The organism is Campylobacter sp. 2014D-0216 (genome assembly GCF_014931215.1).
Taxonomy (GTDB): Bacteria; Campylobacterota; Campylobacteria; order Campylobacterales; family Campylobacteraceae; genus Campylobacter_D.
Genome location: NZ_CP063089.1, coordinates 225,950 through 341,292 on the forward strand (window position 1 = coordinate 225,950; position 115,343 = coordinate 341,292).

The 115,343-nt window shown below is 31.2% G+C and carries 109 protein-coding genes, 1 tRNA gene and 1 pseudogene (2 of these 111 running past the window's edge); 83 read left to right on the top strand and 28 right to left on the bottom strand.

Translation table 11 applies throughout. The features are described 5' to 3' along the window. The 10 genes in view from A0083_RS01255 to mnmA are tightly spaced (at most 14 nt apart) and all read left to right on the top strand, a layout consistent with a single transcriptional unit that may run on beyond the window. Positions 1-325 carry the 3' end of a M24 family metallopeptidase gene (locus A0083_RS01255; protein ID WP_197553567.1) on the top strand. It extends 701 nt beyond the left edge of the window, so the window shows 325 of its 1,026 coding nt (coding positions 702-1,026); its start codon lies beyond the left edge, outside the window; its stop codon occupies positions 323-325. Between the two features lies 1 nt (position 326). Further along, the gene (folK, locus tag A0083_RS01260; protein WP_039662649.1) at positions 327-800 is read left to right on the top strand and encodes a 2-amino-4-hydroxy-6-hydroxymethyldihydropteridine diphosphokinase; all 474 of its coding nucleotides are present in this window, start codon (positions 327-329) and stop codon (positions 798-800) included. 8 nt (positions 801-808) lie between these two features. Next, positions 809-2,191 (top strand): flagellar biosynthesis protein FlhF, encoded by a 1,383-nt coding sequence (gene flhF, locus A0083_RS01265; protein ID WP_197553570.1) that lies wholly within the window; start codon positions 809-811, stop codon positions 2,189-2,191. Further along, positions 2,184-3,047, top strand: a complete 864-nt coding sequence (gene flhG / locus A0083_RS01270; RefSeq protein ID WP_039662653.1) for a flagella biosynthesis ATPase FlhG — start codon at positions 2,184-2,186, stop codon at positions 3,045-3,047. The genes flhF and flhG overlap by 8 nt, the downstream gene beginning before the upstream one ends. A gap of 14 nt (positions 3,048-3,061) precedes the next feature. Then, complete coding sequence (locus tag A0083_RS01275) at positions 3,062-3,418, top strand: hypothetical protein (RefSeq protein WP_039662656.1); 357 nt, start codon at positions 3,062-3,064, stop codon at positions 3,416-3,418. After that, positions 3,405-4,091, top strand: coding sequence for an RNA polymerase sigma factor FliA (locus tag A0083_RS01280; protein WP_039662658.1), 687 nt, complete (start codon positions 3,405-3,407; stop codon positions 4,089-4,091). The genes A0083_RS01275 and A0083_RS01280 overlap by 14 nt, the downstream gene beginning before the upstream one ends. Beyond that, positions 4,091-5,182: a flagellar motor switch protein FliM gene (gene fliM / locus A0083_RS01285; RefSeq protein ID WP_039662661.1), complete on the top strand. Its 1,092-nt coding sequence runs from the start codon at positions 4,091-4,093 to the stop codon at positions 5,180-5,182. The genes A0083_RS01280 and fliM overlap by 1 nt, the downstream gene beginning before the upstream one ends. Next, a complete protein-coding gene (gene fliY / locus A0083_RS01290; RefSeq protein ID WP_043019360.1) occupies positions 5,172-6,011 on the top strand; it encodes a flagellar motor switch protein FliY in 840 nt (279 codons plus the stop codon). Before fliM ends, fliY begins: the two co-directional genes overlap by 11 nt. Beyond that, positions 6,008-6,643, top strand: a complete 636-nt coding sequence (locus tag A0083_RS01295; protein WP_197553573.1) for a TIGR00730 family Rossman fold protein — start codon at positions 6,008-6,010, stop codon at positions 6,641-6,643. Before fliY ends, A0083_RS01295 begins: the two co-directional genes overlap by 4 nt. Further along, complete coding sequence (gene mnmA, locus A0083_RS01300) at positions 6,606-7,622, top strand: tRNA 2-thiouridine(34) synthase MnmA (protein ID WP_039662667.1); 1,017 nt, start codon at positions 6,606-6,608, stop codon at positions 7,620-7,622. Before A0083_RS01295 ends, mnmA begins: the two co-directional genes overlap by 38 nt. A 174-nt stretch (positions 7,623-7,796) precedes the next feature. Here mnmA and A0083_RS01305 read toward each other — a convergent pair whose 3' ends face one another. The 5 genes from A0083_RS01305 to A0083_RS01325 form a co-directional block, all read right to left on the bottom strand. Next, positions 7,797-8,219 (bottom strand): hypothetical protein, encoded by a 423-nt coding sequence (locus tag A0083_RS01305; RefSeq protein ID WP_197553576.1) that lies wholly within the window; start codon positions 8,217-8,219, stop codon positions 7,797-7,799. Positions 8,220-8,285: 66 nt separating this feature from the next. Next, complete coding sequence (locus A0083_RS01310; protein ID WP_039662675.1) at positions 8,286-8,777, bottom strand: phosphatidylglycerophosphatase A family protein; 492 nt, start codon at positions 8,775-8,777, stop codon at positions 8,286-8,288. Positions 8,778-8,779: 2 nt separating this feature from the next. After that, complete coding sequence (locus A0083_RS01315; protein ID WP_120760333.1) at positions 8,780-9,946, bottom strand: sulfate adenylyltransferase; 1,167 nt, start codon at positions 9,944-9,946, stop codon at positions 8,780-8,782. After that, complete coding sequence (locus tag A0083_RS01320; protein ID WP_197553579.1) at positions 9,924-10,799, bottom strand: response regulator transcription factor; 876 nt, start codon at positions 10,797-10,799, stop codon at positions 9,924-9,926. The genes A0083_RS01315 and A0083_RS01320 overlap by 23 nt, the downstream gene beginning before the upstream one ends. Next, the gene (locus A0083_RS01325) at positions 10,796-11,911 is read right to left on the bottom strand and encodes a bifunctional 2-C-methyl-D-erythritol 4-phosphate cytidylyltransferase/2-C-methyl-D-erythritol 2,4-cyclodiphosphate synthase (protein WP_197553581.1); all 1,116 of its coding nucleotides are present in this window, start codon (positions 11,909-11,911) and stop codon (positions 10,796-10,798) included. The genes A0083_RS01320 and A0083_RS01325 overlap by 4 nt, the downstream gene beginning before the upstream one ends. A gap of 107 nt (positions 11,912-12,018) precedes the next feature. Between A0083_RS01325 and A0083_RS01330 the strand changes: the two genes are divergently transcribed. Continuing rightward, positions 12,019-13,122 carry an Mrp/NBP35 family ATP-binding protein gene (locus A0083_RS01330; protein WP_039662683.1) on the top strand — a complete coding sequence of 368 codons (1,104 nt, stop codon included), beginning with the start codon at positions 12,019-12,021 and terminating at the stop codon, positions 13,120-13,122. 10 nt (positions 13,123-13,132) lie between these two features. After that, positions 13,133-14,296: a tetrahydrodipicolinate N-succinyltransferase N-terminal domain-containing protein gene (locus A0083_RS01335; RefSeq protein WP_120760339.1), complete on the top strand. Its 1,164-nt coding sequence runs from the start codon at positions 13,133-13,135 to the stop codon at positions 14,294-14,296. A 10-nt stretch (positions 14,297-14,306) separates the two neighbouring features. Here A0083_RS01335 and A0083_RS01340 read toward each other — a convergent pair whose 3' ends face one another. The 4 genes from A0083_RS01340 to galU all read right to left on the bottom strand — a co-directional run bounded on the left by A0083_RS01340 (position 14,307) and on the right by galU (position 17,829). After that, positions 14,307-15,188, bottom strand: a complete 882-nt coding sequence (locus A0083_RS01340; protein ID WP_197553584.1) for an alpha/beta fold hydrolase — start codon at positions 15,186-15,188, stop codon at positions 14,307-14,309. A gap of 17 nt (positions 15,189-15,205) precedes the next feature. Then, entirely contained in the window at positions 15,206-15,655 is a 450-nt protein-coding gene (locus A0083_RS01345; protein WP_039662691.1) for a Dps family protein, read from the bottom strand. A 130-nt stretch (positions 15,656-15,785) separates the two neighbouring features. Then, positions 15,786-17,009, bottom strand: a complete 1,224-nt coding sequence (locus A0083_RS01350) for a glucose-6-phosphate isomerase (RefSeq protein ID WP_197554497.1) — start codon at positions 17,007-17,009, stop codon at positions 15,786-15,788. Then, positions 16,999-17,829 (bottom strand): UTP--glucose-1-phosphate uridylyltransferase GalU, encoded by an 831-nt coding sequence (gene galU / locus A0083_RS01355; protein ID WP_120760342.1) that lies wholly within the window; start codon positions 17,827-17,829, stop codon positions 16,999-17,001. The genes A0083_RS01350 and galU overlap by 11 nt, the downstream gene beginning before the upstream one ends. Before the next feature lie 75 nt (positions 17,830-17,904). Here galU and A0083_RS01360 point away from each other — a divergent pair, with 75 nt between their 5' ends. Beyond that, positions 17,905-18,486: an IMPACT family protein gene (locus tag A0083_RS01360; RefSeq protein WP_197553587.1), complete on the top strand. Its 582-nt coding sequence runs from the start codon at positions 17,905-17,907 to the stop codon at positions 18,484-18,486. A gap of 18 nt (positions 18,487-18,504) precedes the next feature. Here the strand turns inward: A0083_RS01360 and A0083_RS01365 are convergent, their stop codons facing one another. From A0083_RS01365 to A0083_RS01375, 3 genes are read right to left on the bottom strand one after another with little or no spacing between them, the layout of a single operon-like run. Further along, on the bottom strand, positions 18,505-18,837 hold the full coding sequence (locus A0083_RS01365; protein ID WP_039662697.1) for a hypothetical protein: 333 nt from the start codon (positions 18,835-18,837) through the stop codon (positions 18,505-18,507). A 52-nt stretch (positions 18,838-18,889) separates the two neighbouring features. Further along, positions 18,890-19,222: a hypothetical protein gene (locus tag A0083_RS01370; protein WP_039662700.1), complete on the bottom strand. Its 333-nt coding sequence runs from the start codon at positions 19,220-19,222 to the stop codon at positions 18,890-18,892. Further along, positions 19,219-20,793, bottom strand: a complete 1,575-nt coding sequence (locus tag A0083_RS01375; protein WP_087685121.1) for an ABC-F family ATP-binding cassette domain-containing protein — start codon at positions 20,791-20,793, stop codon at positions 19,219-19,221. Before A0083_RS01375 ends, A0083_RS01370 begins: the two co-directional genes overlap by 4 nt. A gap of 53 nt (positions 20,794-20,846) precedes the next feature. On the opposite strand from A0083_RS01375, the gene A0083_RS01380 reads away from it, so the two are divergent. After that, positions 20,847-21,851: a diguanylate cyclase gene (locus A0083_RS01380; protein ID WP_197553602.1), complete on the top strand. Its 1,005-nt coding sequence runs from the start codon at positions 20,847-20,849 to the stop codon at positions 21,849-21,851. Between the two features lies 1 nt (position 21,852). Continuing rightward, entirely contained in the window at positions 21,853-23,220 is a 1,368-nt protein-coding gene (locus A0083_RS01385; protein ID WP_197553605.1) for a phosphomannomutase/phosphoglucomutase, read from the top strand. Here A0083_RS01385 and tilS read toward each other — a convergent pair. Further along, a complete protein-coding gene (gene tilS / locus A0083_RS01390; RefSeq protein ID WP_197553608.1) occupies positions 23,201-24,163 on the bottom strand; it encodes a tRNA lysidine(34) synthetase TilS in 963 nt (320 codons plus the stop codon). The genes A0083_RS01385 and tilS overlap by 20 nt on opposite strands. After that, a complete protein-coding gene (gene rimO, locus A0083_RS01395; RefSeq protein ID WP_197553611.1) occupies positions 24,153-25,469 on the bottom strand; it encodes a 30S ribosomal protein S12 methylthiotransferase RimO in 1,317 nt (438 codons plus the stop codon). Before rimO ends, tilS begins: the two co-directional genes overlap by 11 nt. Before the next feature lie 77 nt (positions 25,470-25,546). Here rimO and prfB point away from each other — a divergent pair, with 77 nt between their 5' ends. Further along, a complete protein-coding gene (prfB, locus tag A0083_RS01400; protein WP_047207962.1) occupies positions 25,547-26,647 on the top strand; it encodes a peptide chain release factor 2 in 1,101 nt (366 codons plus the stop codon). A gap of 18 nt (positions 26,648-26,665) precedes the next feature. Then, positions 26,666-27,502, top strand: a complete 837-nt coding sequence (locus A0083_RS01405) for a universal stress protein (RefSeq protein ID WP_120760817.1) — start codon at positions 26,666-26,668, stop codon at positions 27,500-27,502. Positions 27,503-27,541: 39 nt separating this feature from the next. Here A0083_RS01405 and A0083_RS01410 read toward each other — a convergent pair whose 3' ends face one another. Beyond that, positions 27,542-28,144, bottom strand: coding sequence for a BspA family leucine-rich repeat surface protein (locus A0083_RS01410; protein ID WP_197553614.1), 603 nt, complete (start codon positions 28,142-28,144; stop codon positions 27,542-27,544). Positions 28,145-28,272: 128 nt separating this feature from the next. Beyond that, positions 28,273-29,310 (bottom strand): YeiH family protein, encoded by a 1,038-nt coding sequence (locus tag A0083_RS01415; protein ID WP_120760816.1) that lies wholly within the window; start codon positions 29,308-29,310, stop codon positions 28,273-28,275. Positions 29,311-29,419: 109 nt separating this feature from the next. Here A0083_RS01415 and A0083_RS01420 point away from each other — a divergent pair, with 109 nt between their 5' ends. After that, positions 29,420-30,283: a LysR family transcriptional regulator gene (locus A0083_RS01420; protein ID WP_197553617.1), complete on the top strand. Its 864-nt coding sequence runs from the start codon at positions 29,420-29,422 to the stop codon at positions 30,281-30,283. Here the strand turns inward: A0083_RS01420 and murD are convergent. Together murD and mraY are read right to left on the bottom strand one after the other, a co-directional pair. Next, the gene (murD, locus tag A0083_RS01425; RefSeq protein WP_197553620.1) at positions 30,275-31,474 is read right to left on the bottom strand and encodes a UDP-N-acetylmuramoyl-L-alanine--D-glutamate ligase; all 1,200 of its coding nucleotides are present in this window, start codon (positions 31,472-31,474) and stop codon (positions 30,275-30,277) included. The genes A0083_RS01420 and murD overlap by 9 nt on opposite strands. Continuing rightward, a complete protein-coding gene (gene mraY, locus A0083_RS01430) occupies positions 31,474-32,565 on the bottom strand; it encodes a phospho-N-acetylmuramoyl-pentapeptide-transferase (RefSeq protein WP_442861585.1) in 1,092 nt (363 codons plus the stop codon). Before mraY ends, murD begins: the two co-directional genes overlap by 1 nt. A gap of 45 nt (positions 32,566-32,610) precedes the next feature. On the opposite strand from mraY, the gene gpmI reads away from it, so the two are divergent. Together gpmI and fabG are read left to right on the top strand one after the other, a co-directional pair. Next, positions 32,611-34,089 carry a 2,3-bisphosphoglycerate-independent phosphoglycerate mutase gene (gene gpmI, locus A0083_RS01435; protein WP_197553623.1) on the top strand — a complete coding sequence of 493 codons (1,479 nt, stop codon included), beginning with the start codon at positions 32,611-32,613 and terminating at the stop codon, positions 34,087-34,089. 15 nt (positions 34,090-34,104) lie between these two features. Further along, positions 34,105-34,848, top strand: a complete 744-nt coding sequence (gene fabG / locus A0083_RS01440) for a 3-oxoacyl-ACP reductase FabG (RefSeq protein ID WP_120760812.1) — start codon at positions 34,105-34,107, stop codon at positions 34,846-34,848. A gap of 7 nt (positions 34,849-34,855) precedes the next feature. Here fabG and acpS read toward each other — a convergent pair whose 3' ends face one another. The 3 genes from acpS to A0083_RS01455 form a co-directional block, all read right to left on the bottom strand. Continuing rightward, complete coding sequence (gene acpS, locus A0083_RS01445) at positions 34,856-35,212, bottom strand: holo-ACP synthase (protein WP_197553626.1); 357 nt, start codon at positions 35,210-35,212, stop codon at positions 34,856-34,858. Then, on the bottom strand, positions 35,212-35,757 hold the full coding sequence (fliL, locus tag A0083_RS01450; protein WP_120760810.1) for a flagellar basal body-associated protein FliL: 546 nt from the start codon (positions 35,755-35,757) through the stop codon (positions 35,212-35,214). Before fliL ends, acpS begins: the two co-directional genes overlap by 1 nt. Before the next feature lie 68 nt (positions 35,758-35,825). Next, positions 35,826-36,464 (bottom strand): helix-turn-helix transcriptional regulator, encoded by a 639-nt coding sequence (locus A0083_RS01455; protein ID WP_197553629.1) that lies wholly within the window; start codon positions 36,462-36,464, stop codon positions 35,826-35,828. Positions 36,465-36,704: 240 nt separating this feature from the next. Between A0083_RS01455 and A0083_RS01460 the strand changes: the two genes are divergently transcribed. Genes A0083_RS01460 through A0083_RS01475 form a run of 4 tightly spaced genes read left to right on the top strand, consistent with a single transcriptional unit; the run spans position 36,705 to position 41,447 of the window. After that, the gene (locus A0083_RS01460) at positions 36,705-38,129 is read left to right on the top strand and encodes a catalase (RefSeq protein WP_197553632.1); all 1,425 of its coding nucleotides are present in this window, start codon (positions 36,705-36,707) and stop codon (positions 38,127-38,129) included. Positions 38,130-38,182: 53 nt separating this feature from the next. After that, complete coding sequence (locus tag A0083_RS01465; protein WP_197553635.1) at positions 38,183-38,653, top strand: ankyrin repeat domain-containing protein; 471 nt, start codon at positions 38,183-38,185, stop codon at positions 38,651-38,653. A gap of 60 nt (positions 38,654-38,713) precedes the next feature. Beyond that, the gene (gene argH, locus A0083_RS01470; RefSeq protein ID WP_197553638.1) at positions 38,714-40,111 is read left to right on the top strand and encodes an argininosuccinate lyase; all 1,398 of its coding nucleotides are present in this window, start codon (positions 38,714-38,716) and stop codon (positions 40,109-40,111) included. Positions 40,112-40,115: 4 nt separating this feature from the next. Beyond that, positions 40,116-41,447 (top strand): anaerobic C4-dicarboxylate transporter family protein, encoded by a 1,332-nt coding sequence (locus A0083_RS01475; RefSeq protein ID WP_197553641.1) that lies wholly within the window; start codon positions 40,116-40,118, stop codon positions 41,445-41,447. A 2-nt stretch (positions 41,448-41,449) separates the two neighbouring features. On the opposite strand, the gene A0083_RS01480 is transcribed toward A0083_RS01475, so the two are convergent. Beyond that, positions 41,450-42,124: a helix-turn-helix transcriptional regulator gene (locus tag A0083_RS01480; RefSeq protein WP_197553644.1), complete on the bottom strand. Its 675-nt coding sequence runs from the start codon at positions 42,122-42,124 to the stop codon at positions 41,450-41,452. 167 nt (positions 42,125-42,291) lie between these two features. Here A0083_RS01480 and A0083_RS01485 point away from each other — a divergent pair, with 167 nt between their 5' ends. The 7 genes from A0083_RS01485 to feoB all read left to right on the top strand — a co-directional run bounded on the left by A0083_RS01485 (position 42,292) and on the right by feoB (position 50,342). After that, a complete protein-coding gene (locus A0083_RS01485) occupies positions 42,292-42,654 on the top strand; it encodes a Rid family detoxifying hydrolase (RefSeq protein WP_197553647.1) in 363 nt (120 codons plus the stop codon). Between the two features lie 3 nt (positions 42,655-42,657). Then, positions 42,658-44,097, top strand: a complete 1,440-nt coding sequence (gene dcuC, locus A0083_RS01490; protein ID WP_197553650.1) for a C4-dicarboxylate transporter DcuC — start codon at positions 42,658-42,660, stop codon at positions 44,095-44,097. Positions 44,098-44,110: 13 nt separating this feature from the next. Beyond that, on the top strand, positions 44,111-45,280 hold the full coding sequence (metC, locus tag A0083_RS01495) for a cystathionine beta-lyase (RefSeq protein ID WP_197553653.1): 1,170 nt from the start codon (positions 44,111-44,113) through the stop codon (positions 45,278-45,280). A 3-nt stretch (positions 45,281-45,283) separates the two neighbouring features. Next, positions 45,284-46,648 carry an adenylosuccinate lyase gene (gene purB, locus A0083_RS01500; protein ID WP_120760800.1) on the top strand — a complete coding sequence of 455 codons (1,365 nt, stop codon included), beginning with the start codon at positions 45,284-45,286 and terminating at the stop codon, positions 46,646-46,648. 5 nt (positions 46,649-46,653) lie between these two features. Next, positions 46,654-47,994: an MmgE/PrpD family protein gene (locus tag A0083_RS01505; protein ID WP_197553656.1), complete on the top strand. Its 1,341-nt coding sequence runs from the start codon at positions 46,654-46,656 to the stop codon at positions 47,992-47,994. A 93-nt stretch (positions 47,995-48,087) separates the two neighbouring features. Further along, positions 48,088-48,318, top strand: coding sequence for a FeoA family protein (locus tag A0083_RS01510; RefSeq protein WP_197553659.1), 231 nt, complete (start codon positions 48,088-48,090; stop codon positions 48,316-48,318). Next, positions 48,315-50,342, top strand: coding sequence for a ferrous iron transport protein B (gene feoB, locus A0083_RS01515; RefSeq protein WP_197553662.1), 2,028 nt, complete (start codon positions 48,315-48,317; stop codon positions 50,340-50,342). The genes A0083_RS01510 and feoB overlap by 4 nt, the downstream gene beginning before the upstream one ends. Positions 50,343-50,345: 3 nt before the next feature. Here the strand turns inward: feoB and tenA are convergent, their stop codons facing one another. Beyond that, on the bottom strand, positions 50,346-51,011 hold the full coding sequence (gene tenA, locus A0083_RS01520) for a thiaminase II (protein WP_197553665.1): 666 nt from the start codon (positions 51,009-51,011) through the stop codon (positions 50,346-50,348). A gap of 156 nt (positions 51,012-51,167) precedes the next feature. Here tenA and acpP point away from each other — a divergent pair, with 156 nt between their 5' ends. The 4 genes from acpP to A0083_RS01540 all read left to right on the top strand — a co-directional run bounded on the left by acpP (position 51,168) and on the right by A0083_RS01540 (position 53,728). Continuing rightward, complete coding sequence (gene acpP / locus A0083_RS01525) at positions 51,168-51,401, top strand: acyl carrier protein (protein WP_039617517.1); 234 nt, start codon at positions 51,168-51,170, stop codon at positions 51,399-51,401. A gap of 31 nt (positions 51,402-51,432) precedes the next feature. Then, positions 51,433-52,647 carry a beta-ketoacyl-ACP synthase II gene (locus A0083_RS01530; RefSeq protein WP_197553668.1) on the top strand — a complete coding sequence of 405 codons (1,215 nt, stop codon included), beginning with the start codon at positions 51,433-51,435 and terminating at the stop codon, positions 52,645-52,647. A gap of 1 nt (position 52,648) precedes the next feature. Next, positions 52,649-53,584 carry an acetyl-CoA carboxylase carboxyltransferase subunit alpha gene (locus tag A0083_RS01535; RefSeq protein ID WP_197553671.1) on the top strand — a complete coding sequence of 312 codons (936 nt, stop codon included), beginning with the start codon at positions 52,649-52,651 and terminating at the stop codon, positions 53,582-53,584. A gap of 68 nt (positions 53,585-53,652) precedes the next feature. Next, a tRNA-Phe gene (locus A0083_RS01540) sits at positions 53,653-53,728 on the top strand. A 2-nt stretch (positions 53,729-53,730) separates the two neighbouring features. On the opposite strand, the gene A0083_RS01545 is transcribed toward A0083_RS01540, so the two are convergent. Beyond that, on the bottom strand, positions 53,731-54,528 hold the full coding sequence (locus A0083_RS01545; protein ID WP_197553674.1) for a ferritin-like domain-containing protein: 798 nt from the start codon (positions 54,526-54,528) through the stop codon (positions 53,731-53,733). An 82-nt stretch (positions 54,529-54,610) separates the two neighbouring features. Between A0083_RS01545 and kpsM the strand changes: the two genes are divergently transcribed. From kpsM to kpsS, 31 genes and pseudogenes are all read left to right on the top strand, one after another. Next, the gene (kpsM, locus tag A0083_RS01550) at positions 54,611-55,387 is read left to right on the top strand and encodes a capsule polysaccharide transporter KpsM (RefSeq protein WP_197553677.1); all 777 of its coding nucleotides are present in this window, start codon (positions 54,611-54,613) and stop codon (positions 55,385-55,387) included. Next, positions 55,384-56,058 carry an ABC transporter ATP-binding protein gene (locus tag A0083_RS01555; RefSeq protein ID WP_197553680.1) on the top strand — a complete coding sequence of 225 codons (675 nt, stop codon included), beginning with the start codon at positions 55,384-55,386 and terminating at the stop codon, positions 56,056-56,058. Before kpsM ends, A0083_RS01555 begins: the two co-directional genes overlap by 4 nt. Continuing rightward, a complete protein-coding gene (locus tag A0083_RS01560) occupies positions 56,045-57,163 on the top strand; it encodes a capsule biosynthesis protein (protein WP_197553683.1) in 1,119 nt (372 codons plus the stop codon). Before A0083_RS01555 ends, A0083_RS01560 begins: the two co-directional genes overlap by 14 nt. Next, the gene (locus tag A0083_RS01565; protein ID WP_197553686.1) at positions 57,163-58,806 is read left to right on the top strand and encodes a polysaccharide biosynthesis/export family protein; all 1,644 of its coding nucleotides are present in this window, start codon (positions 57,163-57,165) and stop codon (positions 58,804-58,806) included. Before A0083_RS01560 ends, A0083_RS01565 begins: the two co-directional genes overlap by 1 nt. Positions 58,807-58,814: 8 nt before the next feature. Beyond that, positions 58,815-59,771, top strand: a complete 957-nt coding sequence (locus A0083_RS01570; RefSeq protein WP_442861586.1) for a KpsF/GutQ family sugar-phosphate isomerase — start codon at positions 58,815-58,817, stop codon at positions 59,769-59,771. Next, complete coding sequence (locus A0083_RS01575; RefSeq protein WP_197553689.1) at positions 59,771-60,160, top strand: adenylyltransferase/cytidyltransferase family protein; 390 nt, start codon at positions 59,771-59,773, stop codon at positions 60,158-60,160. Before A0083_RS01570 ends, A0083_RS01575 begins: the two co-directional genes overlap by 1 nt. Positions 60,161-60,417: 257 nt before the next feature. Beyond that, complete coding sequence (locus tag A0083_RS01580; protein ID WP_197553692.1) at positions 60,418-61,353, top strand: LicD family protein; 936 nt, start codon at positions 60,418-60,420, stop codon at positions 61,351-61,353. A 14-nt stretch (positions 61,354-61,367) separates the two neighbouring features. Beyond that, the gene (locus A0083_RS01585; RefSeq protein WP_232087563.1) at positions 61,368-64,676 is read left to right on the top strand and encodes a CDP-glycerol glycerophosphotransferase family protein; all 3,309 of its coding nucleotides are present in this window, start codon (positions 61,368-61,370) and stop codon (positions 64,674-64,676) included. Next, positions 64,669-68,262 carry a hypothetical protein gene (locus tag A0083_RS01590; protein ID WP_197553698.1) on the top strand — a complete coding sequence of 1,198 codons (3,594 nt, stop codon included), beginning with the start codon at positions 64,669-64,671 and terminating at the stop codon, positions 68,260-68,262. Before A0083_RS01585 ends, A0083_RS01590 begins: the two co-directional genes overlap by 8 nt. Next, on the top strand, positions 68,259-69,509 hold the full coding sequence (locus A0083_RS01595) for a protoporphyrinogen/coproporphyrinogen oxidase (RefSeq protein WP_197553701.1): 1,251 nt from the start codon (positions 68,259-68,261) through the stop codon (positions 69,507-69,509). The genes A0083_RS01590 and A0083_RS01595 overlap by 4 nt, the downstream gene beginning before the upstream one ends. Further along, positions 69,509-70,051 (top strand): dTDP-4-dehydrorhamnose 3,5-epimerase family protein, encoded by a 543-nt coding sequence (locus A0083_RS01600; RefSeq protein WP_197553704.1) that lies wholly within the window; start codon positions 69,509-69,511, stop codon positions 70,049-70,051. The genes A0083_RS01595 and A0083_RS01600 overlap by 1 nt, the downstream gene beginning before the upstream one ends. Positions 70,052-70,054: 3 nt before the next feature. Then, a complete protein-coding gene (locus A0083_RS01605; protein ID WP_197553707.1) occupies positions 70,055-71,152 on the top strand; it encodes a GDP-L-fucose synthase family protein in 1,098 nt (365 codons plus the stop codon). 43 nt (positions 71,153-71,195) lie between these two features. After that, positions 71,196-72,257: a GDP-L-fucose synthase family protein gene (locus A0083_RS01610; protein WP_197553710.1), complete on the top strand. Its 1,062-nt coding sequence runs from the start codon at positions 71,196-71,198 to the stop codon at positions 72,255-72,257. A gap of 39 nt (positions 72,258-72,296) precedes the next feature. Beyond that, positions 72,297-73,328, top strand: a complete 1,032-nt coding sequence (locus A0083_RS01615; protein ID WP_197553713.1) for a GDP-mannose 4,6-dehydratase — start codon at positions 72,297-72,299, stop codon at positions 73,326-73,328. 2 nt (positions 73,329-73,330) lie between these two features. Continuing rightward, a complete protein-coding gene (gene hddA / locus A0083_RS01620) occupies positions 73,331-74,350 on the top strand; it encodes a D-glycero-D-manno-heptose 7-phosphate kinase (protein WP_197554503.1) in 1,020 nt (339 codons plus the stop codon). Then, positions 74,338-74,943, top strand: coding sequence for a D-sedoheptulose 7-phosphate isomerase (gmhA2, locus tag A0083_RS01625; protein ID WP_173788236.1), 606 nt, complete (start codon positions 74,338-74,340; stop codon positions 74,941-74,943). Before hddA ends, gmhA2 begins: the two co-directional genes overlap by 13 nt. After that, positions 74,931-75,605 (top strand): D-glycero-D-manno-heptose 1-phosphate guanosyltransferase, encoded by a 675-nt coding sequence (gene hddC / locus A0083_RS01630; protein WP_197553716.1) that lies wholly within the window; start codon positions 74,931-74,933, stop codon positions 75,603-75,605. Before gmhA2 ends, hddC begins: the two co-directional genes overlap by 13 nt. Before the next feature lie 15 nt (positions 75,606-75,620). Next, positions 75,621-77,468 carry a DUF2972 domain-containing protein gene (locus A0083_RS01635; RefSeq protein ID WP_197553719.1) on the top strand — a complete coding sequence of 616 codons (1,848 nt, stop codon included), beginning with the start codon at positions 75,621-75,623 and terminating at the stop codon, positions 77,466-77,468. 65 nt (positions 77,469-77,533) lie between these two features. After that, positions 77,534-77,914: an HAD hydrolase family protein gene (locus A0083_RS01640; protein WP_232087591.1), complete on the top strand. Its 381-nt coding sequence runs from the start codon at positions 77,534-77,536 to the stop codon at positions 77,912-77,914. Further along, positions 77,911-79,449 carry a capsular biosynthesis protein gene (locus A0083_RS01645; protein WP_197553722.1) on the top strand — a complete coding sequence of 513 codons (1,539 nt, stop codon included), beginning with the start codon at positions 77,911-77,913 and terminating at the stop codon, positions 79,447-79,449. Before A0083_RS01640 ends, A0083_RS01645 begins: the two co-directional genes overlap by 4 nt. After that, complete coding sequence (locus tag A0083_RS01650) at positions 79,446-80,177, top strand: glycosyltransferase family 2 protein (protein ID WP_197553725.1); 732 nt, start codon at positions 79,446-79,448, stop codon at positions 80,175-80,177. The genes A0083_RS01645 and A0083_RS01650 overlap by 4 nt, the downstream gene beginning before the upstream one ends. Before the next feature lie 15 nt (positions 80,178-80,192). Beyond that, a pseudogene (locus tag A0083_RS08280) lies at positions 80,193-82,042 on the top strand (DUF2972 domain-containing protein). Positions 82,043-82,107: 65 nt separating this feature from the next. Continuing rightward, the gene (locus A0083_RS01660) at positions 82,108-83,958 is read left to right on the top strand and encodes a DUF2972 domain-containing protein (RefSeq protein WP_197553728.1); all 1,851 of its coding nucleotides are present in this window, start codon (positions 82,108-82,110) and stop codon (positions 83,956-83,958) included. 54 nt (positions 83,959-84,012) lie between these two features. Beyond that, positions 84,013-84,780, top strand: coding sequence for a class I SAM-dependent methyltransferase (locus tag A0083_RS01665; protein WP_197553731.1), 768 nt, complete (start codon positions 84,013-84,015; stop codon positions 84,778-84,780). 48 nt (positions 84,781-84,828) lie between these two features. Further along, entirely contained in the window at positions 84,829-85,602 is a 774-nt protein-coding gene (locus A0083_RS01670) for a class I SAM-dependent methyltransferase (protein ID WP_012661056.1), read from the top strand. A 13-nt stretch (positions 85,603-85,615) separates the two neighbouring features. After that, positions 85,616-87,940 (top strand): PEP-utilizing enzyme, encoded by a 2,325-nt coding sequence (locus tag A0083_RS01675; protein WP_197553734.1) that lies wholly within the window; start codon positions 85,616-85,618, stop codon positions 87,938-87,940. Continuing rightward, positions 87,937-88,536 (top strand): gamma-glutamyl-CDP-amidate hydrolase, encoded by a 600-nt coding sequence (locus A0083_RS01680; protein ID WP_197553737.1) that lies wholly within the window; start codon positions 87,937-87,939, stop codon positions 88,534-88,536. Before A0083_RS01675 ends, A0083_RS01680 begins: the two co-directional genes overlap by 4 nt. After that, positions 88,533-89,294: a phosphocholine cytidylyltransferase family protein gene (locus A0083_RS01685; protein WP_197553740.1), complete on the top strand. Its 762-nt coding sequence runs from the start codon at positions 88,533-88,535 to the stop codon at positions 89,292-89,294. The genes A0083_RS01680 and A0083_RS01685 overlap by 4 nt, the downstream gene beginning before the upstream one ends. Then, on the top strand, positions 89,291-89,797 hold the full coding sequence (locus tag A0083_RS01690) for an adenylyl-sulfate kinase (protein ID WP_039662840.1): 507 nt from the start codon (positions 89,291-89,293) through the stop codon (positions 89,795-89,797). Before A0083_RS01685 ends, A0083_RS01690 begins: the two co-directional genes overlap by 4 nt. Beyond that, complete coding sequence (locus A0083_RS01695) at positions 89,794-91,821, top strand: capsular polysaccharide biosynthesis protein (protein WP_197553743.1); 2,028 nt, start codon at positions 89,794-89,796, stop codon at positions 91,819-91,821. Before A0083_RS01690 ends, A0083_RS01695 begins: the two co-directional genes overlap by 4 nt. Next, complete coding sequence (gene kpsS / locus A0083_RS01700; protein WP_197553746.1) at positions 91,818-92,996, top strand: capsule polysaccharide modification protein KpsS; 1,179 nt, start codon at positions 91,818-91,820, stop codon at positions 92,994-92,996. Before A0083_RS01695 ends, kpsS begins: the two co-directional genes overlap by 4 nt. On the opposite strand, the gene A0083_RS01705 is transcribed toward kpsS, so the two are convergent. Then, positions 92,993-94,501, bottom strand: coding sequence for an SGNH/GDSL hydrolase family protein (locus A0083_RS01705; protein ID WP_197553749.1), 1,509 nt, complete (start codon positions 94,499-94,501; stop codon positions 92,993-92,995). The two genes, kpsS and A0083_RS01705, sit on opposite strands and share 4 nt — an antisense overlap. Before the next feature lie 165 nt (positions 94,502-94,666). Here A0083_RS01705 and A0083_RS01710 point away from each other — a divergent pair, with 165 nt between their 5' ends. From A0083_RS01710 to A0083_RS01720, 3 genes are read left to right on the top strand one after another with little or no spacing between them, the layout of a single operon-like run. Beyond that, complete coding sequence (locus A0083_RS01710; protein ID WP_197553752.1) at positions 94,667-95,803, top strand: DUF829 domain-containing protein; 1,137 nt, start codon at positions 94,667-94,669, stop codon at positions 95,801-95,803. An 8-nt stretch (positions 95,804-95,811) separates the two neighbouring features. Beyond that, on the top strand, positions 95,812-97,185 hold the full coding sequence (locus A0083_RS01715) for a cytochrome P450 (protein WP_197553755.1): 1,374 nt from the start codon (positions 95,812-95,814) through the stop codon (positions 97,183-97,185). Then, positions 97,182-97,535, top strand: a complete 354-nt coding sequence (locus A0083_RS01720; protein ID WP_232087566.1) for a hypothetical protein — start codon at positions 97,182-97,184, stop codon at positions 97,533-97,535. The genes A0083_RS01715 and A0083_RS01720 overlap by 4 nt, the downstream gene beginning before the upstream one ends. Here A0083_RS01720 and nusA read toward each other — a convergent pair. After that, a complete protein-coding gene (gene nusA / locus A0083_RS01725) occupies positions 97,532-98,623 on the bottom strand; it encodes a transcription termination factor NusA (RefSeq protein WP_197553758.1) in 1,092 nt (363 codons plus the stop codon). The two genes, A0083_RS01720 and nusA, sit on opposite strands and share 4 nt — an antisense overlap. A gap of 123 nt (positions 98,624-98,746) precedes the next feature. On the opposite strand from nusA, the gene A0083_RS01730 reads away from it, so the two are divergent. From A0083_RS01730 to A0083_RS01755, 6 genes are read left to right on the top strand one after another with little or no spacing between them, the layout of a single operon-like run. Further along, positions 98,747-98,989, top strand: coding sequence for an HP0268 family nuclease (locus A0083_RS01730; protein ID WP_197553761.1), 243 nt, complete (start codon positions 98,747-98,749; stop codon positions 98,987-98,989). Positions 98,990-99,024: 35 nt separating this feature from the next. Continuing rightward, entirely contained in the window at positions 99,025-100,284 is a 1,260-nt protein-coding gene (miaB, locus tag A0083_RS01735; RefSeq protein ID WP_232087592.1) for a tRNA (N6-isopentenyl adenosine(37)-C2)-methylthiotransferase MiaB, read from the top strand. Then, positions 100,268-100,891, top strand: coding sequence for a lysophospholipid acyltransferase family protein (locus tag A0083_RS01740; protein ID WP_197553765.1), 624 nt, complete (start codon positions 100,268-100,270; stop codon positions 100,889-100,891). The genes miaB and A0083_RS01740 overlap by 17 nt, the downstream gene beginning before the upstream one ends. Before the next feature lie 5 nt (positions 100,892-100,896). Then, on the top strand, positions 100,897-101,862 hold the full coding sequence (locus A0083_RS01745) for a hypothetical protein (protein ID WP_120759740.1): 966 nt from the start codon (positions 100,897-100,899) through the stop codon (positions 101,860-101,862). Further along, on the top strand, positions 101,859-102,410 hold the full coding sequence (locus tag A0083_RS01750) for a hypothetical protein (RefSeq protein WP_120759738.1): 552 nt from the start codon (positions 101,859-101,861) through the stop codon (positions 102,408-102,410). Before A0083_RS01745 ends, A0083_RS01750 begins: the two co-directional genes overlap by 4 nt. Continuing rightward, on the top strand, positions 102,397-102,936 hold the full coding sequence (locus tag A0083_RS01755; RefSeq protein WP_197553767.1) for a hypothetical protein: 540 nt from the start codon (positions 102,397-102,399) through the stop codon (positions 102,934-102,936). The genes A0083_RS01750 and A0083_RS01755 overlap by 14 nt, the downstream gene beginning before the upstream one ends. On the opposite strand, the gene A0083_RS01760 is transcribed toward A0083_RS01755, so the two are convergent. After that, the gene (locus tag A0083_RS01760; protein ID WP_120759734.1) at positions 102,923-103,717 is read right to left on the bottom strand and encodes a hypothetical protein; all 795 of its coding nucleotides are present in this window, start codon (positions 103,715-103,717) and stop codon (positions 102,923-102,925) included. The two genes, A0083_RS01755 and A0083_RS01760, sit on opposite strands and share 14 nt — an antisense overlap. A 74-nt stretch (positions 103,718-103,791) precedes the next feature. Here A0083_RS01760 and lgt point away from each other — a divergent pair, with 74 nt between their 5' ends. The 6 genes from lgt (at position 103,792) to A0083_RS01790 (ending at position 112,167) form a co-directional block, all read left to right on the top strand. Continuing rightward, the gene (lgt, locus tag A0083_RS01765; RefSeq protein WP_197553769.1) at positions 103,792-104,607 is read left to right on the top strand and encodes a prolipoprotein diacylglyceryl transferase; all 816 of its coding nucleotides are present in this window, start codon (positions 103,792-103,794) and stop codon (positions 104,605-104,607) included. Between the two features lie 77 nt (positions 104,608-104,684). Continuing rightward, positions 104,685-105,464, top strand: coding sequence for a fumarate reductase cytochrome b subunit (locus A0083_RS01770; RefSeq protein ID WP_120759731.1), 780 nt, complete (start codon positions 104,685-104,687; stop codon positions 105,462-105,464). Further along, entirely contained in the window at positions 105,448-107,439 is a 1,992-nt protein-coding gene (locus A0083_RS01775) for a fumarate reductase flavoprotein subunit (RefSeq protein ID WP_120759729.1), read from the top strand. The genes A0083_RS01770 and A0083_RS01775 overlap by 17 nt, the downstream gene beginning before the upstream one ends. Next, on the top strand, positions 107,432-108,157 hold the full coding sequence (locus A0083_RS01780) for a fumarate reductase iron-sulfur subunit (protein WP_120759727.1): 726 nt from the start codon (positions 107,432-107,434) through the stop codon (positions 108,155-108,157). Before A0083_RS01775 ends, A0083_RS01780 begins: the two co-directional genes overlap by 8 nt. Then, positions 108,135-110,360 carry a dynamin family protein gene (locus tag A0083_RS01785; protein ID WP_197553771.1) on the top strand — a complete coding sequence of 742 codons (2,226 nt, stop codon included), beginning with the start codon at positions 108,135-108,137 and terminating at the stop codon, positions 110,358-110,360. Before A0083_RS01780 ends, A0083_RS01785 begins: the two co-directional genes overlap by 23 nt. After that, entirely contained in the window at positions 110,350-112,167 is a 1,818-nt protein-coding gene (locus A0083_RS01790; RefSeq protein WP_197553773.1) for a dynamin family protein, read from the top strand. The genes A0083_RS01785 and A0083_RS01790 overlap by 11 nt, the downstream gene beginning before the upstream one ends. On the opposite strand, the gene A0083_RS01795 is transcribed toward A0083_RS01790, so the two are convergent. After that, a complete protein-coding gene (locus A0083_RS01795) occupies positions 112,157-112,741 on the bottom strand; it encodes an NAD(P)H-dependent oxidoreductase (protein WP_197553775.1) in 585 nt (194 codons plus the stop codon). The genes A0083_RS01790 and A0083_RS01795 overlap by 11 nt on opposite strands. Positions 112,742-112,984: 243 nt before the next feature. On the opposite strand from A0083_RS01795, the gene A0083_RS01800 reads away from it, so the two are divergent. Next, positions 112,985-113,713 carry a gluconate 2-dehydrogenase subunit 3 family protein gene (locus A0083_RS01800; RefSeq protein ID WP_197553778.1) on the top strand — a complete coding sequence of 243 codons (729 nt, stop codon included), beginning with the start codon at positions 112,985-112,987 and terminating at the stop codon, positions 113,711-113,713. 3 nt (positions 113,714-113,716) lie between these two features. After that, positions 113,717-115,343 carry the 5' portion of a GMC family oxidoreductase gene (locus A0083_RS01805; RefSeq protein ID WP_197553781.1) on the top strand. It continues 95 nt past the right edge of the window, so 1,627 of the gene's 1,722 nt are visible here — the first part of the coding sequence; the start codon lies at positions 113,717-113,719; its stop codon lies beyond the right edge, outside the window.

Consider the following 115,343-nt stretch of genomic DNA (forward strand, 5'->3'; position numbering starts at 1 on the left):
AACGGCACAAATTTATGAAGTAGTTAAGCAAGCCCAGCTTCAAGCTATTGAAAAAGCACGCGTTGGTATGAAAGCAAGTGAACTTGATTTGATTGCACGCGATGTGATTAAAAATGCAGGTTTTGAAAAAGAATTCATTCATAGCTTAGGGCATGGAGTGGGACTTGATATACATGAATTACCAAATATTAGCCCAAGAAGTGATTATGAGTTAAAAGAGGGTATGGTTTTTACCATTGAACCTGGAATTTATATCAAAGATAAACTAGGCATTAGGATAGAAGACATGGTCTATCTTGACAAAGAAAAGGCAGTGGTATTGTAACTTGCTGATTAAAGGAGCTAGAAGGGTAGAAAAAATTCGTTTTTTTCCTTTTTATTCAAAGGCTGATAAAAAAGGAAAATATATAGCCATTATAGGACTTGGAAGCAATATAGAAGATGAAAAAAAACGCTTTCGAGCTTTGTTTAGGCATTTGATGCAAGATAGACGCTTGCAAGTGTTGCAAACATCGCCATTTTTGATTAATAAGGCTTTTGGTTTTGAAGATCAAAAAGACTTTACCAATGCAGTGATGGTTGTAAGTACAAGCTTGCATGCAAGAGCACTTTTAAAAGTTTTGTTTTTTTACGAGTTTAAATTCAGGAGAAAAAGAACTTTTAAAAATGCTCCTAGAACGCTTGATTTGGATTTGTTGTATTTTTCAAAAAAAGCGCGTAAAGATGAGTATTGTACAGTACCTCACGTAGGGGTAAATGATAGAATTAGCGTAACTTTGCCTTTGGGCTTATTAAGATAAGGAAAAATATGGGACAATTGATTCATACTTTTACAGTTGAAAGCACAGATGAGATTATACCTAAGGTTAAGCAAGATTATGGCGATAAAGCTTTAATCGTAACCAATAAGCAAATTCGTCCAAAAACTATTAACCAAAAGCCTTTGTATGAGGTTATAGTAGCGATTGAAGAAGCTGATTATGAAGAACATTTAAGACAAAACAATATTGCTAAACCAGCGAAGAAAAAACCAAGCACCGCGAGTTTTCCTGAGGCTAAAATTCAAGCTCCCCAACAAGAAGAAGAAAAAAAAGAAGAAGATGTGGTGCTTGAATTTTCTTCAAAAGCCAAGCAAAAACCTATTAATCCTTATTTAAATGCAAATAAAAAAGATGATAATTTCTTAAATTTAAAAAATAAACTTTCTCAAGTAAGTTCAGAAATCAGCAAAGTTTCAAATTATCAAGATTTTTCCATGCCAAGCCCAAATTATGATAAAAAAATCGAAGCCTTTGAAAAACAAATGAATAAACTCAATGATAAAATGAATTTATTAGTAGATATGATGTGGGATGATAAGGCAGATTTACGTAAGGAACTAGCTATACCACCTGAATTTGCAAGTATTTATAAGCAAGCTAAGGCAAGTGGCATGCAAGAAGCGCATTTAGAAGCGATTATGAAAGCGACTATTGAAAATATGCCAAGCACTATGAAAGCAAATCAAGAAGCGGTGCAAAGATATTTTTACTCGCTTTTGCGTAATATGCTCCCTTGTCGCTTAGAAAGCGAAATTAAAAAGCAAAAAATTATGATGTTGGTGGGTCCCACAGGAGTAGGTAAAACTACCACTTTAGCTAAACTCGCTTTTCGTTACGCTTATGGAGATAGACGCTATAAAACAGGCATTATTACGCTTGATACTTATAGAATAGGCGCAGTAGAACAGCTTTTCCAATACGCTAAGATGATGAAGCTTCCTATTATTGATAGTATAGAACCAAATGATTTAGATGATGCGATTAGAAGCTTAAATACTTGCGAGGTTATTTTAGTCGATACAACCGGAAATTCACAGTATGATAAAGCAAAACTTGAAAAAACAAAAGAGTTTTTATCGCATTCTAATGCACAAATTGATGTAAATTTGGTACTTTCTGCCAATACAAAATATGAAGATTTGTTAGAAACTTATAATAATTTTTCATTTTTAAATATAGACACTTTAATCATTACAAAATTTGATGAAACTAAAGTGTTTGGAAATGTGTTTTCTTTGCTTTATGAAACTAGCACTCCGATGAGCTTTTTTTCCATAGGTCAAGAAGTGCCTGATGATATAGAAGTAGCAAATAGTGACTTTTTAGTACGTTGTGTGTTAGAAGGTTTTAGAAGGGATGAGAATGAGTAATCAAGCAGAAAAATTAAAAGATCTAGTAAAAAACGAAAATTCAAACACAAAACATACTCATTTTATCGCAGTTACTAGCGGTAAGGGTGGAGTTGGAAAAAGTACTTTTAGTGCAAATTTAGGTAATGTTTTAGCTCAAAATGGTTATAAAGTTGGACTTTTTGATGCAGATATTGGATTGGCTAATTTAGATGTGATCTTAAATGTACGTGTAGAGAAAAATCTTTTGCATGTTTTAAAAGGCGAATGCTCATTAGAAGATATCTTGATAGAAGTAAAACCTAACTTATGGCTTATTCCGGGTGAAAGTGGTGATGAAATTTTAAAATACAATGACAAAAATATTTATGAAAGATTTTTAAACCAAACAAGTATTTTAGATGATTTAGATTTTTTGATCATCGATACGGGGGCAGGTATTGGCGGTAATATAGGAAATTTCTTGGAAATGTCTGATGAGGTTATTGTTATCACTGTGCCTGATCCTGCAGCGATCACTGATGCATATGCTACTATCAAAACTACCTCAAAAACTAAAGAAAATTTATTGATGGTGTTTAATGTTGTTAAAAATGAAAATGAAGCAATGAGAATTTTTGATAATATTAAAAAAGTTGCAGATATCAACATCAAACATCATTTAAATTTGGAATTTTTAGGATTTTTAGGTCAAAGTAAAGATATTAGTTCTAGTATAAAAAAGAGAACTTTATTTAGTGATGAGGATACAAACTCAAGCGATGAGCTTAAAGCTATAGCTTCTAAGCTTTTGTATAGGTTGGAACAAAAAGTGCTTAATAATGTAGGAGATAAAAGCATTATGAGTTTTTTCAAAAAGCTTTTGGATCGTTTTTAGATTGAAGGAAAAAGATGAGACCAGAGAATTTTGTTGCTTTTTTTACTGTTTGTGGATTTTTTATAGGATTAATGTTTACCATAGTTAATATAGAAGATGCAGTAGAAATAGTCGTATACACTTGCTTGATTACTTTTGTGTTTTATGTGCTAATTCATATTGTGATTATGATCTTTGTAGATGTGCATAAAATTAGCGGAAGAAGCTTTAATAAAGAAAAATACGAAAACGAAAATAATAGCTTTATTGCAGAATTAGCTGCAAGAGAAAAGAAAATGGACTATTTACTTGAAAAACTACAAGAAGAGCGTGAAGATGTTAAGAAAGCTGAAGGCTCGGTAAAGAGAAAAGTAAAACATGCAGCCGCATAATGCCTACGCTTCTACGCTAAAAAAAGAACAAGATGACTTAGTTATCTCTTATATGCCTGCATTAAGAGCTATGGCTTTTAGACTCAAAGAGCGTTTGCCAGCTAGTATTGATGTAAATGATTTAATCAGTATAGGCGTAGAAGAGATGATCAAGCTTTCACGCCGTTATGATAAAGAACAAAATGATAATTTTTGGGGTTTTGCAAGAAAAAGAGTTAATGGAGCTATGCTTGATTATCTAAGAAGTCTTGATGTGATGAGTAGAAGCAATAGAAAAATTATCAAGGATATTGATGCTATTGTGGATGAGTTTTATCAAGACAATGAAAAAGAACCCGATGATGAATATTTAGCAAAAAGACTTAATCTAGAAGTAGAAAAGGTTAAAGAAGCAAGAGCAGCTCATGCTATATCGCTTGTAATGCCTTTAGATGAGCAGTTAAATTGTTTTAATGATAGCAATATCATAGAACAAATAGAAAAAGAAGAATTGATCGAAAAAATCAATGCGGTTTTAAATGAATTTAAAGAAAGAGAAAAGTTAGTGATTCAGCTTTATTATTATGAAGAGTTAAATTTAAAAGAAATTGCAGAGATTTTGGAGATTAGTGAGTCGAGAATTTCGCAAATTCATAAGCGTTTGCTTAAGAAGATTCGAGAAAGGCTAGTTTAATGGCTGAGATACTTTCACAAGAAGAAATTGATGCTCTTTTAGAAGTTGTTGATGATGATGGCGATGATGGAGCAACATCTTCTAAATTAGAAGATATAGAAGATAAAAGAGATATTGTCGTATATGACTTTAAGCGTCCAAATAGGGTTTCAAAAGAACAGCTTCGTTCGATTAAGGGTATTCATGATAAATTAGCAAGAAACCTTGCTTCACAAATTTCATCTATGATGAGAAGTATAGTGGAGATCAAGCTGCATTCGGTGGATCAGATGACTTATGGTGAATTTTTGATGTCTTTGCCTTCGCCGACAAGTTTCAATGTTTTTTCGATTAAACCTTTAGATGGAAACTGTGTTTTAGAGATCAATCCAAGTATCGCTTTTCCTATGATAGATAGGCTTTTAGGTGGTCAAGGGGAGAGTTTTGATACTTTAAGAGAACTAACAGAAATTGAGCTTAATTTGCTTGATTCTATTTTGCGTATTATTATGCAAAGACTTAAAGAAAGTTGGATGAATGTTACAGAAATTTATCCAAGCGTAGAAGCAAAAGAATCAAGCCCAAATGTTGTGCAAATTGTTTCTCAAAATGAAATTGTTATCATGGTGGTAATGGAGATCATCATTGGAAATTCAAGCGGTATGGTGAATATTTGTTATCCGGTTGTACATTTAGAGAGTATTTTAAGCCGTTTGGCAAATCGTGATATTATGATGGGTGAAACTTCGGCTAAGAAATCAAGAAATAAAGAGCTTAAAACTTTAATCGGTCGTGCTGAAGTGATTTATGAAGCTATGCTTGGTAAGACTTTTATCAATGTAAATGAATTTTTGGACTTAAAACAAGGAGATATTTTAAAGCTTGATAGAAGCGCAGATGATAAAGCCATAGTTGCTATTGATAAAAAAGAGGTATTTTTAGCTCAAGTGGGGCTTCATAGATTTAGAAAGTCAATTAAGATCTTAGAACTTATCAAAACCGATAAAGATGAGATCAAAGAAATGCTTGAAAAATATGAAGATGAAAGAAGAGCAAAAGCAAATTCGTATGATGATAATGAAGAACTAGAAGAGGAAGACGATGATCAATGATTTTTTAGGCATATTTGTCAATGAATGTGTAAGTACAATAGAGGGTTTAACAGGAAAAAGTGCTGAATTTAGCGAGTATTATGAGTATGATGTAAATTCTCAAGACTCTATGACTCCACCATTGGTAAGTGCTACTTTTAATGTAAACAATGAAATGAAAATCAAAATCCTAGCTAGTGCGGTTTTAATGAGTGCAATTGGCGAATGGATGATGGGAGAAGAAGAGATCTCTAAAAATAGCGAGCTCAATGAAGATGAAATGGACGCGGCTAAAGAAGCTATACAAAATATCGTTTCAGCTTTTTCTACTACTTTGGGAGCGCAAAAAGAAATTCCTAAAATGGATTTTAGTTTAGAAAGTTGTGAATTTATCGCAGATACTTTAGAGCTTGGCGGCTTTCATAAATTATATTTATACAATGTACAAATTGCAGATTTAGAAGAAAAAGTTGCTTTGGTTTTTGATGAAAAAATTTATAAGGTTTTAACTAAAACTGATCTAGAAGAGATCGTAGCAACGAATGAAGATCACCCACAAGATCATAAAGCTTTAGCTAATGTTGAAGAGTTAAGAAATATCGGTTTGATCATGGATGTGCGCTTACCTATAAGGGTGCGTATTGGTAGTAAAAAAATGCTTTTAAAAGATGTTTTGACTATGGATATAGGTTCGGTTATCGAGCTTGATCAATTAGCTAATGATCCTTTAGAAATTTTAATAGGCGACAAAAAGATTGCCTATGGGGAAGTGGTTATCGTAGATGGAAACTTTGGAGTACAAATCACCGAGATTGGATCTAAAAAAGAAAGATTAGAACAATTAAGATGAAAAAATGCATTATCGAAGATGTCGTGCAGCTTCAAGCTTTAGACAAAATTCAAAATGCTGTAACTTTTTTTGGTTCAGCTAGGTTAAAAGAAGAAAATGAGTATTGTATTCTAGCTTCAAATTTAGCTACCAAGTTAGCTGATAAAGGGTATAGTATCATTAGTGGTGGTGGCGGTGGTATTATGCAGGCTGCAAATTATGGGGCTATGCAAAGTAATGCCGAGCATTTAAAATCTTTTGGATTTAATATACATTTACCATTTGAGCAAAAAGCAAATGACTTTTTAGAGTATAATATCACTTTTAAGAGCTTAGCCATTCGCAAAATGGCTCTTATTCAAAAGAGTCTAGCTTTTGTGATTTTCCCAGGCGGCTTTGGGACATTAGATGAATTGTTTGAAATTCTTACGCTTAAACAACTTAGTTTTAAAAAAGATGTTCCTATTATTTTAGTTGGGCAAAAATTTTGGCAACCTCTTGATGAATTTATCAAAACTTCTTTACTAGGACTTGGAACTATATCTAAAAATGATGAGTTAAAGTATAGTATAAGTGATGATTTAGATGAAATTATAAGAATGATAAAGGAAAAAGATGAAAATTCTTGTTGCAATGAGTGGGGGTGTGGATAGTACTGTAACTGCTTATAAATTAAAACAAGCAGGACATGAGGTGATTGGTTGTTATATGAAACTTCATGGAAAACCTAATTATCATGAAGAAAACATACAAAAAGTAGAAAAAGTTGCTAAATTTTTAGGCATCGAATATCATATTTTAGACTTACAAGAAGACTTTAAAAATCAAGTTTATATGCCTTTTGTTAATACTTATAAAGAAGGTAAAACACCAAATCCTTGTGCTTTGTGCAATCGTTTTATCAAGCTTGGTAAACTTTTAGAATTCGCAAAGAGCTTAAACTGTGAAAAATTAGCCACAGGTCACTACGCAAGGATAGAAAATGGTTTGATTAAAACCGCGGTTGATGAGAGTAAAGACCAAAGTTACTTTTTAGCTAATGCAGACAAAGAAGCTTTAGAGTATTTGATTTTTCCTCTTGGAGAAATGAAGAAAGAAGATGTGAAAAAATTTGCATCAACGATCGATGTTTTAAAATCTTTTGCAACGCAAAAAGAAAGTTCAGAAATTTGTTTTGTGGAAGATACTTATGTGCAAGTTTTAGATCAATTTATGGATACTAAAATTCCAGGTATTGTGAGAGATAGTAGCGGCAAGGAAGTAGGTAAACATGAAGGTTATATGCACTATACCATAGGTAAAAGAAGGGGGTTTGAAGTGCGTGGGGCTCATGAACCTCATTTTGTATTAAAAATCGATCCTAAAAAAAATGAAATCATAGTAGGTAAAAAAGACGAGCTTAAAATCAGCGAATTTGTTTTAGATACTATTAATTTATTTGTTGATGCTAAAGAATTAGAGTGTGAGGTAAAAATACGCTACAGATCAAAATCAACACCATGCAAGGTTTTGATCAATGAAGATAAAAGTGCTAAGATTATCTTACAAGAACCTGTTTATGGGCTTGCTAGCGGACAAATGGCAGTATTTTATGATAAAGATTTAGTGCTTGCTAGTGGATTTATAAAATAAAAAAAGCTAAAGGGTTGCACCCCTTTGGCGTTGCACCCTTTATACTAACTTTTTTTAAAAAATTAAAATTATTTTATTGTAATAAAAAATAAGAAAAATGTAGTTGAGATTTTTCTAAGATAGATTAGGCAAATCTTATCTTAGAAAAATTATATTGTATTTGATAAGTTGATCTTATTCAGTCATATCAACAATTGCTCCACTATTTTGACATCTTTCTTTATTCCATTTTCTTGTATCACACATGCCATAAACTATTTTATGTTTATTCAAATCGCCATTTTTATAGTTGATATAAACAACATCTCCATATTCTATTTCGCCTCTTGCAACATCTCCTAGCAATCCATCTTGTTCTATTTTAATACCTTCAAAATCTTCAGCTACTTCAGGGTGTTTTTCTTTTAAAGCATTTAAATCAACATCTTTAAGGCTTTTTATCACAACATTAGAGCCATAATCTTTTTTTAAAGTTTTAATGAATAAATCATAACCACCTTTAGAACCTCTACTTGGATCATATTTATAATCTACTCCATTAGCACATGCTATAAAAGAAATTAATGCTAAAGCACCAAACATTGTTTTTTTAATCATTTTTTATCCTTTTTCTTTTAGTTTGCAAAGTTTATCATAAATGAAGTTAAATCAAAAATTATAGAGCTAAAATATCTCCATAATGCTTATATCAAACCACAAAAGATCAAATTTAAGCAAAATTCCATAAATCACCGCAGAGAATAATCCTGCGAAAATCCCTGCTAAAACATCATCTAGCATTACACCTAAACCACCTTTGGTTTTTTTGTCAATTTTACCTATGATAGAAGGTTTTGTAATATCAAAAAATCTAAACAAAACAAAAGAAAGTAAAAAGGTAAAAACACTCTGTCCGCAAATTGCTAAGGCTAAAAACACCCCGACAACTTCATCTATAACGATGTGTTTATCATCGTGTATGCCTGTTTGTTTTTCGTATTGGTCGATGACTTTAATAGAGATTAAAAAAAGTAAAATCGCTACTAAAATCAAAGTTTCTATACCCAAATACCTTAAAATAAAAAAAGCAGGAATTAACGCTGCTATTGTACCAAAGGTTCCTGGGGCTTTATTGACACTACCTGAATAAAAAAAAGTTAAAAATAATTTTTGCATAGTTACACCATATATGACATTTGATGAAGTTTTATAAGTTGTTCGTAAAATTCTTTGTCGCTTCGATATTCTAAAATACCATGCGTAGGGAAAAGATTGCTATAGATATTTTGTTTATTATGAAAGCGATTTGGGAAAAGCTCGGATAAAATCAAAGCTGAAATTTCTCTCCTTATAAAAACTGCTGGCGGAATGATACCAAGTCTAAGTAAATTTTTTAAAGAATCTCCGTGGTATTTCATATGATGATGTGCACCGTGTGGGCATGATTTAGTGCTTACTATCATCTTGCATTCATCGCAAAATACAAATTCAGGAAGTATGGTAACTTCTATGTTGTAATCTTTTGCAAAATCATCAAGCACAGTAAAGGCTCTGTTTTGGTTAAAATACATTCCAAGTCCTGCGTGATTTTGCCCTACAAAAACCTTGTTACAGTCAAAGCTTTTAGCTAAAGCACATTCAAGCACAGGATTTAAATGCGAGGCAAAAATTTTGATATTGTGCAAAGGTATGAGTAAAACTCTAGAAGATGGCAAATAATTTTGCGCAAAAACATCAAAGCAGCGTTTTTTAAGCTTCAAACTTAGACCGTTGTTTTCATAAGACTCTATGAGAAAGATGATCACTAAGTCAGATTCTTCTATAGCCCATCTTAAAATTCTCTCATGAGCTCTATGAAATGGATCAAAGCTTGAAACAATGGCAGTGATGTTGGAAGGATTGAGTCTTTTTTTGATTTTTTCAAAGTCTTCTTTTATAGCTTTAATGTGATTGTGATAAATTTCAAATTCACCGCTAATGCAAGTTTTTCCAAAGTCTTGAATCAAGCATGCATTTGGTCTAAAAATATCATTGCTATTTTTATCATTTTCAAATTTGCTTTCTAAGATGATATGTCCTATGGCTTTATCATTACAGATAAAGTCTATTTTGTCGCCTACTTTTGCATTTTCTAAAACCGCATTGTTTTCTTTGGTGCTAGCAGGTGCAAAGGTAAGAGTGTAAGGAATTTTTTGGTTATGGATCATTCCTGTAGCTAAAACTTCATCTCTTTCTTTTTGATTCATCAACTTGGTAAAAGAGCCGAAAATTCCTTGTTTGATGAAACATAAAACCTCGTATTCTTCTTCTGAAATTATAATGCTATTTTTTCTTTGTGATGCCATATTTTTTCCTTTTTTCCCATAAAGACTTTCTTGAAATTCCTAACTTTTTAGATAAATCAGTATCGGGGAAAATGTTTTGATAGCTAATGATAATATGCTTAACATAATCATCAATAGTTAAAATTCCATTGCTTTCAAAGTTTTTTTCATCTTCGCCTAATTCTAAAATTTGAAAATCATTATGTTCGACATTTGTACTTGTATGTATAATAACAGCTTTTTTTAAAGCAAGGTTTAACACCTTTTCTTTTTCCAAAGGTTTGAGGGTTTGAAAATTTACAAGATAATGCAAAGAATTGTCTTTGAAAATTTTATCTAAATTTTGTTGGTGTGAAAGGTCGATGTAGACATTTGCGATATTATGTTCGTTAGTATAGTTAAACACAAAATGGTCTGCAAAAATTTGATTGTTAGCTTTTATGATCAAAGGAAGTTTGATTTTTTTATAATCAAAAATAGGTAATTTTGCGGTTTCAAATTTATGTTTTAAATATGACTGATAGGTGTGGTTTAAGATACTTATTTTTTTAAATTCTTGAAAATGCTTGATTTTACGCACGAGTTCTTCTATCATAAAAGGCTTTTGTATGTAGTCGCTTGCGCCAGCTTTTAGCGGTGCTAAAACGGTATCTGAGCTGATGTAGGATATTAGTAAAATGATGATTTTGTGCTTAAAAATCTCGATAATATGCTCAAAATTATTCATACTTGTTGAAAGTAAAATAACCTCATAATCACGGTGGGCAAGTTCATTTACATTTGCGATAATGTCACATTCATAGCCTATAGAATTAAGCTTTGAACCTATGCTTTGCGCCAAATAAAATTCATTTTCTACTATTAAAACTTTCATAATTTCATCCAATCAAAATATTTTAAATTTGCACTTGCTAAAACAGCGATCCCTTCTTTGCGTCCAATAAAACCTAAGTGTTCTGTAGTGGTAGCTTTGATGTTGATTTTGTTAGGTGTGGTTTTTAGTGTTTTGGCGATATTAAAAGCAATGGCTTCTTTAAACTCTTTCATCTTGGGAGTTTGAGCGATGATGGTAATATCAGCATTTACAAGTTCAAAACCATAATTTTGCACCAAAGCATAAGCTTTTTGCAACAAAAGCATAGAATCAGCGTTTTTATACTGCATATCATTATCTGGGAAAAGCTCTCCTATATCCCCAAGCCCCGCTGCTCCTAATAATGCATCGACTAAAGCATGGGCTAGCACATCTCCATCAGAGTGTGCTTTTAATCCCATGCTTTCATGTGCTTTAACTCCGCCTAAAAGCAAAGGTCTTTCTTCTCCAAATTCATGCACATCAAAACCATTTCCACTGAAAATTTCCCAAGAAGGTGTGGGAAGATTAAAGCTTTTTAGATCTTCTTTGAAGGTGATTTTTTTAGCAAGTTCATCTCCTTGTACATACCAAATTTTACCGCCAATAGCTTGTATTGCGGTGCTATCATCAGTAAAATTTGCGTTTTGCTCTAAAGCTTTTTTAAGCATACTTGTACGAGAAAGTTGTGGGGTTTGTACGAGCTTGATTTTATCTCTATCAATGGCTTCTTGCGCATAAATTGTTGTATCGCTTACTTTTAGCACAGGTGTGATACAATCTGCTTTGTCATAATTTTCTACGATATTGTTAAAAAGATTTTTAGAAATCAAAACCCTTGCTACATCGCTAACTAAAACATACTCGCTTTCAACCATACTTAAAGCATTAAGTAAAGATTGAGCTCTTGTGGAGCCACCTTGAACAAAATGATATTCAGGAGCAAATTTTTTCATGTGAGAAATATTACCAGAAGTAACAACTATTTGTTTAAACGGGTAAAAAGAGCTTAAATTTTTAGTTGCATAAAGCCATAAGGGTTGATCACCTAGCCTTAAAAATTGTTTTTTTACTGGAGCGTTAAACCTTGAAGACTCCCCAGCTGACAGCATAATCAAGGAAATATCTAGCATTTGTTGCACCTTAATTTTTTATTAATGTTACGATATTATACACCATAAAAGCCAAAATTTATATTTATGTTAGTAGAATTAATCATTTTAAATAATAAGGAGAAAAATTGAAGGATAAAATTGAAGAAAGACTAAGACAAGTTATATATCCAGGATTTAAAAAAGATATTGTTAGTTTTGGTTTTGTAAAAAAGATTGAAGCAAATGAAAATCAAGCGCATATTGTAGTGGAGATAGTTTCAGCTAATGCACAAATTGCTCAAGAGCTTAAACTAAATATCGCAAATGCTTTAAAAGATTTGAATTTAGAGCTTAATTTAGAAATCATTCAGCCAAAAATTCCTGAAGAAAAAAGCAACACAAGAAGTGGAAAAAATATCGCCCCACAAATTAAAAACTTCCTTATGGTGTCAAGTGGAAAAGGTGGAGTAGGTAAAAGTACGACAACTTTAAATTTAGCAATTTCTTTGGCAAAAATGGGCAAAAGAGTAGGACTTTTAGATGCAGATATTTATGGACCAAACATACCAAGAATGTTAGGTGAGAGTAAGAGTAAGCCTGAAATTGTAGGGCAAAAGATTCGACCTATTTTATCTCATGGTGTTTATATGATGAGTATGGGTGTATTGATAGAAGAAGGCAAAGGTTTAATGTGGCGTGGTTCTATGATCATGAAAGCGATTGAGCAGCTTTTAGCTGATGTGCTTTGGCCTGAACTTGATGTGTTGTTGCTTGACATGCCTCCTGGAACTGGTGATGCGCAAATTACTTTAGCTCAAAGTGTGCCAGTTAGCGCAGGTGTATGTGTAAGCACTCCTCAAGTGGTATCTTTAGATGATAGTAAAAGAGCTTTGGATATGTTTGAAAAATTACATATTCCTGTTGCGGGTATTATAGAAAATATGAGCGGATTCTTATGTCCTGATAATGGCAAAGAATACGACATCTTTGGAAAAGGTACGACTGAAGAAATGGCAAAAGCTTACAATTGTGATGTTTTAGCTCAAATTCCTATCGAGATGAGTGTAAGAGAGGGCGGAGATAGTGGAAAGCCTGTGAGTTTTTATATGCCTGAGAGTGTCAGTTCTAAAAGATATCTACAAGCAGCTGAAAAAATTTGGGAATTTATCGAAAAAGTAAATCAAGAAGGCATGGTAGATAATTCTGCTATTCAACCTGTGATGAATGGTAAAAGTGCGTGTTCGCAATAAGGAGGAAAGTATGGCAATAGAAAGCAAAGAGGAATTTTTAAATTTAATTAAACAAATTGAACAAAGAATCAACTATAAAAAACCTAAAGCTTTTGGGATAGCTAGACTTGATCTAAGTCAAGTAGATCCTAGTAAAAAACTACAGGCTAGTTTTGGTGTGATCAATTTTGAGCAAAATTACGCAGCCGCAGCGGTGATGTTTGAGGCATTTTTTAGAAGAGGGGTTGATGTTGATTTTAGTGAAAGTGAATTTGTAGCTACTTTGATCAAAGAGGATTTGGAATTTGCTTTAGAATGTTTTGCACCATTTTTACAAGAAGCAGGTCATAAAAACATAGAAGTAATCCAAGCTGTAAAAGAAAATTTTAGAGAAAATGCCTTCTCTTTTGTTTGTATTTTTGAAGATGAGGCACCAAAAAGCTTAGAAAGTGTATATTTAAAACTTTACTTGCTTTCAAATAAAAAAGTACCTTTGAGAAGTTTAAATTTAACAGGTGCTTTTGGAATTTTACCTAATGTTGCATGGAGTGATAACAAGGCGATTGATTTGGACTTTTTAAGAGAAAATGAAATCGATTTGAAAATGAGTGGAAGATATCCAAGGATTGATTATGTAGATAAATTCCCAAGATTTTTAGCACATGTAATTCCTGAAGATAATACTAGAATTTTAGAAAGTTCTAAAGTAAGAATGGGTGCGGTTTTAGCTGCGGGTACTACTATAATGCCAGGAGCTGCTTATGTGAATTTTAATGCAGGTACAACGGGTGCTTGTATGGTGGAGGGGCGTATTAGTTCTTCTGCTATTGTGGGCGAGGGCAGTGATGTAGGAGGCGGTGCTTCTATACTTGGTGTTTTAAGTGGTACTAGTGGCAATGCTATTAGCATTGGTAAGGCTTGTCTTTTGGGTGCAAATTCGGTAACGGGAATTCCTTTGGGGGATAATTGTATCGTTGATGCGGGCATTGCTGTTTTAGAAGGAACTAAGTTTGCTTTAAAAAATAAAGAAGAATTGCAAAAAATCAACCCTGATTTTAAATTCGACAAAGATATATACAAAGGCCTAGAGCTAGCAGGCTTAAATGGTTTGCATTTTAGACAAGATTCGCAAAGTGGAGTGATGATAGTTGCTTTAAATAAAAAAGCAGTGAAACTTAATGAAGATTTGCATTAATTCTTAACCCTTATGGGTTAAGAATTCTAAATAACTCATGTAGCTTATAAATACACACACTAGGATGGTGTTTAACATTACCTGTGTGGAGTAAAATTTCTTGACTGTTTTTGTGATACAACTTTTGCACAAAATTAAAATTCCACCATTTATAAGTTTTAAAATTGAGATTGTGGGTGGTATTTATATGGAAATTTTTATAAGAATAAGCTTGAAAATTTTGTTTTAAACCTGGTGCTTGAAAGGCATAGACTTCTTTTACTACATTAGGAAAGGATCTTGCAAAAGCTTGAGCTAGATATCCTCCTAAAGAATGTCCTATAATGATGAGATTTTTATCGATAGGGTATTTTTGCTTGAGTTGATCGTAAAAATAATACATCGATTGAATTTGACCTTTAGGATTTTTTCCAAGTAGAATGAAAAAATCACTGTAAAAGTCTTTAAAATCAAAACATAAGGGATTTAGATCGCTTCCTGCAAAAGCTAAGATATAATTTTTTCTTTTTTTATCGTAAATAAAATTAGCTCTAAAACCCATTTTAGAGTAAGAGTGCTTTTCGTTGATATGTTCTAATATCTCATAGTTTTTGATAAAGCGATAAGCCAAAAACGCGTTGTTAAATCCGCCTACTGGAATTTTGTCTTTTTTGTAGAATGGGTTGGTTAAAGCTTGAAGAATGAACTTGTTTTTTAAATAAGCTTGTTTTGGCAAACTTTGACCTAAAAATACATTTGCACAGTATGCTACTAAACTGTAATCATATAGTTCTTGCAGTAAATGTATATTTTCTTTAAATTTGTTTTGGATTTGAAGAAGTAGTGTTTTTTTGTGAGGGTTTAAAGTAGTTTTTTGACTTAGAATGATGAAATTTTGTAAGTCAAAAAACATTGTAGGGTTTTAAAACCCTACATAGTGCAAGTATTTTGGATAGTTGAGTTAAGCATCCAAAGAACTTTTTCATATTTTGCAATATTTTCTTGTGCAAAAGCTGCAGTTGTAGTATCACTTGCTTTTTCAGCTTCTTCGTTAAGTTTTTTAAATTCAGCTAAAAGATATTTATAGTCTTCTCTAATAAGCTCTAGTACTTCTACAGGAGTAAAGCAGTCTTTTTGAGCTTTTGGTGCTTTTGCGTTTTCTAGTAAAGTGCTTGGGCAAACGATAGCTTTTTCTCCAAGTTGTAAAGCTCTTTCAGCACAATCATCGAAAAGTTCTGCCATTTCTTCATAAGCTTTTTCTGTATACTCATGGATAGAAAAGAACTGCAAGCCTTTTACATTCCAGTGATAGTTATGAAATTTAATCCACAGGCTATGTGCATCTGCTTGTAATTGTAATAAATGTTTTGTTACTGACATGTTATCTCCTTTTTTTCATTTGTAAAATTATAACATAGAATTCTTAAATAATAATTATTATTATCTAATAAATTTTATATTATAAAATACTGATGTATTCATTATACTCTTTTTTTGCAATAAAACCAATTTATTTACTAAGCATATTTTTGAGGATTAATTTTCCTACTTCAACACCAGGTTGATCATAGGTGTTTATCCCCAGCATAATACCACAAGCTGAGGTAAATAGTTCATAATAATACATCAAATATCCACAGTGATATGCATCTAGTTTTTCAAGTTCTATTACATCTACACTTAAATTTTCAGCAATCAAAGCATGCATGGTTGCATCACATTGGGCATTTAAAAGATCATGCAGGTTAACTTCATTAGTGAAGTCACAATTTTGCAAATGATTAAAACTGATATTTGGGATATTGGGTGATTTTTGACTGTCTTTGATTTTTAAAAAAGTAACAGTTTTATCTTTAGGTCCATCCATGATTAGTTGTAAAAAACTGTGCTGATCTCTAGCTCCAATTAAAGCAATAGGAGTTAATCCTATGCGTTTAAAGCCTTGTTTTTTACCTAAACTTTCAGCAATGAGTTGAATATACCATTCATTAAAACCTTTAAATGCATCGCCATAGGAAAAAAGCACATTAATATGTGCACTTTTGTGAGTACAATAATGATAAGCTTTTTGTAAAATTTGATCGCATTTTTTTTCAAAAAAATCTACATAGCAAGCTTTTGCACCCTCTAGCAAGGCTTTGGTGTCATAACCACAAAAAGTCAAAGGAACAATACCAATCGCAGATAAAACACTAAATCTACCTCCTACATTTTTAGGTATGAAAAAGCATTTTATGTTTAACTCATCGCCTAACTTATGAAGTTTGGAGTCAAAATCTGTGATAAATACAAAGTTTTCGTGTAAATTTCCTTTTTGTAAGTCAAAATGCGCCATGATAAGCTTAAATAAAGAAATTACTTCTATAGTTGTGCCTGATTTACTTGCAATGATAAAAAGCGTAGTTTTAGGATCAAGCATATCCATAGTATGTGTAAAGGTGTGTGAGGAAGTATTGTCTATAATAAAAAGTTTTTTTTCTTCTACATGATCAAATAAAAGTTCTTTTAAAGCTTTAACCCCACAACTTGATCCGCCCATACCTACTAAAACAATGCTATTTATATGAGGTTTGGTTGCGATATATTCTTTGCTTTCTTTAATCAAGTCTAAGCTTGTATCTACTAGATGATAATACCCTACATCGCCACTTTCTAACTCATCATTCATTCTACTAGCATAAGCGGTAATTTTTTTAAAATCTTGACTTTTAAAAAATAAAGTATTATTTAGCATTTTTGCTTTTCTCATAAAAATAATTTGTCGCTTCTACAAAGCCTTCTACGCTCCCACAATCAAATCTTTTCCCTTTGAATTTATAAGCTAAAACCATATTATTAGTTGCTTGTGAAAGCAAGGCATCGGTAAGTTGTATTTCACCATTTTTACCTGCTTTGGTGTTTTCTAAAATACCAAAAATATCAGGTGTTAAGATGTATCTTCCTATGATCGCTAAATTACTTGGCGCATCTTTTGGATCAGGTTTTTCTACCATAGAATTTACCATGATTAAATCCTCTTCCACAGCATTTCCAGCGATCACACCATAGTTTGAAACTTGATCAGGTTCAACTTCCATCACGGCCACAACAGAGCAACGATATTTTTCATAAATTTTGACCATTTGGGCTAAAACATTAACTCCGTTTTCATTGACACATAAATCATCAGCTAAAATCACTCCAAAAGCTTCATCTTGTACTAAAGGTTTTGCTTTTAAAACCGCATCTCCTAAGCCTTTCATTTCATTTTGTCTTGTAAAAGTAAAAGTACAACGATCAATAAGCTTTCTAATCTCGCTTAAAAGGTATTCTTTTTTAGTACCTGCGATTTGGTGTTCAAGTTCATAAGAAATATCAAAATAATCCTCCAAAGCTCTTTTTCCACGCCCTGTTACAAAGCCCATGGTTTCCATGCCTGCTTCTAAAGCCTCATCTACTCCATAGTGAATCAAGGGTTTAGTTAGTATAGGCAGCATTTCTTTAGGTAGGGTTTTGGTCGCAGGTAAAAATCTAGTACCATAGCCTGCCGCAGGAAAAATACAAGTTTGAAGCATAGTTTATCCTTAAAATTTTATAAGTTGTTTTGATTATAATTTTATTTAAATATTATAGCTAATTTTAAGGAAAAAATGAAAACAATTGATCAGATTTATCAAGCAAAAATAGAAATCAAAAAATCGACTTTTTTATCTTTTTTATGTCCTTTTGAAGATTTTCAAGCATTAATGCAAAGACTAAGAAGTGAACATTTAAAGGCTGTGCATTTTGTATATGCTTATAGGTATTTAAATGAGTTGGGTCAAATTGTAGAAGATAAAAGCGATGATGGGGAGCCAAAGGGAACTTCTGCAATGCCTTGTTTAAATGTTTTAAGAGGGGCTTTGCTGGTTAATTGTGCGGTGATTGTGGTGCGTTATTTTGGTGGGATAAAACTTGGCACAGGCGGGCTTGTTAGAGCTTACAGCGATGCAGCAAATGAAGCGATTTTAAAAGCTAATCTTATAGAGTTTGAAACCAAAAATATCTTAAATTTAAGTATCCCTTTTCATTTTTATGCACGATTTGAGCATTTTTTAAACAAAAATAATATCTCTTGTAAAAAGACGTTTTTGGAAAATGTCGAACTTAGTGTGAGTGTCAACGCTAAAGAAGAAGAAGAATTTAAAAAATTTGCAAAAGAATTTGAATTTAGTGGACTTGTTTGGAAGTAAGCAAATGCTTACTTCGTTTTATAAAGAATTTAAAAGATCTTTTACCATATCTTTTTGTGGTTCTTGTTTTTCTTCTATGTTATTTTGTACACTAGTTTCGTTTTGACCCCTAAAGCGGTAATTATAGATATTTGACATATTAGAGCTAAAAATTCCCGTGCTAAATTGATCTTGATTCATAGCTTTTGAGAAAAGCTCATCTAGTTTTAAACTTTGTTCGTTTAAATTTTCATTGCTACTTTGATTTAGCAAGGACATAAAGTCTTCGCCAGAACTTTGTGTGCTTTTATAAGCACTGCTTTGGCCATACCCATACTCCTTAACCGATAAATTATCATGGTTAACTTGCATGTTTTCTCCTTTCAAAAAATATTACAAGGAAAAAACAAGCAAAAATTATTCCTTAATCACCATGCGTAGGGTAATATTCTGCGTCGATTTCATTGTTTTTTATAAATTCTTCTCTCGCATTTGCACAACGCTCATCTCTTAATTTTCTATACGCATTTCTGCTTTCTAGCTCTTGAGCATTTAAAGGACGATCTTCTAAGAATGAAATATGAAAATAAGTATCATCTTTTTTGCTAAATTTTTCATAAAATTCTACATAATCAAAATAATCTTTTTCGCTTTGAAAATCTATACTTTCTTCGACATAAATTGTTGGTCCAAAACCTCTGTGATTTTGAGTAAAATGCCCAAAACCAGCTGCGTATTTTATTTTAAACGAATTCATTCTAAACCTCCTAAAAATTCGTCATAACTTCCTTTAAAATCGGTTAGTTTTCCATCTTCTAAAAACCATATGCGATTTGCAAAGGCACTAATTAGCTCTCTATCGTGGCTTATGCATATTACACAACCTTTAAAGTTGTATAAAGCTTCTCCTAATGCGATGATACTTTCAAGATCTAAATGGTTATCTGGTTCATCTAAAAGCAAGAAATTTCCGCGTTCTAGCATTAGTTTTGAAAGCATTAAGCGATGTTTTTCACCCCCACTTAAACTAGAAGCCATTTTTTCTTGATCGCTTCCGCTAAATAGCATTCTACCAAGACATTTGCGAATTTCGTCTAAATCTTTGAATTTTTCGCTCATCAGCCATTCATAAAGTTTCAAATCTTCATTGATTAAGTTGGTTGTATCTTGTGAGAAATATCCCATTTCTATAGTAGCACCAAGGTGAATATGACCGCTATCAGGTTCTAATTTTGAGGCAATGATTTTAGCTAAAGTACTTTTTCCAACGCCATTTGCACCAATTAGGGCGATTTTATCACCTTTTTCTAATTTTAATTCTAAATTTTCAAATAAAGTTTTATCATAAGTTTTGCTAATACCCTTTAGTTCTAAAACTTCATTTCCAATTTCTCTATTAGTTCTAAAAACGATGCTAGGATCGCGTCTGCTTGAAGTTTTAATCTCTTCAAGTTCAAGTTTTTCTAAAGCTTTAGCTCTACTTGTGGCTTGTTTGGCTTTTGAAGCATTAGCACTAAAACGGCGTATGAAATTTTCTAATTCTTCTCTTTCTTTTAAAGTTTTATCGCGCTTGAGTTCGGCTTGTTTAGCAAGTAAGGTCGAAGCCATATACCAATCATCATAATTTCCAGCAAAATCTCTAATTTGCTTAAAATCAACATCTAAAATTCTTGTGCAGACTTTATTTAAAAAATGTCTATCGTGGCTAATTACTACCAAGGTTCCTTCATGTCTTAAAAGTTCATTTTCAAGCCAAGAAATAGCTTCTAAGTCAAGGTTGTTTGTAGGCTCATCTAAAAATAATACATCAGCACCTAAAAATAACACTTGTGCTAATAAAACTTTAAATTTATCCGCACTTTGTAAAGTACTCATAAGCGCATTAAAATCTTTAATGTTTAATGAGCTAAGAATTTTTTCACATCTAAGTTCACAATCATAGTTTGGATCCTCTTCTGCTGTTATGATTTCAAGCTCACTTAGCCTATCATTGATTTCATCGGTAAATTCTTCGCTCATATATAATTTTTCTTTTTCTTTTAGCGCATCATATAATCTTTTATTAGCGCACATTACCGCATCTTTGATAGTGTAATTTTCAAAGGCAAATTGGTCTTGCCCTAATACGGCGATTTTTAAATTCGGATCTATGCAAATTTCACCGCTACTTGATTCGATTTCGCCTGAGAGAATTTTTAAAAAAGTTGATTTTCCTGCCCCATTTGCACCTATAAGGCCATATCTTTCACCACGGTTTAGCTTTAAATTTACATCTTCAAATAAAAGTTGATTTGCAAAACGCATTGTGAGATTTTTTACTTCTACCATTAATATCCTTAAAATATTTTTGCTATAATTTTAACAAAAAAAGGTTTATTATTTTGGATTTTTCATATTTATTGTTAAAAACATTGCCAAGTATGACTTTGGTCTTTAATGTTTTAGCTTTATTTTTAGCTTATTTTTTAAAGCAAAATAAGATTTTTTTCTTACTTTTGTTGATTTTATGCGCTAGAGCTTTATCTTTGGTAGCAAGTGAATATCAAGCGCATTTATTTATCTCGGTATTTTTACCTTTTTCTTTTGTGCTTTTTGTGTTTTTACAAGATAGCAAGCTTGTATTTGAAAGAATTAACCTTATTAAATTTGCTTATTTAGCTTTTATGGGGTTGGTAGCATTGATACTTAGCACAAGCACCAACTTTAACGCAAGTATTACAAGTGAAATTTTTGGTTTATCAACGCATTTTTTTACCCCTATTAGTGAGTTGAGTTATTGCGTGTTTTGGGTGGGATTTATATTTTTATTATTTTCATATTTTCAAAATAATGATTTTCATTTTTTACTAGCTTATATGGGTTTAAGCGTGCAGTTTTTATTTTATAATAATATTGACCTAGGTTATTATGAATTTGCCTCTTTGGTATTGATAGGGTTTTTAGCGTATAAAGCTTATAAAATAGCTTTTTTTGATACTTTAACTAATTTGCCAAACTTAAAAGCTTTAAGAAGATATGCACAAGGACTTGAAAATTTTCATTTAGCATTGGTGGAAGTTAAAAACATCAATGAAATTTACCACCAAAATGGTTTGAAAATGGGGGAGTTTGTGTTGTATAACTTTGGAAGAATTTTAAAAAAAGCTTTACATGCTAGAATTTTTAAAGATGATAAGGATTGTTTTATCATTGTTTTTGAAAATGAAAATATAGCTTTTGTGCAAAGTAAACTTCAAATGCTTGAAAATTTCATACAAAAATACACTTTTGAACTGAAAGAGCAAAAAGCAAAGTTAGACATTAAACTCTGCTTATCAAGCAAAAATGAAAATTTAGAAGAGAGTTTAAGACAGGCAAAATTAGAACTTAGAAAACAAAAGGATTAAGATGTTGGATTTGATTTTTAGAGAGTATGATATAAGAGGACTTTACCCGAGTGAACTTAATGAAAAAAGTGTAAAAGCTATAGGTTATGCTTTGGGATTGGAAATGAGAGCAAGAGGTTGTGAGAAAGTCAGCGTAGGTTATGATGCAAGATATAGTGCTAATGAACTTTTTAATTATTTAATTAGTGGTTTAAATAAAGCTAATATGCAAGTGTTTAATATAGGCTTAGCACCAACTCCTATGGGATATTTTAGCTTGTTTTTCGATGGGATTTTTGACGCAAATATCATGATAACAGGCTCACATAATCCAAAGGAGTATAATGGGTTTAAAATCACAATCAACAAAGAAAGTTTTTTTGGTGCTGACTTAAAAAAGCTTTCTTTAAAAGTGCAAGAGTATTTAGAACTTGAAATAAATGATGACTTAAGATATGAAAACTATGATATAAAAAGTTTATATATAGATTTTTTAGTGAAGCATTTTTCACATCTTAAGGATTATAAAGAAAAAATCATCATTGATTGTGCAAATGGGGCTACTGGAGTGATTATAAAACCTTTGGTAGAAAAATTAAACCTTAATGCACAAATTTTATTTGAAAATCCTGATGGAACCTTTCCAAATCATGCACCTGATCCAACAGAGCTTGAAAATTTACATGCATTGCAAGTTGCGTTAAATGAAGATGAAAACGCAAAAATGGGTTTTGCTTTTGATGGAGATGGAGACCGTTTGGTGGTGGCAAGTAAAGACTATGTATTTAAAGGCGATGAGCTTTGTTATTTGTTTGCTAAAAATATTGAAAATCCTAGAGTTTTAGGCGAGGTAAAATGTTCTAAAAATCTTTTTGATGAGGTGGCAAAATTTGGTTTTATTATGATGGGTAAAACCGGACATTCGAATATTAAAAAAATGATGAAAGAGCAAAATATCGACATTGCAGCAGAGCTTAGCGGCCATATTTTCTTTAAAGATAGATATTTTGGTTATGATGATGGAATTTACGCATTTTTAAGAACTTTAGAGCTTTTGGCGAATGATTATGATCTAGAAAAACTCATTAAAAAACTACCAAAACTGTATGCAAGTGAAGAGATCAAGCTTAAAGTAAGCGAAGAAAACAAATTTCAAATTATAGAAAAATTTAAAGAAAAAGTAAAAGCTAATGCTTTTGAAAATGTGCTTGATTGCAATGAAATTGATGGAGTTAGAATCACCTTTAAAGAAGGCTGGGCGCTTTTGCGTGCTTCTAATACTAGTCCGTATCTTATCATGCGTGCTGAAGCTACAAGTGTTGAATTTAAAGACTTTTTAGAAGCAAGAGTAAAAGAACTTTTTGAAACTATCACAAAAGAGCTTGTATAAGCTCTTTTGTATCAATGTTTTTTGTATATAAATATGCTCTTAAGAGTTTAGGAATTTTTGCTTTTCTATAAATTTCTTTCAAGTCTTTTGGTATTTTTTCACAACTTACAAAAGGAAAAATCAAAACTTTTTCTTGCATATAAACAATGCCTATTTTATGTGAAATTACCCCATCGCCTTTTAATGCTTCTTGCCTTTGTTTGGCACTTAAAAGCACTCCGAGTTTCTTAAAGCATTTTGCGATTAAGCTTTCATCTTTATGGGTAATGTAGATATTTTTAAATTCGCAAATATTTTCTTCTTTTAAATCTTTTTCAAGGTAGGTAAAACTTTTTTTAACCCCATTTGGATAAAGCTTTAAAAACTCATTTGCAAAATTTTTGCGTATAAAATTTCTAAAACATCTTTCATCATCATTACTCTCATCATGAAAATAGCTGATATTATTTTCTTTTAGATAGTTTGAAATTTCTTCTTTTGGGGTTTGAAGCAAGGGTCTTATAATGGTAAAATGTTTTCTTTTTTCAATATCTTTAAATCCAAGCAACTCTCTAAGCCCTGCGCCTTTGGAAAATTGCATTAAGAACCATTCTAGTTTATCATTTAAATGGTGAGCTAGTAAAAGATTGTCATAGCAATGGCTTTGACAAAGTTCTTCAAAAAACTCATAACGCAAAGCTCTTGCATGTGCTTCGAAATTTTTAGTTATTTTGGGTGCGGTTTTGATATAGATTTTTTTATGAAAACGCTTGGCTAGTTCCTTAGCACTTTGCTCTTCTTTGTCACTATTTTTACGAGTTTTATAGTTTATAAAAGCAAGATCAAAATCTATGTTTTTTTCTAAAAGCATGAAAAACAAAGCACTAGAATCACTCCCGTGAGAAAATGCTAAAAGATTTTTCCCTTGCTTTAAATGATTTAAGTATTTGTTATCAATCATCAAGCTTTCTTAAGGCTTTTGCAATGAGTTTTTTGTCTAAGCTTTGTGTAATTTCACACTCATAAAGTTCACCCATTTCTAAATCTCCACAATCACTTTCATTAATGAGAATTTCTCCATCTATATTTCTATCCCAACGCAAGTCTTTTGCACCGATGAAAAATTCTCCTTCAGAGCTTTGACCTTCACAAAATGCTAAAGTTTTTTTGCCAACTTGTTGGTTGAAGCTTTTTTCTATGCACTCATCAACGATTTTTTCTATAGTTTTTAACCTTGCATTGATGATTTTATTTGGAATTTGCTCCATATCAAAAGCTGCAGTATCTTCTTCTTTAGAATATGCAAAAACACTAATTCTATCAAAACCAAATTCTTTGATAAAGGTGCATAATTCTTCAAAGTCCTCATCGCTTTCTCCGGGGTGACCCACGATAAAACCTGTACGCAAAAAAGAATTTGGTGCTTGCATCATTAAATTTAAAAGTTCGATTAATTTAGCTTTATTGGCTCCACGCTTCATGATTTTAAGCATATTGTCACTAATGTGTTGCAAAGGCATGTCAAAATAATTTACAAAAACTTTTGATTGGATGATCTTTTCTATCACTTCTTTGCTAATGCTTGTTGGATATAGGTATAAAATTCTAGCAGATTTTACACCTTGGATATTTTCTACGGCTTCAATGAGTTTTAAAAGTCCATCTTTTTGACCTTGATCAAACAAATATGAACTTGTATCTTGAGCGATAAAAGAAAAGTCTTTATAGCCTTTTTTAACAAGTTCTTTTACTTCATTTATAATGCTTTCTAAGCTTCTTGACTTGAGTTTTCCTTTAAAGCTTGGTATAGCACAAAATGAACATTTTTGATTACAGCCTTCAGCTATTTTGATAAAGGCGTGATAGTTAGAGCCTGTGATCACGCGATTAGTATTTTTATCTTGTAAGTAAGTAGAATTAGAAAAAAGATTAGTTTTTTTAAGTATCATCTCATCAATTTTTTCATAATCTCCCACACCGGTAAAAAGATCAACTTCAGGAAGTTCTTTCATCAATTCTTCGCGGTAGCGTTGCATTAAGCAGCCTGTTACAACTAGCAATGAATCTTTTTTTCTTTGCTCGTGTAAGTCTAAAATCGCATTTATACTTTCTTTTTTTGCACTATCGATAAAGCCACAAGTGTTAACAATCAAAACATCAGCTATACTTGGCTCATCACAAATTTCATAATCACTCAATCTTCCAAGCATGATTTCACTATCAACTAAATTTTTATTACAACCTAAAGACATTAAAAAAAGTTTTGGCATATTTCTCACTTTAAATATTTTATTTTTTTGCTAAAATTATAAGATTAAATTATATCAAAATTAGAAAGAAAATTTTTATGGATAATTACGAATACAGCGAACTTTTAAAAAAATTAAAAAACAAAGTTGGAAATATCGCTTCTATTATTAAGCCTGAAGAGATAAAAGCAAGGTTAAAAGAAATAGAAAATTTAGAAAATTCCCCTTCTTTTTGGAGTGATGTAAAACAAGCAGGGGTTATAGGTAAAGAAAAAACTAAAATCTCAAATTTATTAAAAAACTACGAAAATGCTTTTAATGCTTTAAATGACGCAAGTGAACTTTTTGATCTTGCTAATAGCGAAAATGACTTAGATACCATAGAAGCTTTATTTGAAGATGCAAACAAGCTAGAAGATCTTATTGTAAATCTTGAAATTTCTATGCTTTTAAGTGGGGAGAATGATGGTAAAAATGCCATAGTTTCCATTCACCCTGGTGCAGGTGGGACTGAGAGTAATGACTGGGCTAGCATGCTTTATAGAATGTATTTGAGATTTTGCGAAAGAGAAGGGTTTAAAGTAGAAACACTTGACTTTCAAGAAGGTGAAGAAGCAGGGCTTAAAGATGTAAGTTTTTTGGTAAAAGGCGAAAATGCTTATGGTTATTTAAAAGCTGAAAATGGCATTCATCGTTTGGTAAGAACTTCTCCTTTTGACAGCGCGGGTCGTCGTCATACGAGTTTTTCTAGCGTGATGGTTTCTCCTGAACTTGATGATGATATAGAAATAGAAATTGAAGAAAAAGACATAAGGATTGATTATTACCGCGCAAGTGGAGCAGGTGGACAACATGTCAATAAAACCGAATCAGCAGTGCGTATTACTCATATGCCAAGTGGTATAGTGGTACAGTGTCAAAATGATAGAAGTCAGCATAAAAACAAAGCAACTGCTTTTAAAATGCTAAAATCGCGTCTTTATGAGCTTGAGTTGATGAAACAACAAGATGAAGCTAATTCAAGCGAAAAAAGTGAGATAGGTTGGGGTCATCAAATTCGCTCTTATGTGCTTTTTCCTTATCAGCAGGTTAAAGATACACGTTCTAATGAAGCGTTTTCACAGGTTGATAATATTTTAGATGGAGATATTAAAAAGATTATAGAAGGTGTTTTGATAGCACAAAAAGCACAAGATTAAAGCGCAAAAGGAAGCAATATGCAAAAAATTCTAGTTTGTGTTGATGTTTTAGAGCCTTGTAAAGATATTTTGCATTATGGGGTATATTTAGCTAAAAAGCTAGATTTGCCTTTGATGTTCTTATACACCATAGAGCCAAATTTTACTAATGCTGAATTAGCTTGTAGTTTTAGTATAGAAGCAAGTGGATGTGTGATTGAGGATTTGGTAGAAGAACAAAGTCAAAAAAATGAGAGTCTTTGCAAAAAAGGGCAAAAAATTCTAGAAGAATTTTGCATTTATGCAAAGGAACAAGGCGTAAAAGAATGTCTAAGTGTCCAAAAAGATGGAGACTTAGAAGAAGTGTTAAGAGAATACAACGGTCAAATTAGATTGGCAATTGCTGGTTTAAAAGGTGGAGGCAAGAAAAATAAAATAGGCATTCATACAGAAGAATTAGTAAGAGCATTAAATGTGCCCATTTTGCTTGTAAATTCTGCATTCAAAGAAATCAAAAGCGTGATGATGGCTTATGATGGAAGTGTGTTAGCTAAAAAAGCTATAGAACAAGCCATTAAACAACCTATTTTTAAAGAAGCAAAGCGTTATGTGGTAAATGTATCTAAAGATGAAAAGACTTCTTGTGAGTTGTTAATGCAAGTGAGTCAAATTTTTACCGAGGCAGGCTTGAGTGTGCAAACTCAGCACTTAAATGGTGAAATCGTGCAAGCCTTATTTGAATTTAATGAACAAAACGATATTGATTTATTGATCATGGGGGCATATTCGCATCATTGGCTTAAGAGTATTTTGTTTGGTAGTTTAACTAATGATATTTTAACTCAGGCTAAAAAGCCTTTATTGTTGATTCGCTAGCTTTTTGGTTAAGTCAAGGTAAGCAAATATGCTTACCTTTTATCGTTTTAGGGCGAATTTGTTTTTGATTTCTTCATGTCCTAGCATTTTTTGAGTATTGCAGTTTTTATTAATATCGAGTTTTTTAACATCATGATGAAAGTTGGTGCAATTGTGTAGTAAATATGCTAAAGTTTTGGCATTGTGCACATCCCATTTTGATAAATCTTGATCAAATTGCTTGCAGTTTTCAAACATATGTGCCATAGTGATGGCATTGTGCACATCCCAATTATCTACCTTATGGTTAAATTTAAGGCAATTACAAAACATATAGTTTGTATCTTTAACATTGGACATATCCCAAGAAGATAAATCTTGATCAAATGCTTCACAGTCAAAAAACATACCTTCCATATTTTCAACATTGGAAACATTCCAATGGGAAATATCACTATTGAAGCTTTTACAACAATAAAACATATACGACATATCTTTGACATTAGACACATCCCAAGTTTCGATACCATTAAAATTGGTTCTAGTAGAATAGTAAAATAAATAAGACATATCTGTAATCAAGCTTACATCGATTTCATTTAAAGCAATAAGCTCTTCTCTTACAAGAGCAACTAATTCACTTTTTGTTTTAGGTGTAAACATGTTAGCTCCTTTAGCTATTTAATTTTCCATACCAATTATAATACTAATTAAATATAAAATTTAAAAAAATAAATATTAAATTAATAAAAAAATATAATATGGAAAATTTTGTTACCATATGAAACAAATTAAAAATTAAAAAGCAAAATTAAGCTAATTGTTATAAATATAAGCCATATAAAAAGTAAAAATGCCATTAAAAATGGTTTAAAACCTGCATTTTTTAAAACATTTTTATGGATATTTACTCCTAAGGCTACCATAGCCATGGAAAGTAAAAGGGTGTCTAAGGTTTGTATGCTTGGCTTGATATAGTCTAATGCAAAATTAGTGTTGAGTATTTCAAGCGAGCTAATTCCACATGCTACTAAAAACCATAAGGCAAAATAAGGAATATTTGACCTAATTGAAATTTTATTGTCATTTTTGCTCAAAAATTTTACAGAAAAAAGAGTTAAAAAAAGTAAAAAAGGCACTAGCATTAAAACACGCATCATTTTTTCTATCACTGCGCCATCGCCTGCTTGTATTGCCTCACCTGCTGCAACTGCATGGGCGACTTCATGTAAACTTGCTCCCATAAAATAACCCATTTGTTTTAGACTAAAAAAATCAAACCAGCCCAAATTCCAAGCCAAAGGGTATAAAAACATTCCTAGTGTTCCAAAAACCACCACAGTACAAATTGCCACACCAACTTTAGCAGATCCACCTTTAACTACGCTTTCGCTTGCCATTACAGCTGCTGCTCCGCAAATACTAGATCCACTACTAATGAGTATACTTTCTTTGAGATCAAGTCCGAGTGATTTTCCTAGAAAAAGTCCTATAAAAAAAGTAGAAAATACTACTAAAAATGCAAGTAAAATACCATTTATTCCAACTATTTCTAGATCATAAAAAGTAATTCTAAAACCATAAAGTATGATCCCAAGTCTTAAAATTTCTTTAGTAGCAATTTGAATAACACCTGATTTTTTAAGCAAATTAGCATTTTGATGTGCTAAGTTGCCTATCAAAGCCCCTAAACATACAGCTATAATCAAAGCTGAAATTCCAAGATTTTTAAAAAAGCTAAGTTCAGAAATAGCATAAGAACAAAAAGCTAAAGTAAAAAGTAGCAAAAATGCTTCAAATTTTCTATTTTTATATATATTTTTATGCATTGGTTTCCTTTTTTGTGATCGTTTATGCAATTTTATTGTCTTTTTAATGATAAGTAAAATTAATTTTATTTGATATAATGATGTAAATAATTTATCAAAAAGAGCGCAAATGACTTTAAAGCAGATAAGGTATTTTCAAGCCTTGTGTCATAATTTAAATTTAAGATCATGTGCTAAGGAATTAAACATAACTCAATCAGCATTGTCTCTAGCGATTTCAGAACTTGAGAAAAGCTTAAATACCCTTTTGTTTGATAGAAATGCTAAATTTTTTAGTTTAAATGAAAAAGGTAGATTTTTTTTAAAGCAAGTAGAACCTTTGATGTTAGAGTTAGAACGCATAGAAAAATCCATGCAAAATGATCAAAGTTATGAGTTAAATTTAAAGGTTAGTCAAAATGTTGGCACGTATTTACTTGGTAGTTTTTTGGACCAAAAAACCGAAAATATTAAGCTTATTTTATCTTTAGACAATACCAAAAACATTATCAAAGCGGTTTTAGATAAAGAGGTGGATATAGGTTTGATTGAGGGAATTTGTAAAGATAAGGATATAAAAAAGATTAAAATTTGTGATGATGAGCTTATTATTGTGAGTAATAAAGATCTAAAAAAAGCTTTTTTCATAGATGAGCTTAGTTCTTTTAAATGGTTGACACGTGAGCATGGTTCTGGCGCAAAAGAAGTTTTTATGAGTGCTTTGCCAAAAGATGTAAGATTAAATATCGCTTATGAGCTTAATTCTACGGCTATGATTAAAGAACTTGTAAAGCATGGCGATTTTTTGGCGGTTTTACCGCAATTTAGTGTCAAAGAGGAACTTGAAAATAAAAAGTTATTTCAAGTGAGATTAAAAAATTTTAAAATTTCAAGAGAGCTTTGTTTGATTTATCACAAAAGCAAAAAGCCTAATGAAAAATTTAGTAAATTATGTGAGTTTTTAAAGTTTTGTATCCAAAAAGATCTAGCTTAGATCTTGAATGCACTGCTTAAAAACTTCACCTCTTTCTTCATAGGATATAAACTGATCCAAACTTGCACAAGCAGGACTGAGTAGGGCTACTTCATCGTGAGCTAGACTCAGGTGGATTTTTTTTACAGCTTGAGCTAAAATCTCACAAGAATGCGCTTTTAGGTTAACATGTTTTGCATAATCAAGTATTTTTTGGGTGCTTTTTCCTATGGCGTAAAGCTCTATATCTAGACTTTTCATAAAAACAAATAAAGCACTTAGATCTACGCCTTTATCATCTCCACCTAGGATAAGATGAATTTTTTTATCTTTATAGCGTTTTAGGGCAGCCAAGCAAGCATCAAGATTGGTTGCTTTGGTGTCGTTTACCCAAAGTCTATTTTTATGATCAAATATCTCTTCAAGCTTATTTTTGTCCATTTTAAAGCTATTTAAAAGCTCATAAGAACAACGGTCTAAAATGATCTTTTCTATACTTAAGGCTATTAGTGCATCAAGTAAAAATGGTGTTTTAAAATGAATTTTTTCTAAGTCAATTTGCATTTTTTGGGCAAGATCTTGTTCGTTTTCATAGCTGATGATGTAAGCATGACTTGGGTAGTTTTCGTATTTTTTAGGTAAAATTGCTACATCGTTTTCATTCATTCTATCAAGTACGCTAAGTTTTGCTTGTTCGTAATCTTTAAAGCTTTTATGCCAAGAAAGATGATCGGGTGTAATAGGTAAAAGCGCATAAATTTCAGGTTTGGCTACCTTGGTATAAAAAAGCGAAAAAGAAGAACTTTCCAAAATCCATAATTTAGCATTAGTATCCATTTGTGCTAAAGGAGTTCCTATGTTTGCTCCCATTTGTGCATTGATGTGTTTTAAAAGCTGGTGGGTCATTTGCGTGGTGGTGGTTTTACCATTTGTTCCGCTAATCCATACACTTTTTGGCATAGCATCATAAAAAAAATCATATTCACTGCTTAAATTTTTTGCTTGCTGTATGAGAGAATGATCATTTGGGAAGCCAGGGCTTGGAATCTCTAAGTCACTTTTAGAGGGGTTGAAGTTGCAAGGTGGTAAAAGAGTATTGCCAAATTCATCTTTGCTAATACTTGTAAAATGATCATCATAAATATCGCAGTTTCCAAAACGTTGTGCAAAAGTTTTGGTAGTTTTTCCGTAGCCAAAAAGTGAAATTTTCATTATCTTAACTTTATACTAATCAATGCGATGATATTTGCAAGCAAAGCTATCATCCAAAAACGTACGATGATTTTGTTTTCTACCCAGCCAATTTTTTCAAAGTGATGGTGAATGGGTGCCATTTTAAATACTCTTTTGTTGAAAATTTTAAAACTGCCTACTTGCAAGATGACTGAAATGGTTTCTAAAACAAAAACAAAACCTATAAGTAAAAGCAAAATTTCATTTTTGCTTACTATGCCAAGATAACCTATAAAAGCTCCTATGCTTAAGCTTCCGCTATCTCCCATAAAAACTTGAGCAGGATAGCAGTTATACCATAAAAATCCCATAAGCGCACCTACTAAAGCCGCACTTAGTACCACAAGTTCTCCTAAACCTTGAATTTTAGGTAAAAATAAATAAGAACTATAAATAGCATTGCCACATAAGTATAAAAATACACCTAGGGTCAGTAGTGAAAAAATAGAAGGAACCGTCGCAAGACCATCAAGGCCATCGGTTAAATTTACAGCATTGGAACTTGATACGATAACTAAAACCCATAAAAATACCATAAATATTCCACCATCAAAAACAGCATGCTTGTAAAATGGTAGATAAAATTCAGTGTTTATATTGAAAAAATATAATAGCACAATACAAATAAAAGCTGCGCTAAATTGTCCTAAAAGTTTCATTTTAGGGCTTAATCCTGCATGATTGTCTTTTTTTAAAATCTTACCTAAATCATCTACTAAACCTATGGTGCAAAACAATACCAAACATAACAAACCAACAATCACAAAAGCATTGTTTAAATCAGCACTTAAAACACTAGCCACAATGGTTGCAAAAATAAAGACAAGTCCACCCATAGTAGGAGTGTGAGATTTAGCTTGGTGTGATTGTGGGGCGTATTCGTAAATGGGTTGATTTGCTTTTTTATTTTGTGCCCATTTAATAAATTTTGGCATTAAAAATAAACTTAAAAATAATGCAACAAAAAATGCAAATCCAGCACGCACGCTAATATAAGAAAAAAACATATAATTTGTGTATTCTGTAAGATAAAGCAAAATTTTAACCTTATATTTGTTTTTTAAAAGCATAATTTTAGTAAAATCACATAAATAAATTATAAAAAAGAGTGAAAAATGAGTCAAAAATGCATTTTAATCATCACTGATGGTATGGGACATAATACAAATTCCAATTATAATGCTTTTTTTCATGCAAAAAAACCAACTTATGATATGCTTTTTAAAAACACGCCTAATGTTTTGATCCAAACTAGTGGTTTGGCTGTAGGTTTACCTGAGGGGCAAATGGGTAATAGTGAAGTAGGGCATATGTGTATAGGCAGTGGAAGAATAATTTATCAAAATTTGGTCAAGATAAATAAAGCTATAGAAAATGATACATTAAAAGATAACAAAGCTTTAAAAGAATTATTGCAAAAATGCAAAAGAGTGCATATTGTAGGGCTTTATAGCGATGGTGGGGTGCATTCTATGCATACGCATTTTAATGCGCTATTAAAAATTTGCAAATCTGCGAGTAAAGATGTTTTTGCACATGCGATTAGCGATGGTAGAGATTGTCCGCCAAATTCCGCTTTAGAATTGATCAAATCTTTGCAAGAATTTTGCGAAAAAGAAGAAATTCATCTTGCTTCTTTGGCGGGAAGATTTTATGCTATGGATAGAGATAAGCGTTATGATAGAGTTAAATCTTACTATGATGCTTTATTTGCTAAAGCGCCAAAGTGTGATGATTTTGCACAATTTATACAAAAAAATTATGATGAAAATATCACAGATGAGTTTTTAACCCCAGTTGTTAGCCAAAACTTTGATGGGATCAAAGCAGAAGATGGGGTGATTTTTATTAATTTTAGAAACGATAGAATGCGTCAGTTAGTTGCTTCTTTGACCCAAGAAAGTTTTAATGAATTTCCAAAAGAAATGCTTGTGAAAAATGCTATTACCATGAGTTTATATGATGAGAGTTTTAAACTACCTGTGATGTTTGAAAAAGAAGAATTAAACAATACTTTAGCTTCTGTAATAGCTAATGCAAATTTAAGCCAACTTCACACAGCCGAAACGGAAAAATATGCCCATGTGACCTTTTTCTTTAATGGGGGAAAAGAAGAGTTAGAATGTAATGAAACAAGAGTTTTAATCCCAAGTCCTAAGGTAAAAACATACGATGAAAAACCTCAAATGAGTGCTAAAGAAGTCGCAAATGAGGTGGTTAAGGGTATAGAAAATGGTATAGATTTTATCGTAGTTAATTTTGCAAATGGCGATATGGTAGGACACACGGGTGATTTTAATGCAGCTATTAGTGCGGTAGAATGTGTAGATGAATGTTTGGGCGAGGTTGTTGCAAAAGCAAGAGAGCATGGTTATGCTTTTATCATCACTTCAGATCATGGAAATTGTGAAGCGATGAGAGATGAAAATGAAAATATACTCACTAATCACACCACCTTTGATGTTTTTGCTTTTGTGGAAGCTAACGGGGTAGAAAAGTTAAAAGAAGGCATGGGGCTTAGTAATATAGCACCAAGTGTGCTTAAAATTTTAAATTTACCTATCCCAAAAGAAATGGATGAGGCTTTATTTTAATTGAAAGGAGAAAAAATGAAATTTAGTGGAAAAAATGTTTTGATAACAGGTGCAAGTAAAGGCATAGGTGCTGCAATAGCTAAAGAATTAGCAAGTTGTGGTTTGAAAGTTTGGATTAATTATAGAAGCAAACCTGAACTAGCTGATGCATTAAAAGAAGAAATAGAAAAAAATGGCGGTAGTGCAGCAGTGATTAAATTTGACGCTAGCGTTGAAGAAGAATTCACAAGTGCCATTGCAACTATCGTAGAAAGTGATGGTGAGCTTAGTTATTTGGTTAATAATGCAGGTATTACTAATGATAAATTAGCGCTTAGAATGAGCATGGAAGATTTTTCATCAGTGATTAATGCAAATTTAAATTCAAGCTTTTTAGGTTGTAGAGAAGCATTAAAAACAATGAGTAAAAAACGTTTTGGTGCGGTTGTAAATATTGCTTCTATAGTAGGAGAAATGGGAAATGCTGGCCAAACTAACTATAGTGCTAGTAAAGGTGGTATGATAGCGCTAACTAAATCTTTTGCTAAAGAAGGTGCAGCAAGAAATATAAGATATAACTGCATTACCCCAGGTTTCATAAAAAGTGATATGACAGAAGTTCTAAGTGATGAAATCAAACAAAATTATATTAGTAACATTCCTCTAAAGCGTTTTGCTGATGCAAGTGAAGTTGCACAAGCTGTGGCGTTTTTATTGAGTGATCATTCTTCTTATATCACAGGAGAAATTTTAAAAGTCAATGGTGGACTTTATATGTAAGCAAGGTTTAACCTTGCTTGGTTTCTATAGCAACTACTGCTATAGCAAAACCACCATCATGTGCTACGCTTACACTAGCTGATTTGATTTTAAATTCTTGCATTACTTTTTGAGAAAAGCAAACATGAGGAGCATTTTTATCATCTTTGGAAATGATGATATCAAAAAAAGAACATTCTTTAGAAATCCCAACTCCCAAAGCTTTAGAAGCAGCTTCTTTGATAGCCCAAAATCCTGCTAGGGTGTTGGTGTTTTTAATATAGCTTTGCTCTTGCTTGGATAAAAATTTATCCAAGAAAAGCGTTTTATGTCTTTCATAAATTTTTTCTATGCGAGAGCATACGACGATATCACAGCCTATCATTAAGAAACTACAAAGTCGGTAAAGTAGATATTTTTGATAAAACCATCGGTTAAAACCTCATTGATTTTGGCGGTTAATTCATCTTTTAATCTTTCTTTGCCTTTGGTTGTGCTTACTTCTTCAAAGGTTTTTGAAGTCAGCGTTCTAATGATAATATCTCTAATAATAGCAACTTTTTTGTCTAATTCAGGAGTTAGAGTTTCGACATTTTGTTCAAGTTGAATGGTGCATTTTACATATCTTGATCCACCATCACTTAATAAATTTAAAGTAAAAGGCGCTAAAGGATACATCACTCCGATGTTAGAATAATCACTCCCTCTTGTTGCTACTGCATTAGTTTTTTTAGGAGCTTGTGCAACTTGTGCGCTTTCTTCAGCTTGTGGAGCTGGATTTTCTTCTGAACCACCACTAAACATCAAATAAGCAATTGCACCTACAATCACAAGTAAAAAGACAAATAAAAATACAACGATAATAATTACTAAGGTATTGCCACCTTTTTTCTTTGATTCGCCTTGTTCATCTATCATATCATCAGCCATATTTTTCCTTTTGTTAGAATTATTAAAGCGTTATTGTATCAAAAATTATTTTTTTTGAAAAATTACCCTTACTTGATTTTTTGCAAATGCCTATAAACACTAGGTTCTGAAATACTTAAAATATCAGCAACTTTAGGGATAACCCCTTTGACATTAAACACTCCTTTTTCATACAAACTTGCAATGATTTTTTGCTTTTCTTTGGGTTTTAAGCTTTTATTTTTAAATGTTTCTATGTCTACACCTGAGATATCTTCGATGATTTCTTCCAAGTTAAGCTTGATGTATTCTTTGTTTTCTTGTTCTGGATTTTCATGAGAGTTGTCGTAGATATTGCCAAGATTTAAAATTTCATCAGAAATTTTTTTAAACGCAGAGGTGTCGTGGTTGATACAAAGCAAGCCTTCAAGCTTCTCATCTTTTTTGATAAAAAATGTTGATCCTGACATCACTTGTGAGCTTTTAGCTGAAGTTTTATAGTGTGTGATGTAATCGCGCTCAAGGTAAATTTTGTTTTTGATCATCTCGATAGCAAAGCCTGTAAGAGGTGAATTTATAGTTCTTTTACTGATGTGATTATTGGCGATTTCTGCTATGTTAGTGCCATCTTCACTTACATCGTGTAAGACTATTTCGTAGTTTCTTCCTAAAGCCTCTGCAAGAAATTTCACCAATTTAATATAGTATGTTCTTGTTTCTTTGTCCATGAGTTCCCCTTTTTTTGTGTCGATTTTGTAGTAAAAATATTAAAATAAGACTACTTTTCTTATTTTTTAACAATTTTAATACAAAATAAAAATATTTATGCTTAAAAAAAGATTATTTTTTGAAAAATAATAATTTTACAATCATTTTTTATTTTCTTACGAATTTTATTTTATTTTAATATTTAGATAATATAATTTATCAAATAATAAAAATTATTATTTGTAAAAAAGGAGAAAAAAATGAGAAAACTAACCAATGATTTTGGAAATATTGTCGCCGATAATCAAAACTCACTTAGTGCAGGCGCTAAAGGCCCACTTTTAATGCAAGATTATATTTTACTTGAAAAGCTTGCTCATCAAAACAGAGAAAGAATTCCAGAAAGAACGGTGCATGCAAAAGGAAGTGGTGCTTATGGAGAGCTTAAAATCACCAAAGACATATCTAAATATACCAAAGCAAAAGTTTTACAACTTGGAGAAACTACACCTTTGTTTATAAGATTTTCAACTGTTGCAGGGGAAGCAGGTGCTGCTGATGCAGAAAGAGATGTGAGAGGTTTTGCGATTAAATTTTACACTAAAGAAGGAAATTGGGATTTGGTAGGTAATAACACTCCAACATTTTTTATAAGAGATGCGTATAAATTTCCTGATTTTATCCATACTCAAAAAAGAGATCCAAGAAGTCATTTAAGAAGTAATAACGCCGCATGGGATTTTTGGAGTTTGTGTCCTGAAAGCTTACATCAAGTTACTATTTTAATGAGTGATAGGGGAATTCCTGCAAGTTATCGTCATATGCATGGATTTGGAAGCCATACCTATAGTTTGATTAATGATAAAAATGAAAGATTTTGGGTGAAATTTCATTTTAAAACCAAGCAAGGTATTAAAAATTTAACCAATGAAGAAGCTGCTAGTTTAATAGCTAATGATAGAGAAAGTCATCAAAGAGATTTATATGAAGCCATAGAAAAAGGAGATTTTCCAAAATGGACTTTCCAAATTCAAGTCTTAAAAGAAGATGAAGCAGAAAAATTAGGTTTTAATCCTTTTGATTTAACCAAAGTATGGCCACACAGTAAGGTTCCTTTGATAGAAGTAGGAGAATTGATTTTAAATAAAAATGTACAAAATTACTTTAATGAAGTAGAACAAGCTGCATTTAGTCCAAGCAATATCGTTCCTGGTATTGGTTTTAGTCCTGATAAAATGCTACAAGCAAGAATTTTTTCTTACCCTGATGCACATAGATACCGCATAGGGACAAATTATCATTTATTGCCAGTTAATCGTGCGCAAAGCGAGGTTAATACCTACAACGTAGCAGGTGCTATGAATTTTGATACTTATAAAAATGGTGCAGCTTATTATGAGCCAAATAGCTATGATGATAGTCCAAAAGAAGATAAAAATTACCTAGAGCCTGATTTGATACTTGAAGGTAATGCTCAAAGATATGCTCCACTTGATGATGATTTTTACACTCAACCAAAGGCCTTGTTTGATATAATGAATCAAGATCAAAAAGAGCAACTGTTTAAAAACATCGCAGCATCTATGGCTGGAGTTGATGAAAAAATCATACAAAGAGCATTGGGACATTTTGAAAAAATTTCAAGTGAATATGCAAATGGTGTGAAAAAAGCATTAAATATGTAATTTTTACTTGCCACTTTTAAAAGTGGCAAACTAAAGATTATAAAAGGAAAAATATGTTTAACAATGAAGAAGAAAAAAGAATTCAAGAGCTTTGCACTATGGCTTTTGATTTTGCAAGAAAAAATGATGTAGAAAATTTAAAGATTATGATAGAAGCAGGTTTGAGTGTCAATTTAAAAAACCACAAAGGTGATAGTCTTTTAATGCTTGCAAGTTACCATAATGCTTATGAATGCGCAAAGTTTTTACTAGAAAATGGTGCAAGTGTAGATGAGAAAAATGATAGAGGGCAAACTCCATTAGCAGGGGTGTGTTTTAAAGGTTATTTGCCTATGTGTAAACTTTTAGTTCAATATGGAGCAAATATAGATGAAAATAATGGTCTTGGTATGACACCTTTTAGTTTTGCATTGATGTTTGGTCATAGAGATATAGTGGAGTTTTTAACTCAGCAATCACAAAAGAATTTTTTCAAAAAAACAGCCTTGCTTGTATTAAAAATTTTCAAAAGAAAACAAAGTTAAACTCTTTGAAAAAATAAAAATTATAAAATTATCCTTTTATTTGCAAATAAAAGGATAAACATGTCGCAAAAAGCAGAGAAATTATGGGGTGGACGTTTTGATTTGCCTACAAATAAATTGGTTGAAGAGTACACCGCGTCATTGCCGGTTGAGCCAAGACTTGCTCCTTTTGATATACAAGGAAGCATAGTTCATTGCACTATGCTTGCAAAACAAGGCATTATCAAAGAAGATGAAGCAAAGGCTATCATTAAGGGTTTAGAGCAAGTTAGAGAAGAAATTCAAAATGGTACTTTTGTGTTTGATATAGCTGATGAGGATATTCATATGGCTGTAGAAAAAAGAATGACACAAATTGTAGGTCCTGTGGGAGGAAAGCTTCATACAGCAAGAAGTAGAAACGATCAAACCACCCTTGATTCAAAAATGCATATGATGGCAGTTATTAAAGAGATCTTGAGTCAAATCACTACTTTACAAGAAGAGATTATTCATCAAGCTCAAAAAAATATTAAAGCTATTATGCCAGGTTATACTCATTTGCAAACAGGCCAGCCGATACTTTTTTCACATTGGATTATGGCGTATTTTTGGATGTTAAGCAGGGATTATTCTCGTTTTGAAGATTTATATAAAAGAATGCAAGAGTGTCCTTTAGGAGCAGCTGCTTTAGGGGGAACTACTTTTAATATTGATAGGCATTTTTGCGCAAAAGAATTAGGCTTTGCCAAGCCAACTGAAAATAGCATTGATAGTGTTAGCGATAGAGATCATATGGTGGAGTTTACTTCTATTGCAGCGATGTGTTTTATGCATCTTAGTCGTTTTTGTGAAGAAGTGATTATCTTTTCAAGTCAAGATTTTAAATTTATAGAATTAAGTGATGATTTTTGCACTGGTTCAAGCATAATGCCTCAAAAGAAAAATCCTGATGTAGCCGAAAAAATGCGTGGTAAAACAGGTAGAATGTATGGGAATGTTATGGCTATGTTGACCATCATGAAAGGAATTCCACTTGCTTATAATACTGATATGAGTGAAGATAAGGCGCAAGTTTATGATTCTATGGATACTTTAATGGCAAGTTTGAAAATTTTAACTCCTATGATAGAAAAAATGCAAGTAAATGCTGAAAATACAAGAAAAGCTGCAGCAAAAGGCTTTTCAAATGCAACTGATATGGCTGATTATTTAGTAAGAAAAAACATACCTTTTAGAGAGGCTCATAGCATTGTAGGTTCTGCGGTAAATTACTGTATAAAACATGGGAAAATGCTTGAAGAACTTAGTATGGAAGAATTACATCAATTTAGCAAAAGTATTCAAAATGATATCTATGAAGCAATTGCTTTGGAAACTTGCGTAGATGCAAGAGTATCTTATGGTGGAACTGGTACTAAGGTTGTGTTAGAACAAATTGAACATGCTAAAGCGTTGTTGGTTCAAAACAAGGCATAGTTGAATGGATTTGATTTTTATATTAGAACTTTTTATCATCTTTTCTATGATAGCCATAGGTGGTAGATATGGTGGTATAGGACTTGGGGTTGCAGGTGGACTAGGCATGTGTATTTTGGTTTTGGTTTTTGGTATGCAACCTGCTTCACTTCCTGTGAGTGTTGTGTTTATCATATTAGCTGTGATTACTTGTGTGAGTGTTTTACAGAGTGCAGGTGGACTTGATTTGCTAGTGAAAATAGCAGAAAAAATTTTAAAGAAAAAACCTCAAGCTATTGTCTTTATGGGACCTTTGATCAGTTCTACTTTTACGATTTTTTGTGGTACTACTTATGTGGCGTTTTCTATTTATCCAGTGATTGCTGAAGTAGCTGCTCAGGCTAAAATTCGACCTGAAAGAGCGCTTTCGGTTTCAGTGATTGCAGCGGGTATTGGGGTGATAGCTTCTCCTATGAGTGCAGCTACTGCTGCTATGGTAGCCATACTAGCTTTTAGTGGTACAACAATAGTGCAAATTCTAATGATAAGCTTACCCGCTTTTTTTATAGGTGTATTTTTTGCGTGTTTAAGTGTTTTTAAAAGAGGTAGAGAGCTTGAACAAGATGAGGAATTTTTAAGAAGAATAAAAGCTGGAGAGTATCATTTTTTAAATGAAGACTTACAAAACAAAGATAGTGAGCACAATCCTATGGCAAAAAGATCTTTATATGTCTTTGCCTTAGGAATTTTAGCCATTATTTTTTTTGGTACTTTTACAAATTTGTTGCCTCATTATGAGCTTTCAAATGGCAATATTGAAAGACTCTCTACGCCAAATTTAATTCAAATGATCATGCTAGCAACAGCATGCTTAATCATGCTTTTTGCTAAAGTACCTGCTAATAAACTTGGTGAAGCTTCGGTGTTTAGATCGGGACTTATAGGGGTTATAGGGGTTTTTGGTATAGCATGGATGACAGGAACATTTTTTGAAGCCTATAAGCCATTATTTAGTGATTCTTTATCGCATGTTGTAGAGGATTATCCTTATTTGTTTGGGGTAGCTTTATTTGCTTTTTCTATGGTGATTTTTTCTCCTTCGGCTACTGTGGCTGCGTTAATGCCTTTGGGTGTAAGCTTAGGAATACCTCCTCATATTCTCATTGTGCTTTATCCTTGTGTATGTGGAGATTTCATAGTGCCAGGAGCTAATCAAATAGCTTGTGTTGCTTTTGATAGAACAGGCACAACAAGAATTGGCAAATTTGTGATTAATCATTCGTATTTAAGACCAGGGTTTGTTTTAGTTTTTAGTGCAACTATCGCAGGTTATTTTATCTCTAAGCTTGTATTTTAAGCTTAGAGATTATTTTTAAGTTTTTGAAGATACCTATAAACGCTAGGTTCTGATATATTTAGTAGTTTGGCAACTATAGATATACTTCCTTTGATATTGAAAATCCCTTTTGAGTGTAGTTTTTTGATGATTTCATCTTTTTGTTCAGTACTTAAGCTATAGCCTGAATTGAGATACTTTAAATCAATGTTTTCTGCTAAAATATCTTCTATGGAATGACTAAGTGTTTCTATATTACTCATGTTGTGTAAATTGACATTATTTTGACTATGAATATCTAATAAATCACTAAAATCGTTAATCTTTTCAAGTTCTATGATTTTACTAATAGCACTTCTAAGTTCTGTTGTGTCGTGATTTATACATAAAATCCCTACGATTTTATTTTGATTTTTGATAAAAAAAGTTGATCCGGTAACAATTTTGGATTTTCCCACTCTTGCTTTATAATCACAAAGAAAATCTTTGTTTAAATACTCTTTTTCTTGGACTAGTTCGCTTGCAAAAGAAGTTAAAGGCGAGCTAGTCGTTCTTCCACTAATATGGTTATTTGCAATAGCTGCTATATAAGATCCCTCATCTGAAATCACATGAAAAACGATTTCATATTGTTTCCCAAGAACTTGCCCTAAAAACTGCGTAAGTTTAATAAATAATTCTTTTTGTTGTTCATCCATGATCTAGACCTTTTTGTTGTTTTTTGTTATTTTACAAAATATTTCATCAAAGTTGTTAATATTTACTTATAATAAAAAAAATTATTATTATAATAAAAAAATATTGACAATTTATTATTATGATGATAATATTATATTGTGAATTTATTTAATTACAAGGAGTAAACATGGCAAATTATCCAAAAGCGATAGGACCATATTCAGCTTATAGAGAAGTTAATGGTTTATTATTTATTTCAGGACAACTTCCTATTAACCCAGAAAGTGGAAATATAGAAAGTGAAGATGTAAAAGATCAAACAAGACAATCGTTGTTAAACATTAAGGCTATTTTAGAGGAAAATAATCTGTATTTTAATAATGTGGTAAAAACCACTTGCTTTTTAGCAAATATTGATGATTTTGTTGCTTTCAATGAAGTGTACTCTGAATTTTTCGCAGCTCCATATCCTGCAAGAAGTGCTTTTGCGGTAAAAGATCTTCCAAAAGGAGCAAAAGTGGAGATAGAGGTTATCGCTCATAAAGGATAAAGCATGTTAGGTTTATGCTTCGCGTTATGCTCTATAATTTTACTTGTTTTTATGCTTTATAAAAAAGTCAACGCCCATATGGCGTTGCTTTTAAGTGGTTTATTATTGCTGTCTTTGGCGGGAATTTTTGGACTTTCTCCTATTATTGGTGAAAAACAATCGTTGCATTTAGGTTTTTTTGATATTTTCCAAGTAGTCAATACTAAAATGTCAAGCACCTTAGCAGGACTTGGACTTACTTTGATGTGTGTGGCAGGTTTTTCAGCTTATATGGATCATGTAGGTGCAAGTTATGCGTTGTTTAAGGTATTTGAAAAACCTCTCAAAGTAGTAAAATCCCCTTATATTTTACTCTTAGTTTCTTATTTTGTTGTTCAGTTTTTAGTGCTTTTTATACCTTCACATGCAGGTTTAGCACTGTTGTTGATGGTCACAATGTATCCAATCTTAGTGCGTACTGGCGTGTCCAAGCTTTCAGCGCTTTCAATTATTGCTATTTGTCAATACATCGATCATGGGCCAGGTAGCGGTAATGTGATTTTGGCTGCAAAAACAGCAGAGATTGATCCTGCGGTGTATTTTGTACATTATCAACTTCCTACAACTTGCCCTATTATTATAGCAGTAGGTATTGCGGTTTATTTTTGTTCAAAATACTTTGATAAAAAAGAAAATTTTGTATTTAATCGTGATGAGGTTGAAAGAGAATTAGCAGAGCATGATGGTAATAATGAAGAGTTGAAAAAACCACCTAGAATTTATGCAATTTTACCTATTTTACCTTTGGTGTTGATTTTAGGTTTTAGTAGTGTTGTAGATAGCATTATGATTTTAATGGGAATTACCACCATAGAAGAAGTGACAGCAGCTTCATCTACTGCTATTAAAATGAATGTACCAGTTGCGATGATGATCTCAACTTTTATAGCAATTGCATTTGAAATTATTCGTTATAGAAGTTTGGTTGATACTTTAAATTCTATTATGGTATTTTTTAAAGGTATGGGGCATTTGTTTGTGATTACGGTGTCTTTGATTATATGTGGTCAAGTTTTTGCAAGTGGACTTTTATCGGTTGGTTTTGTAGATACCTTGATAGATTTTGCAAAAAATGCAGGTTTTAGTGTGTTTGCTATTATTATAGCAGTATCTATTTTGCTTGCTGTGTGTGCATTTTTAATGGGATCTGGAAATGCAGCATTTTTTTCTTTTGCTCCACTCATTCCTAATATAGCAAAATCTTTTGGAGTAGATACTATATCCATGATCGCACCTATTCAAATCATGACAGGCTTTGGTAGATGTATTTCGCCGATTGCACCTGCTATATTAGCTATTTCAGCTATGGCAAAAGTAAATCCACTGCAAGTGGTAAAAAGAACACTTATCCCTATGCTAGTAGCTGCTATTGTGAATATGATCATGACTTATATTTATTTGTAAAAAGGAGTAAAAAGTGAACAATAAAACTAAACTTATTCATCTTGGAAGAGGTGATCAAAATGTTGAAGCAAGATCGGTTAACCCTACCTTAATGCGTGCTTCTACTATACTTTTTAAAGATCATGCCACATGGCAAAAATACCGAGATTTAAGAAAAACAGATCGTGTTTTAACGTATGGAGCTAGAGGCACGGCAACGAATTTTGAATTAGAAAAACTAATTTGTGAGCTTGAAGGTGGATATAGAGCACAGCTTTTTCCAACGGGTCTTGCAGCTTTGGCTATGGTGCTTTTAAATTATGCGAGCAAGGATGCGCATATTTTAATCACTGATGCTATTTATGGCCCTGTTAGAACGATTTGTGATTTATTTTTGGCAAAAATGGGCGTAGAAATAGATTTTTTAAAAGCAGATGCAAGCGATGTGGTAGAAAAAATTAAGCCAAACACTAAGCTAATACTTTGCGAAAGTCCAGGTTCTATACTATATGAAATCATTGACTTACCAAAGCTTTGTGAAATCGCGCATAAGTATAACATACCAGTAGCGATTGATAATACATATTCAAGTGGATATTTTTTCAATCCTTTAGAGTATGGAGCGGATATTTCAGTGATTGCTGCAACTAAGTATTTAAGTGGGCATTCAGATGTGACTATGGGTATAGTTATAACCAATGAAAAAGAGTGGCAAAATTTTGACAAATTACCAGAAGCTTTAGGTTTTACCACTAGTCCTGATGATTGTTATTTGGTGCTTCGTGGTATGAGAACTTTAGATGTTAGAATGAGAGCACATGAAAAAAGCGCAGATGAGGTGGTGGAGTTTTTGCAAAGTAGAAAAGAGGTTAAAACGATTTTTTATCCAAAATTAAAAACTCATCCAAATCATGAAGTATTTATGCGCGATCATAAAGGTGCTAATGGTATGGTTACGATTGAATTTGCAGATGATATTTCTAAAGAACAAGCTATTTTATTTGTTGATAGCTTAGAATACTTTTCAATTGGAGCAAGCTGGGGTGGATATGAGAGTTTGGCTACGGTTACAACCCCACCTAGAACTGCAACAGATTGGAGTAAAAGAGGGCCTTTTGTGAGATTTCATATAGGTCTTGAAGATAGCAAGGATTTGATTGCTGATTTAAAACAAGCATTTGAAAAAATCAATTTAAAAGGATAAAACATGGGTGTAAGTGTATTTGATATGAGACTGCTTCAAGATTCTTGGAGCACTCCTGCAATGAGAGCTATTTTCAGTGAAGAAAATAGAATTCAAAAATGGCTTGATGTAGAAGCTGCTTTGGCAAAAGCTCAAGCAAAACTCGGCATTATTCCTAATGAGGCGGCTGTGGAAATAGCTAAAAAGGCTCATTATCAATTTATGGATATGGATTATATTTTTGCTGAGTTTAAAAAGACCAAACACCCTTTAGTCCCTACTGTGCGTGGTTTAGAAAAAGCTTGCGAAAATGGTTTAGGTGAGTATGTACATTTTGGTGTAACTACTCAAGATATTATCGATACGGGATTGGTTTTGCAGTTTAAAGAAGCTATGGCTTTAATCAAACAGGATTTAAAAGAAATAGCAAAAAATTTAGCAAAAATCGCTAAAGAACATAAAAACACTGCAATGATGGGAAGAACTTTAGCTTTGCAAGCTTTACCTATAACCTTTGGACATAAAGTTGCAATTTGGCTTAGTGAGTTAAATCGCCACTATGAAAGAATTATCGAGCTTGAAAAAAGATTATATGTAGGATTAATCGTAGGTGCAGTAGGAACTAAAGCAAGTTTAAGTGAAAAGGCTAATGAGGTAGAAAAGCTTACTTTGGAGAGTTTAGGTTTAGAAGTGCCTGATATCTCATGGCAACCAGCAAGAGATCGTTTTGTGGAACTTGGTTATGTTTTAGGCAATATCAATGCAACTTTTAACAAAATCGCACATCAACTTTTAATCTTAACTCACAATGAAATAGACGAAATTGCTGAACCTTTTGGAAAAGGTCAGGTGGGAAGTTCTACTATGCCTCATAAGAGAAATCCTGCTGTAAGCGAAAATGCTGTAACAGTAAGTAATGCTTTAAGAGCAAATATTGCAATTATAGGCGATATAGAAAGACATGAGCATGAAAGAGATGGACAAGTTTGGAAAATGGAGTGGAAACTTTTACCAGAAGCTTTTTTAATGCTTTCTGTGATCTTGGCAAATATGAAATTTGTTTTCGAAGATTTAGAGGTTAAAAAAGACAAAATGTTAAAAAATCTTAACACACTTGATGGTTTTGTATTAGCAGAGCGTGTAATGTTTGCTTTGAGTGATCATTATGGTAAGCAACATGCGCATGAAATTGTATATGAAAATGCCATGAGGGGGATAGAAAACCATAAAACATTCAAAGAAGTCTTGCTTGATGATGAGCGTGTGAGTAAGGTTTTAAGCGAAAAAGATATTGATGCTTTGATGGATGCGACAACTTATGTGGGATATGCACCAAAGCTAGTTGATGAATTTTTAGAAAAAATCGCTAATGCTGAAATTTTAAAGTAGTACCAATGTATATAAGTGAAAAATTAGCTGATTTTATTGTCAAATTAGACTACGAGATGATCCCTCATGAAGTAAAACAAAGAGCAAAAGAGTTAATGTTAGATGCTTTAGGAACGGCTTTAGCAGCTAAAAATGAATCTTGTGTGCTTAATGCAACTAAAGCTTTTGAAAGCTTAAGTTTAAATCCTAGTGAAAAAATTTGGTGTGAAGATAAAAAACTTGATGTAATCTATGCTGCGATGGTAAATGCTATCGCAGCACATGCTCTTGATTTTGATGATACTCATACTGAGGCTATCTTGCATGCAAGTGCGATTTTAGCTCCGCTTTGTTTAACTTATGGATTTAGTGTAAGTAAAGATGGAAAAAAAGTTTTAAAAGCTTTTATTGCAGGCTGGGAGATTGCTGCTAGAGTGGGTATAGCAAGCAAAGGAAGTTTTCACAAACGTGGCTTTCATACTACTGCTATAGCAGGAATTTTTGGTAGTGTGGCCGCAAGTTGTGTTTTGTTGGATTTAAATAAAGAGCAAATTATTAATGCATTAGGTTTAGCAGGAAGTTTTGCAAGTGGAGTGAATGAGTTTTTATCTAATGGTTCTAATTCTAAAGTATTGCATATTGCCAATGCTTTAAAAAATGGAATTTTGGTGGCAAATTTTGCAAAAGCTAATATGAGTGGTCCTTTGAGTATATTTGAAGGAAGGGATAATATCTTTAGAGCTTTTGGCTTAGAAGATGAATGCGATAAAAATGAACTTTACAAAGGCTTGAGTGAAATTTGGCAAGTAATGCAAGTTTCGTTAAAACCTTATCCAAGTTGTCATTTTGCACATGGGCTTATTGATTGTGCGGTGAGTTTAAGAAATGATGGTTTAAAAGCACAAGATATTGTAAGCATACGATGTTTTGTAGATGAGGTGCCAATTGCGTTTATATGTGATCCAATCGAAGCAAAATACGCGCCAAAAAGTGCCTATGCAGCCAAATTTTCTATGCCTTTTTTAATGGCTTTAGCGTTTTTTGATGGTAAAATTACTCTAAAATCTTACGAGGATTTAAACCGAGCGGATTTGATAGAATTTGCTAAAAAAATTAGCTATGAGAAGAAAAAATCTAGCGGCTTTCCAAAGTATTTTCCAGGACACTTAGAGGCTATTTTAAGTGATGGTAAAATAATAAAAAAAGACATGCCGATTAATAAGGGTAATTTTGACAATCCTTTGAGTTTTGAAGAACTTAAAAGCAAATTTCTTTCTAATGCTACAGTAAGTCTTTCTTTAACAAAGGCTGAGGAATTAGTCGAAAAGGTGCAAAATCTAGAAAAACTAGGCGATTTTCATTTTTAGCAATCTCATTTTTTGAGGTTGCTCTAAATATTTTAAAAAATAAATAATTTAATTTTTTATATAATGCTTTATCTTGGTTTTTGTGAGGAAAACATGACTTTAGATGCATTAAAAGATAATGAAGAGGCTATTATAGTAGGCTTTAATGCTGATAAACAACTACAAGCAAGACTTTTTAGTTTTGGTTTTGCTAAAAATCAAAAAATCAAAAAAATACGATCTTCTATGACAAATTCTACCATTATGATCGAGCTTAATACTACTTGTGTGATTTTGCGTTCAAGTGAAGCAAAAATTATAGAAATTACAAAAGAGTTAAAATGAGACAAATTGCCGTTGCTTTAGTAGGTCAACCTAATGTGGGTAAGAGTTTATTGATTAATGTGTTATGTAAAGCTAATATGAAAGTAGGTAATTTTAGTGGAGTAACAGTAGAAAAAGCCGAAGCTAGAGTGTTTTATAAAAACTATGAAATAAGATTGATTGATTTGCCAGGAACTTATGCTTTAGATGGTTATAGTGAAGAGGAAAAAATCACAAAAGAATTTTTGCAAAAAGGTCAATATGACCTTGTGGTAAATGTGTTAGATTCTACAAATTTAGAACGTAATTTAATACTAAGTGCTTCTTTGTTAGAAGCAAAAGTTAAAATGATCATGGCTTTAAATATGCAAGATGAAGCACGTCAAGAAGGTTTTAATATAGATTTTAAAACTCTATCACAGCTTTTAAATACTCCTTGTATTGGTGTGAGTGCAAGAACAAAAGAAAATTTACATGCACTTTTGGATTTGATCATTACAACACATGAAAGCGCTTTTCAAACAAAAGAGCAAATGTATGGTAATACCATGGAAGATGAGCTTAAAAAGATCTGCGAATTTTTAGAGGCAAATGAAATCACTTATTTGGACTATTCTACAAAAGATTTAGCGCTTGCTTTACTTAAAAAAGAAGCTAATATAGTCATTTCACATGCTTTGAGAAAAATACTCGATGAAGCTTTAGAAAAAATTCATACAACATACCAAAGCAATGATATAGAGAGTATTTTAAAAGAAGAGTTAATTCTTTTTTCAAATAAAATATGTGCAAAAGTTTTAAGTAAAAATACCAAACATCAAAATCATACTAAAAAAATAGATGCTATTTTGATCAATAAATACCTAGGTGTTCCTATCTTTTTATTTTTAATGTGGACTTTGTTTCAACTAACCTTTACCTTAGGTCAAATTCCAATGGACTATATTGAAAACTTTTTTGCTTTTTTAGGGGATAAGGTAAAAGATAATATTAGCAATGAATTTATCGCTTCTGCTTTGGCTGATGGAATTTTAAGCGGTGTTGGTGCAGTTGTAACTTTTTTGCCTAATATCGTGATTTTATTTTTTGGTATAGCTTTGCTTGAAACAACCGGATATATGGCTCGTGTTGCATTTTTACTTGATGGAATTTTATATAAATTTGGTTTGCATGGTAAAAGCTTTATTCCTTTAATCACCGGTTTTGGTTGTTCTGTGCCCGCATTTATGGCTACAAGAACTCTGAAAAATAAAAAAGATCGATTATTAACGCTTTTTATTATTAATTTTATGAGTTGTGGTGCAAGGCTTCCTGTATATGTGCTTTTTATTGGAGTATTTTTTCCAGCTGAAGTGGCTGGAAATTATCTTTTTGGAATTTATCTTTTGGGTGCTTTTTTGGGTTTGATCGCAGCTAAAATTTTAAGAATGAGTGCTTTTAGAGGGCAAGATGAGCCTTTTGTTATGGAAATGCCAAAATATAGAATGCCTAATTGGAATTTAGTATGGTTTATGGTGTTTAATAAAGCAAAAATGTATTTAAAAAAAGCGGGCACGTTTATTTTGATTGCGTCTTTGCTTGTATGGTTTGCGAGTAATTTTCCTATGCAAGAAGACAAAACTCATAATGCATTAAGTCAAGAACTTCAGATAGAAAAAAGCTATCTAGGAGAATTTGGCAAAGCAATAGAACCGTTATTTGCGCCACTTGGTTTTGATTGGAGGTTGAGTGTTTCTTTAGTGAGTGGTTTAGCTGCTAAAGAGGTGATGATTTCTACCATGGGAGTGCTTTATTCTTTAGGAGATGAAATTGATGAGACAAGTTTGGATTTAAAAGAAGCGATCAAAGATAACATCCCATTTACCACAGCTATTGCTTATGTTTTATTTGTGATGATTTATAATCCATGTTTTGCAGCTACTATAGTTTTTAGCAAAGAATCAGGAAGTAAAAAATACACTTTATATTTATTTTTATTTACTTGTTTGAGTGCGTATTTTATTGCTTTGATAGGAGTGAATATAGCTAAACTAATCATCAACTGATGATTAGATTTGCATTTTTTGCTCTAAAGAATGTTGCCAAAAAGCTACTTCAAGTCTTACCGTGGTGTAAAAAATCTCACTTAGTTTTTTAAATTTTTTCTCACTAACGCTATTGGTATAGGCGTTAAAAAAATCTTTAAAAGATCGAATTTCATCTTGAAATTCTTTACCTGAATAGGTCAAAACCCATTCTCTATAAGGATGGTTTTTTAATGCTGTTTCGTCTAAGTCATTATAAATAGTCTCTCCAATATAAGCATACCCTATAGCACATGCGCTTAATGCGCACAGCATATCTAAATAATCCCCGCTTTGTCCTACGCTTAATAAGTATCTTGTATAAGCGATATTAGTCAAACTTTCATCTTTATAGCTTAATGAATCAACATCTACACCAAGTTTTAAAATACTCCTATGAAGCTCTAGTTCACCTTCTAGTGTATAATTTTGATTTTTAATGGCAAATTGAATTTCTTTAGCATTGTTTGCATTTAAAGCTAGCAAAGCATAACACTTTGCATAATGATTTAAAAAAATATAATCTTGCTTTAGATAAAACAAAAACACTTCTTTTTCTAAGGTCCCATTTTGGAGTTTTTGTACAAATTCATGATGAATGTATTTATCCCAAATGGCCTTGTTTTCTTTTATTAGTTTATCTAAAAGCATATTTTTCCTTTCTTTAAATTAGACTTAGATTAAAGCTTTTATTTAAACATAGATAATTAAATTTTTCGTAATAATTTTTAATTTTTGTTTTTTTAAACAAGAAATTTATTTTTTTATTGTAAAATGTGGTTTAATTTTTTAAACTAGGAGATAAAAATGGCAATTTTTGATGATGTTAAAAAAGTAGTTGTAGAGCAACTTAGCGTTGATGAAGATGCAGTAAAAATGGAATCTAAAATCATTGAAGATTTAGGTGCTGATTCTTTAGATGTAGTTGAATTAGTTATGGCATTAGAAGAAAAATTTGATGTAGAAATTCCAGATAGCGATGCTGAAAAACTTGTAAAAATTGAAGATGTTGTTAACTATATCGAAAATCTTCAAAAATAATTTTTAATTTTATATAAATAAGGAGTGCGGTTTGAAACGCGTTGTAGTAACAGGTATAGGAATGATCAATGCCCTTGGCTTAGACAAAGATAGTTCGTTTAAGGCTATTTGTGATGGTAAAAGCGGTGTTGATAAAATCACTCTTTTTGATACCACTGATTTTCCAGTGCAAATTGCTGCTGAAGTGAAAAATTTTGATCCTTTGAGTGTGTGTGATGCTAAAGAGGTTAAAAAGATAGACCGTTTTATTCAACTTGGTATTAAAGCAGCAAGAGAAGCTATGGAAGATGCTAAATTTGATGATACTTTAAATAAAGAAGAATTTGGTGTAGTTTCAGCAGCTGGTATAGGTGGTTTACCAAACATAGAAAAAAATTCTGTTACTTGTGCTCAGCGTGGACCGCGTAAAATTACTCCATTTTTTATACCTTCTGCTTTAGTAAACATGCTTGGTGGGATTATTTCGATCGAACATGGTTTACAAGGACCAAATATTTCTTGTGTTACAGCGTGTGCAGCAGGAACTCATGCCATAGGAGAAGCTTATAAAAGTATAGCTTTGGGCAATGCAGATAAAATGCTTGTAGTAGGTGCTGAAGCAGCTATTTGCGCTGTGGGTATAGGTGGTTTTGCTGCTATGAAAGCACTTTCTACTAGAAACGATGATCCAGCAACAGCATCAAGACCATTTGACAAAGAAAGAGATGGTTTTGTAATGGGTGAGGGTGCAGGTGCTTTAGTGTTTGAAGAGTATGAAGCTGCTAAAAAGCGTGGTGCAAAAATTTATGCTGAGTTAGTTGGTTTTGGAGAAAGTGCAGATGCACATCATATCACTTCGCCTACTTTAGAAGGACCGTTACGTGCTATGAAAAAAGCATTAAAAATGGCGGGAAATCCAAAGGTAGATTATATCAATGCGCATGGAACTTCTACTCCAGTTAATGATAAAAACGAAACGGCAGCGATTAAAGAGCTTTTTAAGGATCAAATTCCTTTAGTAAGTTCTACAAAGGGTCAGACAGGACATTGTCTAGGTGCTGCTGGTGCTATTGAAGCTGTTATTTCTTTAATGGCGCTTGATCAAGGTGTATTGCCGCCAACGATCAATCAAATTACAGCAGATGAAAATTGTGATCTTGACTATATACCAAATACCGCAAGAAGAAGCGAAGTCAATGTTGTAATGAGTAATTCTTTTGGTTTTGGTGGAACTAATGGTTGTGTAATTTTCAAAAAAGTAGATTAATATGGCTTCTTATTTAGATTTTGAAAAAAATATTCAGCAAATTGATGAAGATTTAGCAAATGCTAAAATCAAAGGCGATGAGGAAGCGGTAAAAATTCTAGAAAAAAACCTTGAAAAAGAAACTCAAAAAGTTTATAAAAATTTAAGTGATTATCAACGTTTGCAGCTTGCAAGACATCCTGACCGTCCTTATGCGCTTGATTATATTCAAGCTATATTAACTGATGCGTATGAAATCCATGGCGATCGTGCTTTTAGAGATGATCCTGCCATTGTGTGTTATGCAGGTTATATAGGTGGAAAAAAAATCATCGTTATAGGAGAACAAAAGGGTAGAGGTACCAAAGATAAACTTCATAGAAATTTTGGTATGCCTCATCCTGAAGGTTATAGAAAAGCTCTTAGAGTAGCAAAAATGGCTGAAAAATTTGACATACCGGTATTGTTTTTGGTGGATACTCCGGGTGCTTATCCAGGTGTAGGTGCTGAAGAGCGTGGTCAAAGCGAGGCTATAGCTAGAAATTTATATGAGTTGAGCAGTTTAAAAACCATTACCATTGCAGTAGTTATAGGCGAAGGTGGAAGCGGTGGAGCTTTGGCTATAGGTGTTGCAGATAAATTAGCTATGATGAAAAATTCTGTATTTTCTGTTATTTCTCCAGAGGGGTGTGCGGCTATTTTATGGAATGATCCATCAAAAAGCGAAGCTGCGACTAAAGCCATGAAAGTAACCGCTGATGATTTAAAAACTCAAGGTCTCATAGATGATGTTATCGAAGAGCCAATAAGCGGAGCACATAGAGATAAAGAAAGTGCTATGAAAAATTTAAGTGATTATGTTTTAAATGCTTTAAATGAGTTGGAAAAACATGACAAACGTGAATTAGCTGCATTAAGAATGCAAAAAATCTTTAAATTCGGAGCTTTTTCTGAATAATTTGCATTTTTATGCAAATTTCAACTTATTTTAAAAAAACTCTTGTATAATTACAACTTCAATTCAGTGGTTGGATAGCTCAGTCGGTAGAGCAGCAGACTGAAAATCTGCGTGTCGGCAGTTCGATTCTGCCTCTAACCACCATTTTATTTTTTGTTATAAAAACTTTCTAATTCTTGAAGTTCACTCTCTTTAAATCCGGCTTGAATTCTAGCTTTTTTATTGTAGATTTTTCCTAAAAGATTGAATTCTTTATATTCAGCGCAAAGATCAAGGTAGTTATCGTGTTCTTTTTTAGCGTAATTCCACCAAAAATCGCCTTTGCTTACGTGTTTTATCTCATCATTTAGTATAATTGTAAAAATTTCATTAAATAGACTTTTTATAGGATGATTTGCGGTGTTTAATTTTTCCAAAACAAAAGGATTAGCATCAAGCCCTTTTGCTTCAAGCCCTCTGTGAACTATGCCCATTCTGTGAGCAAGATTATCTTTGGTTAAAAATAGTGCTTTTTCAAGATTATCGTGCGCATGAAAATCTCCATATTTAAAACCTAATTCATTTAAAGCATTTTCTAAAAGTAAAAAATGCTTGATTTCCTCATCAGCCACTTCAAGCCAGTCTTGATAAAATTTTAATGGCAAGTTTTTAAATCTATAACTAGCATCTAAAGCCAAGTTTATAGCACTATATTCTATATGTGCAACTGAATGTAAGATTTTGGCTAAAGATAGAATGCTATTTGCTTCTTTTGGACGCCTGATTTTCATAGGATGAAGGATTTTAACTTGTGAATTTTCACAAATGATGGCTTTACGGGTATGGTCAAAATCGCACTTATTTGCTTTAAAGTCATCGTAGAAATTTTTAAAATCATGGATTTTTTGAAAAATATCTTTTTGATATAAAATTTTTTCCAAATCATTAAAAAAATTTCTCGCCATTTTTCAACCTTTGTTAAATATAATATAAGATAAAAAAGTATAATATAAAAATTTTGAAAATTTAAAAAGGTTTGCTAAAAATATGTTAAATGTCATTCATGCTCTTTTTTTTAGAGAGTTAAAGACAAGATTTGGTATCAATAAATATCTAGGCTATTTTTGGGTGATTGGTGAACCTATGATGGTGGTTTTAGTAATTACTTCTATAGTTGCACTTATTAGAGAATTTCATCATCAAATCATGCCCGAAGGTGTTTCTATCTTTTTATTTTTAGCAGTAGGTATTATACCTTTTTTTATGTTTAGAAGTATTATTACCCAACTTTTAAATGGTATCAGTTCTAACCTGACTTTATTTGCGTATAAACCTGTTCGTCCCATACATGTGTTTGTTGCTAGAACCATGCTTGAGTTTTGTATTTATTTTACTATTTTTATTTGTGTAATGTTTTTAGCAGGTTGGTTTTTACATATGCAAGTGATACCTAAGCATTTTTTAGAAGTGTTATTTTCGATTTTTTTACTTGTAATGTTTGGTTTTGCCTTAGGGCTTTGTTTTGCTATAGCAGGGCATTTTGCAGAGCCTTTAAAAATGGCATTAAATTATTTAAATATAGTACTATACTGGACAGCCTTGGTGGTATTTCCTATATGGATAGTGCCAAAACCTATTTTGGATATTTTGTATTATAATCCGCTTTTGCATATTATGGAGCTTTTAAAATATAATTTTTTTCAAAATTACCCTTTGCTTGATGATTATAACTATTACTATCCTATTGCATGTTTAAGTGTGATTTTATTTTTAGGATTGTTTTTTTATTATTTTACTAGAGAAAAGTTGATAGCAGTACGATGATAAAATTAGTTAATTTAACCAAATCTTTTCCTTTGCGTAATGGTGAAAGACATTATGTTTTTAGAAATTTAAATTTTGAATTTCCTGAAAACTGCAGTATAGGTTTGATGGGACGTAATGGTGCTGGAAAATCCACCTTAATGAAGCTTTTAAGTGGTTCATTGCTTCCTGATAGAGGTAAAATTATAACTAATAAAAAACTTTCTTGGCCTTTAGGCTTAGCAGGAGCTTTTCAGCACAGACTCTCAGCAAGAGACAATGCACGTTTTGTTGCAAGAGTGTATGGCTATAAAGGAAAAACTTTAGAAGAAAAGATTAAATTTGTAGAAGATTTTGCTGAGCTTGGTAAATTTTTTGATGAGCCTATGAATACTTACTCAGCAGGCATGAGCGCTAGGATTTCTTTTGGTTTAAGTATGGCGTTTGATTTTGATTATTATCTAATCGATGAAGCAGGTGCGGTGGGGGATCCTAAATTTAGAGAAAAAAGCACTAAGATCTATAAAGAAAAACTTAGCCAATCAAAAGTTATTATGGTTTCACATAATGTAGCTGAAATTAAACAATGGTGTGATAAAATTATATTCATGCAAGATGGACAAGCTACGATATATGATGATGTAGATGAGGGTATAGCAGTGTATCAAGGAAAAATAAATGCAAAAAAATGAGTTGTTGAAAAAACTTAAAAATTTAGAAATATTATATTCTTTTAAATTGGTATTAATTTTAACCGCACTAGTGGTATTTTACTATGTCTTTATAGCAGCCAATCGCTATGTAAGCGAAAGTGTGTTAAGTGTAAAATCAACCACGGGCGATAGTGGCGCTATCACTGGTATAGCTGCTTTTTTGACTAACAATTCTTTTTCAAGTGATGATATTAATTATCTAAAATCTTATATTCATTCTTTAGATATGTTAAATATTTTAGAAGAGAAAATTCAAATTCGTGAACTTTATCAAAAACAAAAACTTGATTTTTTTTATAGCATTGCACCAAATGCAGACCAAGAAGATTTTTTAGAGTATTATCAAAGCCGTGTTAAAATTATCCAGGATAATTCTTTTAATGGAATTTTAAGGGTTGAAGTGGAAGGCTTTGACCCACAAAGTGCTCATTTAATCGCTTCGACGATAGTAAAAGAAAGTGAAAAATTTATTAATGAAATTTCTCATAAAGCAGCACGAGATCAAATGCAATTTGCTGAAGAAGAGCTTTTGCAGTTTAAAAAAAGATACCAAAAAGCTAAAGATGCACTTTTAGCCTTTCAAAATAAATATGGAGTATTTGATCCACTCAAACAAGCAGAAGGCACTTTAAAACTCATAGCTGAGCTTGAATCAAGAATAGCCGCAAAAGAAGCAGAACTTTTGATGATGCAAAGTTATATTAATGATAATGCACCGCAAATTGTGACAATCAAAAGTGAAATAGATGCATTAAAAAAACAACTTCAAAAAGAAAAATCCAAAGTTTCTTCACCAAAATCTTCTCAAAAGCTTAATGATCTTGCAGCTAAATTTCAAGATCTAACTATAGAAGCAGGTTTTGCAGAGAGCGCTTACACTGCTGCATTAAAAGCTTATGAGAGTGCTAGGATAGAGGCTTTAAGAAAGATCAAACAAGTTGTGATTGTACAAAGTCCAAGTTTACCACAAAGTGCAAAATACCCAGAAGCTTTGTATAATATACTTACGGCTTTTATGATTTTGTCTTTGATATTTGGAATTGTAAAATTTGTTAAAATGATTATAGAGGAGCATAGATACTAATGAAAAAGTTATTTTTATTTTTAATTTTACCTTTGTTTTTATTTTCTGCGGTAGATGTTTCTCAAATCGCAAAAATTCAAAGTCAAAACCAAAGCATGGAACCACAAATAATAAATTACGACTATAATCAAAGTGATATAAATCAAACTGCAACTAAGGTTTTTGGTGCACATTTATTTAATGGAAACTTTACTAAATTTACCCAACACGTTTATAACCCTGATTATAAACTAGCAGTAGGTGATAGGATTAATGTAAAAATTTGGGGTGCGGTAGAGTTTATACAAACATTAACGGTAGATTCTCAAGGCAATATCTTTATACCTAAAGTTGGCGCGATTAATCTTTTAGGCGTGAAAAATAGTGCTTTGGTGCAAGTTATCACAAAAGCGATTAATAAAATTTACAAAAGCAATGTCTATGTATATGCAGATATGGATATTTATCAAAATGTTTCAGTATTTGTCACAGGAAATGTGAATCAACCAGGACTTTATCAAGGATTGAGTTCAGATTCTATCATACAGTATTTAGATAAAGCACGCGGGATTAATTTGGAATATGGTAGTTTTAGAGATATTCAAATTTTAAGAGATAATAAAGTCATTAAAAAAGTAGATTTGTATGATTTTTTACTTAAAGGTCAGATGGATTTATTTCCTTTTAGAATGGGAGATGTGATTTTAGTAGGTAGTGTGCAAAAATATGTATTTGTAGAAGGAGATGTACAAAAGCCTTTTAGATTTGAACTTAGCAATGATATTTTAAATTTAGAAGATATAGCTAGAGTCGCAGGTGCTAAGCCTATAGTTACCAACGCAGTAGTAAAAAGCTATAGAGAAGATCACAAGCTTCATGTGCAAGCTTATAGTAAAAAGCAGTTTTTAGGTGTAGGTTTGCATAATGGCGATGAGATAGAATTTAGACCCGATTATACAGCGCAAAACATTAGCATTAGTATAGAAGGTGAGCATAATGGTTTGCATTCGGTGGTGATAAGAAAAGGCACAACCTTAGCAGAGCTTGCTAAAATGATCGCAGTCAATGAACAATCAAACATTAATGCTTTGCAAGTTTTTAGAAAAAGTGTGGCAGCCACGCAAAAACAGTTAATAGAAGCTCAACTCAAAGAACTTGAAACACTAGCTTTAACTAGTTCTTCAGTTAATGCTGAACAAGCTAGCATTAGAGCTACTCAAGCTAAGACTATTTTAGAATTTATTGCACGTGCAAAGCAAGCTCAGCCAAAAGGACAGATCGTTATTGATAATGTTAAAGCGTATAATTCTATAGTATTAGAAGAAGGTGATGTGGTAAATGTACCTAGTAAAAATAATCTTGTTTTGGTTCAAGGTGAAGTTTCTATACCAGGTGCATTTGTATATATGGATAAAGAAAAATTAAGATATTATATTAACCTAGCGGGTGGCTTTAGCGATAGAGCTGATATATCAAGAGTTTTGGTGATTAATGCTAATGGTAAAGCAACTAAATACAGCGGTAGAAGTTCAGCAGATATCAAAGCAGGAGATTCGATTTTAGTTTTACCGAAAGTAGACAGTCAAAATTTACAAATTTTTAGCATGTTAACACAAATTTTATATCAAATTGCGATTGCAACTAATGTAGTGTTAAATATATAGGATTTTCAATGAGCCAAATAGATGCGATTAAAATAGCCAAAGAAGTTTTTGAAATCGAATCAAAAACGATTTTAGATTTATGCGACACCTTAAATGAGGAATTTAGTAAAGCAGTTGAGTTGATTTTGTCTATTAAAGGCAGGTGTGTTGTAAGTGGTATGGGTAAGTCAGGTCATGTAGGAGCCAAGATAGCTGCAACTTTAGCTAGTACAGGCACCCCGAGTTTTTTTATGCATCCGGGTGAAGCATTGCATGGAGATCTTGGAATGATCGCGAGTGAAGACGTGCTTTTGGCTATTTCAAATTCAGGAGAAACCGAAGAGGTTTTAAAGCTCATACCAGTGATCAAAAAAAGAAAAATTCCTTTGATTGTCATGGCGGGAGATCAAAACTCTACCTTAGCAAAACAGGCTGATATTTTTATCAATATCGCGGTAAAAAAAGAAGCATGCCCACTTCAACTTGCTCCAACTTCATCTACCACCGCTACTTTGGCAATGGGCGATGCCATAGCAGTGGCTTTAATGAAAGCAAGGAATTTTAAACCCGATGATTTTGCGTTATTTCACCCAGGAGGAAGCTTAGGTAAAAAGCTTTTAACCAAAGTAGGTGATTTGATGGTATCAAGCAACCTGCCTATAGTCAGCCCTAACAGTGAATTTAACGAATTAGTTGATGTGATGACTAGTGGTAAATTGGGACTTTGTATAGTTGTTGAAAATGAAAAATTAGTTGGGATTATCACAGATGGGGACTTAAGAAGAGCATTAAGAGCAAATGATAAGCCAAGATTTGACTTTAAAGCCAAAGAAATCATGAGCGAGAGTCCAAAAACCATAGAAGCAAGTGCCATGGCAAGCGAAGCAGAAGAGTTGATGCTAAAACATAAGATCAAAGAAATTGTTGTTACACAAAATGAAAAAATAGCAGGTATTATACAACTTTATGCGATAGGAAATGTGTGATGGTCACGGTTATTACATTTGGAACTTTTGATTTGTTTCACTATGGACATTTAAGAATTTTAGAAAGGGCGAGCGAGTTGGGCGATAGGCTTGTTGTAGGAGTTTCTTCAGATATGTTAAATTTTGCAAAAAAGGGACGAAAGCCTATTTGTAGCGAATGTGAGAGAATGAAAATTATTTCAGCATTAAAATGTGTTGATGAGGTTTTTTTAGAGGAGTCTTTAGAGCTTAAAGAAGAATATATTAAAAAATATCAAGCTAATATTTTGGTTATGGGGGATGATTGGAAGGGAAAATTTGACTGTTTTGATAAAATATGTGATGTTGTGTATTTAGAAAGAACACCTAGTATTTCTACTACTGAAATTATAGAAATGATTAAGACATGACCTTTAAGACTAGTTTGCAAAAATCCTTAAGGGATTCTAAAGGACTTTTTTTTACGCAAAAAATTTTAGCATTTTGCATAGTTATGTTATCGCAAAAAAAAATAAATCACTTGAAATTACTATTTTTTTTAAAAATTTGTATTTTTATACGACAAAAGATAGCGTATTACTATCAAGCTGAGCTTGATTTTTATCGCTGTGAACATTTTAAAGCTCTTGAACATATTGACTATTTTTTAAAATTTTATCCTAATCATATGGAAGCTAAATATCTTAAGGCTCAAATATTATTTTTATGCGATAAAAAGCAAGAAGCATGGGAAATTTTAATTGGTTGTTTAAAACAAACAAAGAGGATAAAGACTTGGTTGTTTTTAAGCAAGATGGTTGTAAATCAAAACGATGTGAGCAAATTAGAAAATTTATATTTAAAATTTCAACAGAATTATTCTCAAAAAGAGCAAGTGATAATAAATAAGCATTTAATAACCGCTTTTAAGAAAAACCATGATTATGCTCGAGCTAAAGAGTATTTAAAGAAAAATATAACACACTTTTCTTTGGAGGTTGTGAATAAAAAAAGTAAATTGGTAAAACAAGATGCAATAAATGCTTTAAGAGATATAAAGAAAATTTTTGATAATTCCAATATTGATTTTTTTTTAGTTAGCGGGACATTTTTAGGCTGCATTAGAGAGGGTGGTTTTATAAGTCATGATTATGATATTGATATTGGAATTTGGAGTGAAGATTATAATGATGAAATAAAAAATAAAATTTTAAAATACGGTGTTTTTGTGCAGTATGATTTGGATTGGATTGGAGGTTTAAAATTAAAGCATATTAATGGTGTAAAAATAGATGTATTTTTACATTTTAAAGAATCTGATAAGATATACCATCAAGGAGAAGTAGTAAAATGGTGTAACACTACACTCCAGCTGCGAAAATATAACTTTATGGGTGATGAATATTATGGATTTGAAAATTTTGATAAATATTTAAGTGAAAATTATGGAAATTGGAAAATAAAAAAAGTAGATTTTGATAATATTTTGGATACTCCAAATGCCGTTGTTGTAAACAACAAAGCATTTATTGTTCATTTATATCAATTATTGATGAGTCAATATGCGAAAAATAATAAAAACAAAATATTATTCTATTTAGAGCGATTTGGTGAAAAAATATAGAAAGGATATATTTGATGTTTTGGATTTATTATTTTTTAGGTATGTGGTATTATCAAAAAAAGAAAGATTATAAAAAAGCTCAAAGCTGTTTTTTAAGAGCGCTAAAAAGAAGAGAAAAACATGCAAAATGCAACTTTAAACTTGGTATGAGTTATTTTAAGTTAAAACAGTGGAAAGAGGCAAATGAATTCATATCTAAAGCTTTGATTATAGATCCATCAAAAAAATCTTGGCACACTCAATTGATGCAAACAGAAAATCACCTAAACAGTATGTTTTTTAGACCACAAAAATTGTGGTGGAAGGAAGTTGAGGATTTGAAAAAGCAAATCCAAGATAAAGAAAAAAATTTTTTTATATGCAGAGACCTTGCAATAGCTCTTGAAAATATGAAAAGATATCATGAGGCTGCAAGTTATTATGAGCAAGCTATCAAGCTTAGTGATAAAAAAGAATCAATATTATACTATAAATTAGGTTATTGTTATGAAAGTAAAGGGCATGATAGTGAGCCAAATATTGAGTTAGCACAAAAATATTACAATAAAGCCATTAAATATGATGAGAATCTAGAGGCAGAAAAATTTGGTGTTGGAATTTTTCATGAGAAGCAAGGGCTTTGGAGGGAAGCAAATAAAGCATATCTAAAGCGTTATGAAGAAGCAAAAAAAATGAATAATGATGATTTGTTATATAAAATAGCTTTTAGTTTTGAAACATTACATGATTACTGTAACGCTGAATATTATTATAAAAGAACACTAGAGATAAACTATCAAAGACCATACACTCACTATAGATTAGCCCTTATACTTGAAAAACAAAAAAAACTTGAAGAGGCAGTTGAATTTTATAAAGAAGCTCTTAGAAGAAGTAGTGAACATAAATCTTATTGGTATTTTCGCTTATGTAAATGTCTGAATTCTTTAGGCAGATACGAAGAATCTGCAAAATTTTTAAATGAATCTCAAGTTTTTCAAAATAAACCTTATGGTTTATCAGAAAGTGTTTTGAAAGATAAAAACTTAAGAAGAAAAATATTCTATACTGAATGTTATGAGAATTTAAAAATCATTGATAATGTGATTTTATATGAAAGTTTCCATGGAAAATCAATGTCTTGTAATCCTTATGCTATATTTTTACATCTTTTAAAGCAAGATGAATTTAAAGCTTATACTCATGTATGGGTTGTAAATAATCTTAACAATGTAAAAGCAAATTTTAAAAAAATGCAGAATATTGTTTTTGTTGTTAGAGGTAGCGATCTTTATTTAAAGTATTTAGCTAGTGCCAAATATCTCATCAACAATGTAACCTTTCCTGATTATTTTATTAGAAAAGAAGGACAGAGATATTTAAATACTTGGCATGGTACGCCTATTAAATATTTAGGTAAAAAAATAAAAACCGGTTTTATGGAGCATGCTAACGTACAACGAAACTTTTTACATGCAACGCATTTAATCCATTCAAATTTATATACAAAAGATATTTTGGAGAATGATTATGATATTAAAGACTTGTTTTCCGGTGTTTCTATTTTAACAGGATACCCTAGAGTTGATTTATCTTTGTCTAATGATGTTTCTATTAAAAAAGATTTGGGAGTTAAGGATGATCAAAAGGTATTACTTTATGCGCCAACTTGGAGAGGTGGCTTAAATAAACAGTATTTTGATTTTGAACGTTTAAAGAATGATATCTTGGAACTTCAAAAAAGTAATTTTAAAATTTTAGTATCAGTTCATCATGAGATTGAGCATTTGTTTGATAATGAACAATTAAAGGATGTCTTGCTTCCATCTTATATGGAAATGAATGAGTTGTTGCCCATTGTAGATGTTTTGATTACGGATTACTCTTCTGTAATGTTTGACTTTATGGTTTTAGAGAGACCTATTATTTGTTATGTGTATGATTATGAGTATTATAAACAAGAGAGGGGGTTGTATTTTGATGTAGATGAAATAACACGCCATGTTTGTAAAACAATAGAAGATGTAAAAGAAGTTTTAAATTCCAAAGATTTATTTGTAAAAGATAATTCACATTTGACTAGTTTGAAACATAAATTTTATGATTTAGAAGATGGAAAATCTAGTGCGAGAGTAGCTTCAACTTTCTTTGATGATATGGAAAAGAAAGACACGAAAAACTGCAACAATGTTTTATTTTATGTAGGACCATTTATACCAAATGGCATTATGAGTTCTTTTAAAAATTTAGTACACCATTTACAAAATTTAGATTTTAATATTTTTGTGTCTATTGATCCTGCTTCGATATGTTCTCATGAGGAAAGATTGGAACAGTTTTATTTGATATCTGAAAAGGTTAAAATTTTACCAAAAGTGGGTTCCTTAAATTTAACTTTAGAAGAATTTTATATAGAAAAAGAAAGTCTTAACAAAGAAAAGTCTTTGCAAAATTATAAAAGAGAATTTAAAAGATTATATGCAGATGCAAATTTTAAAGCAGTGATTAATTTCGAAGGTTACAATGTATTTTGGGTAAAATTGTTTTCTAGTGTTGATAATAATATGATTTTTTTACACAATAATATGCAAGGTGAATTTGAAAAAAAATATTCTTACCTTGAGCAAAATTTTAAATGCTATAAAGACTATAAAAAAATTCTCTCTGTTTCAAAGCAGACAAATGAAGAAAATGAAAAAAATCTAGCTAATGCATATGACATTGAAAAAGACAAATTTGATTTTTTAGAAAACACTATTAATTACAATGAAATCATAACAAAATCAAAAGAAAAACTAGATGAGACAACTGAGAATAAATATTTTAAAACAGATTATAAAGTGTTTATCAATATAGCTAGGCTTTCAGTTGAAAAAGATCAAGCCAAGCTTATAGAGGCATTTAAAGTTGTAAATGAGAAGTATCCTAAAACACTTCTTTTGATTTTAGGAGAAGGTCCACTAAAAGAAGATTTGCAAAATTTGATTAAAAAGTTAGATTTAAAAAAGAAAGTTTTTCTTCTTGGCAGGATTTCTAATCCTTTTCCATATTTGAAAAAAGCGGATTGTTTCGTAATGAGTTCAAACCATGAGGGGCAACCTATGACTTTGTTAGAGGCATTGGTTTTAAATAAAGCTATAGTTGCTACAGATATTCCAGGGAATGTTAGTGTGCTTGAGAATCGTGGTGGTTTGATAGTGGATAATGCTATAAAAGGATTGGTGTATGGAATGGAGCGATACTTGTTAAGTAAAATAGAAAGAAAAGATTTTGATTGTGTTGGGTATAATAATGCTATATTGTATAAATTAGATGAAATTTTTAAAGGATTAAATAGTGAGTGATATGTTAAATGTAGCTTCAAAAGCTACCATTAGTAGTAGTTCTAATAAAAAACAATCATACGAAGAAGGGATTTTAACTGAAGTTGAAGAAAATCCTTGGTGTTTGGTTGATTTAGGAAGAAATTTTCCATGTAGTAGCGTAAAAATTTATGATCTCAAAACTATAAATAATCTAAAGGTTGAAGTTTCTTCTGATCTTAAAGAATGGTGTGAATTGTCTGTTTTTAGTCAGAATGATAGTACATTATACTTGCAAATTTTACCACAAAGTCAAACAAGGTATATTAAAGTTAGTGCTATTGGCTGTATGAGCTTAGAATTTTCAAAATTAGAAGCTTATGTGACAGATTTGATTGTTTCTGCTAGAGATGATGCTTTGGGTTCTAGAATGTATGCTTTAGTAAATGGCATGATTATAGCGAAGAAGATCGGTTTTAATTTCGGTTATGTTTGGAAAGAAATTAACCATGACTTTCAGCAGGGAGATGATTTGGCTGGTATGAAGTTAGATGGAGAAGATGCCATTTTTTCAAAAAAATTTATAGAGCAGCATTCTTATAATGGTTATTTAAAAAGCAAAGGAATTTTATTTGGTTTTAAAGATAAAAATATTTTTTCATTAAAAGAGAAACCTTATCATTATCATTGGGGTTATTATGCTCCATTGGGATATGGTTTTGATGATTATGATGAAAAAAAATATCACAATGATTTTAAATCATGTTTTTTTGATATAAAATTTGCTAAACCGATTGATATGGTATTGCAGTTATCTAATGATACTTCTAAAAATATAGGTAGTTTTGTTGCTTTGCATTTAAGGGGTGGTGATATTATTCATGGGGAAGCTAGTAAAATTTATCAAAAAGCATGTTATTATAAAGTTTTTCCTGTAGAGATTGCTCTTGAGATTATCAAAATAGAATTAAAAAAGAAAATAAATATTGTTTTGTTTGGTGATGATTTGTATCTTCTTCGTGAGTTGCAAAAATATTCTAAAGAATTGGCAAAAGATTTTGGCGCAGATGTTTATATTGTTGATGATTTGATTGATAGGTCAAAATATTCTATTACTCAAATGGGATTTTATGAAATGGCATTGATGTCGAAGGCTCAAAAAATATATAGAGCAGGGAGTTCTTTGTTTTCTAGATTTGCACATGCCATAGGAGATGCGCAGATGATTAATATTTTCACTTATTTTACTTCTAAAGAAAGATATGAGATATTAAAGCGTAATATTGGTATATTAAAATTAAATTCAGAAAGAAGAAAAAGCTATGCATATTTTAATTTATATTTATTATCTATCGAATTAAAGTTAGATATAGATATATCTAAATATCATCTTATGCAAGCTATAGGGGTTTATAAAGAAAATAAAGTTTTTTACAATCTTTACTTAGCAAATTGTTACGCAATAGAGTGCAATTGCAGTCAATTAGAAGAGCTTTTAAAAGAAACCATTAGAGAGAATGATATAGTTTTTTTTAAAAATTTATTTTTGCTGTATGTTGGACAGACAAATCATAGTGAAATGGAAAATTTTTTAACATTATCTAAAAAGTGCGATTTATCAAAATTTCCATTTATTAGTTATGTTGTTTCGAAGATATATTTTCACAGAAAAAATTTCGAACGATCTGATTACTATTGCAATTTTGCTTCTAGTTTAAATTTTGAATCTTTTCTTCTTTTTAAAAAAGAATTAGTATTCGCTGTTCAAAAAGATATGCAATTAAAGCTAATAGAACAATATAAAGATTCATGGAATTTTGTGGAAATAGAAAAGATATATTCTATTAGTGCAGGGAAAAATCAGTTTCTAGAGGAATATGTAAGTTATTTAATCTTTACAGGACAATTTAAAAAAGCTTTGGACGCTTTAAAAAAATACCCAAGTATTGCTCAAATTCTAGACTTGTCAAAAGATGAGATGCTTCAAGATTTAGAAGCAATTTTGCAGGAAAAACTTGAGGATTTGACGCGAAACAAATATCGCATAAAGGATGACTATATTGCTGCTTATGTGGTTACAGAGTTAGTCGAGCAAAATAAGCATTGTTGTTTAGATTTGATATTTGTTTTATTGGAAAGAAGTATTTTAAAAAGCAGCAATACTCTTTTGAAAGCCTTTTGCATAAAAAAGGTAATTGATTATTTTTTCCCATACCGTGCTTTTTTTGAAAATAATAAAATTGTAATTTTAATATTAAATAAAATACACGAGGAATTTTTAACATCTATAGGTGGAAAGATATATTATGATATTTTATCTTGTAAAGTTAGCAATGTTAATTTCTCTAATATTCAAGTGCAAACTAGAAAAAGGGTGGCGGTTTGTATTTTCGGTGCGTTAAGGGGAGATTTTGTTGCTAGTTTAAAAAATATTGAAGAAACGATTGTTAAACCATTAAATGCAGATGTATTTATTTTTTCTTGGAATAGAGCATATATATGGGCTGGACTTGGTGGAAATGGCAACTGGGTAAAAAGATTTTTTGATGAAAATGTTGTTAAAAAAAGTCCTGTTGAAATTAGAAATAATGCGGGATTGAAAAATATGCTTCCATCGGTATTTGAGGAGTTATCCAAAGAATATTACAAGGATATTAAAAAAGCTGATTTTAAAGAGATTGCAAATTTAAAAAGAGTATGTCTTGAAAACCCCGATAATTTTGAAAAAAAATATACTACAAAGCTAAATAGAAGTAAAATGTGGTATGCTATATATAGAAGTTACCAATTGATGTGCGAGTACGAAAATGAAAAAGGTTTTAATTATGATTATGTTGTAGCCACTAGACCAGATAGGGATCATGAAGGTTTTTTAAAGTTAGCGCATATTGAAATGTTAAAATCTAATGAAATTTTAGAATTGCAAGGTCACTTAGGTCCAGCGGGAGAAAAATTCGCCGGTCCGCGAGATTCGATGAAGCGGTGGATGTGTATTTGGGAGTACGCACAATTAAATAAAAATATATCATTTTTTAAGGATTTTCCATTTTTGAAAATTTCGCCGCATCAGTTATTACATAATTGGTTGATTGTAAATGGTATTAGGTGTTATCCTTTGTATGGTAAAGATTTTAAGCTAAAGGACTTTAATCAATCATCTTGCATTAGAGGTTTAAAAATTCCTAATATTAAAGATGTATTGACTCAAGATCTTAAAAAATTAGAGAATTCTCACCAAAGGATAATACCAGAAATAATTGATTTTTTCGAAGTTTTGCAACAAAGAAATCATACTATGGTTTTAGGCGCGGTGGATGTAGTAAAAAGTCATTTGTCATATAAATTAGGACAAGAAACAATAAGGTGTAGCAAAGGGTTTGGGTATGTAAAACTTCCATTGGCGTTGTTTTGGGTATATATTAAGCATCAGCGCAAAATTACTTCGTTAAAGTTGCATGAGTATCAGGATTACAAAGAATCTCAGAAAATCATGAAATATTTTTCATATCGTTTAGGAAGTATTATTTTGAATGCTCATAAGAATTGGTATAAAGGAGGGTATATTAGACTTCCTTTTGTGATTGCTAAGTTAAAGCGTGAATTTAAAAAAAATAGGGATAAAAAATGAAAATAGGTATTATTGGTGCTGGTGTATCTGGTATGTCTGTTGCAAGACTTCTAAAAGATGACTTTGAAGTAGAGGTTTTAGAAAAATCTAATGTTGTAGGCGGTATCGCTAGAACAAAAGATGTTGATGGTAAGCCATACCATGTAAATGGCGGACATTGTTTTAATTCTAAATTCGATGATGTTTTGGATTTTGTGTTTAATACTGTATTAAGTAAAGACAAATGGAATTATTTGCCTAGAAAAGCTGAAATCTTGTTTAAAGAAAATTGGATTACATATCCTATAGAATTTTCAATTAAAGAAATAGATAATTTTGATACAAATTTGGCTTTTCAAATAACAAATGAAATGTTTAATGCTTCATATGAAAAAGGAAATAATCTCGAAGAGTGGTTTATAAATCATTTTGGCCCAACTTTGGCAAAAGAGTATTTTATACCGTATAATACTAAAATTTGGGGCATAGCGCCAAAAAATATGGATAATGTATGGATAGAAGATGAAAAGCAAATGAAACTTCCTGTTCCAACAAAGGAGAGTTTTTATAAATCATTGGTTGATAAAACAACCGATAAAATGTCTCACGCTGCTTTTTATTATCCAAAAACAAATAATCAAAATACCTTTATAGAAGCTATAGGAGAAAATGTAAATATTCTCACAAATTATGAAGTAAAAGAGATTAAAAAAGAAAACAGTCAGTGGGTTATTAATGGTGAAAAAAAATATGATATACTGATAAATACAAGTCCATTAGATCTTGTGCCTAAAATTTTAAAAGATGTTCCTGCTGAAGCTTTAAGTTGCTTTAAAAAACTTAAATATAATAAAGTTACAAATATTTTTTGGGAAACAGACGGAAGTCTAGATATTACTTGGGGTTATATTCCAGATTCAAGTATAGGTTTCCATAGAATTTCTAATACTGGCTCTATAGTGCAACCAAAAGGAAAATTTTGTACAACAGAGGCGATAGGTGAAATTGCTTATGATAAACTAGTGCGAGAAGGGCAAAAAATACCATTTTTGAAAAATCCACTTGATTATAATGTTACAGAACATGCTTATGTTTTTTTTGATCTAAACTATACTCAAGCAAAAACAGGTGCAATTTCATATTTAAATTCACTTGGAATTTTCTCACATGGTAGATTTGGTGAATGGGAGTATTATAATATGGATGTGTGTATTAAGAGATCTATTGATCTAGCCAAAAGTATAAAAGAAAGATATAAAGGAAGATAATGGCAATAGAATTTAATATACAAGAATCGAAAATTTTAAAAGGAGTATATATAATAACTCCCAATAAATTTAGAGATTTACGCGGAGAAATATGGACAGCTTTTACAAGTGAAGCTATAGATAAACTTTTGCCAGATAATCTTCAATTTATACATGATAAATTTATCCATTCTAGACATAATGTCATAAGAGGTGTACATGGGGATTATAAAACATATAAACTAGCTACTTGTGTTTATGGAGAAATCCATCAGGTTGTGGTTGATTGTAGGCAAGATTCACCTACTTATTTAAAACATGAAAAATTTATAATAAATCAAGATAACCAAAAAATTATTTTAGTTCCAGCTGGATTTGGAAATGCACATTATGTAAGTAGTGAAAGTGCAGTGTATTACTACAAATGTGCATATAAAGGAGAATATGTGGATGCGAATGAACAATTCACTTATGCTTGGAATGATGAGAGAATAGGGATTGATTGGCCAACAAAATCTCCAATCCTTTCAGAAAGAGATATTTTGGCTGCAAGCAAGGAGTGATTTGTGGAAAAAAAATCTAAAATTTATATAGCAGGACACCGAGGCTTAGTTGGATCAGCTATTGTCCAAGAACTACGTTTACAAGGTTATACTAATTTAATATTTAAATCTCATGAAGAACTGGACTTGACTAATCAACATGATGTTGATGAGTTTTTTAAAAAAGAAAAACCAGAATATGTTTTTTTAGCTGCAGCAAAAGCTGGCGGAATTATGGCTAATAATACTTATAGAGCGGATTTTATATATGAGAATTTGCAAATTCAATGCAATGTAATTCATAGCGCATATAAATACAATGTTAAAAAATTAGTTTTTATTGCTTCAACTGTGATTTATCCAAAGAATGTTTCATTGCCTACAAATGAAGAACAAATGTTAACAGGAGAATTGGAGTATACCAATATGCCTTATTCTATAGCTAAGATCGCAGGTATTAGAATGTGTGAGTCATATAATTTGCAGCATAAAACAAATTTTATTAGTGTTGCGCCAATTAACTTATATGGAAGCAATGATAAATTTGATTTAGAAAAATCTCATGTTCTACCTGCACTTGTAAAAAAGATGCATTTGGCTAAATTACTAAGTGAAAACAAACATAAAGAATTGCTTGAGGATTTAAATTGTAAAGATATAAATGAAGCTTTCGAATATCTTGATAGATATAACATCAGTGAGCGCAGTGTTGAAATTTGGGGAAGTGGTTTGCAAACTAGAGAATTTTTACATAGTGATGATTTAGCTCAAGCTTGTGTTTATATAATGAGATGCATTGATTTTGAGGATTTGTATAAAAAAGGTGATAAAGAAGTTAAAAATACGCATATTAATATTGGTGTAAATAAAAATATATCTATTAAAGAGCTTGCTTATCTTGTAAAAAAAATTGTTGGTTTTAAAGGAGAGCTCTTTTTTAATACAAGCAAACCAGATGGATTTAAGGAAAAGTTAACAGATTGTTCCAAAATTCATTCTTTGGGTTGGAAACATAAAATAGAACTTGAAGAAGGTATTAAGATGATGTATGATTGGTATTTAAAAAATATAACGATAGAAAAGAAAAAGAAAATTCACGGGGGGGGTATAACAAAAAAATAAATTATAATTATCTTCCTTGTGATAGAATGTTCAAGGAGGCTGCATGAAAAATACTTCTAAAATTTATATTGCAGGGCATAATGGTTTAACTGGTTCAGCTATTTTAAAGAAATTACAAGAAAAAGGTTATGAGAATTTCATATTAAAATCTCATAAAGAATTAGATTTAACAAATCAGCAAGCTGTAGAACTTTTTTTTAAAAAAGAAAAGCCAGAATATGTATTTTTATGTGCTGCAAAAGTGGGTGGTATATTGGCTAATAACACCTATAGAGCCGATTTTATATATCAAAATTTGCAAATTCAAAACAATGTTATACATAGTGCATATTTGAATAATGTAAAAAAACTTTTGTTTTTGGGAACAGCATGTATATATCCTAAAAACTGTTCTCAACCTATGAAAGAAGAAGATCTTTTAACAAGTACTTTAGAATATACAAACGAGCCTTACGCGATAGCTAAAATAGCAGGTCTTAAAATGTGTGAATCTTATAATTTGCAATATAATACAAATTTTATTTCTGTTATGCCTTGTTCTTTGTATGGTTTAAATGATAATTTCAATTTAGAAAAATCACATGTGTTACCAGCATTGATTAGGAAATTTCATTTAGCAAAATTACTTAGTGAAAAAAGATATGATCTTGTGTTAAAAGATGTACAGATGGATGATATCGATCAAACTAAAGAATATCTTCAAAAATTTGGCATCACTGAAAATGAGGTTGAAATTTGGGGAAATGGAAATGCGAGAAGAGAATTTTTACACGCTAATGATATGGCAGATGCTTGTATTTATGTGATGCAAAATGTCAACTTTAATGATTTGTATAACTCTGAATGTGGTGAAATAAGAAATACACACATTAATATAGGTTCTGGTAAAGATATAGCAATAAAAGATTTGGTTTCTTTAGTAAATAAGATTATTGGTTTCAAAGGAAGCGTGTTTTATAATAGCACAAAACCTGAAGGTACTTTTCGGAAGCTCGGTAGTTGTGATAAAATTCATTCGTTGGGTTGGAAACATAAAATAGAACTTGAAGATGGTATTAAAATGATGTATGATTGGTATTTAGAACAAAAATATATAAGAAGTTAAGGTAAAATTGCTATAATAGTTTGTAAAAAAGGTTTTTTTATGAAAAAAACAGCGTTGATTACAGGCTTTACAGGTCAAGTTGGGTCGCAAATGGCGGACTTTTTACTAGAAAATACTGACCATGATGTTATAGGCATGATGCGTTGGCAAGAACCTATGGATAATATCTATCATCTAAGTGATAGGATCAATAAAAAAGATAGAATTAGCATTTTTTATGCTGATTTGAATGATTATTCGAGTATTCAAAAACTTTTTGAGAGTAAACGACCGGATGTGATCTTTCACTTGGCTGCACAGTCTTACCCAAAAACTTCTTTTGATATACCTATAGAAACCTTACAAACTAATATCATAGGCACAGCAAATATTTTAGAAAATATTAGATTATTAAAAGCCAAAGATGGTTATGATCCTGTAGTGCATGTGTGTTCTTCTAGTGAGGTTTATGGTAGAGCAAAAGTAGGTGTTAAGTTAAACGAAGATACAACCTTTCATGGCGCAAGTCCTTATAGTATAAGTAAAATCGGTACAGATTATTTGGGAAGATTTTACGGTGAGGCTTATGGCATAAAAACTTATGTCACTAGGATGGGAACTCATAGTGGTCCAAGACGTTCTGATGTGTTTTTTGAAAGTACAGTTGCAAAGCAAATCGCATTGATTGAAGCGGATTATCAAGAGCCTGTTATCAAAGTAGGAAATTTATCAAGTGTAAGAACTTTTCAAGATGCCAGAGATGCGATAAGGGCCTATTATTTACTTTCATTAGAAAGTGAAAAAGGAAAAGTTCCTTGCGGTGAAGCTTTTAATATAGCGGGTGAAGAGGCTTTTAAGCTTCCTGAGGTTATCGATATACTTTTGAGTCTTTCTACAAGAAAAGATATCAAAGTAGAGCAAGATGAAGAAAGATTGCGTCCTATTGATGCAGACTATCAAATGTTTGATAATACTAAAATCAAAAACTATATCAATTGGAAGCCAGAAATTCCAGCTAGACAGATGTTTGAAGATTTACTAAATCATTGGAGAAAAGAAATCTCTATGGGTAGAATCCCATTAAATAGGTAACAATCGTGATAATTCGTTCTCAAACTCCCTTGCGTTTAGGTTTAGCCGGCGGGGGTACTGATATAAATTTATATTGTGATCAATACACAGGTTATGTTTTAAATGCGACTATATCTTTATATGTGCATTGTACTTTGATAGAAAGAGATGATGGAAAAATCATTTTTGATTCATCGGATATAAATGTAAAAGTAGAGTATAAAAGCAAAGATTTTTTAGAAAATGATGGCAAGCTAGATCTTTATAAAGCAATTTATAATCGTTTGGTAAAAGAATATATTAAAAAACCTTTAAGTTTTTCTTTGCATACTTATTCAGATGTACCAAGTGGTAGTGGGCTTGGTGGTAGCTCTACTTTGGTGGTGGGTATCATCAAAGCATTTGCAGAATGGCTGAATTTGCCTTTAGGTGAGTATGAGATTGCACGTTTAGCGTATGAGATTGAACGAGAGGATATGGCCATCGTAGGTGGTGCACAAGATCAATACGCTGCAACTTTTGGTGGGTTTAACTTTATGGAATTTTATGATCAAAAAAGAGTGATTGTTAATCCTTTACGCATTAAAAATTGGATAGCAAGTGAGCTTGAGGCTAGAGTTTTGCTTTATTTTACAAATATCACTAGAGAGGCTAAAGATATAGAAGAACATAAAAAAGGAAAACTAGGAGATGAAAACTCTCTTAATGCTATGCATGCGATAAAGCAAGATGCACTAGATATGAAAGAAGCGTTATTTAGAGCTGATTTTGACAAAATAGCTCAAATTTTAGGCAAGTCATGGCAGTCAAAAAAGATCATTTCTGATATAGTAAGTAATGATGAACTTGAAAGAATTTATCATTTAGCCATGGAAAATGGTGCCTATAGTGGCAAAACAAGTGGAGCGGGCGCTGGAGGATTTATGTTTTTTATGGTTGATCCTGTAAAAAAATATAAACTTAAAAAAATTCTAAACGAACAGCAAGGATATGTACAAGAATTCTACTTCACTAAAGAAGGAGCAAAATCATGGAAAATTTAAATTTATATATAAAATCTCATTTTAGTGATTCAATTGATATTAAAACTAAGATTTTAAATGATAATGATATGATCAGCTTAATTAAAGAGGTATCTCTAAAAGTGATCAATGCTTATAAAAATGGCAATAAAACTTTACTAGCAGGTAATGGAGGAAGTGCAGCTGATGCACAGCATATAGCTGGGGAGTTTGTGAGTAGATTTTACTTTGACAGACCTGGTATTGCAAGCATTGCTTTAAGTACTGATACGAGTATTTTAACGGCTATTGGCAATGACTATGGTTATGAAAATTTATTTGCAAGACAAGTGCAAGCCCAAGGTGTGAATGGGGATGTATTTATAGGAATTTCTACAAGCGGAAATAGTAAAAATATCTTAAAAGCTTTAGAAATTTGCAAAGAAAAAGGAATTTTAAGCATAGGTTTAACCGGAGCTAGCGGTGGTGCTATGAATGAACTTTGTGATTATTGTATTAAAGTGCCATCAACTTGTACACCAAGGATTCAAGAGGCGCATATTTTGATAGGACATATCATCTGTGCTATAGTAGAAGAAGAGCTTTTTGGCAAGGGGTTTGATTGCAAGCTATAGTTTTAGCAGGAGGTCTTGGCACGAGGTTAAAAAGCGTAGTGCAAGATCTCCCAAAGCCTATGGCGCCGATTAATGGAAAGCCATTTTTAACCTTTGTTTTAGAGTATTTAAAAAAACAAGGAATTACTGAAGTTGTTTTAAGTGTTTCGTATAAATATGAACTCATCCAAGAGTACTTTAAAGAAGAATTTGAAGGTATGAGAATACGCTATAACATTGAAAAAGAGCTTTTAGGTACAGGTGGAGCTATAAAAGATGCCTTGAAGTTAATACAAAATCAAGCTTATGTTTTAAATGGTGACACTATATTTGATATTGATCTAAAAAAGCTTGCTTTAAATGGTGGTAAAATTTGTATCGCACTCAAACAAATGCAAAATTTTGACCGATATGGCACTGTGAATGTTGATGATCAAGGTATTGTAATATCTTTTGAAGAGAAAGTATTTAAAAAACAAGGTTTAATCAACGGTGGTATATATTTACTGAAAAAAGATATTTTTGATGAATTTGATTTGGAAAAAAAATTTTCTTTTGAAGAATTTTTGCAAGAAAATTTTAAATTGCTAAAAATACAAACCCAAATTTTTGATGATTATTTTATTGATATAGGGATACCTGAGGATTATGAAAAATTTTCACGTTCCCAAATCACAAACTAACCCTAAGGAACTCTAATGTTTAACCCAAATAGTGCTATAGATAGGATAAAAAATTCACTTTCTTATAAATTAGGTCTTGCTATCATAGAATGTAAAAAACAACATGGGAGAGGGTATATAACCCTACCATATAAATTATATAAGATAAAACAACAACATTTTAAAGAACAAAAACTATACAAGCAAACTATTAAAATATTTCCACAACTTGCATATCCTAAAGTAGAATCTTGTAAAGATTATAATGAAAGCATAAGATATAAGTATCATCTTTCCTATATGCTAGGAGAAGTTTTGATTTGTGCTCATAAAGCTTGGTATAAAGGAGGATACTTTATGTTACCTTCTTTGTTAAAAGAAAAATATAAGATATATAAAAACATTCAAGATATTATCAGCATATTGCCTCAAAAATTACACTATCATTTTTACAATTCAACAATAAAAAATCATAAAATAAATATTCAAGATTTGATTGATGTTTTGAAACAACATAAAGATTATAAACCTATACTAGAAAATATATTTCATAATTTTGATTTTTTTGTAAAACATTTTGATCTTATTAGAATTTGGCTATCTTCGAAAGATTTTAAAGAAAAATACAAACAAGAAAATCACCCTTATCCTTCTTTGCTTGATCCTAAAAAACTAAACGATGAAAATGAAAAAATTAACTATAAAAATATTCCTGCTGAGCTTGCATGGGAAATGAATTTGCCTTTACCGGATAATTATAAGTTTGTGTTTTTGGGCATTTTTGGTGCAGGTAGTGATGCAATGGATAAGTTTCTAAGGCATTGTGGTGTTAAAATGAATTTAAGGGTCAATAATAACTATAAAAGATATTTGAATGCTTATGAGCATATGCTATGTAACAAAAATAACTATAATGCTATAGTGCTTTCTGGTCATAAGGTCTTGGAGGATTCTACTAAGTTATTTTTTCTTATTCAAAAAAAAGTTCCATATTTGTGCATAGTTAGAGATCCTATATCTCTTTTAAAACCTTTGGTAAATCATCATCAGGGGGGCAATAAAAGAATTATTAGACACATTTCAATGGATTTTGATTATAAAACTTATCTTGAGAATGTTATTTTATATCATAATACGATAAGAAATAATGATGGGTTAAAACATAGCTTTGATTGTATACCTAGTTTAAACAATATTTATAGATATTTAGATGGAAACATGAATATATTAAATTGGAGAGTTAAGCATTTACAACACTCTATCAATAAGATATATTATTTTGATATGGATAAAATTCGAAAGGAGCATGCTTTTGAAACATTTTTAGAGTTATCTCAAATTTTTGGATTCAAGAAGCCAACTAATAGAAATTTTTTTGAAGCAAAGGTATGTAGAAATGACATATTGGTTTTATTGCCTTTGAATTTGGATATAAAATTAGATGCTTATGGAATAAATGCAAACAAAGACACGTTGGAAATTACAATCTCAACACGACAAATTTCTTTTTTATCTGAACATTATCTTGATATTACTCATTTGCTTATAGGTGATCAATGTTATTTTGATAATATAGTTTGTTTTTGTCAAAAGAAAGATTTTATGTTTTTAAAGACAAATCAAAAGCTATTTTTTGATGTCCAGAAATTTATCAAAAATTTATTAATAATGATGTCTGAGCAGGAAATAAAGGAACAAAAGAAAATGTTTGACGAGGATGATATTCTAGATTACTTGCGGGCTAATTCTGATGTAAGAAATGCACTTAGAAATATTTTTAATAGCGATTATAAAGATTTAAAAGAGCTTGAACCAGATATAGTTGCCTCTTGGAAATACTATCAAGAATTTGAAAGAATATGTAAAGAATTGGATGGTGATTAATACTAAAGAAAGATAAAAAAAGTATAATATAATAAAAACAAGGAAAGACTATTAAGAATATTATTATTGATTTAGATGGAACTTTAACATTAGATACTGATGTTCCTTATAAAGATAAGCCAATAAATACAAATGTTTTAAAGCAACTATGTCATTATAAGGAATTAGGTTTTAAAGTAACTATATTTACTAGTAGAAATATGAGAACATATCAGGGTGATATTGAAAAAATTAAGCATAATACATTACCCATAATTGTAGAGTGGCTTGATAAACATAAAGTTCCTTATGATGATATTGTTATAGGAAAACCATGGTGTGGTTACGATGGTTTTTATGTCGATGATAAAGCTATAAGACCTTCTGAATTCGCAAAATATTCTTATGAGGAAATTATCGAGATTCTTCAAAAAGAAAATCCGTATAAAGATGGAGGAAATAGATGATTTTTATTATGTCATCAGCTTATTGTTCTGATGATTTTGAACTAGAATTTGGAAAAATTCCACCATCTTTCTTGCCGTTGGGTAACAAGAGATTATATGAATATCAGATCGAACTTTTTTGTAACTTAAACGAGTCGATAGTATTAACTCTTCCTCAAAGTTTTCAAATTAGTGAATATGATTTTCTAAAGTTAAAATCACTAGGTGTAAAGATTTTATATATTCCTGAAAGTATGCAATTAGCAGAAGCTTTGATTTATGCTATTAATATGAATTCTCCAATCAATGAGTCGATTTACATATTACACGGTGATACATATTTTAGTTCTATACAGTCTTTAAAAAACCATTTGGTGGTTTCAAGGGTAAAAGAGAATTATAAATGGGCGTACTTATTTAAAGAAAAAGTATTGAATTATAGGATAAAAAACAACATTTCAGAAGACTATGAATTGGTTTTATCTGGTTTTATGAATATTGAATATCCATACTTTTTAGTTAAGTGTCTTTTGGATAATCATTATTCTTTTGTTGATGGGTTAAGAGAATATTCCAATACTCATGCTTTTAATATAGTTCAAGATGACTCATGGCTGGATTTTGGTTTGATAACAAATTATTTTCATTCTAAAAAAAAATTTAGCACACAAAGAGCTTTTAATCATTTATTAATTGATGAAAACTTTGTGATAAAGTCTTCAAATTGGGATAGTAAAATCAGAGCTGAAATCAATTGGTATAGAAGATTTCCACAAGAATACAACATCTACTTGCCAAGATTTTATTGTGAAAAAGCAGGTTCTTATCGACTGGAGTATTTGTATCACAATACCTTGTTAGAGTTGTTTGTTTTTGGAAAATTACCACATTATATTTGGCGTAATATTTTTGGGTCTATAAAAGTATTTTTAAACACTATTCATAAATTTAAAAGTGATAAAGAGATTGTTTTTGATTATAAAGCTAAAACGTTGAAAAGATTAAAACAAATCAATCATCCGGAAATTAGTTTTTCTAAAAAATATTCTTTTGGTAATTATGAAAGTATATCGATATGCGAAATCCTAAATTCATTAGATAAAAATATATCGCAAAAACAAGATATAAGATTAATTCACGGAGATTTTTGTTTTAGTAATATTGTGTATGATTTTAGATCAAAGAATATAAAAACGTTTGATCCCAGGGGAATGGATTTTGATGAGAATATAACAGTCTATGGAGATATGTGTTATGATTATGCGAAATTAGTGCACTCTGTATTAGGTTTGTATGATTTTATTGTTTCTGGCTTTTCAAGATGTGAAATTCAAAAAGATAAAATATTTTTGTCTATAGATGTGAGTGATGAAATAGTTAAAATTCAGGAAGAATTTTTTACAATGTTCGAAATTGATAAGCAAATTTGCTCTATTGCTATACATCTATTTGCTTCTATGCTTCCTTTGCATGCTGATGATAGTGACAGACAAAAGGCTTTGTTTGCTAATGTTTTTAGATTATATTTTTATTTTAAAGATAAAGGTTTGGTATGACTATTGTTTTTCCTATGGCTGGGCTTAGTTCGCGATTTTTAAATGCGGGTTATAAAATACCAAAATATATGCTTAAAATACAAAATAAAACTGTATTTTATAATGCGGTTTTTGGGTTTAAGCATTATTTCAAAGATTGCAATTTTCTTTTTATTTATAGGGATATATATAATACCGAAAAATTTATTGCAGATGAGTGTGAAAAACTTAAAATCAAAAATAAAATTCTTGTAAAACTTGATGATGAAACTCAAGGGCAGGCCCATACAGTTATGCTTGGATTGGAAAAAGCTTATATTGATGATAATGAAAGTATATTGATTTTTAATATAGATACTTTTAGATATAATTATATTTTACCTGATTTTGACTATGAAAAGTTGGATGGATATTTGGAAGTATTTCAGGCCGATGGAGAGCAGTGGTCGTTTGTTTTACCTGGTGATGATAAAAATGTTTTGAAGACAACTGAAAAAGAAAGAATTTCTAATCTTTGTAGTAGCGGGTTATATTATTTTAAAAAAGGCAAAGACTTTAAAGATTCTTTTAAGTTTTCGTATGAAAACAGGCTGTATGTAAAAAATGAGCTATATATAGCACCCTTATATAACTATTTGATCAAAAATGATAAACAAATTAAATATCATGAGATAAATTTGAGTGATATAATATTTTGCGGAACACCGCAAGATTATGAAAAATTTTCACGTTCCCAAATCACAAACTAACCCTAAGGAACTCTAATGTTTAACCCAAATAGTGCTATAGATAGGATAAAAAATTCACTTTCTTATAAATTAGGTCTTGCTATCATAGAATGTAAAAAACAACATGGGAGAGGGTATATAACCCTACCATATAAATTATATAAGATAAAACAACAACATTTTAAAGAACAAAAACTATACAAGCAAACTATTAAAATATTTCCACAACTTGCATATCCTAAAGTAGAATCTTGTAAAGATTATAATGAAAGCATAAGATATAAGTATCATCTTTCCTATATGCTAGGAGAAGTTTTGATTTGTGCTCATAAAGCTTGGTATAAAGGAGGATACTTTATGTTACCTTCTTTGTTAAAAGAAAAATATAAGATATATAAAAACATTCAAGATATTATCAGCATATTGCCTCAAAAATTACACTATCATTTTTACAATTCAACAATAAAAAATCATAAAATAAATATTCAAGATTTGATTGATGTTTTGAAACAACATAAAGATTATAAACCTATACTAGAAAATATATTTCATAATTTTGATTTTTTTGTAAAACATTTTGATCTTATTAGAATTTGGCTATCTTCGAAAGATTTTAAAGAAAAATACAAACAAGAAAATCACCCTTATCCTTCTTTGCTTGATCCTAAAAAACTAAACGATGAAAATGAAAAAATTAACTATAAAAATATTCCTGCTGAGCTTGCATGGGAAATGAATTTGCCTTTACCGGATAATTATAAGTTTGTGTTTTTATCTGGGGGACTTTCTGGGCATGCAGCAATGATGTCTTTTTTTGGTGCATGTAATATTGGGTATTTATATCATCATATGAATCCCATGAAAAGTAGGTATATAGAATACTATAGCTTTAATGAAAATTCGGATAAGTATGCAATTATAACTTATGGACAGTATAGTTTGTCACAGGGGCTAATATCATTCGTAAATACTTAAATTTAGTGAAGATAAACATTCCAATTGTTTTTTTGGTTAGAGATCCTATATCTAGATTAAAGACGGGTGTGAATCATCCAATTTTAAATCCAAAAAGCGAAAAAGATTTATGCTTAAATAGTGATTATTATAAGGTTTTTAAGAATAAAATGTATGTTGGTGGTCTTGGAAGAAAATTTTATTATGCAGATAAACCGAATATGGCTTATCTACCTAGATGGATTAATGATGATACAATATACCAAACATCACTTTGTAGTATGATGCCAAGTGAAAATATCACCTACATTGACATGGAGGAAATTAAACCAGAAAAAGCATTTGATACAATGTGTGTTTTGGCAAATAAATTTGGATTTAGCAAGCCTACTGATGAAAGTTTTTTTAAGGGTGTGATGAATGGAGATTTGACAGGTTTTATCCCAATTAATTTTTTTGCTAATGAGAAAAATTTAGATTGCAATGATGTTTTTGTTTATAAAAACAACAGTATCCATCTTCAAATAACATCTACAAATTTAATTGAATTCTATGGGAAATCCAAAGAATATATCAACATTGTAAGTGATTTTTTTGATAAACCTTTAAAATATGACAATTTGGGTATTTTTATAAAACCACAAGACTATGAGCGGTTAAAGCAGAGCGGTGAGCTGATGCAAGCCACAAAAAAATATCTGGTAAATTTTATAAAGGCATTGGAAGAAAGAATAGAGATTGAAAAATCTAAATTATTTAAAGAAGATGATGTGTTAAAATATCTAAAAGAAAACAAAGAGCTAAGGATTAGACTGAAAGAATTACTTGATAAAGAACTTGCTCACATTAAGCAGTACAGGCCAGATATAGTTGCTTCTTGGAAATACTATCAAGAATTTGAAAAAATGTGTAAAGAATTAGATGGTAATTAATACTTTAATGATAAAATTTAAGGAAAGGTTGTTCCCAAATCACAAACTAACCCTAAGGAACTCTAATGTTTAACCCAAATAGTGCTATAGATAGGATAAAAAATTCACTTTCTTATAAATTAGGTCTTGCTATCATAGAATGTAAAAAACAACATGGGAGAGGGTATATAACCCTACCATATAAATTATATAAGATAAAACAACAACATTTTAAAGAACAAAAACTATACAAGCAAACTATTAAAATATTTCCACAACTTGCATATCCTAAAGTAGAATCTTGTAAAGATTATAATGAAAGCATAAGATATAAGTATCATCTTTCCTATATGCTAGGAGAAGTTTTGATTTGTGCTCATAAAGCTTGGTATAAAGGAGGATACTTTATGTTACCTTCTTTGTTAAAAGAAAAATATAAGATATATAAAAACATTCAAGATATTATCAGCATATTGCCTCAAAAATTACACTATCATTTTTACAATTCAACAATAAAAAATCATAAAATAAATATTCAAGATTTGATTGATGTTTTGAAACAACATAAAGATTATAAACCTATACTAGAAAATATATTTCATAATTTTGATTTTTTTGTAAAACATTTTGATCTTATTAGAATTTGGCTATCTTCGAAAGATTTTAAAGAAAAATACAAACAAGAAAATCACCCTTATCCTTCTTTGCTTGATCCTAAAAAACTAAACGATGAAAATGAAAAAATTAACTATAAAAATATTCCTGCTGAGCTTGCATGGGAAATGAATTTGCCTTTACCGGATAATTATAAGTTTGTGTTTTTATCTGGGGGACTTTCTGGGCATGCAGCAATGATGTCTTTTTTTGGTGCATGTAATATTGGGTATTTATATCATCATATGAATCCCATGAAAAGTAGGTATATAGAATACTATAGCTTTAATGAAAATTCGGATAAGTATGCAATTATAACTTATGGACAGTATAGTTTGTCACAGGGGGCTAATATCATTCGTAAATACTTAAATTTAGTGAAGATAAACATTCCAATTGTTTTTTTGGTTAGAGATCCTATATCTAGATTAAAGACGGGTGTGAATCATCCAATTTTAAATCCAAAAAGCGAAAAAGATTTATGCTTAAATAGTGATTATTATAAGGTTTTTAAGAATAAAATGTATGTTGGTGGTCTTGGAAGAAAATTTTATTATGCAGATAAACCGAATATGGCTTATCTACCTAGATGGATTAATGATGATACAATATACCAAACATCACTTTGTAGTATGATGCCAAGTGAAAATATCACCTACATTGACATGGAGGAAATTAAACCAGAAAAAGCATTTGATACAATGTGTGTTTTGGCAAATAAATTTGGATTTAGCAAGCCTACTGATGAAAGTTTTTTTAAGGGTGTGATGAATGGAGATTTGACAGGTTTTATCCCAATTAATTTTTTTGCTAATGAGAAAAATTTAGATTGCAATGATGTTTTTGTTTATAAAAACAACAGTATCCATCTTCAAATAACATCTACAAATTTAATTGAATTCTATGGGAAATCCAAAGAATATATCAACATTGTAAGTGATTTTTTTGATAAACCTTTAAAATATGACAATTTGGGTATTTTTATAAAACCACAAGACTATGAGCGGTTAAAGCAGAGCGGTGAGCTGATGCAAGCCACAAAAAAATATCTGGTAAATTTTATAAAGGCATTGGAAGAAAGAATAGAGATTGAAAAATCTAAATTATTTAAAGAAGATGATGTGTTAAAATATCTAAAAGAAAACAAAGAGCTAAGGATTAGACTGAAAGAATTACTTGATAAAGAACTTGCTCACATTAAGCAGTACAGGCCAGATATAGTTGCTTCTTGGAAATACTATCAAGAATTTGAAAAAATGTGTAAAGAATTAGATGGTAATTAATAGTAAAGAAAGATAAAAAAGATATAATTATAAAATAATTTTCAAAGGAGTTTCATGAAACAAGGTGATTTTAGCGAAGTTGCAAAACACTACCATAACAGACCAGCATATTCAAGCATGCTTATAGAAAAGTTAATCAAATGTGTAAATGAGCAAAATAAGAGCACGTTAAAAGTTGTAGAAGTAGGTGCAGGTACAGGAAAGCTTACTAAAATGCTTGCTGATGAGTTTGACCTTTATATAGATGCAGTTGAGCCAAATGATAATATGCGTGAAGAGGGTGTTAAATTTACTCAAAATTTGCAAAATATTATTTGGCATAAAGGTAGCGGAGAAGAAACTACTATGCCTAGTAACTATGCTGATTGGGTAATCATGGCTAGTTCTTTTCATTGGACAGATCCTAAAAAATCTTTACCTGAATTTGCAAGAGTGCTTACAGGGGGGGGGTATTTCACTGCCATATGGAATCCGCGCCATATAGCTAAAGGTTCTGTGTTTCATGAAATTGAAGAGGAAATTAAACATATTGTACCAGAGCTTACTCGTGTAAGTAGTGGGGTGCAAAATGTTAAAAATTGGGAAGAAATCTTAGTAAGTACTGGAGATTTCAAGGACTGCTTTTTTATGGAGTGTGATTATAAAGAGTTTTGGAGTAAAGAACGTTACTTAGGAGCTTGGCATTCTGTAAATGATATTCAAGCGCAAGCTGGAAAAGCTAGATGGGAAGAAATTTTAAAAATGATAGAAAATAAAATTTCATCCATGGATATGATCGAAATTCCTTATAAAATCCGTGCATGGACGGTGCGTAAGGCATAAAAAATCCTTTAGCTTTTTTAGCTTTGCTATTAAAGTTAAAGGAAAAAAATGAAAAAAATAGTAGAACAAGTTTGGGATTATACTAAGCATGCAAAATTTTACTCATATAGACCAAATTATGCGCCACTTAGTATAGATATGTTAGTAGAACTTGCTAAAAGAACTAGTCAAGATTCAAAGATAAAAGTTGCAGATATTGGAGCGGGTACTGGAAATTTAAGCATTATGCTTTTAGAGAGAGCTTGTAAAGTAGTTGCAGTTGAGCCAAATGACGCGATGCGCGAAATTGGTATAGAGAGAACTCAAGGACAAGATATAGAATGGGTAAGAGCTACTGGTGTCGATTCTACTTTAAAAGATGGAGAGTTTGACTGGGTAAGTTTTGGTAGTAGTTTTAATGTAATGGATAGATCAATGGCATTAAAAGAAAGTCATAGACTACTTAAAAAAGGGTGTTATTTTACTTGCATGTGGAATCATAGAGATCTAAATGATCCATATCAAAAAATAGCAGAGGATATTATCGTTGGTTTTGTTCCAAATTATACAAGAGGTACAAGAAGAGAAGATCAGCGTCCTATTATAGAAGCACATAAAGAGCTTTTTGATAATATTGTTTATTTAGAAGAGGATTTTTATTTTCATCAAAGTGTAGATAATTACATTAATGCTTGGAAAAGTGTAAAAAATCCTTATTGGGATCTTGAAACAAAAGAAGGTAATGAGTTGTTTGAGAAAATCACTGATAAGTTAAAGCAAGAATTACCAGGTGAATTTGATATCAAATATACAACGAGAGCTTGGAGCGCAAAAAAAATATAAAAGAGTAGTATTTATGGAAAGATTAGTTTTTCAAACAAAAGCAAGAAATTTGCAAAATTTAAAAAATATACTTAAAAATGCAAAAGTTTTAGATGTGGTTGTTACTTCTTTAAAAGAAATCACTCAAGATAAGGAAAATATATTTAAAAAAATTAGCAATTTAAACGCAAAAAAACTAATCATCCGTAGTTCTTCTAGCAGCGAAGATAGCTTAAAAAGCTCCAACGCTGGAGCCTTTTTAAGTTTAGCTAATATAGACATTAGCGACAAAAATCAACTTTTTGAGGCTTTGGATAAAGTAGGTCGTTCTATGCCTAGTGAGAATGATGAAATTTTAATCCAACCTATGCTTTTAGATATTCAAAAATGTGGCGTTGCTTTTAGTGTGGATAAAGATAATTTTGCTCCATATTTTTGCATAGAATATGATGATAATGGATCAAATAGTTCTATTACAGATGGTAGTGCTAAAAATGCTAAAACGTATTTTCACTACCGTGAAAATGAAGATGCAAAAGATCCGTATATGCAAAAAGTTATCTTGTTGATAAAAGAACTTGAAAATTTATATGGGTGTAATTTTTTAGATGTGGAATTTGCTTTTAATAAACAAGGTGAGCTTTTTTGTTTACAAGTAAGACCTTTAATAATGCAAGCAAAAATTAATCTTTTTAACAACCTACCTAAGCAAGCTTTACATAGACTTTATAAAAGATTTCTATCTTTACAAGAGCCAAGATCTAGGGTGCTTGGAGATAAAGCTATTTTTGGTGTAATGCCTGATTGGAATCCAGCAGAAATTATAGGACTTAGACCAAAAAGATTAGCTTTTAGTCTTTATAAAGAGATTGTTACGGATAATATTTGGGCTTACCAAAGAGACAATTATGGTTATAGAGATTTAAGATCACATCCGTTAATTCACTCTTTTTTGGGTATCCCTTATGTAGATGTGAGACTTTCTTTTAATTCTTTTATACCAAAAACACTTGATGAGAATATTGCTAAAAAGTTAGTTAATTATTATTTAGACAAGTTATATAAAAATCACGAATTGCATGATAAAGTAGAGTTTGATATAGTATTTTCTTGTTATGATTTTCATGTGGCAAAGAAATTAGAGTATTTGCTGGATTATGGTTTTAATAAAAATGAAATCAAACGCATTGAATTTTCTTTATTAAATCTTACTAATTCTATTATTGATATTAAAAATGGTTTGTGTTTGAAAGATATAGAAAAATCAAAACAAATGAGTTTACATTATGAAAATATTATGCATTCGGATTTTTCATCATTAGATAAAATTTATTGGCTTTTAGAAGAATGCAAAAGATACGGAACATTGCCATTTGCTGGTGTTGCAAGAGCCGCGTTTGTGGCCATGACTATGCTTAATTCTTTGGTGGAAATTGGATTTTTTAGTAAAGAAGAAAAAAATGAATTTTTAAATTCTCTTCATACTGTTAGTAAAACCTTGAGTAATGAATTGGCAAATTTAAATGAAAACAACAAACAAGATTTTCTAAAACAATTTGGTCATTTACGAGCAGGAACTTATAATATTTTATCTCCAAGGTATGATGAAGATTTTGATGGGTATTTTGACCTAAAGCAAAAAGGTGAAATCCAAAAAGAAAAAGAATTTGAAATTGGCGATGCGAAGTTACAAAAACTTGATCAAATTTTAAAAGAACACGGGGTTGAAGTTAATGCAAAAGATTTTTTTAGCTTTTTAAAAATAGCCATAGAAGGGCGCGAATTTATTAAATTTGAATTTACCAAACTCTTATCTAAAGCCATATCGCTGATAGAAGATCTTGGAAATTACTATGAAATTTCTAAAGAAGATATGGCGCATTTAGATGTTAAAAGTGTTTTAAATTTATACTCTAGCGTGTATTCAAAAAACCCAAAAGAAAAATTTTTAAGTGAGATTAATGAAAACAAACAAGAGTATGAGTTAAGTTTGGCTATAAAACTACCTGCTTTGCTAACTGATGCGGATCAGGTATTTGGATTTTTTGCAAATTGTATTCATCCAAATTTTATTACCCAAAAAAGTATTAGTGCTAATATTGCTCTAGAGGGAGATCAGGATTTAAAAGGCAAAGTGGTATTAATCTATGCGGCTGATCCTGGATATGATTATTTATTTACAAAGGATATTGCAGGTTTTATCACTTGTTATGGTGGTGCAAATTCGCATATGGCTATTAGAGCTTCTGAACTTGCCATGCCTGCTGTTATTGGAGTGGGTGAAGAAAACTTTAAAAAATATCTTCAAGCAAAAAAAATTAAGATTGATTGTCAAAGTGAGCAGATATTTTGTCTATGAAATTTATAGCTATTAGCCAAAGAATTTTAGAAAATCAAGACTATAATGAGTTAAGAGAGTGCTTAGCGCTTGATTGGGGGATTTTTTTTAAAAACGAATTAAGTGGTTTTTTACCACTTCCGTTAAGTTATGAGATTGATTTTAAAAACTACATTCCTTATGTTAGTGCAGTGATTTTGAGTGGGGGCAATGATTTAAATTCTTGCAAATCTTCTTTTGTCAATCAAAAAAGAGACGAATATGAGAAAAACATTATCAAGCATTGTATGCAAGATAATATCCCTTTACTTGGAATTTGTAAAGGAGCGCAGATGATCGCCTCTTGTTTTAATTCTACTATTTGTCCTTGTAAAGGACATGTTGGAAATCACGAAATATATTTAAACGATCAAAGAATTAATGTCAATTCATATCATAATTTTGCTATTAAAACGTTGGGTAATGAGCTTGAGATATTAGCAAGTGCAAAAGATGGAACAATAGAGGCTTTTAAGCATAAAAAATTTAGTATTTATGGTTTAATGTGGCATATTGAAAGAGAAAATGGAATGAATGAGCAAAGTGTTTTTAATGCGTGGTTAAAGGATGTAAAATGAGAGCTATAATTTTGGCAGCGGGTTTTGGTTCTAGGCTGATGCCCTTGACAAAAGATAATCCAAAGTGTATGGTTGAATATAAAAATAAAAAAATAATAGACTATGAAATTCAAGCTTTAAAAGAAAATAACATTCATGAGATATGTATAGTTGGCGGATATTTATTTGATGTTTTAAAAGATTATGTGGGTAAAAATCATAATTTGGAATTGTTTTATAAAAATAAAAACTATGATAAAACTAATATGGTTCAGACTTTATTTTGCGCTAGAGAATTTTTACAAAGTTGTATTGAAGATAAGCAAGATTTGATTATTTCTTATGCTGATATAGTTTATTTTAAAGATAGTATTGAAAAACTTAAACAATCAAAAGATGATTTTGCTGTCATTGTGGATAAATCATGGAAAGAGCTATGGACAAAAAGATTTAAAAATCCACTTGATGATGCTGAAACTTTAAAACTAAAAGATGGTTTTATTACAGAACTTGGTAGGCAAGCAAAAAGTTATGATGAAATTCAAGGACAATATATAGGTTTGTTTAAATTTTCGTATCAATTTTTAAAAGAAGTTTTAAAAACTTATGAAGAACTTGACAAAACTCAGTTTTATGATGGGAAAAATTTTCAAAATATGTACATGACAAGCTTTTTGCAGATTTTAATTGATAAATATAAAAATGCAAAAGCTATCGAAGTTAATGGAAATTGGTGTGAGATTGATTTCATGAGTGATTTAAAAGTGGAGATTAAATGAAAAAACCATACGTTATTTGGCTTACGGGTTTAGCGGGTAGTGGAAAGAGTACTATAGGTAGGGCTTTGTATGAAAAGCTAAAAAGAGAATGTGAAAATATTATCTATCTTGATGGAGATGAGTTAAGAGAACTGTTAGGACATTACGGTTACGACAAGCAAGGTCGTATAGATGTAGCATTAAAAAGATCCCAATTTGCTAAATTCTTAAATGATCAGGGTATGATAGTAGTCGTGACAACTATATCTATGTTTGATGAAATTTATAAATACAATAGAGAAAATTTAAACAATTATTTTGAAATTTATATTAAGTGTCCAATGGAAGAATTAATTGCAAGAGATCAAAAAGAGCTTTATACAAAAGCTTTAAACAGTGAAATTAAAAATGTTGTAGGTGTTGATATAAAATATGATGAACCAAATGCGCATTTTGTACTAGATAATTCAATGCAAGAGAATTTAGATGAAAAAGTTGAAATGATTATAAAACAACTATTATGAGACTGTATACCACATCAAAAAGATTAAAAGAAAATGTTAAAAACTTTTATAAGATAACTTTATACTATTTCTATAAAATCATCATAAAAGAAGATGTTTTTGTGGGCTGGGGTAGAAAAAAATCGGGTTTAAAAGCTATAGAATTGGCCAAAAAATATGATGCAAAATTTTTACTTTTAGAAGATGGCTTTTTGCGTTCATTAAATTTAGGTGTAGAAAATAGCCCAAGTTTTTCTATTGTTAAAGATGGTGTGGGAATTTACTACGATGCTACGGCGCCATCTAAACTCGAAAATATTTTAAATTCTTATGAGTTTAGCACCGAAGAACTAGAGCAAGCAAAAAAGGCCATAGAGCTTATAAAAAAAGAAAAACTTAGCAAGTATAATAATAACCTTTGCATACCAAAAGAGCTTTTTAGTGCTAATGAAGAACGTGTATTGATCATCACTCAAGTAGCAAACGATGCTTCGTTAAAATTTGGTTTAGCTAGTAGTTTTTCAACTCAAGATATGATAAATGATGCGATCAAAGAAAATCCAAATGCTAAAGTATATATTAAAATTCACCCTGATGTGCTTAGTGGTAAAAAGCAAAGTGATTTTGATGTGCAAGATTTACCAAGTAAATGTGTTGTCATAAAAGAAAATTATAATCCAATAGAATTGTTAAGTCGTTTTAAAAAAGTCTATACTAAAACTTCCGGTATGGGTTTTGAAGCTTTGATGTTAGGAAGTGAATGCGTGTGTTATGGTATGCCATTTTATGCAGGTTGGGGTTTAACACAAGATAAATTAGAATGTAAAAGAAGGTTTAAAAAAAGAACTTTAGAGGAAATCTTTTGCACTGCTTATATTTTATATAGTGAGTATTTTAATCCTTGCTCGAATCAAAAAAGTAACATCTTTGATACCATCCATACTCTAGCAAAGTATAAAAAGATAGAACAAGCTAATTCCAACACTTTGTATTTTTTAGGTTTTTCTAAATGGAAAAGAGAATTTACAAGACCATTTTTTAAAGCTAAAAGCAATAAAATCATTTTTTTAAACTCACCAGGTGAACTTTATAAAGCGAATTTAAATCCTGATGATAAAATTTTCATTTGGGGTAAAAAGTATGACAAAGCTTTGTTGGCTAAAGATTTTAAAAATGCAATTTTTCTAGTAGAAGATGGCTTTTTACGCTCGGTTTTTTTAGGTTCAGATCTTACACGCCCTTTTTCTTTGATAGTAGATAGCAAAGGCTTGTATGTTGATCCAAGTAAGCCAAGTGATTTAGAAGATATTTTGCAAAATCACATCTTTGATGAGAGCTTAAAACAAAGAGCTAAAAAACTCATCATTACCATCACGCAAAATAAATTTTCAAAGTACAATGGCTTAAAGCATGAAAAGCTAAATTTTAACACCAATAAAAAAATTATTTTAATTCCTGCTCAAGTAGAAGATGATGCTTCTATGATCTTAGGTGGAGCAGGCTTTGATACTTTAAAACTTTTACAAAGTGCGAGAAAGGCCAATGAAAATGCTTTTATAGTGTTTAAACCACATCCTGATGTTTTAAGTGGTAACCGTAAAGGTTTAAAAGATAAAAGCATTATTTTAAAATACTGTGATGAAATTATAGAAAATGTCAGCATAGACAGCGCTATCAATGCATGCGATGAAGTACATACTATCACTTCTACAAGCGGTTTTGATGCTCTTTTGCGTGGTAAAAAAGTAGTAGTGTATGGCAAGCCTTTTTATGCAGGTTGGGGTTTAACTATGGATCTACATCAAATTCCAAGACGCACAAGAGTGCTTAGTTTAGAAGAGCTTGTTGCGGGAGTTTTGATCCTTTATCCAAGATACATCCACCCAAAAAGTAAAAATTTATGTGAAGTTGAGCTTGCTTTAGATATAATGTTAAAAATGCAAAAAGATTATTTTTCTAAATTTTATTTGCGTTGGTTTATGAATATAAGAATTTATACATTAAGAAAAATAAGAAGAATCATAGAATTTATTTTAGGTCGATGAATTTAAGTAAGAAGTTAAAAAAATTTTCCGGTAAAAATGTTTTGTTACTTCAGGGTCCTGTGGGGGGATTTTTCCGTAAAATTGCTACAAGAATTCCACAAGCTAAGGTTTATAAAGTAAATTTTAATGGCGGGGATTTTTTCTTTTATCCTTATAATAGTATTAATTATACCAAAAGCTTAGCTGAGCTTGAAGACTTTTATAAAAAACTTTTTGAAGAAAAACAAATTCAAGTAGTGCTGATGTACAATGACTGTAGAAAAGTACATGAAATCGCCATTAATGTAGCTAAGCAAATGGGTATTGAAGTGTGGATTTTTGAAGAAGGTTATATAAGGCCAAACTTCATTACTTTTGAAAAAGACGGAGTGAATGCAAACTCAACTCTACCAAGAAATAAGGAATTTTATCTAAGTCAGAAAAAATTTGATAAAGAGCATAAATTTATAACTTTTTCAAGCACATTTACAAATATGGCCTTTGCTTCGTTTTTATACTGGCTTTTTGCTTTTTTACTTTCTTGGCGTTTTAACAATTCCTTGCACCATAGAAGTTTAAAATTATTTGACTTTTTGCCTTGGTTTTGTTCAGTATATAGAAAAAATAAATACAAAATCAGCGAAAAAAAACTTAATGAAAAAATTCTTTCTCTAAAGCAAAAGTATTTTTTAGCTATTTTACAAGTGCATAATGATACCCAGTTGTCTCATCACTATAAAAAAACTACAGAAAAATTTATAGAAGAGGTGATTATCTCTTTTGCTAATCATGCTAAAGCAAAGTCTTATTTAGTTTTTAAACATCATCCTATGGACCGTGGCTATAGGGATTATACTAAGCTTATAGAAGATTTGAGTTTAAAATATAATGTCGAGGGTAGAATTTTATATGTGCATGATTTGCATTTACCTACACTTTTGATCAATGCAAGAGGTACTATAGTCATAAATAGCACAGTAGGACTTTCTGCCTTATATCACAATAGTCCTTTAAAGGTTATGGGAAAAGCCTTTTATGATATAGAAGGCCTAACGTATCAAAAAAGCTTGCATGCCTTTTGGAAAGAGTGTAGAGCCTATAAGCCTGATGTAGTTTTGCATACTAAATTTAGAAACTATGTGATATATAAAACCCAAGTTAATGGAAATTTCTTCAAAAATACTAGCTTGGATTAAAATTTCTTTTTATAGTTTTGTGCAATTTTTTTCAGTTTAAAGGGTAGGGTAAGATAGCCTAGCTTAAAAGGAGTTCTTGAAGCTTGCAAAAGTGCATTACCTAAAAGATAAGGCAAATGTGTTTTGGCTATTTGAGCGTGTTTATAGTCTGCGTAGGATTTAAGTGGCGGTAGGTTTTTGACATCTTTTTGTTGCTTAAAGTGAGCTTTTCTAACTCTTCTTAACTCAAAAGGGATTTTGAAGTATCCTAGATAGCTTTTGCTATTTTTCATAATCACCTCCCCAAGTTTATAACTTAATCTTTCTTTGATTCTTAAGCTTGCTCCATAAAGCTGGTTATTTTGGTGGATAAATGTTTCGTATTCTTTTTGTAAATTTTTATGATTTAAAAAACGCAAAAGATTATGGTTTTGGCTTTGTAAAAATGTTTGCGTATCAAGCCTAGTTAGCTCATGATATTCTAGTACTAATTCTTTATAAAAAACTATAGGTGGGATTAAAAACTCATGAGTATTGGTAAGATGATTTTTAAAATCAAGCTTTTTACATTCATCGTTTTTAAGCAGTAAAATTCCTATCAAGTCTATATAATCAAGCCTAGGCGTTTTTTCATTTGCCATGCTTAAACCCGAGCTTTCTTCGCTTTGTTTAATTGCTTGAGTGTTGAGGTATAAAGAAGTTTGATCATCGCAAAATGCATTTTCATTTTGTATATCTTGAAAAGTATTGATAAGTCCAAAATTTTTTACTAGCTTAAAGAAAGAATTTTCGATACTTATAGATGATATGGTGTGGCTTGCAAGATTGGCTTGATTCCAAGTGTGAATGCCTAAAATTTGATAACCGCAAAGATTTTTTGGGAAAATGATTTTTTCTTTAGCTTTAATTCTTGCAACTTTTTCATGAAAAAATGAATTTTTATGCTCTAGTGTATCAAAGTTTGATGGTTTAAAGATATAAAATTGGTTGTTAGAATAGGAAATATTTGCTTTAGAGCTTTTAAAATTGTTTAAATTTTTGATAATGTTTTTTCCAAGTTCTTGCATAGCTAGTGGCATAGGGTGAAATTTATAGTTTTGATCAAAATCATACAGGTGATTTTTTTGGTAGTAAAGATCTACATCGATTAGATTAAAACCATAGTAAGCACAATTTTTTCGGTGTGCTTCATTGATAGCTTTTGATTTATCATTACAAGCTGGTATGGGGAGTATAAGTACTATGGTGGTTTTGTTGGCTTTATAAAGTTCCTCATAAAAATAATCAATATTGCGAAGAATGATTTTTAAACTAACAGGACTTAAATAATCATTAATGTTAGATTCACTGATAATGTAATCACTTTTGTGTATATTATCTTTATGGCGTATTAGTTCATAAAGATTTTGCAAAGAAGTGCTAAGTCCTAAGGCGTAATTGTGTAAAGTAATATTTTCATTTTCAAGACCTATCCGAAGTCCATTTTTAACTACGCTATTGCTACCACCAAGTAAGATTACATTCATTTAAAACTTTCTATGCTTTAAGAAATTTTTATTTATTTTATAAAATGTTTTTTAATGAATAATTTCAGAGTAAAAATACCTTATTATCCCTTGTATTTCAGCATTTGACAAAGATGTTAACTTTAGCTATATTTTTAAATTCATTTTCATTTGTTTAGGATTTTGATGGATAAAATGTGTCAAAAAAGAGATGTTTTTTATATTGCTGGATATGATCCTAGGGGTTATAGGCATTATTATACTATGTTTAAAAAAAATCTTGCCGCACAAAATGTTCTTTTAAAGTATGATTATACCTTATCAAAAAGTCAAGTCAAAGACAATGCTTATCCATTTTGGGAAATCCAAACTCCCCATACACATACCCATTATACTTTTTTGAGCTGGAATGATATAGTGAAAAAAAATTGGTCAGAAGGCATCAAAGATGCTTTGAGCGATTGTTATAGCTTTTTTAGAATTTATACTATCACCGGGCTTTTTTTAAAATTTGGTAAAGAATCCCCACATCAACTCATCACGGGTTATTATCCGTTTTTTTATGTGCTTTTGAGTTTGATTTTTACTTTAGCTTGTGCTTTTGGAAGCTTATTTTATCTACAAAATTTTCATATTGTTTTGGGGATTTTGACTTTTATTTTATCATTAGCGGTTTTACCAAGAATTTTTTATAAATTAGGTAAGAAATTGGCTGTTTTTTGGATAGCTAGAATTTGTTCTTTTTGTGCAAATTGGGAGAAAAATTCCCAAGGAGAGTTAGAACAAAGAATGGAAAACTTTGCCAGCGTAATTTTTCAAAAAATCAAAGAAAACGCAAAAGATAAAAACTACGAACTTATTGTAAGTGCACATAGCGTAGGAACAGTTCTTTGTATAAATGTTTTAGCAAAAGTACTTAGACAATGTGAGAAAGAAAATCTGTCTTTTAAAAATTTAAAAGTCTTGACTTTAGGCGAGTGCATACCTTTAGTAAGTTATCAAAAAAGATCGTTTGAGTTTAGAAAAGATTTGGAATATTTGGGAAGTAAAAATTTAATATGGTATGATTTTACTTCTATTATTGATGGGGCTTGTTTTGCTCAGGTTGATTTCATACGCACAAGTGGAGTAAAAGCACAATTTAGCCCTAGATACCTTTCTGCTAAATTTCATACTTTGTATCCAAATAAAGACTATAAAAAAATCAAAAAAGACAAATATAAAGCCCATTTTTTGTATTTATTTGCAACGCAAATTCAAGGGGTATATGACTTTTTTGAATTTATCATAGGAAAAAACAAACTAGAAGAAAAAATCAAATAGGAGAAATCATGGGTCAGTGTCCTTTTCATCCAAAACCTTATAAAAATAAAGCTTCTACGCTTACTACTTTTTTGCTCAAAAGAAGATCATGGCTTGATGGTCTTTACGAAAGAAGTTATAAAATGATGATGGGCAGAGTGAAAATGCCTGGGTTTGATCTTTATGTGGTAAATGATCCAAAAGAAGTTAGACGCATTATGGTAGATGAGGTTAGAGAATACCCAAAAAGCCAACTTTTACATGAGCTTTTAGAGCCACTTTTGGGTATAAGTATATTTACTACAAATGATAGAGTATGGGAAAAACAAAGAGAGCTTTTAAGGCCATCTTTTGAAATGACAAGGATTTCTAAGGTTTTTAATTTAATGAATGAAGCAGCATCTGATATGATGGAAAGATTTGCAAAGCATGAAAATGGAGCAGTTGTGGAAGTAGATGAGGCTATGACTTTTGTAACTGCAGATGTAATTTTTAGAACCATTATGTCTTCAAAACTTGATGAGCAAAAAGGCAAGCTTGTTTTAGATGCTTTTGTAACTGTACAAGAAGAAACAGTCAAAACGGCTATGCGAAGAATGTTTCGTTTTCCAACTTGGCTTTCAAATCTTTTAGGAGAAAGAAAAAGACTTAAGGCAGGAGCAACCATACGTCAAGTTTTATCAGATATTATAAAGCCAAGGTATGATAATGCTTTAAATGATCAAGAAAAATACGAAGATATTTTGTCTTCACTGCTTGCAGTAGTAGACGCAGATACTAATGAAAGATTTTCATTTAATGAAATTTTAGATCAAGTTGCTATGCTTTTTTTAGCAGGCCATGAAACAACTGCAAGTTCATTAACTTGGACATTGTATATTTTAAGTATTTCTCCAAAAGAGCAGCAAAAAGCTTATGAAGAAATTATGCAAGTTGCAGGCAATGAGGAGTTTAAAATAGAACACATTAGAGCGATGAAATATGTCGCAAATGTGTTTAAAGAAAGTCTAAGGCTTTATCCGCCAGTTGGTTTTTTTGCTAGAGAAGCAAAAAATGAAAGCAAAATGAGAGATAAGCTCATTAAAAAAGGTTCGGGCGTAGTGGTAGCTCCATGGCTTATCCATAGACATGATAGCTTTTGGGAAAACCCACATGAGTTTGATCCAAGTCGTCATGAAGATAAAAGCAAGATTAAAAAAGACACTTATATGCCTTTTGGTATGGGTGAGCGTGTGTGCATAGGACAGGGTTTTGCTATGCAAGAGGCTGTTTTAATTTTAGCAAATATTTTAAGGACTTATAGGTTAGAATTAGAAGAAAATTTTGTACCTGATGTTGTAGGAAGGTTGACTATAAGATCAGCTAATGGTATGAATATTAGATTTATAAAAAGGGAAAAATGAAAGAAAAATTAGCAGGAACGATACTACTTTGTGCCATTGTTCCTTTGGCGGTGATTAGTTATCTTTTTATTGTTGTGGTGGGTACTTTTGGTAATCCTGCAAGAGTTAGACAGGGTGTAAGAGCACTTGATCATTTTGTTAATGCAACTTTGTTTAATGGCTATGCGTGGGAGTCTTTGTCTTCACATGCGTGGAGAGAACGCGATAAACGATGGGCTAAAATAGTCATAAAAATTACGGATTTTTTTGATAAAAATCATTGCCAAAAAGCTAACAAAAGAGAACAGCCCATAGTGGATTTAGTTTTAGCAAGAAAGCTTACCGAGCAAACTGTCGGTAAGCAACTTTAATTTTCTCCAAATAAGGCTTTAAGATTTTTAAATGCCTCTTCTTGGTTATTAGTTTTTTCTTCACTGTTTACTTCATTGAGTTCTATCTCATATCCAAGAAGCATACTTGCTAAGCGTATATTGATCCCGCTTTTTCCTATAGCTTTGCTTTTTTGTTCGCTATTAAGCGTTACGATAGCTTTTTTATCTTCAATGCCAACAGAATTAATAATCGCTGGAGCTAAACTTCTTGTGATTAAAATCGCCATTTCATTAGAATACTCAATGCAGTCGATATTTTCATTTTTTAATTCTTTACTTACTGCGTTAATTCTAACACCTTTTACACCCACAGTCGCACCTACTGCATCAACACTTGGACTATTAGCTTGCAGGATAATCTTTGCACGCTCACCTGGAATTCTAGCACTTGCATAAATATTAATAAGACCATCTTTGATTTCAGGTACTTCAGCTTTTAATAAAGCCTCTAGAAATTTAGGACTAGTTCTGCTAAGCTCCATTCTCATACCCGATTTATCAATATATACATGTCTAATCACAGCTTTAATTACATCGCCAACTTTAAATTTCTCACCTTTAATACGATTTTTTCTAGGTAAGCATGCGCGAAACTCATCGATTTCTACATAAGTATTTTCTTCACTATCAACCCTAACAACACTACCAAAAACCATATGACCTACCATTTTTTGGTATTTCTCATAAATTTTTTCTTCCAAAAGTTTTTGAATGTGATATTCTAGTTCTTTATGCAAAATATTTACAGCAGTGCGGCCTAAATTTTCCAAAGAACATTCGTAGGTTAACTCATCACCAACTTCTACATCTTTAGCTTCAGCTCTTGCTTTGCTTAAGGCGATAAAATGTTCATTTTCGCTTTCTAACCTTTCATCATTATCTGCTACAACGATGATTTTTTGATAAAGTTGTAAATTTTTACTAGAATCTACAAAAAATTCATATTTATCGCCGTAAATTTTCTTAGCAGTATTAATTAGTGCTTTTTTAACTCTTTCTCTTACATCTTCTATTTGCAAATTTTTTTCATTAGCAATGGACTCAATAATATCTGTGATTTTTTCCATAGTGACAATACAACCTTAATTTTGGATTTTTAAACTTTGAAGATTAAAATTATATCTTTAATAAGTTTAATTAAAAGTAAAATTTGTTATAATTTTAGATTAAAAAAACTTGAGGATGATGATATGGATTTAAAAATAGCAAGAACCTCTGTTGAAGAAAAGCCAAAAAGTATAAGTTTAGAGAGTATTGAAAAGGCTGTGGATAAAGAAGGTCAGAAATTTTTTTATTTTGATAAGGATAATGCTCACAAGCAACTAATCGCTTTGGTGGAGCATTTTGAAAAAAAAGGAAAGTGTGTTTATCATAGAATAATCAAGTATGGTTTAGATGATGCAGATTTTATGTATGAGGTACACATTCTTTGAGTAAAAAACTTTTTATACAGACTTTAGGTTGTGCTATGAATGTGCGTGATTCTGAGCACATGATAGCTGAACTAAAAGAAAAAGAAAATTACGAGTTAACTCAAGATGCCAAAGAGGCAGATTTGATTTTGATCAATACTTGTTCAGTGCGTGAAAAACCCGTGCACAAACTTTTTTCAGAAGTTGGAAGTTTTGAAAAAATCAAAAAAAATGGTGCCAAAATAGGTGTTTGTGGCTGTACGGCTTCGCATTTGGGAGATGAAATTTTTAAGCGCGCTCCTAATGTTGACTTTGTTTTGGGTGCTAGAAATGTTTCAAAGATTACAAAAGCAGTAAATACTCCAAAATTTTTGGGTAATGATATCGATTTTGATGAGAGTAATTATGCTTTTGCAGATTTTAGAAATAGTCTTTATAAAACTTATATTAATATCTCTATAGGATGTGATAAACACTGTACTTATTGTATTGTGCCTCACACAAGAGGTGATGAAATTTCTATACCTTTTGAGATCATTAAAAATGAAGCTTTAAAAGCCGTTTCTAAGGGAGCTAAGGAGATTTTTCTACTAGGACAAAATGTCAACAACTATGGTAAAAGATTTTCTAATGCACACGAAAAGATTAATTTTTCAGATCTTTTAGAAAAATTAAGTGAGATAGAAGGTTTGGAGCGTATCCGTTTTACAAGCCCGCATCCTTTACATATGGATGATAGATTTTTAGAGGTTTTTTCTAAAAATCCTAAAGTATGTAAGTCTATGCATATGCCTTTACAAAGCGGATCTAGCGAAATTTTAAAAGCTATGAAGCGAGGTTATACAAAAGAGTGGTATTTAGATAGAGCGTTAAAACTACGTTCTATGTGTAAAGATGTAAGTATTTCTACAGATGTAATTGTAGCTTTTCCTGGTGAGAGCGATAAGGACTTTGAAGACACCATGGATGTGCTTGAAAAAGTGCGTTTTGAGCAAATGTTTTCTTTTAAATACTCCAAAAGACCGCTAACCAAAGCTGCAACTATGCCAAATCAAATTCCTGATGATATCGCTTCAAAACGTCTAAGTATTTTACAAGCTAGACATACAGAAATTTTAGATGAGATTGTTGCAAAGCAAAAAGATAGAGAAATTGAAGTGTTATTTGAAGAACTAAGAAGCGAAGGCTTTGTAGCCGGTAGAAGCGACAATAACTTTTTGGTACAAGTTAAAGGTAGTGAAGAGTTATTAGGGCAAATGAAAAAAGTGAAAATCACCAATCCTAGGCGTATGGTGTTAAATGGTGAAATCCTTTAAGATTAATCTACTCGCTTTTGGAATTTTTTTACTACAATGGTTGATCTTTTTAACTTGTAGGAAGGTTTATTTAGGGCAAAAACTTCCAAGCAGATCTTGCGTGATACTTTTTTGGCACGGAAGACTTGCTCTAATGCCTTTTGCATATCGCAAAATGGGCATTAAAGGAAAAAAGGCTTATGTGATGATTTCGCACCATAAAGATGGAGAAATCATTGCTAGGAACATTGCTTTGTTTGGTTTAAATACCTTAAGAGGTAGTACAAGCAAAGGTGCTTTGACTTTGTTAAAACAATCTTTTAAGGTTTTAGATCAAGGCGATGATGTGATTATCACACCAGATGGACCAAGAGGTCCTTATCATAGTGTTTCAGATGGATCTGTGATGATAGCTTTGAAAAAAAATACCCCGCTTTTTTTATTAAATTATGAAGCAAGTTCTTTTTGGGAATTTAAAAGTTGGGATAAGATGATTTTACCTAAGCCTTTTTCTAAGATTACCTATAGACTTAGTGATGAAGTCCAAATACAAAATCTAAATTTAGAAGAAGCTAAAGTAATGATAAAAGAAAAATTTGATATCATAAGTCAAATAGATAAAGGATAAACACGATGTTATCTTTTTTTAGAAAATACATTCTACAACTTCTAGTTTGCATTTGTTATGATGAAAAACAATACATTATAAGATGTCATACATGGAAAAAATCTCAAGCCATTGATACTTTTGAAAAAAGTTTTGAAGATAAAGAAAAAGCCATAGAATACATTAAGAATTTAACAAAAGATTTTCAGATTTATTATATTAGTACTTTTTTCACGCCTATTGCTCAAGGTGTGGTACCAAGCTTAAATTTAAAAGAACTTTCTCAATTTGGAGTTGATGTTAATAGTGTAAAAAGTATACCTTTTAAAAATGCTTTATTATATGCTTCTAATGAATCGCTTGGGGTTTACAAAGAAGACTATGAGCCTTTTGGTGGGTTGGATTTGTTGTATTCGCCTTTTTCGTTGTTGTATCATTGTATCGAAAGTAAAGGTTTTGAAGATAAAATAGGACTTTATGTTTATAGATACCATGAAGTAGTTGCATTGCTAATTTGCAAAAAAGAGATGATTTTATTTGGAAGTTATTTTAATATCGCTAGCCAAACTTATGAAGAGCTTGATTTTTTTGATGATATTCAAGAAGAATTTGACTTAAAAATTGATGATGAAAATCAAGATGAAGAACATGAAGAAAACTTTGATTTAAAAAGTCTAGAAGAAATGAGTCAAGAGCTTGAAAAGCTTGAAGAAATGGAAAGTGAACAAGAGGAAATTAACATTGATTCTTTAGAAGGTTTTAGTTCTGATATGAAAATGATAGAATACATCATCTCAAGTGTAAAAGAATTTTATCAAAATCCTCTATATGATAATAGTTTTTTAGAAGAAATTGTGATTTTTGATGAGGAAAGCTTTAGCGCGAGTTCTTTGAATTTTTTAGAAAATGAACTTTTTATAAAACCAAAAGTAGAGCTTATAGACACTTTAAATTTGATGAATGAACTTATGGTGAAGGATTTGAGATTATGAGATACAGTCTAATCAAACCTAAAATAAAACCAGTTTTCAATCTTTTCACTCGAATTTGGATATATTTTACAAGTATTAGTGTGGCTTTGATTTTTGTTGTGTTTGTTGTAGTGAGTTTTAAAAGTTATTATGCTTCGATACAATTAAATAACAAAAAAGAAGAATTAGCTCAAATTATTGCTCAAATCAATGCAAATAAACTTAAATACCATGAGCTACTAAGACAAAATGATAAAGCTGAATTGATTTTGGGTGATGAGGGGCAAAATCAAGACAATGGAAAAAATAAGGTTTTATTAAAAAGTATTCAAAATCTTTTCACTTTGGTGCCTAAAAGCATATCTTTAGATGAAGTTTTAATGGAAGATAGATCATTGATTTTAAGAGGTATTACGCCTACTAAGGAAATGTTTGCTTTGTTATTGGAAGCTCCATTAAGAAGTATTTTTTCTAACTCTCAAACAAGTTATTATCAATTAGAAAATGGTTGGTATCGCTTTGTTAGTGTTAATATCACCATACCAGAGGAAATGTATGAACAAAAATGATAAAAGTTTAGAAGAAGCAGATGTATTAAGGATATTGATTTATTCTTTTTCTTTTGTTGCGCTTTGTGCGATCTTGATTTTATTTTTAATTGTACCTTTTTTAAAAGATTATAAAATCGAACATTCAAGACTAGCCACGCAGCAAATTCAAAATACAAGAGCTTTAAATGAATTAAAAGCCTTGGAAAAAGTGATTGATGATTTTCAAAAAGCTAATGCCAAAAAACTTACTCAAATTAATACAGAGTTTTCACAAAAAGATTTATTAAGTTTTATGAAGAACTATTTTGATGATGTAAAGATAAATCTCATTCCTATAAAAAAAGAACAAAAATACTTAAAATATCAATTTGAAGCAAATGTAAAAATGAAAAAACCACAAGCGTTTTATTCTTTTTTGAATGATTTGCAAAAGTATAAAAATTTAATCGAAATTTCAACACCTGTGGAATTTAAGTCAGAGGAAAAACACATCAATCTTAAATTTAAGATCAAAGTGTTTTATGCTGATGCTATTCAAAAATGATTACTTCGTTATTTTGATAAGGATTTGATTTTTCTTCATTTTCTTGCACGGGTTCTTCTTGTGCAGGTGGATTTTCTAAGGGTTTAGATTCTTCTTTGACTTCTTGTATACTTGTCTTTAAACTCGAAGTGATTTCTTTGTAAAAAGCGATAAAAACTTTGTCAACCTCTAAAGCACTAGCCGCGATACTTTCATTAACTTGTGTAGGAACGGCACTATAAACTTGTCTAAAACTTTCTAAACCTGTATCTCCTTTAGTAGGATAATTTAAAACGATGGGATCATTAAGCTTAGCTGAACTTGTTGCTGTTTGAAAAGTATCGCTTTGGTGTAAATGATTTAAATTGCTTTGAGCTTCTAGAATGATCATAAAAGAAGATTCAACATTGTTTCCACCAAAATTTGAATTTCTTGTTACTTTATCTTCATATAAGTTAGCACTAATGGTAATGTTGAAAGCATAGTCTGGATTTTGATTGTCTATTGTGTAGCCTTTGCTTATTAGCAGTGCTTGTGCATCTTTAAGGAGTTGCTGTTTTAATAGTTCTAAGCTTTTATTGATTCTTTGATTGAGGGTTGATTGTTCAAAATAAGAACTATAAAAAGTGTTTTTGATTATTTCAATATCATTAATCTTGACTTTGGGTCCTTGATGATCGGTGTTATTGTGTTCTTCATAAGAGCTATTAAAATGAGGCATAGAGATATAGTAGGTTTTTGGGTTGCTTGTACATGCGCTAAAAAACAAAGTCATGATCAAAAATAGTAGTATTTTTTTCATTTTATCTCCTTGTAATTTTTATAATTATAACAATTTTTTGCTATATTTATAAGTTTTATAATAGAGGTAATTTTATGGAATTTTGGCAAAATATTTATGCAAATTTTGATGTAGTTGCTTTTGAAATTTTTGGCTTAAAAGTGCATTGGTATGGCATTATGTATGTGTTGGCTTTGCTAGTTGCTTTAATGGTGGCAAAATACTATGCTATTAAAGATAAAATGGGAATTTCAAAAGCAATGCTTGATAGTTATTTTATCTGGGTTGAAATCGGTGTGATTTTGGGTGCAAGATTGGGTTATATTTTAATCTATGATGCACACACTTTTTGGTATCTTACTCGCCCTTGGCAAATTTTTAATCCTTTTTATAATGGAGAATTTGTAGGGATTAGAGGTATGAGTTATCATGGCGCGGTTGTGGGTTTTTTGATCGCTACTTATGCTTTTTGTAAAAAAAATAAACAAAATTTATGGAAATATCTTGATCTAGTTGCTATTAGTGTTCCTTGTGGTTATATTTTTGGACGTATAGGAAATTTTTTAAATCAAGAATTATTCGGTAGAAGCACCGATGTGGCTTGGGGTATTTATGTAGATGGGGCATTGCGTCATCCTTCTCAGCTTTATGAAGCGTTTTTGGAAGGTTTTGTTGTTTTTATTCTTTTATTATTGATAAAAAAATATAAAAAATACAACGGCGAGTTGATCGCATATTATACGATTTTTTATGCCATAGCTCGTTTTATTTGCGAGTTTTATAGAGAGCCTGATTATGGTATAGGCTTTGTTGTTCTTGGTTTGAGCATGGGGCAAATTTTAAGTTTATTGATGTTGTTATTGGGACTTATTTTATCTTTTTATTTAAGAATTGTTAAAAAAAGTTTATAAATTTTTATTTATTTTAAGAATAAAAGTTCTATAATTGCTCCGATATTAAAACTTATCAACTTTTAAAGGAGTAAAGTATGAGCCAACTCATTGAAGGTTTTCTAGGCAAGAGTATTGATGGCAAAAAAAGCAAAATGCCAGCAAAGCTTGACTATATTCAAAGTGCAACAGGCTTGTTTTTGGGCTTGTTTATGTGGGCACATATGTTTTTCGTTTCTACCATTTTGGTTAGTGATGATTTTTTTGATTCAGTGGTTCATTTTTTAGAACTAAAATTTATCATTGATAGCCCTATGATGAGCTACATCACTTCTTTCTTAGCTGCCTGTGTTTTGGTGATTTTCTTTGTGCATGCTGCTCTTGCTATGAGAAAATTTCCTATCAACTTTAGACAATATCAACTTTGTAGAACGCATTTAAAATATATGAATCATGGTGATTCATCTTTATGGTGGGTTCAAGCTGCAACAGGTTTTGTGATGTTTTTCTTGGGTTCTGCACACTTAATCTTTGTAATAACTAATGCAGATAAAATCAGTGCTGATATGTCAGGCGATAGAGTAGTGAGCCATTTTATGTGGTTATTTTACCTTGCTTTATTAATTTGTGTTGAACTTCATGGAAGTATCGGTCTTTATAGATTGTGTGTAAAATGGGGTTGGTTTGAAGGAAAAGACGCAAAAGAAAGCCGTAAAAAACTGAAAAAAGCAAAATGGTTTATTAGTGTTTTCTTCTTAGTTTTAGGTTTACTAAGCTTAGCTGCTTTTGCAAAAATAGGTTTAAAAAATAATCAAAATAATTCTATAGCACAAATAGTAAAAACTTATGATGGAGCTAAATATGAACATACAATATAGCGATGCCTTAGTTATCGGTGGTGGTCTTGCGGGTTTAAGAGCTGCTATTGAAGTTGCAAAAAGTGGTCAAAGTGTAACTTTATTAAGTATTTGTCCAGTTAAAAGATCTCACTCAGCTGCTGTACAAGGTGGTATGCAAGCGAGTTTGGGTAATAGTGTTAAAGGCGAAGGCGATAATGAAGATGTGCATTTTGCTGATACTGTAAAAGGATCTGACTGGGGTTGTGATCAAGAAGTTGCAAGAATGTTTGCACAAACTGCACCAAAAGCTGTGCGTGAGCTTGCTGCTTGGGGTGTGCCTTGGACTAGAGTTACAAAAGGACCTAGAACCGTTGTTATCAATGCACAAAAAACAACGATTGAAGAAAAAGAAGAAGCACATGGTTTAATCAATGCAAGAGACTTTGGTGGTACTAAAAAATGGAGAACATGCTATATTGCTGATGCAACAGGGCATTGTATGCTATATGGTGTGGCAAATGAAGCGATTAAACATCAGGTTAAAATCATCGATAGAATGGAAGCGGTTAGAATTATCCATGATGGTAAAAAATGTTTAGGAGCTATAGCAAGAGATTTAACCAATGGAGAGTTGATCGCTTATGTTGCTAGAGGAACTATGATCGCAACAGGTGGTTATGGTAGAATTTATAAGCAAACTACTAATGCGGTAATTTGTGAAGGTACAGGAGCTGCAATTGCTTTAGAAACCGGACTTTGCAGACTTTCAAATATGGAAGCAGTGCAGTTTCACCCAACTCCAATCGTACCAAGTGGTATCTTGCTAACTGAAGGTTGTAGAGGTGATGGTGGTATTTTAAGAGATGTAGATGGTTACCGTTTTATGCCTGATTATGAGCCTGAGAAAAAAGAACTTGCAAGTAGAGATGTTGTAAGTCGTAGAATGATGGAGCATATTAGAAAAGGAAAAGGTGTAAAAAGTCCTTATGGAGATCATTTGTGGCTTGATATTTCGATCCTTGGTCGCGCTCATGTTGAAAAAAATCTTCGTGATGTTCAAGATATTTGTAAGACATTTAATGGTATTGATCCTGCTGATGAGGGTCCAAAAGGTTGGGCACCAGTTTTACCAATGCAGCACTATTCAATGGGTGGTATTAGAACAAAGCCAACCGGTGAAAGCCAATGGTTAAGCGGTCTTTTTGCATGTGGTGAGGCAGCTTGTTGGGATATGCATGGTTTTAACCGTTTGGGTGGAAATTCATGCTCTGAAACTGTTGTTGCAGGTATGATTATAGGGGATTATTTTGCACAATACTGCAAAGAAAATGGCAGTGAGATTGATACTAATATTGTTAAATCTTTCCTTTCTAAAGAGTATGATTACTTAAAATCTCTTGTAAGTAAAGAAGGAAAACATGATGTATTTGAAATTAAAAATAGAATGAAAGATATCATGTGGGAAAAAGTAGCTATCTTTAGAACAGGTCAAGGTCTTGAAGAAGCGGTGAAAGAGCTCGAAGAGCTATATCACAAATCACTTGATTTGAAAGTACATGATAAAGAATTAAAATGTGCAAATCCAGAACTAGAAGAAGCTTACAGGGTTCCAAGAATGCTAAAAATCGCTCTATGTGTTGCTTATGGAGCACTTTTAAGAACAGAAAGTCGTGGGGCTCATTATAGAGAAGATTATCCAAAAAGAGATGATTTAAACTGGATGAAAAGAACAAATACTTACTGGGTAGAGGGTGAAAGCATGCCTAGGGTTGAGTATGAAGATCTTGACATTATGAAAATGGAAATTCCACCAGCATTTAGAGGTTATGGTGCTAAAGGAAATATCATAGAAAATCCACTCAGCGAAAAACGTCAAGCTGAAGTTGATGCGATCCGCGAGAAAATGGAAGCAGAAGGCAAAGGTAGATATGAAATTCAGCATGCTTTAATGCCTTATGAATTGCAAGCTAAATTTAAAGCACCAAATCAAAGAATAGGAGTTGATTATGAGTAGAAAATTAACAATAAGAGCATTTAAATACAACCCATTAAGTAAAATTTCTAAACCTCATTTTGTTACTTATGAGCTTGAAGAAACTCCATTTATGACGATTTTTGTGTGCTTAACTCAAATTAGAGAAAAAATGGATGCAGATTTGAGCTTTGACTTTGTATGTAGAGCAGGGATTTGTGGAAGTTGTGCGATGATGATTAATGGTAAGCCAAAATTAGCTTGTAAAACTTTGACAAAAGATTATCCAGATGGTGTTATAGAGCTTATGCCTTTGCCTGCATTTAGACATATTAAAGATTTAAGTGTTAACACAGGCGAGTGGTTTGATGGTATGTGTAAGCGTGTTGAGAGCTGGGTACATAATGAAAAAGAAACAGATATCTCTAAACTTGAAGAGCGTATTGAGCCAGAAGTTGCTGATGAGACTTTCGAGCTTGATCGTTGTATAGAGTGTGGAATTTGTGTTGCTTCGTGTGCAACTAAACTAATGAGACCTGATTTTATCGCAGCTACTGGACTTTTAAGAACAGCTAGATACTTACAAGATCCACATGATCACAGAAGTATAGAAGATTTTTATGAGTTAGTGGGTGATGATGATGGCGTATTTGGGTGTATGTCTTTGCTTGCGTGTGAGGATAACTGTCCAAAAGAGCTTCCTTTGCAAAGTAAAATCGCTTATATGAGAAGACAGCTTGTCGCCCAAAGAAATAAATAATCCTAGCCCCCAAGAAAAGGGGGCTATTAAAGCATTACTAGAACAAATTTGGAAAAACCACAGCGTCTATCTTGATACTCATGCATTGCTTGATGAGAGTATGGTGGATACTCAAAAAGCTGCGATTATTTTAAGTACTGATCTTAGTAATTATGAAAGATTTAGTGCTTTAAGTGAATTTAAAAACTTGATGAAAAGTTTGAATTTACGTTTAGATCTTTATGGCATACAGTATGCGCAAGTTTGTTTTATTAATGCTTTGATTTTAGGAATTTTGGATAAAAACGAACTTTTAAAAGACTTAGAAAAACTTCAAAAAATTACAGATAACACTTTAATTTATACCTTTATATCTAAACAAAAGACAATTAAAAAAGATTATAAACAAGAAAGTAAAAATTCTCATCAAGCTTTAGATGATATCAATCAAAGCATACAAAAAATTTGTGATGATGATAAAGTCCAAAAGCTTTTGCAAGAGGCTTTGCTTAAATTTAGTAGTATTGATTTTTCTATCGCGGTAACAGGTGTTGTAAATGCAGGTAAATCAAGCATGTTAAATGCGCTTTTAAAGCAAGACTTTTTAGGGGTATCAAATGTGCCAGAGACTGCAAATTTGAGTGTTTTAAAATATGGTCAAGAACATAAGGCAAAGATATATTTTTGGAATAAGGAAGAATGGGAGGAGATCTTAAAAAGCTCTAGAGATAATCAAGATATGAAAGATCTTATCACACAACTTGAAGAAAATTTTAATATATCTAAGTACATTGAAAAAGATGGTAAAACTTTAGAAGTTGATTTTAATTCACTCAAAGATTATACTAGTGCAAAAAATAAAATTTCTACACTCATTAAAAAAATAGAACTTTTTTCTATGCTTGATTTTTTAAAAGACAATGTCTACATCGTTGATACCCCGGGGCTTGATGATGTGATTATCCAAAGAGAGCTTTTAACAAAAAGTTATATCCAAAAAGCTGACTTTTTGATCCATCTTATGAATGCTTCTCAAAGTCTTAGTCAAAAAGATACGGAATTTATCATAGAATGTTTATTAACATCAAGAGTAAGCAAGCTTTTGGTTGTGCTTACCAAAGCAGATTTGCTTGATCAAAAAGATCTGCAAGAAGTGATTAGTTATACTCAAAAGAAAGTTAAAGAAAATTTAGCCCAAAGACAGCTTGATCAAGAGCTAGTAAAAAATGTAGAGTTTGTATGTATTTCTTCTAAACTCGCAAATGATTTTTATCAAAACAAAGGTGGGAATTTAGAACAAAGTAATATTTTAGCTCTAGAAGAGCTTATAGCCAAAAGTTTGTATGATAAAAATAAAATCGCCCTAAATGCTTATAAAAAAGAATTGCTTTTGCATGTAGAAAAACTTGAAGAAAAAACCAATCTTTCCAATAAATTGCTAAGTTATGAAAATTTTGAATTAGACCAACAAAATAAACTCATTATTGATGATTTTAAAGCAAAAAAGGACAAATTAAAGCAGATAAAAATAGAGCTAAATACTCTTTTTAATGCAAAAGATGAAAATACACAAGAAGTTACAACGCTTTTGCATTTACTAGCTAAGAAGCTAAAAGAAAAACTCATAGATGAGTTAAAGTACAACCAAAACAATAAAATCAAAAATAACTTCCAAAGATTAAGCACCATTATCGATACAACTTTAAAAGATGGAATTTTTGATCTTTTAAGGGAGTTAAAATACCAAAGCGAGTGTAAAATCAGCGAAATTAAAAACACTTTAAGTATGAAGTATGACTTTTTAAAAGGTGTTTTAGTGCAAAATTGTGATGATTTTAAAAATAAGGTTGAGACAAAAATCGAAAATATTTTCAGTGGTAAACTCTTTGTTAAATTAAAATCAGATCTTTTAGAAAATCTTATGCAAAATAAGGATATTTATAAACTAGAAACTATACTAGAAGAGCAAATTTTACAGCAGTTGCAAAATTTTGGTATAGAAAAAATTGCAAATGAATTAAAACACAATCAAGAGTTTTTTGCTCATTTGGAGCTTAGCTTAAATTTATATGAAAAAGAACAAGAAGAACAGCTTAAAGATTTAAAAGACTTGATTTTACAAATGGAGCAAAATGAGCAAAATACCAAAGAACTTCTAGAAAAAAACAATATCAAACTTAATCAACTAAAGACTTTGAAAATGGAGCTTTTAAATGCAAAATGATTTGATTGAAGATTTTTTAAAAGCTTATGAGAAGACTTATTGCAAAAGTTTCGATGATAGTTTTGAGGGAAAAATTCTTTCGATTAAAAATGCCTTTTTAGAGCCAAGTTTGCGTTTAAATGGGTTTTTTTTAAAAGAGCTTGAAGGGATTATAGCAAGTTATAAAAAGCCGATTAATATAGCTATTATAGGGCAGTTTTCAAGCGGAAAATCTACGCTTTTAAATTTGATTTTAAAAAAAGAATGTCTACCAACAGGTGTGGTGCCAGTGACTTTTAAACCGACTTTTTTACGTTATGCTAAGGAGTATTTTTTAAGAGTAGAGTATGAAGATGGAAGTGATGAGATTGTAGATATAAGTAAGCTTTCGCATTTTAGCGATCAAAGAAATGAATTAAAAGAAACTAAAAGCTTACATCTTTTTGCGCCTATTGAACTTTTAAAAAATATCACGCTTATAGACACTCCAGGACTTAACGCAAATGATATCGATACACTTACTACTTATAAAGAACTTTCTTTTATGCATAGTGCGATTTGGCTTAGTTTGATTGATAATGCAGGTAAAAAAAGTGAAGAAGAAGCTATAAAAGCCAATGCTAAGCTTTTAGAGCGTGGCGGAATTTGCGTGCTAAATCAAAAAGATAAACTAAATCAAGAAGAATTAGATAATGTGCTAAGCTATGCGCATTTAGTTTTTGATAAATATTTCAAAAAGCTTATTGCTATTTCATGTAAAGAGGCAAAAACTGATTTAAAAAAATCTAATTTGCCGTTATTGTATGAGTATTTAGAAGGGCTTGATTATGAAAATATTAAAAAAGATTTTATCAGAGAAAAACTTGATCTTTTGTGTGTAATTTTACTGAATCAATATGATCTTTTTCAAGATACACTAGAACAGTTAAAACTCAAACTAGATGAGGTTTTAGAGTTTTTTTATACTAAAGAACTAGAGCGAAAAATCCAAATTTTAAATCATCATTGTTTAGACAAATTGAAGCTTGTTGGCGAGAAAATCGCTCAAGAAATTTTAAAATCAATCAAAGAAAAAGAAAGTTGTTACTATAAAGAAGCTAAGGGATTGTTTAAAAAAAATCTTTATGAAAAGGTTACTTATAAAGCACCTTATCTTTCAAGCGATGATGCTTTTTTGGCTATGTTTTATCATTCTGAAACGATGAATAAAGAATTTAAAAAAATGAAAAATGAGATCGCTTTGGAATTTAATCAAATCAAAGATGAATTTTTTCAACTTTTTCGCACCTTAGAAGAGCCTATTTTGCTATTTAAAGCACAGTTTTCTAATCTACAAAAAGAAAACGAATTAGAAAGCGAAGAAGAATTTGCTAGTTTTAGAAGTTTTGCAAGTGCTAGTGAAGAATTTTTTGTGAAAGACTTTAAGCGATTGTTATTCAAAAGCCAACTTGAACTTGACCTGTTTTTGGAAAAATTAAACCTCAAAGCTTTGGCAAATTATGAAAGTGCTACTAAGCTTGCTTTAGGATTTTTTAGTACTAAAATGAATGCGAGTAAGGAATTTTATGAGTTAGACAGCACCGAGTTTAGCTTGTATTATCCAAAAGCTAGTGAGGTACATCAAAGGGTTTTAAGTGAACTTAATGTGTATGAATTTGAAGATTTACTTTTAAATAAGCCCGTTGTTTTAAAAATTTATCAAAATTACATACAAACTTTTACAAAACTAATAGAAGCAAAAAAGCATTTTATACAAAATTTACATCATGAATTTGAAGCTAAAAAATCAATGATTTCTAGCATCAAATCACAAATTGCTAAGCTTTAAATATTGCTTCTAAATGCTTTTTGTAGTTTTCTAAATATGTTGGTATTTGTGGGTTTTTACATACATCATTGCATATAAAAGTAGGTAAGGCACTCATTCCCATGTATTGGTGTGTTTTGTGTAAATGTAAATACACCATATCAACCCCCACTCCATCGAAAAATTCACCCTTTAAATTAAAAGCCTCAATAGGTGCGTTCCATGTGAGAGAAAACATGTATTTTTTTTCTTTTAACAAACCTCCGGTGCCATAATTTAAGCTAGGGTTAGCACTAGTTCGCCCATCATTGATGAAAAATTGATCCTTGCCTTGTATATAGACCTCATCGATGTATTTTTTTACTATCCAAGGTTCTCCCATCCACCAGCCAGGCATTTGATATACCCATACATCAGCCCACATGAGCTTTTGAAGTTCTTCTTCTATGGTGTAGCCCTTGTCGATAATCGTTTCTTTTATATGATAACCTAGTGATGTTAGTGTTTCTTTTGCAAGTTCTTGTAAGGTTGCATTTAGCTTGCCTTTTGAAAATTTTAACTCTTTTGATCCATTAAGTAATAAAATATTTTTCATGGTGATATCCTTTTCTAGCGTGAAAGTATAATTATAGATAAACTAGCATTTAAATGCAATACAGAAATTAATGTAAGATACTATACTCAAAGAAAGTATAAAAATACAAAGTGTTACTTTTTATGAAGTGTTTTTTAAAAATCATACGTAATTTGTATTATTTTTTATATTTAAGATTAAATTAAAACAGATAGGAATAGAATGAATATAAGTTGATTATGTCAACAAAAAAAAGGAGGTAATATGCAAGACAATGTCATTGATCGTAGAAATTTTTTCAAGTTAAGTCTTTTGGGAGGTAGCGTGATCGCTGCTAGCACTATAGGAGGTGGAACTGTACTACATGCTGCAGAGTTAGCACATGAACATAAAAGTACTCAAGATAAATCTAACAAAGTAAGAGGAAGAATGTTTTTTCAAGTGCAAACTGATTTTGATAATTTAAGCGCAGCATGTGAGAGAATATACCCAAAAGATGAACAAGGAGAGGGCGCTATAGGTTTGGGTGTGCCTTATTTTATCGATAACCAATTAGCCTCAGCATATGGCTATAATGATAGAGAGTATCTACAAGGACCTTTTATAGAAGGTATACCTGAACAAGGTTATCAAACTCCTATGAAACGCAATGATATTTTCTTAGAAGGTGTTAAAGCTTTAGAGGTTATTTCTCAAAAGCGTTATAAAAAAAGCTTTTCATCTTTAAAAGGAACTGATCAGGACAAAATTTTGATTGATTTGGAAAAAAATAAAATTGATTTCATAGGATTTAAATCTTCTGAATTTTTTACGCTTTTAAGAGAAATGACGATAGCTGGAGCTTTATCTGATCCAATTTATGGTGGTAATGATAATAAAAATGGTTGGAGAATGATGCAATATCCAGGGGCACAAATGAGTTATATAGACAAAATAGCAAGTGATGAATTTTTTAACATGGAGCCTATGGGCTTAGCAGATATGGAAGGATAAAGCATGGCTGAAATATTAAAAAAAGTAGATGTAGTAACAGTAGGAGCAGGTTGGACAGGTGGTATAGTAGCAGCAGAGCTTACTAAAGCAGGCTTGAATGTGTTAAGTTTAGAACGTGGTGCAATGCAAACTACGGAAAATTTTGCAATGATCCATGATGAGTGGAGGTATGCTGTTAATTATGGCTTAATGCAAGATTGCTCAAAAGACACAGTGACTTTTCGCCAACATATAAAAGATCTTGCTTTGCCATATAGAAAAATGGGTTCTTTTTTACTTGGTAATAATGTTGGCGGTGCAGGAGTGCACTGGAATGGATGGACTTTTAGATTTTTGCCTTATGATTTTGAAATCAAAACAAAAAGTTTTGAAAGATACGGCAATAAATTAGGCAGTGATTATACTTTACAAGATTGGGGTTTAACTTATAAAGATATGGAGCCTTACTATGATAAATTTGAAAAAATTTGCGGTATTTGTGGAGAGGAAAATCCTCTAGCAGAGAAAATGGGTGTTTTTAGATCAAGTCCTTACCCTCAAACACCTTTAGAAAATACTAAAATGCTTAAGCGTTTTGAAAAAGCAGCAAAAGATCTTAAAATGCATCCATTTAGACTGCCTGCAGCCAACTCAAAAGGTGGTTATACTAACCCAGATGGTCAGGATCTAGCCCCATGTCAATACTGTGCTTATTGTGAGCGTTTTGGCTGTGAGTATGGTGCTAAAGCAAGTCCTATTAACACAGTTATACCAAAAGCCATGAGCACAGGAAAATACACCATAAGAACACATAGTAATGTTATAGAAATACTTAAAAAAAATGGAAAAGCAACCGGAGTTAAATTCGTAGATACAAGAACCATGAAAGAGTATATTCAGCCAGCAGATATTGTAGTGCTTACAAGTTATATGTTTAACAACGCTAAGCTTTTAATGGTAAGTGGTATAGGCGAACAATATGACCCCAATACAGGTAGAGGAACTTTAGGCAGAAATTATTGTTATCAAATCAACATGGGTACGACAGCGTTTTTTGATGAGCAATTTAACACTTTTATGGGTTCAGGTGCTTTGGGTACAACTTGTGATGATTTTATAGGAGATAATTTTGATCATTCAAGAGAGAAATTTTTACATGGTGCGATGATTTATAGTGTGCAGTCTGGAAATAGACCGATTAAAGCTTATGCAATTCCAAAGAATACGCCTTCTTGGGGTGCAGAATTTAAAAAAGCTTTAAATTATAATTTCACTAGAAATATTTACATTGGTGGGCAAGGTGCATCTTTACCACATAAAAATAACTACTTAAGTTTGGATCCAACCTATAAAGATGCTTTTGGTATGCCACTAGTAAGACTTACTTATAACTTTACAGATCAAGATCGTGCTTTGCATAAATTTATAACCGATAAAACAGCTGAAGTTGCTAAAAAAATGCAAGGTGTTAAATCTATACTAAAAGATCCTTATATTACTAATTATAGTGTTGTACCATATCAAACTACACACAATACAGGTGGTACTACCATGGGTGATGATCCTCAAACAAGCGTTGTTAATACCTATTTGCAGCATTGGGATATGGATAATCTTTTTGTTGTGGGTGCAGGAAATTTTCAGCATAATA

Coding starts and splice junctions, on each gene's coding strand:
- flhF (WP_197553570.1), top strand. CDS start 809: ATGGGACAATTGATTCATACTTTTACAGTTGAAAGCACAGATGAGATT.
- flhG (WP_039662653.1), top strand. CDS start 2,184: ATGAGTAATCAAGCAGAAAAATTAAAAGATCTAGTAAAAAACGAAAAT.
- A0083_RS01275 (WP_039662656.1), top strand. CDS start 3,062: ATGAGACCAGAGAATTTTGTTGCTTTTTTTACTGTTTGTGGATTTTTT.
- A0083_RS01280 (WP_039662658.1), top strand. CDS start 3,405: ATGCAGCCGCATAATGCCTACGCTTCTACGCTAAAAAAAGAACAAGAT.
- fliM (WP_039662661.1), top strand. CDS start 4,091: ATGGCTGAGATACTTTCACAAGAAGAAATTGATGCTCTTTTAGAAGTT.
- fliY (WP_043019360.1), top strand. CDS start 5,172: ATGATCAATGATTTTTTAGGCATATTTGTCAATGAATGTGTAAGTACA.
- A0083_RS01295 (WP_197553573.1), top strand. CDS start 6,008: ATGAAAAAATGCATTATCGAAGATGTCGTGCAGCTTCAAGCTTTAGAC.
- mnmA (WP_039662667.1), top strand. CDS start 6,606: ATGAAAATTCTTGTTGCAATGAGTGGGGGTGTGGATAGTACTGTAACT.
- A0083_RS01305 (WP_197553576.1), bottom strand. CDS start 8,219: ATGATTAAAAAAACAATGTTTGGTGCTTTAGCATTAATTTCTTTTATA.
- A0083_RS01310 (WP_039662675.1), bottom strand. CDS start 8,777: ATGCAAAAATTATTTTTAACTTTTTTTTATTCAGGTAGTGTCAATAAA.
- A0083_RS01315 (WP_120760333.1), bottom strand. CDS start 9,946: ATGGCATCACAAAGAAAAAATAGCATTATAATTTCAGAAGAAGAATAC.
- A0083_RS01320 (WP_197553579.1), bottom strand. CDS start 10,799: ATGAAAGTTTTAATAGTAGAAAATGAATTTTATTTGGCGCAAAGCATA.
- A0083_RS01325 (WP_197553581.1), bottom strand. CDS start 11,911: ATGCTAGATATTTCCTTGATTATGCTGTCAGCTGGGGAGTCTTCAAGG.
- A0083_RS01335 (WP_120760339.1), top strand. CDS start 13,133: ATGGCAATAGAAAGCAAAGAGGAATTTTTAAATTTAATTAAACAAATT.
- A0083_RS01340 (WP_197553584.1), bottom strand. CDS start 15,188: ATGTTTTTTGACTTACAAAATTTCATCATTCTAAGTCAAAAAACTACT.
- A0083_RS01345 (WP_039662691.1), bottom strand. CDS start 15,655: ATGTCAGTAACAAAACATTTATTACAATTACAAGCAGATGCACATAGC.
- A0083_RS01350 (WP_197554497.1), bottom strand. CDS start 17,009: ATGCTAAATAATACTTTATTTTTTAAAAGTCAAGATTTTAAAAAAATT.
- galU (WP_120760342.1), bottom strand. CDS start 17,829: ATGCTTCAAACTTGTATTTTTCCTGCGGCAGGCTATGGTACTAGATTT.
- A0083_RS01360 (WP_197553587.1), top strand. CDS start 17,905: ATGAAAACAATTGATCAGATTTATCAAGCAAAAATAGAAATCAAAAAA.
- A0083_RS01365 (WP_039662697.1), bottom strand. CDS start 18,837: ATGCAAGTTAACCATGATAATTTATCGGTTAAGGAGTATGGGTATGGC.
- A0083_RS01370 (WP_039662700.1), bottom strand. CDS start 19,222: ATGAATTCGTTTAAAATAAAATACGCAGCTGGTTTTGGGCATTTTACT.
- A0083_RS01375 (WP_087685121.1), bottom strand. CDS start 20,793: ATGGTAGAAGTAAAAAATCTCACAATGCGTTTTGCAAATCAACTTTTA.
- A0083_RS01385 (WP_197553605.1), top strand. CDS start 21,853: ATGTTGGATTTGATTTTTAGAGAGTATGATATAAGAGGACTTTACCCG.
- rimO (WP_197553611.1), bottom strand. CDS start 25,469: ATGCCAAAACTTTTTTTAATGTCTTTAGGTTGTAATAAAAATTTAGTT.
- prfB (WP_047207962.1), top strand. CDS start 25,547: ATGGATAATTACGAATACAGCGAACTTTTAAAAAAATTAAAAAACAAA.
- A0083_RS01405 (WP_120760817.1), top strand. CDS start 26,666: ATGCAAAAAATTCTAGTTTGTGTTGATGTTTTAGAGCCTTGTAAAGAT.
- A0083_RS01410 (WP_197553614.1), bottom strand. CDS start 28,144: ATGTTTACACCTAAAACAAAAAGTGAATTAGTTGCTCTTGTAAGAGAA.
- A0083_RS01415 (WP_120760816.1), bottom strand. CDS start 29,310: ATGCATAAAAATATATATAAAAATAGAAAATTTGAAGCATTTTTGCTA.
- A0083_RS01420 (WP_197553617.1), top strand. CDS start 29,420: ATGACTTTAAAGCAGATAAGGTATTTTCAAGCCTTGTGTCATAATTTA.
- murD (WP_197553620.1), bottom strand. CDS start 31,474: ATGAAAATTTCACTTTTTGGCTACGGAAAAACTACCAAAACTTTTGCA.
- mraY (WP_442861585.1), bottom strand. CDS start 32,565: ATGCTTTTAAAAAACAAATATAAGGTTAAAATTTTGCTTTATCTTACA.
- gpmI (WP_197553623.1), top strand. CDS start 32,611: ATGAGTCAAAAATGCATTTTAATCATCACTGATGGTATGGGACATAAT.
- fabG (WP_120760812.1), top strand. CDS start 34,105: ATGAAATTTAGTGGAAAAAATGTTTTGATAACAGGTGCAAGTAAAGGC.
- acpS (WP_197553626.1), bottom strand. CDS start 35,212: ATGATAGGCTGTGATATCGTCGTATGCTCTCGCATAGAAAAAATTTAT.
- fliL (WP_120760810.1), bottom strand. CDS start 35,757: ATGGCTGATGATATGATAGATGAACAAGGCGAATCAAAGAAAAAAGGT.
- A0083_RS01455 (WP_197553629.1), bottom strand. CDS start 36,464: ATGGACAAAGAAACAAGAACATACTATATTAAATTGGTGAAATTTCTT.
- A0083_RS01460 (WP_197553632.1), top strand. CDS start 36,705: ATGAGAAAACTAACCAATGATTTTGGAAATATTGTCGCCGATAATCAA.
- A0083_RS01465 (WP_197553635.1), top strand. CDS start 38,183: ATGTTTAACAATGAAGAAGAAAAAAGAATTCAAGAGCTTTGCACTATG.
- argH (WP_197553638.1), top strand. CDS start 38,714: ATGTCGCAAAAAGCAGAGAAATTATGGGGTGGACGTTTTGATTTGCCT.
- A0083_RS01475 (WP_197553641.1), top strand. CDS start 40,116: ATGGATTTGATTTTTATATTAGAACTTTTTATCATCTTTTCTATGATA.
- A0083_RS01480 (WP_197553644.1), bottom strand. CDS start 42,124: ATGGATGAACAACAAAAAGAATTATTTATTAAACTTACGCAGTTTTTA.
- A0083_RS01485 (WP_197553647.1), top strand. CDS start 42,292: ATGGCAAATTATCCAAAAGCGATAGGACCATATTCAGCTTATAGAGAA.
- dcuC (WP_197553650.1), top strand. CDS start 42,658: ATGTTAGGTTTATGCTTCGCGTTATGCTCTATAATTTTACTTGTTTTT.
- purB (WP_120760800.1), top strand. CDS start 45,284: ATGGGTGTAAGTGTATTTGATATGAGACTGCTTCAAGATTCTTGGAGC.
- A0083_RS01505 (WP_197553656.1), top strand. CDS start 46,654: ATGTATATAAGTGAAAAATTAGCTGATTTTATTGTCAAATTAGACTAC.
- A0083_RS01510 (WP_197553659.1), top strand. CDS start 48,088: ATGACTTTAGATGCATTAAAAGATAATGAAGAGGCTATTATAGTAGGC.
- feoB (WP_197553662.1), top strand. CDS start 48,315: ATGAGACAAATTGCCGTTGCTTTAGTAGGTCAACCTAATGTGGGTAAG.
- tenA (WP_197553665.1), bottom strand. CDS start 51,011: ATGCTTTTAGATAAACTAATAAAAGAAAACAAGGCCATTTGGGATAAA.
- acpP (WP_039617517.1), top strand. CDS start 51,168: ATGGCAATTTTTGATGATGTTAAAAAAGTAGTTGTAGAGCAACTTAGC.
- A0083_RS01535 (WP_197553671.1), top strand. CDS start 52,649: ATGGCTTCTTATTTAGATTTTGAAAAAAATATTCAGCAAATTGATGAA.
- A0083_RS01545 (WP_197553674.1), bottom strand. CDS start 54,528: ATGGCGAGAAATTTTTTTAATGATTTGGAAAAAATTTTATATCAAAAA.
- kpsM (WP_197553677.1), top strand. CDS start 54,611: ATGTTAAATGTCATTCATGCTCTTTTTTTTAGAGAGTTAAAGACAAGA.
- A0083_RS01555 (WP_197553680.1), top strand. CDS start 55,384: ATGATAAAATTAGTTAATTTAACCAAATCTTTTCCTTTGCGTAATGGT.
- A0083_RS01560 (WP_197553683.1), top strand. CDS start 56,045: ATGCAAAAAAATGAGTTGTTGAAAAAACTTAAAAATTTAGAAATATTA.
- A0083_RS01565 (WP_197553686.1), top strand. CDS start 57,163: ATGAAAAAGTTATTTTTATTTTTAATTTTACCTTTGTTTTTATTTTCT.
- A0083_RS01570 (WP_442861586.1), top strand. CDS start 58,815: ATGAGCCAAATAGATGCGATTAAAATAGCCAAAGAAGTTTTTGAAATC.
- A0083_RS01575 (WP_197553689.1), top strand. CDS start 59,771: ATGGTCACGGTTATTACATTTGGAACTTTTGATTTGTTTCACTATGGA.
- A0083_RS01580 (WP_197553692.1), top strand. CDS start 60,418: ATGGAAGCTAAATATCTTAAGGCTCAAATATTATTTTTATGCGATAAA.
- A0083_RS01585 (WP_232087563.1), top strand. CDS start 61,368: ATGTTTTGGATTTATTATTTTTTAGGTATGTGGTATTATCAAAAAAAG.
- A0083_RS01595 (WP_197553701.1), top strand. CDS start 68,259: ATGAAAATAGGTATTATTGGTGCTGGTGTATCTGGTATGTCTGTTGCA.
- A0083_RS01600 (WP_197553704.1), top strand. CDS start 69,509: ATGGCAATAGAATTTAATATACAAGAATCGAAAATTTTAAAAGGAGTA.
- A0083_RS01610 (WP_197553710.1), top strand. CDS start 71,196: ATGAAAAATACTTCTAAAATTTATATTGCAGGGCATAATGGTTTAACT.
- A0083_RS01615 (WP_197553713.1), top strand. CDS start 72,297: ATGAAAAAAACAGCGTTGATTACAGGCTTTACAGGTCAAGTTGGGTCG.
- gmhA2 (WP_173788236.1), top strand. CDS start 74,338: ATGGAAAATTTAAATTTATATATAAAATCTCATTTTAGTGATTCAATT.
- A0083_RS01635 (WP_197553719.1), top strand. CDS start 75,621: ATGTTTAACCCAAATAGTGCTATAGATAGGATAAAAAATTCACTTTCT.
- A0083_RS01645 (WP_197553722.1), top strand. CDS start 77,911: ATGATTTTTATTATGTCATCAGCTTATTGTTCTGATGATTTTGAACTA.
- A0083_RS01650 (WP_197553725.1), top strand. CDS start 79,446: ATGACTATTGTTTTTCCTATGGCTGGGCTTAGTTCGCGATTTTTAAAT.
- A0083_RS01660 (WP_197553728.1), top strand. CDS start 82,108: ATGTTTAACCCAAATAGTGCTATAGATAGGATAAAAAATTCACTTTCT.
- A0083_RS01665 (WP_197553731.1), top strand. CDS start 84,013: ATGAAACAAGGTGATTTTAGCGAAGTTGCAAAACACTACCATAACAGA.
- A0083_RS01670 (WP_012661056.1), top strand. CDS start 84,829: ATGAAAAAAATAGTAGAACAAGTTTGGGATTATACTAAGCATGCAAAA.
- A0083_RS01675 (WP_197553734.1), top strand. CDS start 85,616: ATGGAAAGATTAGTTTTTCAAACAAAAGCAAGAAATTTGCAAAATTTA.
- A0083_RS01680 (WP_197553737.1), top strand. CDS start 87,937: ATGAAATTTATAGCTATTAGCCAAAGAATTTTAGAAAATCAAGACTAT.
- A0083_RS01685 (WP_197553740.1), top strand. CDS start 88,533: ATGAGAGCTATAATTTTGGCAGCGGGTTTTGGTTCTAGGCTGATGCCC.
- A0083_RS01690 (WP_039662840.1), top strand. CDS start 89,291: ATGAAAAAACCATACGTTATTTGGCTTACGGGTTTAGCGGGTAGTGGA.
- A0083_RS01695 (WP_197553743.1), top strand. CDS start 89,794: ATGAGACTGTATACCACATCAAAAAGATTAAAAGAAAATGTTAAAAAC.
- kpsS (WP_197553746.1), top strand. CDS start 91,818: ATGAATTTAAGTAAGAAGTTAAAAAAATTTTCCGGTAAAAATGTTTTG.
- A0083_RS01705 (WP_197553749.1), bottom strand. CDS start 94,501: ATGAATGTAATCTTACTTGGTGGTAGCAATAGCGTAGTTAAAAATGGA.
- A0083_RS01710 (WP_197553752.1), top strand. CDS start 94,667: ATGGATAAAATGTGTCAAAAAAGAGATGTTTTTTATATTGCTGGATAT.
- A0083_RS01715 (WP_197553755.1), top strand. CDS start 95,812: ATGGGTCAGTGTCCTTTTCATCCAAAACCTTATAAAAATAAAGCTTCT.
- A0083_RS01720 (WP_232087566.1), top strand. CDS start 97,182: ATGAAAGAAAAATTAGCAGGAACGATACTACTTTGTGCCATTGTTCCT.
- nusA (WP_197553758.1), bottom strand. CDS start 98,623: ATGGAAAAAATCACAGATATTATTGAGTCCATTGCTAATGAAAAAAAT.
- A0083_RS01730 (WP_197553761.1), top strand. CDS start 98,747: ATGGATTTAAAAATAGCAAGAACCTCTGTTGAAGAAAAGCCAAAAAGT.
- miaB (WP_232087592.1), top strand. CDS start 99,025: ATGAATGTGCGTGATTCTGAGCACATGATAGCTGAACTAAAAGAAAAA.
- A0083_RS01740 (WP_197553765.1), top strand. CDS start 100,268: ATGGTGAAATCCTTTAAGATTAATCTACTCGCTTTTGGAATTTTTTTA.
- A0083_RS01745 (WP_120759740.1), top strand. CDS start 100,897: ATGTTATCTTTTTTTAGAAAATACATTCTACAACTTCTAGTTTGCATT.
- A0083_RS01750 (WP_120759738.1), top strand. CDS start 101,859: ATGAGATACAGTCTAATCAAACCTAAAATAAAACCAGTTTTCAATCTT.
- A0083_RS01755 (WP_197553767.1), top strand. CDS start 102,397: ATGAACAAAAATGATAAAAGTTTAGAAGAAGCAGATGTATTAAGGATA.
- A0083_RS01760 (WP_120759734.1), bottom strand. CDS start 103,717: ATGAAAAAAATACTACTATTTTTGATCATGACTTTGTTTTTTAGCGCA.
- lgt (WP_197553769.1), top strand. CDS start 103,792: ATGGAATTTTGGCAAAATATTTATGCAAATTTTGATGTAGTTGCTTTT.
- A0083_RS01770 (WP_120759731.1), top strand. CDS start 104,685: ATGAGCCAACTCATTGAAGGTTTTCTAGGCAAGAGTATTGATGGCAAA.
- A0083_RS01775 (WP_120759729.1), top strand. CDS start 105,448: ATGAACATACAATATAGCGATGCCTTAGTTATCGGTGGTGGTCTTGCG.
- A0083_RS01780 (WP_120759727.1), top strand. CDS start 107,432: ATGAGTAGAAAATTAACAATAAGAGCATTTAAATACAACCCATTAAGT.
- A0083_RS01790 (WP_197553773.1), top strand. CDS start 110,350: ATGCAAAATGATTTGATTGAAGATTTTTTAAAAGCTTATGAGAAGACT.
- A0083_RS01795 (WP_197553775.1), bottom strand. CDS start 112,741: ATGAAAAATATTTTATTACTTAATGGATCAAAAGAGTTAAAATTTTCA.
- A0083_RS01800 (WP_197553778.1), top strand. CDS start 112,985: ATGCAAGACAATGTCATTGATCGTAGAAATTTTTTCAAGTTAAGTCTT.